General features: G+C 66.2%; 103 protein-coding genes and 1 tRNA gene (1 of these 104 running past the window's edge). 55 read left to right on the top strand and 49 right to left on the bottom strand.

Annotated elements, in window-relative coordinates; genetic code table 11:
• The first annotated feature begins 133 nt into the window (after positions 1-133).
• Together ABIE57_RS11315 and ABIE57_RS11310 are read left to right on the top strand one after the other, a co-directional pair.
• Positions 134-2,875, top strand: coding sequence for a choice-of-anchor I domain-containing protein (locus ABIE57_RS11315; RefSeq protein WP_354539125.1), 2,742 nt, complete (start codon positions 134-136; stop codon positions 2,873-2,875).
• Positions 2,848-4,521: a choice-of-anchor I domain-containing protein gene (locus ABIE57_RS11310; protein WP_354539124.1), complete on the top strand. Its 1,674-nt coding sequence runs from the start codon at positions 2,848-2,850 to the stop codon at positions 4,519-4,521. Before ABIE57_RS11315 ends, ABIE57_RS11310 begins: the two co-directional genes overlap by 28 nt.
• Positions 4,522-4,590: 69 nt before the next feature.
• Here the strand turns inward: ABIE57_RS11310 and ABIE57_RS11305 are convergent, their stop codons facing one another.
• The 3 genes from ABIE57_RS11305 to ABIE57_RS11295 all read right to left on the bottom strand — a co-directional run bounded on the left by ABIE57_RS11305 (position 4,591) and on the right by ABIE57_RS11295 (position 6,403).
• Positions 4,591-5,082, bottom strand: a complete 492-nt coding sequence (locus ABIE57_RS11305) for a hypothetical protein (RefSeq protein WP_354539123.1) — start codon at positions 5,080-5,082, stop codon at positions 4,591-4,593.
• A gap of 125 nt (positions 5,083-5,207) precedes the next feature.
• Entirely contained in the window at positions 5,208-5,909 is a 702-nt protein-coding gene (locus ABIE57_RS11300) for a response regulator (RefSeq protein ID WP_354539122.1), read from the bottom strand.
• Positions 5,906-6,403, bottom strand: a complete 498-nt coding sequence (locus ABIE57_RS11295) for a MarR family winged helix-turn-helix transcriptional regulator (protein WP_354539121.1) — start codon at positions 6,401-6,403, stop codon at positions 5,906-5,908. The genes ABIE57_RS11300 and ABIE57_RS11295 overlap by 4 nt, the downstream gene beginning before the upstream one ends.
• Before the next feature lie 166 nt (positions 6,404-6,569).
• On the opposite strand from ABIE57_RS11295, the gene ABIE57_RS11290 reads away from it, so the two are divergent.
• From ABIE57_RS11290 to ABIE57_RS11275, 4 genes are all read left to right on the top strand, one after another.
• Positions 6,570-7,436 carry a branched-chain amino acid aminotransferase gene (locus ABIE57_RS11290; RefSeq protein WP_354539120.1) on the top strand — a complete coding sequence of 289 codons (867 nt, stop codon included), beginning with the start codon at positions 6,570-6,572 and terminating at the stop codon, positions 7,434-7,436.
• Positions 7,437-8,244: 808 nt separating this feature from the next.
• Positions 8,245-8,934, top strand: coding sequence for a sugar transferase (locus ABIE57_RS11285; RefSeq protein ID WP_354539119.1), 690 nt, complete (start codon positions 8,245-8,247; stop codon positions 8,932-8,934).
• A 132-nt stretch (positions 8,935-9,066) separates the two neighbouring features.
• A complete protein-coding gene (locus tag ABIE57_RS11280) occupies positions 9,067-10,491 on the top strand; it encodes a hypothetical protein (protein ID WP_354539118.1) in 1,425 nt (474 codons plus the stop codon).
• Positions 10,492-10,499: 8 nt separating this feature from the next.
• Complete coding sequence (locus tag ABIE57_RS11275) at positions 10,500-11,786, top strand: glycosyltransferase family 4 protein (RefSeq protein ID WP_354539117.1); 1,287 nt, start codon at positions 10,500-10,502, stop codon at positions 11,784-11,786.
• A 4-nt stretch (positions 11,787-11,790) separates the two neighbouring features.
• Here ABIE57_RS11275 and ABIE57_RS11270 read toward each other — a convergent pair whose 3' ends face one another.
• Complete coding sequence (locus ABIE57_RS11270; protein ID WP_354539116.1) at positions 11,791-12,546, bottom strand: WecB/TagA/CpsF family glycosyltransferase; 756 nt, start codon at positions 12,544-12,546, stop codon at positions 11,791-11,793.
• Between the two features lie 135 nt (positions 12,547-12,681).
• On the opposite strand from ABIE57_RS11270, the gene ABIE57_RS11265 reads away from it, so the two are divergent.
• The 6 genes from ABIE57_RS11265 to ABIE57_RS11240 all read left to right on the top strand — a co-directional run bounded on the left by ABIE57_RS11265 (position 12,682) and on the right by ABIE57_RS11240 (position 20,170).
• Complete coding sequence (locus ABIE57_RS11265) at positions 12,682-13,839, top strand: Gfo/Idh/MocA family protein (protein ID WP_354539115.1); 1,158 nt, start codon at positions 12,682-12,684, stop codon at positions 13,837-13,839.
• Positions 13,830-14,729 (top strand): NAD-dependent epimerase/dehydratase family protein, encoded by a 900-nt coding sequence (locus ABIE57_RS11260; RefSeq protein ID WP_354539114.1) that lies wholly within the window; start codon positions 13,830-13,832, stop codon positions 14,727-14,729. Before ABIE57_RS11265 ends, ABIE57_RS11260 begins: the two co-directional genes overlap by 10 nt.
• Entirely contained in the window at positions 14,726-15,964 is a 1,239-nt protein-coding gene (locus ABIE57_RS11255; protein ID WP_354539113.1) for a glycosyltransferase family 4 protein, read from the top strand. Before ABIE57_RS11260 ends, ABIE57_RS11255 begins: the two co-directional genes overlap by 4 nt.
• Positions 15,961-16,920 carry a glycosyltransferase family 2 protein gene (locus tag ABIE57_RS11250; RefSeq protein ID WP_354539112.1) on the top strand — a complete coding sequence of 320 codons (960 nt, stop codon included), beginning with the start codon at positions 15,961-15,963 and terminating at the stop codon, positions 16,918-16,920. The genes ABIE57_RS11255 and ABIE57_RS11250 overlap by 4 nt, the downstream gene beginning before the upstream one ends.
• A 21-nt stretch (positions 16,921-16,941) precedes the next feature.
• Positions 16,942-19,038, top strand: a complete 2,097-nt coding sequence (locus tag ABIE57_RS11245; RefSeq protein ID WP_354539111.1) for an NAD-dependent epimerase/dehydratase family protein — start codon at positions 16,942-16,944, stop codon at positions 19,036-19,038.
• An 82-nt stretch (positions 19,039-19,120) separates the two neighbouring features.
• Positions 19,121-20,170 (top strand): CpsD/CapB family tyrosine-protein kinase, encoded by a 1,050-nt coding sequence (locus ABIE57_RS11240; RefSeq protein WP_354539110.1) that lies wholly within the window; start codon positions 19,121-19,123, stop codon positions 20,168-20,170.
• Between the two features lie 5 nt (positions 20,171-20,175).
• On the opposite strand, the gene ABIE57_RS11235 is transcribed toward ABIE57_RS11240, so the two are convergent.
• The 7 genes from ABIE57_RS11235 to ABIE57_RS11205 form a co-directional block, all read right to left on the bottom strand.
• Positions 20,176-21,477 (bottom strand): Wzz/FepE/Etk N-terminal domain-containing protein, encoded by a 1,302-nt coding sequence (locus tag ABIE57_RS11235; protein WP_354539109.1) that lies wholly within the window; start codon positions 21,475-21,477, stop codon positions 20,176-20,178.
• A gap of 199 nt (positions 21,478-21,676) precedes the next feature.
• A complete protein-coding gene (locus ABIE57_RS11230; RefSeq protein WP_354539108.1) occupies positions 21,677-22,312 on the bottom strand; it encodes a 4'-phosphopantetheinyl transferase family protein in 636 nt (211 codons plus the stop codon).
• Positions 22,309-26,802: a MupA/Atu3671 family FMN-dependent luciferase-like monooxygenase gene (locus tag ABIE57_RS11225; RefSeq protein WP_354539107.1), complete on the bottom strand. Its 4,494-nt coding sequence runs from the start codon at positions 26,800-26,802 to the stop codon at positions 22,309-22,311. Before ABIE57_RS11225 ends, ABIE57_RS11230 begins: the two co-directional genes overlap by 4 nt.
• Entirely contained in the window at positions 26,799-27,761 is a 963-nt protein-coding gene (locus tag ABIE57_RS11220; protein ID WP_354539106.1) for a glycosyltransferase family 2 protein, read from the bottom strand. The genes ABIE57_RS11225 and ABIE57_RS11220 overlap by 4 nt, the downstream gene beginning before the upstream one ends.
• Entirely contained in the window at positions 27,758-34,159 is a 6,402-nt protein-coding gene (locus tag ABIE57_RS11215) for a type I polyketide synthase (RefSeq protein WP_354539105.1), read from the bottom strand. Before ABIE57_RS11215 ends, ABIE57_RS11220 begins: the two co-directional genes overlap by 4 nt.
• A 95-nt stretch (positions 34,160-34,254) precedes the next feature.
• On the bottom strand, positions 34,255-35,622 hold the full coding sequence (locus ABIE57_RS11210) for an oligosaccharide flippase family protein (RefSeq protein WP_354539104.1): 1,368 nt from the start codon (positions 35,620-35,622) through the stop codon (positions 34,255-34,257).
• A 186-nt stretch (positions 35,623-35,808) separates the two neighbouring features.
• Positions 35,809-36,621, bottom strand: coding sequence for a glycosyltransferase family 2 protein (locus ABIE57_RS11205; protein ID WP_354539103.1), 813 nt, complete (start codon positions 36,619-36,621; stop codon positions 35,809-35,811).
• A gap of 118 nt (positions 36,622-36,739) precedes the next feature.
• Between ABIE57_RS11205 and epsE the strand changes: the two genes are divergently transcribed.
• Positions 36,740-37,972: an exopolysaccharide biosynthesis GT4 family glycosyltransferase EpsE gene (gene epsE / locus ABIE57_RS11200; protein ID WP_354539102.1), complete on the top strand. Its 1,233-nt coding sequence runs from the start codon at positions 36,740-36,742 to the stop codon at positions 37,970-37,972.
• Here the strand turns inward: epsE and ABIE57_RS11195 are convergent.
• The gene (locus ABIE57_RS11195) at positions 37,923-38,603 is read right to left on the bottom strand and encodes a rhomboid family intramembrane serine protease (RefSeq protein ID WP_354539101.1); all 681 of its coding nucleotides are present in this window, start codon (positions 38,601-38,603) and stop codon (positions 37,923-37,925) included. The two genes, epsE and ABIE57_RS11195, sit on opposite strands and share 50 nt — an antisense overlap.
• A gap of 74 nt (positions 38,604-38,677) precedes the next feature.
• On the opposite strand from ABIE57_RS11195, the gene trpS reads away from it, so the two are divergent.
• The gene (gene trpS, locus ABIE57_RS11190; protein WP_354539100.1) at positions 38,678-39,706 is read left to right on the top strand and encodes a tryptophan--tRNA ligase; all 1,029 of its coding nucleotides are present in this window, start codon (positions 38,678-38,680) and stop codon (positions 39,704-39,706) included.
• A 222-nt stretch (positions 39,707-39,928) separates the two neighbouring features.
• Here trpS and ABIE57_RS11185 read toward each other — a convergent pair whose 3' ends face one another.
• Positions 39,929-41,812 (bottom strand): acyl-CoA synthetase, encoded by a 1,884-nt coding sequence (locus ABIE57_RS11185; RefSeq protein ID WP_354539099.1) that lies wholly within the window; start codon positions 41,810-41,812, stop codon positions 39,929-39,931.
• Between the two features lie 339 nt (positions 41,813-42,151).
• Here ABIE57_RS11185 and ABIE57_RS11180 point away from each other — a divergent pair, with 339 nt between their 5' ends.
• Positions 42,152-43,168, top strand: a complete 1,017-nt coding sequence (locus tag ABIE57_RS11180; protein ID WP_354539098.1) for a Fe(3+) ABC transporter substrate-binding protein — start codon at positions 42,152-42,154, stop codon at positions 43,166-43,168.
• Positions 43,169-43,235: 67 nt separating this feature from the next.
• Positions 43,236-45,206, top strand: coding sequence for a sensor histidine kinase (locus ABIE57_RS11175; protein ID WP_354539097.1), 1,971 nt, complete (start codon positions 43,236-43,238; stop codon positions 45,204-45,206).
• Positions 45,207-45,215: 9 nt separating this feature from the next.
• On the opposite strand, the gene ABIE57_RS11170 is transcribed toward ABIE57_RS11175, so the two are convergent.
• Both ABIE57_RS11170 and ABIE57_RS11165 read right to left on the bottom strand, forming a co-directional pair.
• Entirely contained in the window at positions 45,216-45,854 is a 639-nt protein-coding gene (locus tag ABIE57_RS11170; RefSeq protein WP_354539096.1) for an MT-A70 family methyltransferase, read from the bottom strand.
• Positions 45,854-46,552, bottom strand: a complete 699-nt coding sequence (locus ABIE57_RS11165; RefSeq protein WP_354539095.1) for a BglII/BstYI family type II restriction endonuclease — start codon at positions 46,550-46,552, stop codon at positions 45,854-45,856. Before ABIE57_RS11165 ends, ABIE57_RS11170 begins: the two co-directional genes overlap by 1 nt.
• Before the next feature lie 11 nt (positions 46,553-46,563).
• Here ABIE57_RS11165 and lepA point away from each other — a divergent pair, with 11 nt between their 5' ends.
• Positions 46,564-48,363, top strand: a complete 1,800-nt coding sequence (gene lepA, locus ABIE57_RS11160; RefSeq protein WP_354539094.1) for a translation elongation factor 4 — start codon at positions 46,564-46,566, stop codon at positions 48,361-48,363.
• Positions 48,364-48,434: 71 nt separating this feature from the next.
• On the opposite strand, the gene ABIE57_RS11155 is transcribed toward lepA, so the two are convergent.
• Together ABIE57_RS11155 and ABIE57_RS11150 are read right to left on the bottom strand one after the other, a co-directional pair.
• The gene (locus ABIE57_RS11155; protein WP_354539093.1) at positions 48,435-48,557 is read right to left on the bottom strand and encodes an entericidin A/B family lipoprotein; all 123 of its coding nucleotides are present in this window, start codon (positions 48,555-48,557) and stop codon (positions 48,435-48,437) included.
• A gap of 626 nt (positions 48,558-49,183) precedes the next feature.
• Positions 49,184-49,260: transfer RNA gene (locus ABIE57_RS11150), tRNA-Arg, on the bottom strand.
• A 213-nt stretch (positions 49,261-49,473) separates the two neighbouring features.
• Here ABIE57_RS11150 and ABIE57_RS11145 point away from each other — a divergent pair.
• The gene (locus ABIE57_RS11145) at positions 49,474-49,923 is read left to right on the top strand and encodes a YqaA family protein (protein ID WP_354539092.1); all 450 of its coding nucleotides are present in this window, start codon (positions 49,474-49,476) and stop codon (positions 49,921-49,923) included.
• On the opposite strand, the gene ABIE57_RS11140 is transcribed toward ABIE57_RS11145, so the two are convergent.
• The gene (locus tag ABIE57_RS11140) at positions 49,924-50,310 is read right to left on the bottom strand and encodes a c-type cytochrome (RefSeq protein WP_354539154.1); all 387 of its coding nucleotides are present in this window, start codon (positions 50,308-50,310) and stop codon (positions 49,924-49,926) included.
• Positions 50,311-50,492: 182 nt separating this feature from the next.
• Between ABIE57_RS11140 and ispH the strand changes: the two genes are divergently transcribed.
• Positions 50,493-51,443: a 4-hydroxy-3-methylbut-2-enyl diphosphate reductase gene (gene ispH / locus ABIE57_RS11135; RefSeq protein WP_354539091.1), complete on the top strand. Its 951-nt coding sequence runs from the start codon at positions 50,493-50,495 to the stop codon at positions 51,441-51,443.
• A 69-nt stretch (positions 51,444-51,512) separates the two neighbouring features.
• On the opposite strand, the gene ABIE57_RS11130 is transcribed toward ispH, so the two are convergent.
• From ABIE57_RS11130 to ABIE57_RS11110, 5 genes are all read right to left on the bottom strand, one after another.
• The gene (locus ABIE57_RS11130; protein ID WP_354539090.1) at positions 51,513-52,364 is read right to left on the bottom strand and encodes a cytochrome c1; all 852 of its coding nucleotides are present in this window, start codon (positions 52,362-52,364) and stop codon (positions 51,513-51,515) included.
• Positions 52,365-52,374: 10 nt separating this feature from the next.
• On the bottom strand, positions 52,375-53,697 hold the full coding sequence (petB, locus tag ABIE57_RS11125) for a cytochrome b (protein ID WP_354539089.1): 1,323 nt from the start codon (positions 53,695-53,697) through the stop codon (positions 52,375-52,377).
• A 12-nt stretch (positions 53,698-53,709) separates the two neighbouring features.
• Positions 53,710-54,270: a ubiquinol-cytochrome c reductase iron-sulfur subunit gene (gene petA / locus ABIE57_RS11120; protein WP_354539088.1), complete on the bottom strand. Its 561-nt coding sequence runs from the start codon at positions 54,268-54,270 to the stop codon at positions 53,710-53,712.
• 173 nt (positions 54,271-54,443) lie between these two features.
• Complete coding sequence (locus ABIE57_RS11115; protein ID WP_354539087.1) at positions 54,444-55,049, bottom strand: glutathione S-transferase; 606 nt, start codon at positions 55,047-55,049, stop codon at positions 54,444-54,446.
• A gap of 153 nt (positions 55,050-55,202) precedes the next feature.
• Positions 55,203-55,382 carry a hypothetical protein gene (locus ABIE57_RS11110; RefSeq protein ID WP_354539086.1) on the bottom strand — a complete coding sequence of 60 codons (180 nt, stop codon included), beginning with the start codon at positions 55,380-55,382 and terminating at the stop codon, positions 55,203-55,205.
• A gap of 131 nt (positions 55,383-55,513) precedes the next feature.
• On the opposite strand from ABIE57_RS11110, the gene ABIE57_RS11105 reads away from it, so the two are divergent.
• From ABIE57_RS11105 to ABIE57_RS11070, 8 genes are all read left to right on the top strand, one after another.
• Positions 55,514-56,482, top strand: a complete 969-nt coding sequence (locus ABIE57_RS11105; protein WP_354539085.1) for a TRAP transporter substrate-binding protein — start codon at positions 55,514-55,516, stop codon at positions 56,480-56,482.
• Between the two features lie 66 nt (positions 56,483-56,548).
• Complete coding sequence (locus tag ABIE57_RS11100; protein ID WP_354539084.1) at positions 56,549-57,049, top strand: TRAP transporter small permease; 501 nt, start codon at positions 56,549-56,551, stop codon at positions 57,047-57,049.
• Positions 57,046-58,332: a TRAP transporter large permease gene (locus ABIE57_RS11095; protein ID WP_354539083.1), complete on the top strand. Its 1,287-nt coding sequence runs from the start codon at positions 57,046-57,048 to the stop codon at positions 58,330-58,332. Before ABIE57_RS11100 ends, ABIE57_RS11095 begins: the two co-directional genes overlap by 4 nt.
• An 85-nt stretch (positions 58,333-58,417) precedes the next feature.
• Complete coding sequence (locus ABIE57_RS11090; RefSeq protein WP_354539082.1) at positions 58,418-59,188, top strand: hydroxypyruvate isomerase family protein; 771 nt, start codon at positions 58,418-58,420, stop codon at positions 59,186-59,188.
• 77 nt (positions 59,189-59,265) lie between these two features.
• Positions 59,266-59,724 carry a DUF3429 domain-containing protein gene (locus ABIE57_RS11085; RefSeq protein ID WP_354539081.1) on the top strand — a complete coding sequence of 153 codons (459 nt, stop codon included), beginning with the start codon at positions 59,266-59,268 and terminating at the stop codon, positions 59,722-59,724.
• A complete protein-coding gene (locus ABIE57_RS11080) occupies positions 59,721-60,335 on the top strand; it encodes a glutathione S-transferase family protein (protein WP_354539080.1) in 615 nt (204 codons plus the stop codon). Before ABIE57_RS11085 ends, ABIE57_RS11080 begins: the two co-directional genes overlap by 4 nt.
• Positions 60,328-60,795 carry a ribonuclease HI gene (gene rnhA / locus ABIE57_RS11075; protein WP_354539079.1) on the top strand — a complete coding sequence of 156 codons (468 nt, stop codon included), beginning with the start codon at positions 60,328-60,330 and terminating at the stop codon, positions 60,793-60,795. Before ABIE57_RS11080 ends, rnhA begins: the two co-directional genes overlap by 8 nt.
• Positions 60,792-61,415, top strand: a complete 624-nt coding sequence (locus ABIE57_RS11070; RefSeq protein ID WP_354539078.1) for a trimeric intracellular cation channel family protein — start codon at positions 60,792-60,794, stop codon at positions 61,413-61,415. Before rnhA ends, ABIE57_RS11070 begins: the two co-directional genes overlap by 4 nt.
• Before the next feature lie 15 nt (positions 61,416-61,430).
• Here ABIE57_RS11070 and polA read toward each other — a convergent pair whose 3' ends face one another.
• Together polA and ABIE57_RS11060 are read right to left on the bottom strand one after the other, a co-directional pair.
• A complete protein-coding gene (gene polA / locus ABIE57_RS11065; RefSeq protein WP_354539077.1) occupies positions 61,431-64,235 on the bottom strand; it encodes a DNA polymerase I in 2,805 nt (934 codons plus the stop codon).
• Between the two features lie 78 nt (positions 64,236-64,313).
• The gene (locus ABIE57_RS11060; protein WP_354539076.1) at positions 64,314-64,493 is read right to left on the bottom strand and encodes a zinc-finger domain-containing protein; all 180 of its coding nucleotides are present in this window, start codon (positions 64,491-64,493) and stop codon (positions 64,314-64,316) included.
• Positions 64,494-64,567: 74 nt separating this feature from the next.
• Here ABIE57_RS11060 and ABIE57_RS11055 point away from each other — a divergent pair, with 74 nt between their 5' ends.
• Positions 64,568-65,503 (top strand): ABC transporter ATP-binding protein, encoded by a 936-nt coding sequence (locus tag ABIE57_RS11055; protein WP_354539075.1) that lies wholly within the window; start codon positions 64,568-64,570, stop codon positions 65,501-65,503.
• Positions 65,504-65,542: 39 nt separating this feature from the next.
• Here the strand turns inward: ABIE57_RS11055 and pyrF are convergent, their stop codons facing one another.
• The 3 genes from pyrF to ABIE57_RS11040 all read right to left on the bottom strand — a co-directional run bounded on the left by pyrF (position 65,543) and on the right by ABIE57_RS11040 (position 66,910).
• Complete coding sequence (gene pyrF, locus ABIE57_RS11050; protein ID WP_354539074.1) at positions 65,543-66,238, bottom strand: orotidine-5'-phosphate decarboxylase; 696 nt, start codon at positions 66,236-66,238, stop codon at positions 65,543-65,545.
• 54 nt (positions 66,239-66,292) lie between these two features.
• A complete protein-coding gene (locus tag ABIE57_RS11045; protein WP_354539073.1) occupies positions 66,293-66,541 on the bottom strand; it encodes a hypothetical protein in 249 nt (82 codons plus the stop codon).
• 102 nt (positions 66,542-66,643) lie between these two features.
• On the bottom strand, positions 66,644-66,910 hold the full coding sequence (locus ABIE57_RS11040) for a hypothetical protein (protein WP_354539072.1): 267 nt from the start codon (positions 66,908-66,910) through the stop codon (positions 66,644-66,646).
• A gap of 237 nt (positions 66,911-67,147) precedes the next feature.
• On the opposite strand from ABIE57_RS11040, the gene clpB reads away from it, so the two are divergent.
• The 3 genes from clpB to cbiB all read left to right on the top strand — a co-directional run bounded on the left by clpB (position 67,148) and on the right by cbiB (position 71,568).
• The gene (gene clpB, locus ABIE57_RS11035; protein WP_354539071.1) at positions 67,148-69,763 is read left to right on the top strand and encodes an ATP-dependent chaperone ClpB; all 2,616 of its coding nucleotides are present in this window, start codon (positions 67,148-67,150) and stop codon (positions 69,761-69,763) included.
• Between the two features lie 63 nt (positions 69,764-69,826).
• Complete coding sequence (locus ABIE57_RS11030) at positions 69,827-70,633, top strand: propanediol utilization protein (RefSeq protein WP_354539070.1); 807 nt, start codon at positions 69,827-69,829, stop codon at positions 70,631-70,633.
• Positions 70,630-71,568: an adenosylcobinamide-phosphate synthase CbiB gene (cbiB, locus tag ABIE57_RS11025; protein WP_354539069.1), complete on the top strand. Its 939-nt coding sequence runs from the start codon at positions 70,630-70,632 to the stop codon at positions 71,566-71,568. Before ABIE57_RS11030 ends, cbiB begins: the two co-directional genes overlap by 4 nt.
• 115 nt (positions 71,569-71,683) lie before the next feature.
• On the opposite strand, the gene smpB is transcribed toward cbiB, so the two are convergent.
• Positions 71,684-72,160 carry an SsrA-binding protein SmpB gene (gene smpB, locus ABIE57_RS11020; RefSeq protein WP_354539068.1) on the bottom strand — a complete coding sequence of 159 codons (477 nt, stop codon included), beginning with the start codon at positions 72,158-72,160 and terminating at the stop codon, positions 71,684-71,686.
• Positions 72,161-72,181: 21 nt separating this feature from the next.
• Positions 72,182-73,102, bottom strand: a complete 921-nt coding sequence (locus tag ABIE57_RS11015) for a serine/threonine dehydratase (RefSeq protein ID WP_354539067.1) — start codon at positions 73,100-73,102, stop codon at positions 72,182-72,184.
• 80 nt (positions 73,103-73,182) lie between these two features.
• Between ABIE57_RS11015 and ABIE57_RS11010 the strand changes: the two genes are divergently transcribed.
• Positions 73,183-73,998 carry an LOG family protein gene (locus ABIE57_RS11010; RefSeq protein ID WP_354539066.1) on the top strand — a complete coding sequence of 272 codons (816 nt, stop codon included), beginning with the start codon at positions 73,183-73,185 and terminating at the stop codon, positions 73,996-73,998.
• Positions 73,999-74,004: 6 nt separating this feature from the next.
• Here the strand turns inward: ABIE57_RS11010 and ABIE57_RS11005 are convergent, their stop codons facing one another.
• The gene (locus ABIE57_RS11005; RefSeq protein WP_354539065.1) at positions 74,005-75,039 is read right to left on the bottom strand and encodes a succinylglutamate desuccinylase/aspartoacylase family protein; all 1,035 of its coding nucleotides are present in this window, start codon (positions 75,037-75,039) and stop codon (positions 74,005-74,007) included.
• A gap of 105 nt (positions 75,040-75,144) precedes the next feature.
• On the opposite strand from ABIE57_RS11005, the gene ABIE57_RS11000 reads away from it, so the two are divergent.
• Positions 75,145-75,801, top strand: a complete 657-nt coding sequence (locus ABIE57_RS11000; protein WP_354539064.1) for a class I SAM-dependent methyltransferase — start codon at positions 75,145-75,147, stop codon at positions 75,799-75,801.
• Positions 75,798-76,400, top strand: a complete 603-nt coding sequence (locus ABIE57_RS10995) for a methyltransferase domain-containing protein (protein ID WP_354539063.1) — start codon at positions 75,798-75,800, stop codon at positions 76,398-76,400. The genes ABIE57_RS11000 and ABIE57_RS10995 overlap by 4 nt, the downstream gene beginning before the upstream one ends.
• On the opposite strand, the gene ABIE57_RS10990 is transcribed toward ABIE57_RS10995, so the two are convergent.
• The gene (locus tag ABIE57_RS10990) at positions 76,384-77,121 is read right to left on the bottom strand and encodes a glutamine amidotransferase (protein ID WP_354539062.1); all 738 of its coding nucleotides are present in this window, start codon (positions 77,119-77,121) and stop codon (positions 76,384-76,386) included. The genes ABIE57_RS10995 and ABIE57_RS10990 overlap by 17 nt on opposite strands.
• Before the next feature lie 114 nt (positions 77,122-77,235).
• On the opposite strand from ABIE57_RS10990, the gene ABIE57_RS10985 reads away from it, so the two are divergent.
• The 3 genes from ABIE57_RS10985 to ABIE57_RS10975 are packed head-to-tail and all read left to right on the top strand — an operon-like array spanning position 77,236 to position 79,682.
• Complete coding sequence (locus ABIE57_RS10985; protein WP_354539061.1) at positions 77,236-77,478, top strand: DUF4170 domain-containing protein; 243 nt, start codon at positions 77,236-77,238, stop codon at positions 77,476-77,478.
• A gap of 6 nt (positions 77,479-77,484) precedes the next feature.
• Positions 77,485-78,705, top strand: a complete 1,221-nt coding sequence (locus ABIE57_RS10980; protein WP_354539060.1) for a 3-deoxy-D-manno-octulosonic acid transferase — start codon at positions 77,485-77,487, stop codon at positions 78,703-78,705.
• Positions 78,702-79,682, top strand: coding sequence for a tetraacyldisaccharide 4'-kinase (locus ABIE57_RS10975; protein ID WP_354539059.1), 981 nt, complete (start codon positions 78,702-78,704; stop codon positions 79,680-79,682). The genes ABIE57_RS10980 and ABIE57_RS10975 overlap by 4 nt, the downstream gene beginning before the upstream one ends.
• A 48-nt stretch (positions 79,683-79,730) precedes the next feature.
• Here ABIE57_RS10975 and ABIE57_RS10970 read toward each other — a convergent pair whose 3' ends face one another.
• Both ABIE57_RS10970 and ABIE57_RS10965 read right to left on the bottom strand, forming a co-directional pair.
• Positions 79,731-80,324, bottom strand: coding sequence for a DsbA family protein (locus ABIE57_RS10970; protein WP_354539058.1), 594 nt, complete (start codon positions 80,322-80,324; stop codon positions 79,731-79,733).
• A gap of 5 nt (positions 80,325-80,329) precedes the next feature.
• Positions 80,330-80,845 (bottom strand): DUF721 domain-containing protein, encoded by a 516-nt coding sequence (locus tag ABIE57_RS10965; RefSeq protein WP_354539057.1) that lies wholly within the window; start codon positions 80,843-80,845, stop codon positions 80,330-80,332.
• A gap of 80 nt (positions 80,846-80,925) precedes the next feature.
• Between ABIE57_RS10965 and ABIE57_RS10960 the strand changes: the two genes are divergently transcribed.
• Positions 80,926-82,020, top strand: a complete 1,095-nt coding sequence (locus ABIE57_RS10960) for an A/G-specific adenine glycosylase (RefSeq protein WP_354539056.1) — start codon at positions 80,926-80,928, stop codon at positions 82,018-82,020.
• Positions 82,017-83,153 carry an alkane 1-monooxygenase gene (locus ABIE57_RS10955; protein WP_354539055.1) on the top strand — a complete coding sequence of 379 codons (1,137 nt, stop codon included), beginning with the start codon at positions 82,017-82,019 and terminating at the stop codon, positions 83,151-83,153. Before ABIE57_RS10960 ends, ABIE57_RS10955 begins: the two co-directional genes overlap by 4 nt.
• Before the next feature lie 16 nt (positions 83,154-83,169).
• On the opposite strand, the gene tldD is transcribed toward ABIE57_RS10955, so the two are convergent.
• Complete coding sequence (tldD, locus tag ABIE57_RS10950; RefSeq protein WP_354539054.1) at positions 83,170-84,591, bottom strand: metalloprotease TldD; 1,422 nt, start codon at positions 84,589-84,591, stop codon at positions 83,170-83,172.
• Positions 84,592-84,790: 199 nt separating this feature from the next.
• On the opposite strand from tldD, the gene coxB reads away from it, so the two are divergent.
• The 9 genes from coxB to ABIE57_RS10905 all read left to right on the top strand — a co-directional run bounded on the left by coxB (position 84,791) and on the right by ABIE57_RS10905 (position 92,255).
• Entirely contained in the window at positions 84,791-85,666 is an 876-nt protein-coding gene (gene coxB, locus ABIE57_RS10945; protein ID WP_354539053.1) for a cytochrome c oxidase subunit II, read from the top strand.
• A gap of 64 nt (positions 85,667-85,730) precedes the next feature.
• The gene (gene cyoE, locus ABIE57_RS10940; RefSeq protein WP_354539052.1) at positions 85,731-86,678 is read left to right on the top strand and encodes a heme o synthase; all 948 of its coding nucleotides are present in this window, start codon (positions 85,731-85,733) and stop codon (positions 86,676-86,678) included.
• Positions 86,675-86,845 carry a cytochrome c oxidase system small membrane protein gene (locus tag ABIE57_RS10935; RefSeq protein WP_354539051.1) on the top strand — a complete coding sequence of 57 codons (171 nt, stop codon included), beginning with the start codon at positions 86,675-86,677 and terminating at the stop codon, positions 86,843-86,845. The genes cyoE and ABIE57_RS10935 overlap by 4 nt, the downstream gene beginning before the upstream one ends.
• Positions 86,846-86,850: 5 nt before the next feature.
• Positions 86,851-87,426: a cytochrome c oxidase assembly protein gene (locus tag ABIE57_RS10930; RefSeq protein ID WP_354539153.1), complete on the top strand. Its 576-nt coding sequence runs from the start codon at positions 86,851-86,853 to the stop codon at positions 87,424-87,426.
• A gap of 25 nt (positions 87,427-87,451) precedes the next feature.
• On the top strand, positions 87,452-88,252 hold the full coding sequence (locus ABIE57_RS10925; RefSeq protein ID WP_354539050.1) for a cytochrome c oxidase subunit 3: 801 nt from the start codon (positions 87,452-87,454) through the stop codon (positions 88,250-88,252).
• An 88-nt stretch (positions 88,253-88,340) separates the two neighbouring features.
• On the top strand, positions 88,341-89,024 hold the full coding sequence (locus ABIE57_RS10920) for an SURF1 family protein (protein ID WP_354539049.1): 684 nt from the start codon (positions 88,341-88,343) through the stop codon (positions 89,022-89,024).
• On the top strand, positions 89,021-90,409 hold the full coding sequence (thrC, locus tag ABIE57_RS10915; protein ID WP_354539048.1) for a threonine synthase: 1,389 nt from the start codon (positions 89,021-89,023) through the stop codon (positions 90,407-90,409). Before ABIE57_RS10920 ends, thrC begins: the two co-directional genes overlap by 4 nt.
• Positions 90,406-91,668: a M16 family metallopeptidase gene (locus tag ABIE57_RS10910; RefSeq protein WP_354539047.1), complete on the top strand. Its 1,263-nt coding sequence runs from the start codon at positions 90,406-90,408 to the stop codon at positions 91,666-91,668. Before thrC ends, ABIE57_RS10910 begins: the two co-directional genes overlap by 4 nt.
• Positions 91,668-92,255: a GNAT family N-acetyltransferase gene (locus ABIE57_RS10905; RefSeq protein WP_354539046.1), complete on the top strand. Its 588-nt coding sequence runs from the start codon at positions 91,668-91,670 to the stop codon at positions 92,253-92,255. Before ABIE57_RS10910 ends, ABIE57_RS10905 begins: the two co-directional genes overlap by 1 nt.
• A gap of 687 nt (positions 92,256-92,942) precedes the next feature.
• Here ABIE57_RS10905 and ABIE57_RS10900 read toward each other — a convergent pair.
• Both ABIE57_RS10900 and ABIE57_RS10895 read right to left on the bottom strand, forming a co-directional pair.
• A complete protein-coding gene (locus tag ABIE57_RS10900; protein ID WP_354539045.1) occupies positions 92,943-94,349 on the bottom strand; it encodes a porin family protein in 1,407 nt (468 codons plus the stop codon).
• A 131-nt stretch (positions 94,350-94,480) separates the two neighbouring features.
• Positions 94,481-94,732 (bottom strand): DUF6476 family protein, encoded by a 252-nt coding sequence (locus tag ABIE57_RS10895; RefSeq protein WP_354539044.1) that lies wholly within the window; start codon positions 94,730-94,732, stop codon positions 94,481-94,483.
• A gap of 58 nt (positions 94,733-94,790) precedes the next feature.
• Between ABIE57_RS10895 and ABIE57_RS10890 the strand changes: the two genes are divergently transcribed.
• The 3 genes from ABIE57_RS10890 (at position 94,791) to ABIE57_RS10880 (ending at position 97,983) form a co-directional block, all read left to right on the top strand.
• On the top strand, positions 94,791-95,831 hold the full coding sequence (locus ABIE57_RS10890; protein ID WP_354539152.1) for an RluA family pseudouridine synthase: 1,041 nt from the start codon (positions 94,791-94,793) through the stop codon (positions 95,829-95,831).
• A 139-nt stretch (positions 95,832-95,970) separates the two neighbouring features.
• Positions 95,971-96,867 carry an RNA polymerase sigma factor RpoH gene (gene rpoH, locus ABIE57_RS10885; protein WP_354539043.1) on the top strand — a complete coding sequence of 299 codons (897 nt, stop codon included), beginning with the start codon at positions 95,971-95,973 and terminating at the stop codon, positions 96,865-96,867.
• Between the two features lie 57 nt (positions 96,868-96,924).
• Complete coding sequence (locus tag ABIE57_RS10880; protein ID WP_354539042.1) at positions 96,925-97,983, top strand: alpha/beta hydrolase; 1,059 nt, start codon at positions 96,925-96,927, stop codon at positions 97,981-97,983.
• 9 nt (positions 97,984-97,992) lie between these two features.
• Here ABIE57_RS10880 and ABIE57_RS10875 read toward each other — a convergent pair whose 3' ends face one another.
• The 8 genes from ABIE57_RS10875 to ABIE57_RS10840 all read right to left on the bottom strand — a co-directional run bounded on the left by ABIE57_RS10875 (position 97,993) and on the right by ABIE57_RS10840 (position 106,817).
• Positions 97,993-98,742 carry a phosphate ABC transporter ATP-binding protein gene (locus tag ABIE57_RS10875; protein ID WP_354539151.1) on the bottom strand — a complete coding sequence of 250 codons (750 nt, stop codon included), beginning with the start codon at positions 98,740-98,742 and terminating at the stop codon, positions 97,993-97,995.
• Between the two features lie 245 nt (positions 98,743-98,987).
• Complete coding sequence (locus ABIE57_RS10870; protein WP_354539041.1) at positions 98,988-100,133, bottom strand: iron-containing alcohol dehydrogenase; 1,146 nt, start codon at positions 100,131-100,133, stop codon at positions 98,988-98,990.
• Positions 100,130-101,509 carry an aldehyde dehydrogenase family protein gene (locus tag ABIE57_RS10865; protein ID WP_454283734.1) on the bottom strand — a complete coding sequence of 460 codons (1,380 nt, stop codon included), beginning with the start codon at positions 101,507-101,509 and terminating at the stop codon, positions 100,130-100,132. Before ABIE57_RS10865 ends, ABIE57_RS10870 begins: the two co-directional genes overlap by 4 nt.
• A gap of 75 nt (positions 101,510-101,584) precedes the next feature.
• On the bottom strand, positions 101,585-102,940 hold the full coding sequence (locus tag ABIE57_RS10860) for a glutamine synthetase family protein (protein ID WP_354539040.1): 1,356 nt from the start codon (positions 102,938-102,940) through the stop codon (positions 101,585-101,587).
• Between the two features lie 94 nt (positions 102,941-103,034).
• Entirely contained in the window at positions 103,035-104,072 is a 1,038-nt protein-coding gene (locus ABIE57_RS10855; RefSeq protein ID WP_354539039.1) for a TRAP transporter substrate-binding protein, read from the bottom strand.
• 67 nt (positions 104,073-104,139) lie between these two features.
• Positions 104,140-105,462: a TRAP transporter large permease gene (locus ABIE57_RS10850; protein ID WP_354539038.1), complete on the bottom strand. Its 1,323-nt coding sequence runs from the start codon at positions 105,460-105,462 to the stop codon at positions 104,140-104,142.
• Entirely contained in the window at positions 105,452-106,060 is a 609-nt protein-coding gene (locus ABIE57_RS10845) for a TRAP transporter small permease subunit (RefSeq protein ID WP_354539037.1), read from the bottom strand. Before ABIE57_RS10845 ends, ABIE57_RS10850 begins: the two co-directional genes overlap by 11 nt.
• Positions 106,053-106,817, bottom strand: coding sequence for an N-formylglutamate amidohydrolase (locus tag ABIE57_RS10840; RefSeq protein WP_354539036.1), 765 nt, complete (start codon positions 106,815-106,817; stop codon positions 106,053-106,055). The genes ABIE57_RS10845 and ABIE57_RS10840 overlap by 8 nt, the downstream gene beginning before the upstream one ends.
• A gap of 131 nt (positions 106,818-106,948) precedes the next feature.
• Here ABIE57_RS10840 and ABIE57_RS10835 point away from each other — a divergent pair, with 131 nt between their 5' ends.
• The gene (locus tag ABIE57_RS10835; protein ID WP_354539035.1) at positions 106,949-107,836 is read left to right on the top strand and encodes a MurR/RpiR family transcriptional regulator; all 888 of its coding nucleotides are present in this window, start codon (positions 106,949-106,951) and stop codon (positions 107,834-107,836) included.
• On the opposite strand, the gene fliP is transcribed toward ABIE57_RS10835, so the two are convergent.
• From fliP to fliF, 4 genes are read right to left on the bottom strand one after another with little or no spacing between them, the layout of a single operon-like run.
• Entirely contained in the window at positions 107,837-108,571 is a 735-nt protein-coding gene (gene fliP / locus ABIE57_RS10830) for a flagellar type III secretion system pore protein FliP (protein WP_354539149.1), read from the bottom strand. It lies immediately after the preceding gene.
• A 5-nt stretch (positions 108,572-108,576) separates the two neighbouring features.
• On the bottom strand, positions 108,577-108,873 hold the full coding sequence (locus ABIE57_RS10825) for a FliM/FliN family flagellar motor switch protein (protein ID WP_354539034.1): 297 nt from the start codon (positions 108,871-108,873) through the stop codon (positions 108,577-108,579).
• Positions 108,870-109,457, bottom strand: coding sequence for a FliH/SctL family protein (locus ABIE57_RS10820; protein ID WP_354539033.1), 588 nt, complete (start codon positions 109,455-109,457; stop codon positions 108,870-108,872). The genes ABIE57_RS10825 and ABIE57_RS10820 overlap by 4 nt, the downstream gene beginning before the upstream one ends.
• Positions 109,457-111,028: a flagellar basal-body MS-ring/collar protein FliF gene (gene fliF, locus ABIE57_RS10815; RefSeq protein WP_354539032.1), complete on the bottom strand. Its 1,572-nt coding sequence runs from the start codon at positions 111,026-111,028 to the stop codon at positions 109,457-109,459. The genes ABIE57_RS10820 and fliF overlap by 1 nt, the downstream gene beginning before the upstream one ends.
• Positions 111,029-111,150: 122 nt before the next feature.
• Between fliF and ABIE57_RS10810 the strand changes: the two genes are divergently transcribed.
• The 3 genes in view from ABIE57_RS10810 to ABIE57_RS10800 are tightly spaced (at most 11 nt apart) and all read left to right on the top strand, a layout consistent with a single transcriptional unit that may run on beyond the window.
• A complete protein-coding gene (locus ABIE57_RS10810; protein ID WP_354539031.1) occupies positions 111,151-111,651 on the top strand; it encodes a flagellar basal body-associated FliL family protein in 501 nt (166 codons plus the stop codon).
• A gap of 11 nt (positions 111,652-111,662) precedes the next feature.
• Positions 111,663-112,028 carry a hypothetical protein gene (locus tag ABIE57_RS10805; protein WP_354539030.1) on the top strand — a complete coding sequence of 122 codons (366 nt, stop codon included), beginning with the start codon at positions 111,663-111,665 and terminating at the stop codon, positions 112,026-112,028.
• Positions 112,025-112,173, top strand: partial view of a MotE family protein gene (locus ABIE57_RS10800; protein ID WP_354539029.1) — the start only. The gene runs 430 nt beyond the window's last position; only the first 149 of its 579 coding nucleotides appear in the window; the start codon lies at positions 112,025-112,027; its stop codon lies beyond the right edge, outside the window. Before ABIE57_RS10805 ends, ABIE57_RS10800 begins: the two co-directional genes overlap by 4 nt.

Raw genomic sequence — 112,173 nt, 5'->3', positions numbered from 1 at the left:
CGCGCGCGCCTTCGGGGCAAGCGGCACACGAGGGTGTCCGCTGATACAAACCCGTTACGTTTTCCTCATCCCGCTGTCACAGAGCGACACTATCACACCCGCAGCTTCATTCTCAAACCGGGTGGGATTTCCGATGGCTTATACGCTTCAACTGCTCCATGCGAGCGACCTTGAAGGCGGCGTTGCCGCACTCGAGAACGCGCCGAACTTTGCCGCGATCGTCGATACGCTGGAAGACACGTTTGCCAATACGCTGCTGATCTCGGCGGGCGACAATTTCATTCCCGGACCGTTCTTCTCGACCGCCGCCGATCCGACGCTGGCCCCGGTGCTGAGCGATGCCTTCGTCCGGTTCGTGACCGAGGTGCAGGGGATCGAGCTGGGCGAGGTCAATGTGAACCTCGGCGCGGGCGTGGGCCGCGTGGATGTCATGATCATGAACGTGCTCGGCTTTGACGCCTCGGCGCTCGGCAATCACGAGTTCGATGCGGGCACCAATGCGCTGGCGGGCATCATCAATGCCTCGGGCGGCAATGGCGCGATCGGCTGGACCGGCGCGCTGTTCCCCTACCTGTCCTCGAATATCGACTTTTCGGGCGACGGGTCTCTCGGGCGGCTGTTCACCGACGAGATCCTCGACGCGGCAAGCTTTGCCGAATCGGTCGCTGACCTTGCGGCGCGCAATATCGGACCGGCCATCGCGCCCGCGACCATCGTCGATGTGAACGGTGAGTTGGTCGGGATCGTGGGTGCCACGACGCAGATCATCGCCAGCATTTCCTCGACCGGCGGTATTCAGGAAACCACCGGCGGCGCGACCGACATGGCGGCGCTGGCCGCCGCGATCCAGCCGCAGATCGACGCGCTGATTGCCGCAGGTGCGAACAAGATCATCCTGACCTCGCATCTTCAGCAGATCGCGCTGGAAAAGGAACTGGCCGGATTGCTCGACGGGGTGGACATCATCATCGCGGGCGGGTCGAGCACGCTTCAGGCGGATGCCGAGGACCGGCTGCGCGAGGGCGACACGGCGCGCGAGGGCTATCCGTTCCTGACCACCGACGCGGGTGGCAACCCGGTCGCCATCGTCTCGACCGATGAGGAATACAGCTATGTCGGGCGTCTGGTGGTCGAGTTCGACGACAACGGCGTGCTGATCGTCGAGTCGATCGACGCCGCCGTGTCGGGGGCCTTTGCCACCGATGCGCAGGGCGTGCTGGACGTGACCGGGGCCGCGACGCTGGAGGAGGCCATCGCGGGATCGGTCAAGGCCGATATCGTGCAGGACCTCACCACCGCCGTGGGGGCCATTGTCGAGGCCGCCGACGCGGTGATCTTCGGCAATCACGACGTGTTCCTTGACGGCCGCCGCGAGACGGTGCGCACCGAGGAGAGCAACCTTGGCAACCTGACCGCAGATGCCAATCTCGAGGCCGCGCGCGAGGCCGATGATACGGTCATGATCTCGTTCAAGAACGGTGGCGGTATCCGCGCCGAAATCGGCTCGTCGACCGATACCGGCACCGATGAAGGGGACGGGCAAATCTCGCTGCTCGATATCCAGAACTCGCTGCGGTTCGACAACCAGTTGATCATGGTGTCGCTGACGCCCGAGGGTCTTTTGATGATCCTCGAACACGGCGTGGCGGCAACCAATACCGCCGCAGGCGCGACGCCGGGCCGGTTCTTCCAGATCGGCGGCTTCCGCGTCAGCTTTGACGAGAGCGCACCGGCGCAGCGGCTTGTGACCGACGATACCGGTGCTTTCGTGGTCGATCCTGACACGGGCATGCCCGCGGTCGAGGTGGCGGGCGAGCGCATCCAGACAATCGCGCTCATTGACCCCGCGACCGGCGATGACATCGTGATCTACCGCGACGGGGCATTTACCGACGCCGCCCCCGAGAGCATCCGCATGGTCACGCTCGATTTCCTTGTCGAGCAGAACGGCGACGGCTACCCGTTCCGGGAACTGGCCACCGACATTTCCTATGTGACGCAGGATGGCGGCACCACCACCAACCCGGACGATCCGGCGATCCTGGGCGAGCAGGAAGCGCTTGCGGACTTCATGACCAACAATTTCTCGGACGGCGACAGCTTTGCCATGGCCGAGACGGATGTGTTCAACGACCTGCGCATCGTGCAGCTTGAGCGCAACGGCGGGATCGACCGCATCCTGCTCGACGAGACGGAAAACCGGCTCGATATCGAGATCGGAGCGGAATTCCTCAGTGGCGAGACCGAAACCTTTACCGGGGGCTCGGAAGTGGTCGCCGTCGAGGACGGGCGCGCCTATGTCACCAATGACGCGCAGGACGTGATCGACGTGTTCGACATGGCGACGGGCGAAAAGCTCGAGTCTTTCGACCTGACGCAGGTGGCGAATTTCGACAGCGTGCAGTCGGTGGCCGTGCAGGGCGGATTGATCGCGGCGGCAATTTCGGTGACACCTGCCGAGGCGAATGGCGTCGTGGCGATATTTGACACCGAGGGCAACCTGCTCAACACCGTCGAGGTGGGCAACCTGCCCGACATGGTGACCTTTACCCCCGACGGCACGCGTATTCTCGTGGCCAATGAGGGCGAACCGACGGGCGGCGTCGATCCGCTGGGCGGGGTGTCGATCATCGACGTCTCGGGTGGTGCAGCGGATGCCACAGCGACCACGCTCGACTTCACCGCGTTTGACGGGCAGGAGGACGCGCTGCGCGAAGCGGGCGTGTTGATCGAGCCGGGCAAGTCTGCCTCGGAGGATCTGGAGCCGGAATACATCACCGTCCTGCCGGGGGGCGAGACGGCCTGGGTCGTGTTGCAGGAGGCCAATGCCTATGCGGTGCTGGTGCGGTGCTGGATCTCACCACCAACACCGTGACCGAGATCCGCAGCTTTGGCCTCGTTGACCGGTCGCTGCCGGGCTTTGAGATCGACGCGTCGAACCGCGACAACGCGATCAACCTGCAAAACTACGACAACCTTTTCGGGATGCGTCAGCCCGATGCGATTACGGCGGTCGAGATCGGTGGGGAGACCTTCATCTTTACCGCCAACGAGGGTGACGCACGCGACGCGACCGAGGCGCGTGTCCGTAGCCTCGATCTCGATCCGACGGCCTTTCCGAACGCAGACCTGTTGCAGCTTGACGAGAATCTCGGACGGCTCAACGTGCGCACCGATATCGGCGACACCGACGGCGATGGCGATTTCGACCAGCTTTTCCATTACGGGTCGCGCTCGTTCACGATCTACAACGCGGCGGGTGAGGTGGCCTTTGACAGCGGGTCGCTTCTGTCGCAACTCATCGCGGAAATCCGACCCGATCTCTTCAACCAGTCCAACGGGGATTTTGACGGGCGTTCGGACGACAAGGGCGTGGAGCCGGAGGCCATCGCCGTGGGTGAGGTTGGCGGGCGCTATTATGTCTTTGTCGGGCTGGAGCGCGACAACGGCATCCTGATCTTCGACGTGACCGACCCGACCGCGCCGGTCTTCGAGCAGTATATCGACGCCGAGGCAAACGGGAACATCAGCCCCGAAACCATGCAGTTCATCCCCGCCGAGGAGAGCGCCACGGGCAATGCCCAATTGGTGGTGGCCTTCGAGGGCGATGGCAACACGGTGCTCTATGATCTCGACTTCGGGCGCGATCTGCTGCTTGAACCGGGCAGCGGTGTGGCGCTTGGCGGGCGCGCGGGTGATACGATCACCGGCAGCGGCGCGGCTGACACGATCTTCGGGCTTGATGGCGACGACAGCCTTGTGGGCGCGGGCGGGAATGATCTCATCGGCGGTGGTGTCGGCAACGACACGGTCGAGGGCGGTGCGGGCGATGACGACCTGTTCGGCGGCGCGGGCAATGACCTGCTCCGTGGCGGCGACGGCAACGATCTGCTGGGCGGCGGTGCGGGCAACGATACGCTCGACGGTGGCGCAGGCGCCGATCAGATCTGGGGCGCTGCGGGCGATGACAACCTGTCGGGCGGTGCCGGAGACGATACGCTGGGAGGTGCTGCCGATAACGACACGCTCGATGGTGGCGCGGGCGATGACGAGATGTGGGGCGGTCTGGGCGATGACAGTCTCATCGGCGGCGCGGACAACGACACGCTTGGTGGCTTTGACGGTGACGACACGCTGGATGGCGGCGACGGCGACGATCAGCTCTGGGGCGGTGCGGGCGCTGACAGCCTGTCGGGCGACGCCGGCAACGACATCCTCGGCGGCGGCACCGGGTCTGACACCATCGACGGCGGGACCGGGTCGGACACGATGTGGGGCGGCGCGGGCGCGGATGTGTTCGTGTTCTCCGGCGTCGCAGCGGGCGATCTTGATCTCGTGCAGGATTTCGAGGTCGGGCTTGACCGTATCCGCATCGAGACTGGCGGCGCAGCGCTCGATTTCGCGGCGCTTGGCCTTGCCGATGTCGGCGGCGTGGCCGAGTTCACGCTGGACGGGGCCACCGTGCGCCTTGTGGGCCTGACCGCCGCTGAAATCGGGGCAGACAGCTTCGACTTTGTCTGACACCTGCCAGCAATGAAAAAGCCCCCGGCCGCTCGTGCCGGGGGCTTTCCTGTTGGCGGCGCAGACGGATCAGGGTTTGTCGCCGATCTCGCCGGTGAGCGTGAACAGGCGCTTGGGCCCTTCCGCAGGTTCGATCTTGATCACGCCGACGCCGCGCTTGCCTTCGAACTGGCCGGTGCCGTTCACAAGTTCCCAGAACCCGTCATCGTGCAGTTCGGGCTTGTCCGCACCCTTCATGAACACGGCGCGCACGGTGAACTTGACGATGGCCACATCGCCGTTTTCCGCCTCGAAGCGCAGATAGCCGCGCGGGTCGCCGCCCATGGGGGGCTGAATGTCGTGCCAGCCGAATTCGGTGACCTTTGCCCCGGCAAGCGCACCCTCACCCTCGGAGACGCCCTCACGGCGCACGGCGAGGACGAAATGCGGCGTGCCGTCGCCCATCTCGAAACGCATCTGCTCCTGCGGGTCGAGAACGGTGGTGACGGAGACGGGGGCGGCGAGCGCGGCACTGCTGATGAGCATGAGGCCGGCGGCACCGAGAAACCTGTTGAATGGCATGTTGGATCACTCCCTGAAAACGCTGTCCGCCCAGATCGGGCAAATGCAGAAAACCGTTCCGGAGATGTGATTGCAACGGGAAACCCGTTCCCGACCTTCACATATGCGTGTCTGAATGTGTCGCCTCAGTCGGGCGCGAGCATATAGCCCTCGCCGCGCACGGTTTGCAGGTAGCGCGGCTGTTTCGGGTCGGTCTCGATCTTGCGGCGCAACCGGGTGATCTGCACATCGACGGCGCGTTCCTGCGCCTGCCCGTTATCGCGGCCCAACTCCTCGACAAGGCGGGCGCGGCTGATCGCCTGGCGCGGATTGTCCGCGAAGATGCGCATGAGCTGCACCTCGGTCGTCGTGAGCTTGACCGGCGCACCGCCACGCGTCAGCTCGGCACGCTCGATATCGTAGCGAACGGGGCCCATGCGCAGGGCGCGGGGCTGGATTTCCTCGGGTTCCGGTTCGGGCATCCGGCGCAGGATGGCGTTGATCCGCAGCAAGAGTTCGCGCGGCTCGAACGGTTTCGGGAGATAATCATCGGCCCCCGCCTCCAGCCCCTCGATGCGGTCGGCGGCCTCGCCCTTGGCGGTGAGCAGCAGAATGGGGGTGGTGCGGCTCTCGCGCAGGGTGCGGGTCAGATCGACGCCGCTCTCTCCGGGCATCATCACGTCGAGCACGATGAGGTCGAAATCAAGCCCCGCGAGCACACGCCGCGCATGGCCCGCATCGCGGGCCACGGAGACAAGAAAGCCGTGCCGCATGAGGAACTTGCGAAGCAGGTCCCGGATGCGTTCGTCATCGTCGACGATCAGAAGATGCGGCGCAGGTTCGCTCATGTGTCGGACTCCCTGATGGCATGGTAGCGGCGGCGCATGTCGGGGTCCATCATTGCTTCGAGCACCTGCCGAAAGCCCGCGACCGCCTGCGGACCGGCGGCGCGATAGGCGGCACGCATGCGCGCGCGCTGGGCATCCGACAGCTTGCGTTCCAGTGCCAGGCCCGCCTCGGTCAAAGTCAGGTGCCGTTCGCGCCGATCGTTCGCGCCAACCCGGCTTTCGACCAGACCATCCTCGATCAGGGTGCGCAGCACGCGGTTCAGCGATTGCTTGGTCACGCCGAGAATGGCGAGCAGGTTGTTCACGGTGGTGCCGGGATTGCGGGCGATGAAGTGGAGCGCGCGGTGATGGGCGCGCCCATAGGCCATGGTGGCAAGGATGCGGTCCGGATCGGCGGTAAAGCCGCGATAGGCAAAGAACATCGCTTCGATGCCCTGACGCAATTGCTCATCGGTGAGAAACAAGAGGTTTTCGCCGCCCTGCATCTCGGCCATGGCACTGCTCCGTTCACAATTCACCCGTTACAGCCCGATATTAAGTCAGCTTTATTGACATTCCAAGATCGAATCGGTAGCAACTTTCAGAAACTGCGTAATTTAATGTCCGTTATGGCCATAATTCACGCAATAAATGAAAAATTCAACCCGTGAGGATGGGATCATGGCAAGTTACGACGACCGCGACGGCAAGATCTGGATGGATGGCAAACTCATCGACTGGCGGGATGCCAACGTGCATATCCTGACCCACGCGCTGCATTATGCAAGCTCGGTCTTCGAGGGCGAGCGCTGCTATGATGGCAAGGTGTTCAAAAGCCGCGCCCATTCCGAACGCTTGCTGAAATCGGGCGAGCTGATGGACATGCCGATCCCCTACACGGTGGACGAGATCGAAGCGGCCAAGCGCGCGGTTCTGGAGGCCAACGGGTTCAGCAACGCCTATGTTCGCGTGGTGGCGTTTCGCGGCGCGGGCGAGGATATGGGGGTGGCCGCCGCGCGCAACCCGATCCGCATGGCGGCGACAGCATGGGAATGGGGGAATTACTATGGCGACGCCAAGATGAAGGGTGCCAAGCTCGATATCGCCAAGTGGAAGCGCCCGAGCCCCGAGACCATCCCCGTCGCGGCCAAGGCGGCTGGGCTCTACATGATCTGCACCATGTCCAAGCACGCCGCCGAGGCCAAGGGCTGCTCGGATGCCATGTTCCTCGATTATCGTGGTTACGTGGCCGAGGCGACGGGGGCCAACATCTTTTTCGTCAAGGATGGCGAGGTGCACACGCCGCTGACGGATGCGATCCTCAACGGGCTGACGCGGCAGACGGTGATCGGAATGCTGAAGGATCGTCAGATCAAGGTGCATGAGCGCCATATCATGCCCGAGGAACTGGAAGGTTTCGAGCAGTGCTGGCTGACCGGCTCCGCCGCGGAGGTGACGCCTGTGGGGCAGATCGGCGATTACACTTTCGAGGTGGGCGCCATGACCCGCGAGGTCTCTCAGGCCTATGAGGCGCTTGTGCGCGCCTGATACCTGCGGCCCAGAGAGACGCGCCGCCCGGTCCCTGCCGGGCGGCTTTTTCGTGCCTGCACGCGAGTGATTCGCGCCACTTCCGGGGCGCGGGGGCGTTCTGTCGCGCGACGGCGGCTTTTGGCACTCGGCTTAAAATTGTCGAAAATGTGACGATCCCGGGTCGCGGTCATCCGCCGCCCCACGCCCGTGCCGCACCCGTCCCTTTTGGAGCGAAATGCGGACGTAACGCTGCGTAATGGGGAGTTTTACTGCCGCATTCTCCGTTCTCAGGAAACAGTCGAATACATATATCAGCGCTGACCGAAAATCGGAAACAGTTTGTCGGTCCGGGCGGGAAAACTGGTGTGGAGATGGAAGCGATCGAAGATCGAAACCAGGCAACAATGTGGCCGTTTTTGGGCTGATCGTTTGGGCAGGCACGCCAGTCAAAATGGCAAAGTCATGGCAGGGCAACTCGAGGAAGTTATATTTTTCACGATGGCCGATATCGTAAAAGTTGTATTTTTCTCAGAGTCTTGACCGCGAAAAATGGCGGGGGCATATTGCCTAAGTCTACTTGGTTCTTGGATAAATTCCTGTGACTGGCATGTGGGGGCATGACGTTACTGGAAGGCCGAAGCGGCGAGCCGGGTGATGCCATATGCGGCTGGGGTTCGGAATGCGTGTGTAATTCGTCGGGGTCGTCCGACACGGTCTTGCCTCATTTCGATCCACGAAAGGTCTTGTTTCGCCGGGGGGTCGGCGAGGCGTCATTTATGGTGTCAGAAGTCACGAGAGTGCTGGTTTCTGCTGGGGAGTTGCTGCCATGTCGGTCGTGGATACTGCGGGCTCGAACCGCGTTGATCTTTCGAATTTTATTCAAAACGGCCCTGTTCGGCAAAAGAGTGATGGTGTTTATGACCGTGTGGTCAAGCGGGTGTTCGATATTGCCATTGTCCTCCTGCTTGCGCCGGTCGCACTTGTGATTGTGGGGGTATTTTGCCCGCTGATCATGCTCGACGGGAAATCACCCTTCTACACCCAGCCGCGCGTCGGGCGTAGCGGGCGGCTCTTCCGCATGTGGAAGTTGCGCAGCATGGTGGCGGATGCGGATGCGCGCCTTGGGGCCTATCTCGATGCGAACCCGGAGCGCCGCCGCGAATGGGACGAAAACCAGAAGCTGCGCGATGATCCCCGGATCACGCGGGTGGGGCGGATCATCCGGAAAACCTCGATCGACGAGTTGCCCCAGTTGTGGAACGTGCTGAGGGGCGAGATGTCGATGGTGGGTCCACGCCCGATGATGCCTGACCAGCAAGCCATCTATCCCGGCACGGCCTATTACGCGCTGCGCCCCGGTATAACCGGGTTCTGGCAGACCTCGGTGCGTAACGAAAGCAGCTTTGCCGACCGGGCGAGGTTTGACGCGCAATACTTCCGCGACCTGTCGCTTGGAACCGATCTGATGGTGATGCTGCGCACGGTGCGGGTGGTGCTGTGCGGCACCGGCTGCTGAGCACGATCGCGCGGCTTGCCCTGAAATCGTTGGAATGCTGCCCTCTTGCTGCGTAAGAACTGAGGCACGCTTGGCCTGTGGGACGGGTGATCCCGGTCCGCACGGCAAGAGAAACGAGGTGCCCGGCGCATCATGCCCAACGGGTTCGCATATCTGATGCTGGCGCTCTGGCCGCTGGTGACGCTGGTGATGTTCCGTCGCTGGCCGTTGGAACGTGCGCTGGTGTGGTCGCTGCTGGGGGCGTTTCTGTTCCTGCCGCCGCCGCCTGCGGCGTTCGATTTCCCGATGATGCCGCCGCTGTCCAAGGAGTCGCTGCCAAGCGTGGCGACCTTTCTGATCTGCCTCTATCATTGCGGCAAAGAGCGCGTGCGCCGTCCGCTTCTGCCGGAGGGGGTTCTGGCGCGGGCGCTGGTGGCGCTGTTTGTCCTGAGTCCCATCGCAACCGTGGCGACCAATACCGAGGAGGTGTTTTTCGGACGCATCGGCCTGCCGGGGCTGGGGATCAAGGATATGGTGGCGCTCGTCCTGCTGCAATTCATCCTGCTCATGCCGTTTCTTCTGGCGCGCGCGCATCTGGCCACGGCGCGGGGCCTGCGCGAACTGGTGCTGGCGATTGCCGTCGGGGGGCTGATCTACTCGGTGCCGATGCTGGTCGAGGTGCGGCTGTCGCCGCAGCTCAACATATGGGTCTACGGGTATTTCCAGCACATGTTCGACCAGATGATCCGGCAAGGCGGGTTCCGGCCCATCGTGTTCCTGTATCACGGGCTGTGGGCGGCGTTCTTTACCGTCATGGCGATCACCTGCGCGCTGGCGCTGGCGCGCGAGGCCGATGGGCGGCAGCGCGTTCTGTGGCTGGTGGCGGCGCTCTATCTCGGGGCCGTGCTGGTGCTGGCGAAATCACTCGCCTCGCTGCTTTACGGGCTTTACCTTGCGCCGCTGGCGCTGTTTCTGCCGACGCGGCTACAGGTGCGGATCGCGGGGATCATGATGGTTGTGGCGATTTCCTATCCGGTGCTGAAGGGGGCGGGCCATGTGCCGGTGGACTGGCTGCTGGAACAGGCGGCGGGGATTGACCCGGATCGGGCGGCGTCGTTGCAATTCCGGTTCGACAACGAGGATATCCTGCTGGCGCGCGCGCAGGAAAAGCCCGTGTTCGGCTGGGGAAGCTGGGGGCGCAACCAGATTTTCGACCCCGTCAGCGGGGCGATCATGACCGTGTCGGACGGGCGCTGGATCATCCTGATCGGGATTTTCGGCTGGGTGGGCTATCTGGCCGAGTTCGGCCTGATCGCGCTGCCGGTGCTGCTGCTCTGGGCGCGGGGGGCCGGGCTGGCAAGTTTGGGCGCGGGGCCGCTGGTGGGGCCGGTCGCGCTGTTGCTGGCGATCAACCTGATCGAGTTGATCCCCAACGCAACGCTGATGCCGCTGACATGGCTTCTGGCCGGGGCGGTGCTGGGGCTTGGCGAACAGGTGCGACGGCAGGGCGTTGACGCAGTGGACGACCCGGTCGAGGCCGGGGCGCGGCGCGGCCTTGGCTGGAAGCCGTTGATGTGAGGCCGGACATGCCCCGCCCGCGCGTTCTGGCCATTGCCGAGGCCGCCAATCCCGAATGGGTCTCGGTGCCGCTGATCGGCTGGTCGCTGGCCACGGCGCTGCGCGCGGTGGCGGATGTCCATATCGTCACGCAGGTGCGCAACCGCGAGGCATTCTTGCGGGCCGGGCTGGCGGAGGGGCGCGATTTCACCGCCATCGAATCCGAGGCGCTGGCGCGGCCCGTGTGGCGCTTGGGTGAGCGGTTGCGCATGGGCGAGGGCAAGGGCTGGACCATGGTGCAGGCGCTGAGCGCGCTGAGCTATCCGTGGTTCGAGCATCTGGTCTGGCGGCGCTTCGGAGCCGAGATCCGCGCCGGGGCATGGGATATCGTGCACCGGATCACGCCGCTCAGCCCGACGATCTCCTCATCGCTGGCGGGGCGGTGCGCGGGCGCGGGGGTGCCATTCGTCCTTGGGCCGCTCAATGGCGGGGTGCCATGGCCCAGGGCGTTCGATGCCGAGCGGCGGCGCGAGCGGGAATATCTGAGCTATCTGCGCGGCGCCTACAAGGCGCTGCCGGGGCGCGCATCGACCCTGCGCCACGCCACCGCAATCCTCGCAGGCTCTCGGCACACGCTGGGAGAGTTGCCGAAATGGGCACAGGCCAAGGCGGTCTATCTGCCGGAAAACGCCATTGATCCGATGCGGTTTTCGCGGTTGGCGGCCCATGCCGAGGGCGGCCCGCTGCGCGCCGCGTTCGTCGGGCGGCTGGTGCCCTACAAGGGGCCGGACATGCTGATCGAGGCGGCGGCGCCGATGCTGCGCGACGGGCGGCTGGTGCTCGACATCGTGGGTGACGGGCCGATGATGGGCGATCTGCGCGCGCAGGCGGCGGGCCTTGGTGTGGCGGACCGGGTCAGGTTTCACGGCTGGCTGGCGCATGAGGTTGTGCAGGATGTGCTTGCCTCCTGTCATCTCTTTGCCTTTCCGTCGGTGCGCGAGTTCGGTGGTGGCGTGGTGCTGGAGGCGATGGCGCTGGGCGTGCCGCCGCTCATCGTCGATTATGCCGGACCGGGCGAATTGGTGGCCGAGGGGCGCGGCATGAAGGTGCCGCTTGGCACGCGGGCCTCGATTGTTGCCGGGTTTGCCGGTGCGTTCGAGCGTGCGGCGCAGAACCGCGCGGGGCTGGCCGCCATGGGTTGGGCGGGCCGTGATTGGGTGAGGGCGCAGGCGACATGGGAGGCGAAGGCGCGGCAGGTGCGCGCGGTCTATGATGCGGTGCTGGCGCGCGCGCCTTTGCCGGCGGTGTTCGGTTGAGGGCTCAGGGGCGCGCCCGGAGGCGCAGCGCGTCAAGCGCGAGGCCGGGCAGCAACGCCGCGCAGCGCGCGTAGCGCGGCCCGAGGCGACGCGGCTGCGAGAGCATCCGCCACAGCCATTCAAGCGCGAGGCGGCGCACAAGGCGCGGCGCGCGGTGCTGTGTCCCGGCGAGAAAGTCCAGACCGGCCCCGATCCCGGCAAGGCCAATCTGTGGCAGGGCGGCACGGGTGCGGGCGGCGAAAATCTCTTGCTTCGGTGCGCCAAGCGCCAGCAGGCAGAGCCGCGCGCCGGATTGCCGCAGCGCCGTGATCACCGCCGCGCCCTGCGGCCCCGTGGGATCAAACCCCATGGGCGGCGCGATGCGGGCGGCAACGCGCAGCCCGGGCACTTCGGCGCGCAACCCCTCTTCGGCCCCTTGCAGGGCCGCCTCGGTGCTGCCGACAAGCGCAACGGTGTGGCCCGCCTCGGTGGCCAGGCGCGCAAGCGGCGCAACCATATCGGCACCGGGCACAAGCCCGACCGGACGGCGCGCGAGCCGCGAGAGCCACACCACCGGGTTGCCATCGGCCACGATCAGGTCATGGCGCGCATAGGCGTCGAGAAACGCAGGATCGGCGCGCAGCTTCACAAGGTGGTCGAGGTTGAGCGTGGCGAGCGCAAACCCCTCACCCGCAGCGAACCGGCGCGCCACCTCTGACAGAAGGGCGGCGCGGTCGCGCGGGGCGATGCGCAGGGTCTGGTCCTTGATGCGGAATTCCACGCGGTGCTCCTTTGCCACGGGTGGTATAAGGCGCGCGGGATCGCGTTGGCCAGAGGGCGAAACCGGGGAGATTTCGGGATTTCCGCGCAATGGCTTGGCTTTGCGGAAATATTGTCGGATTCTCGCCATGTTGGCATGGTGAATGGGCGTGTGATGGCAGGCAGATCGGGATCAGGCGGGCAGGATGTGGCCGGGCGCGTGGCGCTTGTCGGCTGTGGCTTCGTGGCCGATCTCTACATGCGGTCGCTGCGGCTTTATCCCGATGTTGCGGTGGTGGGCGTGCATGACCGCGACGCCGCCCGACAGGCGGCATTCGTGGCACATTGGGGGGTCGAGGGCGTGGCCTCGCTCGCGGCGCTGCTTGACCGGTTGAGACCCGGCGATGTGGTGCTCAACCTCACCAACCCGGCCTCGCACGCAGAGGTCAGCCGTGCCGTTCTGGCGGCCGGCCACCATGTCTGGTGTGAAAAGCCGATGACACTCGATCTGGAGCAGGCGCAGGCGCTGCACGATCTGGCCGAAGCGCGCGGCCTTTGGCATCTGTCGGCCCCGGCCTCGGTTCTGGGCGAGGCGGCACAGGTGATGCTGGCGGCGGTGCGGCGCGGTGTGGCGGGCCGCGTGCGGCTCATCCATGCCGAGATGGATGACGGCTATATCCCGCAGGCACCCTACCGGCTCTGGCAGAGCGAGAGCGGCGCGCCCTGGCCCGCAGGTGACGAATTCGCCGTGGGCTGCACGCTGGAACATGCAGGCTATGTTGTGGCCTGGCTCATCGCGATCTTCGGGCCGGTCACGCGGGTGGTGGCGGCCTCGGCGCAGGTGGTGCCGGAGACGGGTGCGGGCGCGCCGGATGTCTCGGTCGCGGTGCTGATCTTCGAGGGGGGCGAGGTGGCGCGGCTCACCTGCTCGATCGTCGCGCCGCACGACCACCGGTTGCGGATGATCGGCGACAAGGGTGTGCTGGCGCTGCGCGAGGTCTGGGACAATGGCGCGGCGGTGCGCTTCCACCGGCGGTTCACGCTGCGGCGGCGGCTGATGGAGGCCCCGTTGGGGCGTCGGCTGCGCGCGCGCGGGCCGAGCCATCCCAAGGTCGGGCGCTGGGGCGCGGCGGCGATGAATTTCGCGCTCGGACCCATCGAGATGCTGGCGGCGCAGGCCGAGGGGCGGTCCTGTCGGTTGACGAATGCCATGGCGCTGCACCTGACCGAGGTGGTGCTGGCGATTCACGAGGGCACCGGCGCGCGCGAGATGGTCACGCGCTGCGCGGCGATGGAGCCTGCGCCATGGGCCTGAGGCTGATCATCACGGGCGCGGGCGGGTTTCTCGGCCGGGCGGTGGCGCGCGCGGCGGCGGCGCGGGGGCACGAGGTGCGCGCGCTCACCCGCGCTGATCTGGATCTTGCGCGCGACGATCCTTCTGCGGTGCTGGAGGGGGCCGAGTGCGTGATCCATCTCGCCGGATCGCTCTCGGGCGACGTGGAGGTGCAGGCGCGCGATACGCTGGGCGGCACGGCACGGCTGATCGCGGGTTTGCAGGCGATGGCGCTGCCGCCGCGCGTCGTGCTGGCAAGCTCCATCGCCGTCTATGACGCGGATGCGGGCGGGATCGTGACCGAGGCCACGCCGCTGGAGGCGCGGCCCTCTCGGCGCGATGCCTATGCGCGCGCCAAGATCGCGCAGGAGGCAATGCTGCGCGAGAGCGGGTTGCGGCACACGATCCTGCGGCCCGGTGCCATCATCGGGCCGGGACGGGTGTGGAACGCGCATCTGGGGCCGGTGATCGGCGGGGTTCTGCTGCGGATGGAGCGACGCGGCGAGGTGCCGCTTGTCTCGCGTGACGATTGCGTGCGGGCCTTCGTTCTGGCCGCCGAGATGCCGGGAGAGGGGCGCGCGCTCAATATCCTCGGGGCCGACCGGCCGACGCGGGCGCGGTTCATCGCGGCGCTGCGCGCGGGCGGCTGGCCACGGCATGTGGTGCCATTCAACTGGCGGCTCATGATGCCGCTGGCGTGGCTGCTCTCGCCCTTGGGGGACCGGGTGCCGGGGCTGTTGCGGCCTGCCGTGCTGCGCGCTCGGATGGCACCCGTGGCCTATGACATCGCGGCGGCGGAGGCGGCGCTCGGTTGGGCGCCGCAGGAGGATTTCGACACCGCGCTGCGGCGCGCGCGGGAGGGGGCGACATGAGCCTGCGCATCGCCTATCTGACCGGCGAATATCCCCGCGCCACCGACACCTTCATTCAGCGCGAGGTGGCGGGGCTGCGGGCGCTGGGCCTGACGGTCGAGACCTGTTCGGTGCGGCGCACGGGGGCGGAGCATCACACCGGCCCCGAGCAGCGCGCAGAGGCCGCGCGCACGTTTCACGTGCTGGAGGCGACGCTGTCGCTGCGCCTGATACCGGCGCTGTTGGCCGCGTGGCGGCGGCCCGGTCGCTGGTTTGCCGCGCTGCGGCTGGCGTGGCGGACAAGTCCCGGCGGGCTGCGGGCGCTGGCCTATCAGATGGTCTATCTGGCCGAGGCCACCGCGCTGGCGCATCATCTGCGCGCGCGCGGCGTCACCCATATCCACAACCATATCGCCAAGTCGAGCGGCACGGTGGCGATGCTCTGTGCCGAGATGACGGGCATCCCCTACAGTTTCACCCTGCACGGGCCGGATATTTTCTACGAGCCGCATCACTGGCGGCTGGATGAAAAGATCGCGCGGGCGCGGTTCGTGGCCTGCATCAGCCATTTCGCGCGGTCTCAGGCGATGGTGTTCTCAGACCCTGCGCATTGGCACAAGCTGCATATCGTGCATTGCGGGGTGGACCCGGCGCTTTACGACGGGCCGCGCGGGGGGGCGGGGGCGCATCTGGTCTTTGTCGGGCGGCTGGCGGCGGTGAAGGGCGTGCCAGTGCTGTTCGAGGCGCTGGCGGGGCTGGTGGGCGCGCATCCCGAATTGCGGCTGACGCTGGTGGGCGACGGGCCGGAGCGCGCGGCGCTCGAGGCGCGGGCCGAGGTCTTGCGCGGCCATGTCGATTTCGTCGGCTACAAGTCGCAAGACGAGGTGGCGGCGCTCTTGCGGGAGGCCACCGCGCTGGTGCTGCCAAGCTTTGCCGAGGGGTTGCCGGTGGTGCTGATGGAGGCGCTCGCTGCCCGCGTGCCGGTGGTGGCGACGCGCATCGCAGGCGTGGCGGAACTGGTCGAGGACGGGGTGAGCGGGCGGTTGGTGGCACCGGGGGATGTGCGCGCCTTGCGCGCGGCGCTGGCGGAGGTTCTGGGCGACGGCACGTTGCGCGCGGGCATGGGCGCGGCAGGGCGCGCGCGGGTGGTGGCGGAATTTGACAGCGCGCGCGAGGCGGCGTGGCTGGCGCAGCTGCTCAACGGCTATTCGCGCGGCACCCCGCCCGCGACGGTGCGCCCGGAGGGCAGGCCATGAATGTGGCGGTGGTCATCATCGGGCGCAATGAGGGCGCGCGGCTGGAGGCGTGCCTTGCCTCGCTCAAGGGCCGGGGGCTGCGGCTGGTCTATGTCGATAGCGGATCGAGCGATGGCAGCGTGGCGGCGGCGCGCGCAGTAGGGGCCGAGGTGGTGGAACTCGACAGAACCACACCCTTCACGGCGGCGCGGGCGCGCAATGCGGGGTTTGACGCGCTGGGTGCGGACCTGCCCTACGCGGTGCAGTTTATCGACGGCGATTGCATCGTCGAGCCGGGTTGGATCGAGGCGGCGGTGGCCGCGCTCGCAGCCGATAGCAGCCTTGGCCTTGTCACCGGCTGGCGGTCGGAGATCCATCCCGAGGCGTCGGTCTACAATGCGCTCTGCAATCACGAATGGCACCGCCCGGCGGGCGAGATCCCGGCCTGTGGCGGCGATATGCTGCTGCGGGTCGCGGCCTATCGCGCGGTGGGCGGATTTGACGGGCAGATCATCGCCTCGGAGGATGAAGAATTCTGCCAGCGGCTGCGCAAGGCGGGGTGGCGGCTCATGCGTCTGCCCCTGCCGATGACGCGCCACGATGCCGCGATGACGCGGTTCGGGCAATGGTGGCGGCGCGCGGTCCGCTCGGGGCACGGATTCGCGCAGGTGGGTGATATGCATCCGGGCTATTTCGCGCGCGAGCGGGCGCGGGTCTGGGCCTATGGCCTGGCGCTGCCGGTGCTGGCCGTGGCGGGACTGATCTGGTGGCCGCTCCTGGTGGCTGTGTTGGCGGTCTATGCGCTGTCCTATGCCAAGACAGCGCAGGGGCTGCGAGAGGGCGGGATGGGCACGCGCGCGGCGCTGCATCAGGCGATGTTCCTCAGCCTGTCGAAATTTCCCAACCTGATCGGTATGCTGACCTACAAGCTCCGAAAATGGCAGGGGGTGGCAATGCAGATCATCGAATACAAGTGAGCGGTTTGAAGGACGGAAAAAGTGATTGATGTTGGTTTGATTGGAGCGGGCTATATCGCGGGCTGGCATGCGGCGGCACTTCAACTGACACCGGGGGCGCGGCTGGCGGCGGTCTGTGACCTGTCTGCGTCTGCGGCGGAGGGTCTGGCGGGCGCGCATGGGGCGCGGGCGTTCACGTCGCTGGACGAGATGATCGCAAGCGGCGCGGTCGAGGCGGTGCATATCCTCACGCCGCCCGACAGCCATGCGGCCCTGGCGCGCAAATGCCTGGCCGCCGGTCTGCATGTGCTGGTGGAAAAGCCGGTCGCGCTCTCGGGGGAGGAGGCGGCCTGTGTGGCCGAGGCGGCGCGCGCCGCCGGGCGTCACGTGGCGGCCGGGCATAATTTCCTCGGGCTGCCTGCCTATCAGCGCCTCAAGTCGCTGGTCGCGGCAGGGGAATTGGGGCGGGTGTCGAGCGCCGAGATCGCTTGGGCCTTTCCGCTGGGGCCGTTGCGCTCTGGTCCCTTCGGGCTGTGGATGCTGCGCGAGCCGGGGAACCTCTTGCGCGAGTTGGGACCGCATCTTTTTGCCTTCGCGCATGATCTTTTCGGCCCTGTGACGGTGACGGGGCTGCACCTGTCGAAACCCGTGCAACTGCCCGGTGCGGGCACGCGCCCGCAAAGCTGGCGGATCACGGCCGAGGCGGGGGGCGTCGATCTGGCGCTCAACCTGCAACTCGTGGAGAGCATTGACGACCGTTCGCTCACCCTGCGCGGCTCGTCCGGCCTTGCGCGGCTCGATTATGCCGCCGATGTGTTGACCGTGACCCGCGAGAACACCGCCGATCTGGTGCTCAACCCGTTCCTGCGCGAGACGGGCGGGGCGTGGGCGCATCTGCGCGAGGGGGTGGCCAATGCCGCGCGGCAGGTCGCATCGCTGAACCGTAAATCGCCCTATGCGCTTGGCTTCATGGGCCTATTTGAGGCGTTCTATGGCGCGATCCGCGAGGGCAAACCGCTTGATCCGCGCTTTGACGGCACGGCGGCGGAGGGGGTGATGCGGGCGATCGACGCGGCGATTGCGCTGATGCCCGATCAGGGGCGCGAGACCGTGCAGCGCCCCAAACCGCGCCGCAAACCGAAACCGACCGCGCTGGTGATCGGCGGCACCGGGTTTCTGGGGCGGGACCTCACGCGCGCGCTGGTCGCGCGGGGCGAGGATGTGCGGGTGCTGTCGCGGGGCGCGCACGGGCCCTTCGACGATCTGCCCGAGACCGTGGAGACCTGCGCCGTTTCCTTGCGCGACGAGGCGGGGCTGGCCCGCGCGATGGAGGGGACCCGCGCGGTCTATAACCTCGCGCGCGCGCTTGGCACCTCTTGGGCCGACTGTCTGGAAAACGATGTCGGCGTCTCGGACCGGATCGCACGGGCGGCGCTGGCGGCGGGGGTGGGGCGGCTTGTCTATACCGGCACGATTGCGTCTTATGACATGTCGAACCCCGCGACGGTGATCACCGAATCCACGCCCTTTGCGCAGGATATGAGCGACCGCAACCTCTATGCCCGGTCCAAGGCAGAATGCGAGCGGCGGCTCTGGGAGATGCGGCGCGAGCATGGCCTGCCGCTGACCATCGCGCGGCCCGGCATCGTGGTGGGCAATGGCGGGCCGTTGCAGCATTGGGGGATCGGGCGCTGGCACGGGTCCGGCGCGGTGCGGCTCTGGGGGGCGGGGGACAACCCGCTGCCCTTCGTGCTGATCGGGGATGTGTCGGAGGCGCTGATCCGCATGGGCGAGGCGCGCGCGGCGGAGGGACAGTCGTTCAACCTCGTGGGCGATGTGCAGATTTCGGCGCGGGCCTATTTCAACGCGATCCACGCGCGGCTTGGCGCGCGGCTCCGGGTGAGTTCGGGGAACCTCACGGCGATGTGGGCGGCGGATGCGGTGAAGGCGGCGCTCAAGACATATGCGTTGAAGCGACCCGACGTGGTGCGCGCCTCGCTGGCGGACTGGCGTTCCCGGGGGCATTACGCGCGCTTCGACACTGCCGCGCCAAAGGCGCTCCTGGGGTGGGCCCCGGTGGCAGAACGAGAGGCTTTCCTGCGGCAGGCGGTCGATGAGGCTGGGCTGTTCGGATTTTGAACGGCCCACAATCCCTGCGTTTCTGTCGCATTGTTGCCGGAATTGCGGGGCATATCTGAGCCCGATGGCAGGAGACCCGGCAATGAGGCAGGCCCCGGAGGCAGAGACGGAGGACGCGACCCTGTCGCGTCACGAGGCGTATATGCGCCGCCGCGCTGCGCGTCTGGAAGCAGAGGCGACGGCACCTGATGAGACGGAGCCGGAGGCTGCGCTGGAAAAAGTGCTTGCGCGCAGGGGCGATCCTGTGAGGCTGCCTGAGCCTGAGCCTGAGCCTGAGCCTGAGCCTGAGCCTGAGCCTGAGCCTGAGCCTGAGCCTGAGCCTGAGCCTGAGCCTGAGCCTGAGCCTGAGCCTTTGCGATCAGCGGCAGGGGAGGTCGAAGCGCCCCCCGATGCGGGCGCGCATGTCGCGGCCGCCTGGGCGGCGCTTCGGCCTGTGCCGCTCGATGCCCGTCATCTTGCACGCAACCGGCTCATTTCGGCGACTCGGGACGAGCCTGCGCATGTCGCCTTTGACGTGCTGCGCACCAAGCTGGTGGCGGTCCTGAAGCGCGAGGGCTGGCACCGGGTGGCGATCACCTCGGCCACGTCGGGCTGTGGCAAGAGCTTTGTCGCGGCCAATCTGGCGATCAGCCTGTCGCGCAAGGCGGGGCTGCGCACCGTGCTGATGGATACCGATTTGCGCCGCCCGTCGCTGGCCAAGCTCTTCGGCGTGAAGGAGCCGGGCACGATGGGCCGCTTCCTGAGCGGCGAGATTGCGCCCGAGGATCACCTTGTGCGACCCGCGCCCAATGATCTCAATATCGGCGCGGGGCTGGCGCTCGGCCTCAACGACCGGGCGGAAAGCTATGCCGCAGAGATGCTGCAATCGCCCGCCGCTGCCGCGGCTCTGGCAGTGCTGGCGGCACGGTTTGATCCCGATGTGGTGATTTTCGATCTGCCGCCCGCGCTCTATCACGACGATGTGCTGGCCTTGCGTCCGCAATTCGACGGGGTCCTGATCGTGGTGGCGGGCGGGCGCACGACAGCGCAGGAGGTGCGTGATCTGAAGGAGCGGCTGGGCAGCGACACGCCGCTTCTGGGCGTGGTCATGAACCGCGCCGAGGGCGAGGATATTACGCGTTACGAGTATTGAGCCGTTCAGTTCGTCGCAGGCAGACGTAGCGCGGGCAGGCGGTCTTGCACCAGCCGCACAAGGAGTGGCAGCACCAGAAGTGCGGCGATCACCGTGGCCGCGATGCGCAGGGCGCGGGCGCGGCGTTCGTGGCGCAGGCGCACCACGGGGATGGTCACGACCGGGATGATGTCAAGTTCGTCCTGCATCTGCGTGGCGGTGCGCAGCTTCGGATTGAGGATTTCCAGCGCCAGCGCCAGACCAACAGCCAGAAGAAGGCTGGCCACGCCGCCCGCCGCCGCGAGCTTTTTGCGACTGGCCGAGATAGGTGTGACCGGCGGTACCGCCGTTTCCAGAACTTCGAACCGTTCCTGCTGCTGGCGGTTTTCCAGAACGCTGGCCATTTCCGCCTCGACCCGCGCGCGGGTGATGGTGCCAAGCTGGTCCTGAAGCTGGGTCAGGTCGCGGTCGAGCGCGCCTAGTTCGCGCTCGACGCGGGGGGCGGCGGCTATCGCCTGTTCGATCTCGGTCATGCGGGCGGTCACGAGGTCGCGCTGTTCGCTCAATTGCTCCACCTGACGGGCAAAGACCTCCTGCCGCTGGCGGCTGATCTGGGTCTCCAGCGTCACGATCTCGCGCTGGATGGAAAGCAGCGTCTCGCGCAGGCTGGCAAGCTCGAGACGCTGCGACGCGATGGCCTCGGGCAACGCCTCGGCATTGGCGCGCTTGAACTCGACGATGCGGGCCTCGAGCGCGGCGATGTCGGAATTCACGCGCGCCTCCTCCGTGGTGAAGAAACTCAGCGTCTCGCGCACGCTGGCAAGGCGGCGCTCGCGATTCTGGGCGAGGACGGCGGCGACGAAATCATTGGCCACGGCGGCGGCCTTGTCGGGATTGTCGAGCGCCACGGTCACCCGAAGCCCCGAGGGGGTCGCGGCCTGCGGGGCATAGCCGGGCACACCGACCGTGATCGGCTCGATCCGCGCGGAGGAGCGCAGGCGGAACACCTTTTCATCCAGCGGCCAATCGGGATTGTTGGCGAAAAGCCCGTGTTTCTCGATCATGGCGATGACATGGTCGCGTGCCATCAGCCGCTGTTCGATCAATTGCAGGCGCAGCCGTGCATCGGTGGCGACAAGCTGGGCGCTGGTGCTCGGGTCTACCTGTGGCGTCTCGATCTGGATCACGGCGGTGGCCTGAAACACATGTGGGCGGCTGAGCGCGAAGGCGACCGAGAGCACGCAGCCGACCAGCGTCACCACGAGGATGAGCCAGAGGCGGCGGCGCAGGAGCCGCAGAATGCCGGAAACGGAAGTGATCGAACTCATCGGGCGCGCACCTGTCATTCATCGGGGGACGATCCGCCGGGGGCCGCATGACGAGGTTGGCAGGGCGATGCCCTGTTGTCCCTGTCGGCCGGATGCCCCCAAACGGCCCTGACAGAATTATGTCCCAATTTCGCCCCAATCTAGGCGGTCGGCCTCATTTACGCCACAGTTTATTGGGGCCTTGGCGGAAACACTGTGTTCAGGCGGCGCGGATGAGAACAAGCGCGGCCAGGTGCGCGGGCGTTCTCAGCAGATGGCCGTCGATCCGCGCGCCCGCCTGAAAGGGCGGGAAAGGAGGGATGAGGCGGGCGGCAAAACTGCCGTCGGCGTGCAGGGTCACGGTCATGTCGTGGAATGCGGGAATGGTGCGGATCTGGGCGGAAATGGCCTTGTAGGCGGCTTCCTTGGCGCAGAATAGCGCGCGCGCCGTGGCCGGGTCGGCGCTCTCGTCGGGTGTGCAGATTGTGGCGATGAGATCTGCGGGCAGGGGCATGGCCGGTTCGATATCAAGGCCGATGCCGGCCCAATCGCTGCGCCATCCGACCAGCGCAAGGCAGGTGGTGGCGTCATGGCTGATCGAGCCGGTAAGGGTGGCGGGCCAGAGCGGCGCGCGGCTTTGGCCCATGGGCAGAGGCGAGGGGGGCACGCCGAGCGCGGTCATGGCGGCGCGGGCGGCGCGGCGTCCGGCGGCGAACTCGCGCAGGCGCGCGGGCACCATCCGGGCGGCGGCCGCCTCTTCCTGCGGCAGGAGGCCGGTGGCGGGCGCGGTCGGGTCGGCCCCGGCCAGCGCCACGCCTGCGGGCAGGTATGCGCGCAGCCTGTCGCGCAGGCTCATCCCTGCCGCGCGGCGCGCATGGCGCGGCGTTTCGCCATGGCCTCGGCGCGCGCATCGGCGCGATTGTTTGCGGCAGGCGCGGGCGTGGGGGCGGGCGCCTCGCCGCGCAACTCCGCCACGCGCGCGGCCAGCGTGCCAAGCTTCGGGCAACGGAAAATATCGGTGATGCCGAGGCGCTCCACGCCCAGTTCCGCGCGGATCTCTCGATGCGCCTGCACCGCCAGCAGCGAATGGCCGCCGAGGTCAAAAAAGCTGTCCTGCGGGCCGATATCCGCCACGCCGAGCACCCGCGCCCAGATCGCGGCAATGGCGCGTTCGATGCTGTTGGCCGGCGTCACCGTCTCGGGGCGGGCGGCGGATACCGTTTTGCGGGTTTCGGGGGCGGGTAGGGCCTTGCGGTCCACCTTGCGGTTGGGGGTCAGCGGGAAAGCGTCGAGCCGCACGAGATGGGCGGGGCGCATATGCGCGGGCAGGCGCGCGGCGAGGGCGTTGCGCACCGTCTCGGGGCTGGCGGTGCCGCGCAGATAACCGACAAGGCGCGGATCGCCGGGCACATCCTCCCGCAGGGTCACCACGGCCTGTTCGACACCCGGCACCGCCTCCATCGCGGCCTCGATCTCTCCGGGTTCGATCCGGTGGCCGCGCAGCTTGACCTGCGCATCGGCGCGGCCCACGAAGTCGATCCGCCCGTCGGCGCGCCAGCGCACGAGGTCCCCTGTGCCGTAGATGCGCCCGCCTGCGCGGAACGGATCGGGGCGAAACCGCTCGGCGGTCAGATCCTCGCGGCCCAGATAGCCGCGCGTGACACCCGCGCCGCCGATCCACAACTCTCCGGGTTGGCCCACCGGCACGGGCTGCATGTCCCGGTCGAGCACGTAGACCTGCGTATTGGCAATGGGCGTGCCGATATCGGCGATGGCGCTGCCCGCCTCGGCCGGGCCGCAGGTGGACCAGATGGTTGTCTCGGTCGGGCCATACATGTTGTGGATTTGCGCCGATGTCACCTGTTGCAGGTCCCGCACAAGGCCGCCCGGCAGAGCCTCGCCGCCCAGCATCAGGTGCTTGACGCGGCCAAGGGCATGACGCGCCTCGTCATTCATGGCGATCATGCGCGCCATCGACGGCGTGCATTGCAGATGCGTGACGCCGTGGCGCAGGATTTGTGCGGCGATGGAGAAGTCATCAGGTGCGATGCCGCCCACGCGGTTGGCGCGCTCCAGAACCTTCGCCAGCGGGCGCAGCCCGTCGAGCACCTGCCGCGCGGGAATGCCGTAGTCGATCAGGCAGGCCACCTCGTCGACGCCGATGCGCTTGAGGTCCTCGACGCGGGCCACGCAATCCTCGATGGTGCCGAAAAGACCCGACTCCTCGAAATATCGCTCGAAGGCGAAATCGAGGATGCCTTCAAGCTCGTCCTCGTTCAGTGAGCCGAGATCGAGTTGAAAGGCGTTGTCGACGCCCTTGGGCCGCTTGAAGGCCGGAAAGGCCCAGGCATATTGCTTGATGAGACCGGCGGCCGAGCGCAGGTAATCCTTCATCGGTTCGCGTGCCACGCGTCGCGCCTCGTCGCGGGTCTCGGCCACATAGGTGTGCAGCATGAGCGTGACGGTGAAATCGGCCGGGTCATGCCCCGCTTCGCGCAGCGCCGCGCGGTAGAGGGTGATCTTGTCGCCCACCTCCGGGATGGACTGCCCCAGAAGGTGCGTGAGCACATTGGCCCCATGCGCGCCGGCCTCGCGCCATGTCTCGGGGTTGCCCGCCGTGGTGACCCATACGGGCAGGTCTTTGGAGACGGGGCGCGGTTGCGTGACGACCGCGTGCATCGTGCCATCGGCGCGGGGATAGGCCACCGCCTCGCCCTTCCACAGCTTGCGCAAATCGCGGATCGCGTCAAACATCGCGGGTTTGTTGTTGGGCGGCGCGTTTTCGGGGCGCAGGATGAAATCGTCGGGATGCCAGCCGCTTGCAATCGCCAGCCCCGCGCGCCCATTGGTCAGGTTGTCGATCACCGCCCATTCCTCGGCGATGCGGGCGGGATGGTGGAGCGGGGCCACGCAGCTTCCGGCGCGCACCGACAGGTTTTGCGTGACGGCGGCCACGGCGGCACCGGTGACGGAGGGGTTGGGATAGGGGCCGCCGAAGGCGTGGAAATGCCGCTCGGGCGTCCAGACCGCGCAGAACCCGTGCGTGTCGGCGAATTGCGCGCCTTCCAGAAGGGTCTTGTATTTGTCGCGCCCCGCGCCGTCGTCATTGCCCCAGTAATAGAGGCTGAACTCCATGCCCCGGTCAGAGGGTGCCAACTGCCCCGAGGAGACCAGAGCGCGGCTCTCCTCACCGCTGAGCACGAGGGTGTAGCCCTCAGCCAGCGTATAAAACAGCTCCAGCACCGAGATGTCGAAATTGAGGCTGGTGACGGCCAGCCATGCAGCCCCCGGCCCCTGTGGGAGACGCGCGGCCATGCCCGCGCAGAAATTCGCAAGATTGCCATGCGTGACCATCACCCCCTTGGGCCGCCCGGTCGAGCCGGAGGTGTAGATCACATAGGCCAGATCCTCGGGGGTGGTTGCGTCCTCGGGCGCGGTTGCGGGGGCGCTTGCCAACCGCGCGTCGGTGTCAAGATCGAGCCGCGCCGTGCCCCCCAGGGCTGCGCCGGTATCGCCGCGGCTGATCACCACCTGCGCGCCGCTATCCTCAAGATAGAGCGCAAGCCGGTCGGCGGGATAGGTCGGGTCCATCGGCACATAGGCCGCACCGGCCTTCCAGATACCGAGCACGCTGGCCACCATATCCGCCGAGCGCGGCAGGCAGAGGCCGACAAGATCGCCCCGCGCCACGCCCATCTGGTGCAGCACATGCGCGATGCGGTTGGCGCGCGCGTCAAGCGCGGCGTGGCTGAGCGCCTCGGCCTCGAAGATCAGCGCCGTCGCCTCGGGCGTCGCGCTCGCGCGCGCGGCGATGCAGTGATGGACCGGGCGCGCGTCCGTGGGCGTGTCGGTGGCGTTCCATGTCTCGGTGACAAGGCGGCGCTCGGCCTCGGGCAGGCTGGTCTCGCCGCGCGCATGGGCCTCGAGGCGTTTGGCCAGCAGATCGACCATGGCAGGCGAGAGGCGCGCGGGATCGTAGAGCAGTGCGGGTGCGCCGGTCAGGTCCACCGTGAGGGCGGTGCCGGGAACAAGGCCCGCCCCCGCCTGACGCAGGCCCAGATGCGGGCGATGCGCGGCGTCAAGGCCCGGGTCGCGTGCGAAGATGTCGCGCGCGAATGGCCCGCGCGCCTCGGCGTCGGCGATGCTCCGGGCAAGCGTGCTGGCCGCGACGGGAACCCAGGGGCAGCTATGCCCCGGCACCTGCCCCACAAGGATGGCGGGGCCGCAATAGGCCAGATGGTCGGTCTCGCCGCCACCAAGATGGCTGGCCCAGACCGCGATTGCGTCAAGCGGGTCGGCGGGGCCCAGATCGAGGGCAAGACGTTCGGTGCGCGCGCTCTCGGGGCCGTCGAGCGGCAGGGTGATCGGGCGCAGCGCCGCGAGGGCGCGACGCCAGGCCCCGTCCTGCGGCGCAAGGCGGGCAAGGGCGGCTTCGGCCTCGGTATGCGGTGGGTCGATCGCCATGCCGGGGGTGATCCCGGCGAGGATCGGCGCGCGCCCGTCCGCTGACATGAGCCCCGTCAGCCGCAGCGCACCCTCCCCCGTGGCGATGGTCAGCCCGCGCTCTTCGGTCGCAAGGATGGTGCCGGGACGCGCGGGCGCGGTTGCCCGGACGGGGGCTGTCACCTCGGCGCGAGGCACGAGAAAGACCCGCCCGCCGATCACGATCCGCGCCATGTTGAGCGGGTTGCGATATCCGCCGTGATCGAGCGCGCGGACAAGACGCGCAAGGTCTTCGGCGGGGCGCGCGGCATCGAGGATCAGGCCCTCGGGCCGCTTGTCGCGCCCGAACCAGCTTCGCGCGCTCGGGTCCTGCGTCCGGGCCTCGGGCGCGCCGCGCGCAAGCTCTGCCACCACCTCGGGAAAACTGTCGAGCGCCGCTGCATAGCATTTGGCATTAAGGGTAAAGGCGGTCTCGTCCGGGGCGATGTCGACGGCACGCTCGGCCACGATGCGCCCCGCATCCACACCGCCCTCGATGAGGTGCCAGGTGACGCCGTGCCGCGTCTCGCCGTTCAGGATCGCCCAGACCGGCGCGTTGAGACCGGCATAACGCGGCAGCGGCCCGTCGTGGAAATTGACCGCGCCGCGCGTGGCGCGCGCCAGCACCGGTTCGGGCAGCAGATCAAGGTTGGCGATGGAGAGGAGCCAGTCAAAGTCCAGCCCCTCGATCCGGTCCGCAAGCCCCGCGCCGGGCGCAAGGACGCGCAGACCGGCAGCGCGCGCCCAGTCGGCCACATCCGCATGACGGGTGGCGATGGCGGCAATCTCGTGCCCGGCCTCCAGCCACGCCTTGCCGCATTGCAGCGCCAGCGTTTCGTTGCCGATCAGAAGCGCCCGCATCATGGCTTGATCCTTTTTTGCATGTTCAGCGCCGCGCGCATGTCGCCCGTCACCAGGTCACGCAGAAAATGCGGCGGCGGCGGCGCGCCTTTCTGCCGGATCACCCGCCAGAGCGCGCCCGCGCCCGCGCCGCAAAGATGCGCCAGCGTCACAGCCCCCAGATAGGCACGGCCATGATTCTTGACGAAATAATGCCGCCGCGAGGCGAACCAGTAATCGGGCACACGGCCCCAGCCCTTCATGCCGGTGGAGACCGAGCCAAGATGCTCGACCCGGCTTTCGTGGACATAATCAGTGCGCCAGCCCGCGCGCGCGGCGCGCAGGCAGAGGTCGGTTTCCTCGAAATAAAGAAAGAACGTCTCGTCGAAACCGCCAATCTCGTCGATCACCGCCTGCCGGATCATCAGGCTTGCGCCCGCAAGCCAGTCGACGGACCGCGTTTGCTCCGGAAGCGGCAGAGGGACGGCATGGCGGCGCAGAAGCCGCGAGAGCGGGCCGATGCGCGCGGCCCCTTCCAGCTCTCCGAGGATCGAGGGAAAGCGGAACGTGGTGACATGGGGCGCGCCATCGGGGCCGTGGATATGGCTGCCCGCCAGACCGGCCTCGGGGGTGGTCTCCAGATGCGCGAGCAGCGCGGCGATGGCCTCGGCGGCGGGAAAGGCGTCCGAATTGAGGATATAGACGTAATCGGGGCGGGTGCCATCCGACAGCCCCGCCTGCATCCCTGCATTCATGCCTGCGCCAAAGCCGCCATTGCGGCCCGATTGCACCACGCGCACCCGGTCCATTCCGGCACTCCCCGCCTGCATCGTCTCGAAGGAGCCGTCGCCCGACGCGTTGTCGACGATCACGATCTCGCCCGCGATGCCCGCCATGGCGCGATGCGCGGCGGTTGCGGATTTGAGGCTCATCTCGGGCGTGCGCCAGTTGAGCACAATGGTCAGGACACGGGGGCCGGTCATTCGGCGGCCTCCCGGCGGTCCGGCGGGGCGTCCTGCGTGCCCTCGGCCGCCTCGATCACGCGGCGCATCCGGGCAGCGAGGACGCGGACATTCGGTTCCAGCACCATCGAATCATGGGTGCCGGGCACCTCGGTGACGCTGAGGTTCGGGGCAAAACCGGACCAGTCATTATCGGGCAGCACATAGGCGCGCTCGGAACTTACCCATTGGCCGTTCGACACCCGCCACTTGCCCGATTGCGGTGGACGGAAAAGGTGGAGCCTGCCGCCCCACGGGCGGACCTGATATCTGGCGATGGCGCGATAAAAGGCGGCCTCGATTGCGTGATCGTGGAACTGATGCTCTGCGGTCTCGGCCTGTGCCTGCGGGCGACGCCTGGCGATCTCCCATGCCACGCGCCGCGCCGCCCACTTGACCGGGTAGAGCGGGCCATTCGACTTGAATTCCTGCCATTGGATCAAGGCCCTGTCGCGGCGCGAGAGCGGGCGGCGTTGGGGCAGTGGCGTGTCGAGCAGGATCACCACGGCCACCTCTTCGCCCGCCCCCTCAAGCTGTTGCGCCATCTCGTAGGCGGTGATGCCGCCGCCCGAAAAACCGCCCAGCAGATAGGGGCCTTGCGGCTGCACCTGACGGATCTCGGCGATCATGTCGCGGGCGGCCTCGGTCAGGTCGTCATGCGGGGCGTCGTCGCCGTAAAGCCCGCGCGCCTGTAGCCCGAAAAACGGGCGGTCATCGCCCAGAAGATGCGCCAGATGCCGCAGGTTCAACACGTTGCCGAACATGCCCGCGACAAGGAAGAAGGGCGTTTTCGCCCCACCTTCGCCGCGATGCATGGGCACCAGATGGGTAAATCGGCGGGCGGGTTCCGCCTTGGCGGGGGTGCTCTCGCCTGCCTCCTGCGGGCCGATACGCGCCTCGATCAGCCGGGCACAGGCGCGGATGGTGGGGGCCTCGAACAGGATCGAGATGGGGAAATCGACGCGGTAGGCCTTGCGGATCATGCCGAAGAGCCGCACGGCAATCAGCGAATGCCCGCCAAGGTCGAAGAAGCTGTCCTCGACGCCGACCGCATCGAGGCCGAGAAGGTCGGACCAGAAGCCCGCAAGCCGGGTCTCGATCTCGCCCTCGGGGGCAACGTAATCGCCGTCGAGATCGGGCCGCTCGAAGCGTTGGCCGCCCTCGTCGGGCCCTTGCACGCCCGCCTCGGCCTGACGGATCAGCGCGGGCAGATCGAGCGAGGACACAAGCACTTGCGGCAGACCAAGGGCAAGGGCACGGCGGAACGCCTCGGCCCCCTCACCGGGCCGGATGCCTTCGCGCAGGTTGTGGCGCAGGCGGTCTTCGGCGGGGTTGGCGGGGGCGCTGTCCTGAGCGCTGTCAAAGCGGATCTCACTGGCGCGGGGCGGGGTGATCGCCAGCCCGCCCGCCTGTTTGCGGATGGCGAAATCCTCGATTTCGACCAGCACGCGACCGGCGGGATCGGTAAGCGTGATGTCAAAGCGGGCGATGCCGGTTTGCTGCGCCTGATCGGTCGTGAGCCGGGCGATGCTCCGGACATCCTGCCCGAGCGGCGCATGCATCCGCACCGCGCCATAGGACATCGGCACCCAGAGATCGCTGCCGTCATAGCCCTCGATCAGATCCATGGCCCAGCCGGTGGCGATATCCAACAGCGCGGGGTGCAAGAGGTGGCCCTTTGCCAGATCGCCCTGTGCCTCTGCGGGCAGGCGCAGATGGGCGAGACCCTCGCACGTGCCGAGGCCACGCGCAAGGAGCACGCGCCAGCGGGGGCCGAAATCGAGATGCGCCTCTTGCGGGGAGGGGAGCGGCGCGCCTGCCGCCTCCTGCCAGTTTTCCATACGCCCACGCATGTTTTCGATGTCGCGTGGCCCAGGAGACGTGAGCGGCAAGAGGCACAGATCGGCCTCGGCCAGCGTGACCCAGCCCTGACGGCCCGCCTGCGTGTGCCCGCCTTCGATCCGGGCGGCATATCCCTGATCGCTGCGGGTGAGGGTGAGGCGCATCTCGCGCGTGGCCCCCTTGGGGATGTCGAAGGGGCGCAGGAACATCAGATCACGGATTTCGAACGCGCCATCCTCGCCCTGCGCGCGCAGCGCCTGCGCCAGCAGGTCGAGATAGCCGGTGCCGGGCAGGAGCGCCTGACCGTCTTTGGTGCGGTGCTGATCGAATACCCAATGGGTGGCGGCACTGTAGCTTGCGTGAAAGACGCGGTTGCCCTCGGCGTCAAAGCTGCCCTCATCGATGAGCGGTTGATCGACCGGCAGGCGCGGGGCGGCGGGGGCCGTGCCGCTTTGCCGCGCCACGGCCTCGGCGGCCATGCCGACCTCGGCCCAGATGCCCCAGTCGAGCGCCAGAACACGGGTGCGCCCGCCCGCCCGCGACCGGGCATAGGCGTTGAGATATTCGTTGGCGGCGACGTAATCGACCTGGCCCGCGGGGGCGGTGGCGGTTGAACTTGACGAGAACAGCACCAGCCAGTCGAGCGTGCCGTCGGGAAAGACCTGTTCCAGCACCTGCGTGCCGTGGATCTTGGGGGTGAACACGTCCTCGATCGTGTCCGGCCCCTTGGTCAGAAGCGGCGCGTCGGCGATGACACCGGCGGCGTGGATGATGCCGCTCAGGCGGCCAAAGCGCGTTTCGATCTGCGTTTTCGCGGCCTGCATGTCCTCGATATTGCTGACATCGCCTGTGATCACCATGACCTCGCCGCCAAGCGCCTCAAGGCGGCTCACGGCGGCGATGCGGCGGGCGAGCGGGCCGCCCGAAGCGGTGATCCGGGGCCAGTCGGCGCGGGGCGGCAGGGCGTGGCGGGCCATGAGCACGATGTTGGCGTTGTTCTGCGTGATGAGGTCTTCGGCCAGCGTGAGACCGATGCCGCCAAAGCCGCCGGTGATCAGGACCGTGTCGCCGGTGTCGATAGGGGCGATGCCGGGGTCAAGGGCGGTGGCGCGCCATTCGGCCTCGTAGCGCCGTGTGCCGCGCAGGATGGCGGCGTGGTTGCGGGGGTCTTGCGCCAGATCTTCAAGCACGCGGGTTACAAGCCCCGCGTCGGGCGCGCCGCGTGCGGGCAGGGTCAGGTCGAGGCTCGACGTGGTCACATGCGGCATCTCGCGCGGGATCACGCGCAAGGGGCCGGACAGGGTGGATTTCGCGGGGTAGGGCAGCGCCTCGTCGCGGAGTTGTGCCGCGCCGGTGGTGAAGGCGGTGATGTGCAGGGGCGCGCTCAGCCCCTCGTCGCCCATGGCCTGCGCCAGAAAGAGCAGGCTGTAAAAGCCCTGTTCCTGCACCCGGTGGAAAAAGCTGGAGCCGGGGCGGTGATGCTCGTCCCGCGTGACCAGCCAGAAATGCGCGACGCGGGTGGGGGCGCGGCTGTCGGCGACAAGCGCGCGGATCAGTTGATCATAGCCCTCGCGCCCGCGTTCCGGCGAGAGAGTGTAGCGCGAGGCAGTCAGCCGCGCGAAACTGTCGCCGGGTGTGACGGTGGTGACGGTATGGCCTGCGGCACCGAGGCGGTCGGCCACGGCGCGGGCAAGGCCGGTCTCGTCCTCGAAGATGAGCCATGTCTGCTTGGGCAGCAGGGCAAGATCGGCCTCGGACGTGATCTCGACCTCGGCCAGCCGGGGCCGCCAATGCGGGGTGTAGCCCCATTTCCCGAGGTCGTCCTCATGGGTGGGCCACGCGTCTTGGGCCGTCTCGCGGGCGGCACCGGGGGCGATGAAATAGGGCTTGTGCTGAAAGGCATAGGTGGGCAGCGGCACGCGGGCGCGCCTTGCCTCGCCCCAGATTTGCGGCCAGTCGATCTCGACCCCCATGGCCCAGAGGCGGGCGAGCATCGCCATGAAATATTCGTCGTCGGCGATGGTATCCTCGGGGTGGCGCAGGGTGCCGATGACCTGATTGGCGCTGATCGCGCCATGGGCCTGTGCCAATGAGGAGAGCGCCTTGCCGGGACCGACCTCAAGAAAGACGCGCGCGGGGGTCTCGCTCAGCCGGGAAAGGCCATCGGCGAAATGCACGGTATGGCGCAGGTGATCGACCCAATAGGCGGGGTCGGTGGCCTCTGCTGCCGTGAGGTAATCACCGCTGCGATTGGACAGGATCGGGATTTGCGGCGCGCTCAATCGGATGGCGCGCAGGTAATCCCCGAAGGGTGCCAGAATAGGCTCCAGCATCCGGCTATGCGCGGCGATGTCGATGGCGATGCGCTGCGGCTCGATCCCGTCGGCGCGCAGGCGCGCGTCGAGACCCTCGAGCGCGGCTTGCGGCCCCGAGACGGCGGTGAGGTCAGGCGCGTTGAGCGCGGCGATGTCGAGATGGTCGCCGAGATAGGGTGTCACAGCCTCGGCCGAGAGCGGCACGCTCAGCATTCCGCCCTTGGCCACCGTATCGAAGAGTTGCCCGCGCAGGTGGACAAGGCCGATGCAATCCTCAAGGCTCATCACCCCGGCCAGACAGGCGGCGGTATTCTCGCCCATGGAATGACCGATCAGGGCGGCAGGGGTCACGCCCCAGCTTTGCCAAAGCTGCGCCAGCGCGTATTCGGTGATCATGATCAGCGGCAGTTGCACTGAAGGCCGCTTGAGGCGCTCTTGGGCCGCCGCCAGCTGATCCGGTTCAGGCAACCAGAGCGCGCGGATGTCGTAATCCAGTTTCGGTGCCAGAATGTCGAGGCCGCGATCCATCCAGTCGGCAAAGACCGGCTCGGTCTCATATAGGTCGCGCGCCATGCCGGCATATTGCGCGCCGCCGCCGGGGAACATGAATACCACATCGGGATTGTCGAGCGCCTGATGGGAAAACACGCGGCGGGTGTCGCCCTTCTCAAGCCGCTCCGCTGCCTCGGCGGGACTGCGCGCGACGGTGACGCGACGACGCTCGAAGGCGCGGCGGCCCTCCTTGAGCGTGTAGGCCACATCGGCCAGTGGCTGTTCGGGATGCTCTCGCAGATGCGCGGCGAGGCGGGTTGTGGCCTCGTCCAGCGCGGATTTCGAGCGGGCCGAGAGGAGGATGGGCTGGAACGGCCAGTCGCTCTCTTCGGGGGCGGCGCCGGCGGGTGGCTCTTGCAGAACCACATGCGCGTTGGTGCCGCCGACGCCCAGGGAGTTCACCCCGGCGCGGCGGGGGTGGTCGCGCTTGGGCCAGTCGCGCAGGCGGTCATTGACCGAGAACGGGCTGCCGTCGAAGGCGATGGCGGGGTTCGGGGCCTCATAACCCAGCGAGGGGGGCATCTCGCCATGATAAAGCGCCAGCGTGGCCTTGATCAGGCTGGCCACGCCCGCCGCGGTGTCGAGATGGCCGATATTGGTTTTCACGCTGCCGATGCGGCAGAAATCGCTTGCCTCGGTCGTCTCGCGGAACGCCTGTGTCAGCGCGGCCACCTCGATCGGGTCGCCCAGATAGGTGCCGGTGCCGTGGCATTCGATGTAATCCACAGTATCGGCGGTGACGCCCGCGACCGCCTGCGCCTCGGCCACCGCCGCCGCCTGACCGTCGACCGAAGGCGCGAGATAGCCCGCCTTGGCCGCGCCGTCGTTGTTGACCGCAGAGCCCTTGATCACACCCCAGATGTGATCGCCATCCGCGAGCGCATCCTCCAGCCGTCGCAGCACCACCATGCCCGCGCCGGAGCCAAAGACGGTGCCTTGGGCGCGATGGTCAAACGCATGACATTCGCCGTCGGGCGACAGGATCTCGCCCTCCTTGTAGATATAGCCGCGATTTTGCGGCAGTTCGATGGTGACACCGCCCGCAAGCGCCATGTCACATTCGCCATTCAAGAGCGATTGCGCGGCATAATGCACCGCGACCAGCGAGGTGGAACAGGCGGTTTGCAGGCCCAGGGATGGCCCCTTGAGATCAAGGATATGGCTGAGGCGGGTGGTCAGGAAATCCTTGTCATTGCCGGTATGGCGCAGCAGGAACATGCCGACATCATCCACGAGGTCGCGGTTGGAGCAGAGGTTGAAATAGAAGTAGCTGCCCATGCCGCAGCCCGCGAAAACACCGATCGGGCCGGGGAAATGCTCGGGCATGTGGCCTGCATCCTCGAGCGCCTCCCACGCCACCTCCAGAAAGCGGCGGTGCTGCGGGTCGAGGATCGCGGCCTCCTTGGGACCGAAGCCGAAGAACTCGGCGTCGAACATCTCGAACCCGTCAAGGGGGGCTGCGAAGGGCACGTAATCGGGGCGGCGGATGGTTTGCAGCGGCACGCCCGCAGCGATCAGTTCATCGTCTTCAAGGCGGCGAATGGCGCGGCGACCGTCGCGCAGCATTCGCCAATACTCAGACACGTCCCGCGCACCGGGCAGGTGCGCGGCCATGCCGACAATCGCAATGTCGACCCCGTCACTGGCGGGCGTGTTCATGTCATCGACCATTGAAAACCACGCTATGAAACATAATGGCTTGTCAATGCCCCGGCAATGCGACCGATTTGGGGCGCGCCCTTGGCGATTGTTTATCCATCGCCGCCCTACCAGCCCGACAGCGTTGCAAGGTCGGCCACCGCCGTGCGGTTGATCCAGAGAGCCACCACGGCCACCACGCCCCCCAGCGTCATCATAGACGCGTCGTGGAGCGGGTCCCAGGCGCGCATCCGCCGCGCCAGCCAGACCGCGACGGGATAAGCCAGCAGCGAGGAGGCACCATAACCCAAGAGCGCGCCCAGAAGCCCGCCAAGATGCAGGCCAAGCAGCAGCATTGTCACCATCGAGCCGGCCATGGCCAGCCGGAGCAGGAAGTAGGACCGCGTATCACCCGCCGCCGGCGCGGCCTGATCATAGGTCATGACGATGATCTGGGGGATCTGCATGGCCGCCATCACCACCACCACTGCCCCCGCCATGGTGTAGCGGTCGTCATAGAGCATCTCCACCAGCCAGACGCCCGGAAAGGCGAGGGCCGCCGTCAGCCCGATAAGCCCCGTGGTCACGAGAAAGCGCATGCGACGCAGCTTGGCAAAGTTCTCCGCGCTCTCGCCCGGGGGCAGTTCACGGTAGATCGGAATGAGCAGGCGCTGCGTGAACATCTGGCCCAGCAGCATCGGGAAGGAGGCCAGGTAGAAGCCGATATTGTAGATCCCCAGCACCTCGAAGGAGAGCGCCTTGCCGAGAATGATCTTGTCGGACTGGATAAAGACAAAGCCGCATATCGTGCTGAGAAATATCCATTTTCCGAATTGCACCAACTCGCGCAAGGCTGTGCGTTCGATGCGCGGACGGTTGCGCGGATCGGGCAGGGCAAGGTGATAGAGGCCGAGCGCCAGCACCGAGCTTGCCACGCCCGAGACCACCAGCGCCCAGACCGACTGCCACCACCATGCCAGCGTCACGGCAAGCGCGATGCCCGCGATCTGCACGGTGAAATCGATCACCGTCAGCCGCCCCCATTGCAGATGCCGTTTGGCCGTCTCGATGGCCGTGGGGTTGAAGCCGGTGATCAGCAGCGACAGGCCCGCGACCGGCAGAATCTTCGCCAGCAGCGGTTCGGCGTAAAACTGGGCCAGCGGCCAGGCGAGCGCGCAGGCGACGGCAAAGAGCAGCCCGCCGCGCAGCGCCTGAATGGTCCAGGCGGTGTCGAGAAAGGCGCGGTCATCGCCGCGCTTGCTTTGCATGATGGCGGGGGTGATGCCGACATCGGAGAAGAGCATCAGCCCCTGAACGACCACGCTGACGATGGCCATGATCCCGAACGCCTCGGGGAAAAGCAGCCGCGCGAGAATGAGGTTCGAGGCCAGCCGCAGGAATTGCGCCCCGCCGAAGCCCAGCACCGTCAGCGCCGATGAGCGCAGAATGCGGGGCAGAAGCCCGGTGCCTGAAAAAAGGGCGGTGACGGCGCGCATGGGTCCTCTCGGCGTGGGTTGGCGGATGGCTTGGCGCATCATGGCGGCGGTTTTGGGGCGATTCTATTGAATTCGTGGAAAATTACGGCGGTAATTGGCGCGAGATCCTCGGATCAAGTCCGAGGATGACGCAGGTAACCGTCATCCTCCGGCTTGACCGGAGGATCTCTGGCTGGGCTTTGCCCATTACCGCCCCCGTGCCCAGCCCTTTGCCGGGCGCAGGCGGGCGGCGACGCGCACTGCCGCATAGGTGAGGCAGGCCAAGGGGTGCGCAAGCGCCGCACGCACAAGCCGCGCCCGCGCGCCGGGGCGCGGGTCGTCATTGGCCAGCAATGCGGGGTGGCGCGCGGCGATCTCGGCCACGCCCGCGTCCTGCCGCCGCCGCACCCGCACCAGTGCCGCCCAGCCCTCGACCACGGGCCAGCGATAGGGGGCCGCGACAAGATGGCGCTCGGCGGGCGCGAACATCAACCGCGCAAAGGTATCGTCGGAAATGACCCCTGGCCAGTCGCCCCAGCGGGCACGGCCCGCGCGGTTCATGGCGAACAGCCCGCACCCCGGCACGCCCGTGTGAAAGAACGGCACCGCGCGGTAGAAGCACGCATAAAGGCGACTGGCGCGGCTTGCCGGATCAGGGATCACCACCTGACCGCTGCCATAGGCGGGCGCGGCCGTATCGAGCCTTGCGGCGAGTGCGGCCATGAGATCGCGGGACACGGTCACGTCGGCGTCGAGATAGGCCAGCACCGTGCCCCGCGCCACCGCCTCGCCCGCGCCAAGCGCACGGGTCTTGCCGCCCTCGGGCAGGTCGAGCACGGTGAGCGGCCAGGCCCCCGGAACGGCGCGCATCGCCTCGGCCTCGGCTTGGGTCGCATCGGTGCAGCCATTGGCCACGACGATCGCCTCTGCCCCGCCCGCCACCGGATGACTGGCAAAGAGCGCGGCAAGGCACGGTCCGATCTGTCCTGCCTCGTCATGGGCGGGGATGATCACGCTCAACGTCGGGGGGGGGCGGTCGGTCAACGGTGCGTTTCTCTCGTGCTCTCGCCGCGCGCCTGTCCTGACGCGCCGCAACATGCTAGGCATAGCGCGCAACCGCCTGCAAACGGAACCGAAAATGACCGCGCCGCTGAACCTTGGCTATCTCGTGCCGCAGTTTCCGGGGCAAACGCATGTGTTCTTCTGGCGCGAGATTGCGGCGCTCGAGGCGCGCGGCGTGCGGGTGCATCTCTTGAGCACGCGGCTGCCGCCGCCGGGTCTCATCTCGCATGACTGGTCCGGGGCGGCGATGGCGCGCACCACCTATCTGGGCCGCGTCGCGCCGATGTGCGCGCTGGCGGGTCTGGTGCGCGCGCCGTGGCGCGCCGTGCTGGCCGAGGGCGCGGGCCGCGCGTTCCTGCGCGATGTGGTGCTGTCGCTGCCTGCTGCACGGGCGCTGATGGCCGAGGCGCGGGCGCGCGGCATCGCCCATGTCCACGCCCATTCCTGCGGGCGCGCGGCGCTCATCTGTGCGCTGGCGCGCGCCATGGGCGGGCCGCGCTACAGCCTGACGCTCCACGGGCCGCTGTCGGATTACGGCCCCGGTCAGGGTTTCAAATGGCGGGGGGCCGATTTCGCCACGGTGATCACGCGCAAGCTGCTGGCCGAGGTGCGCGCGGCCTTGGGGCCGGACCTGCCCGATGACGTGGTGGTGCAGCCGATGGGGGTCGATACGGACGGCTTCGTGCGCGAGGTGCCCTATCGTGCGCCCGAACCGGGCCGCCCGCTGCGCCTCTTTGCCTGCGGGCGGCTCAACGTGGTCAAGGGGCATCAGGATCTTTTGTCGGCGCTGCGCCTTCTGCTGGATCGCGGTGTGGCGGTCACGGTCGACATCGCCGGAGAGGATGATGCGGGCGGCCATGGCTACCGCGCCGAGTTGCAGGCGCATCTCGACGCGCTCGGGCTGGCGGGGCACGCGCGCCTTCTTGGCGCGGTGAGCGGTGACGAGGTGCGCGCGCGGCTGATGGCGGCGGATGTCTTCGCGCTGGCAAGCTGGCACGAGCCGCTCGGCGTCGCCTATATGGAGGCGATGGCGGCGGGCGTGCCGGTCATTGGCACCGATGCGGGCGGCGTGCGCGAACTGCTCACCGATGGCGAGACCGGCCTTCTGGTGCCGCCCAAAAACCCCGAGGCGCTGGCGGGTGCCATCGCGCGGCTTGCGGGCGATCCAAGCCTTTGCCTGCGGCTCTCGGCGGCGGGGCGCGCGCATGTCGTGGCAGGCTACGATTCGGCGCGCGGGGCCGAGGCGCTCATTGCCGGGATCACTCGTGCCGCAGACGCGCGCGCAGCCGTGCCCAGCCACCGGGGCTGAGCGGGACCGAGGCGGCGAACCCGGCAACGAACCCCGCCACATCGGCAACCCATGTGGGTGCCGCCCCGAACAGAAGCGCAAAGACCAGTTGCAGCCCCATCAGCACGCCGATGAGGGTGAAGGCGCGCGCCTGATTGGCCCCGACCTGCCCCAGCCGCAGCCAGAGCACATAGGTAAACCCGCCGATGAGGCCATAGACACCCGGAAAAGCCCCGATAAGCCAGGGCTGTTGCCCCGGAAGAAGCGCATAGACAAGCGCCCCCGCCACGGTCGAGACGGCAAAGAGCGCCAGCACCGCCCAGTGGCGGAACACCTCGGCCAGAAACTTGCCCATGGCGAGGATCAGCACTCCGGCAAAGAGCGCATGGGTAAAGCTGCCATGGACAAAAGCATAGGTGACAAGGCGGCGCAGATGCTCCAGCGGGTATTGCCCGGTCTCGATCATCCACGCGAGGACCTGCCCGTGAAAGCCGTAATCCTCGATCGCGCCCGCGCGCCAGCCCACGGCCCCCGGCCCGCCGATGAGGCCCCGCGCGCCCAGGGTAAATGCCGCCTCGACCCCGATGATGACCACAAACAGCACCAGCGCGAAGGGCGGCACCGGGTTGAGGGGGCTGGGATCGTCGCGCATGGCCGCTCTCCTTGACGGGGATTGGCGGCATGGGTAAGCGAGGCGGGCAGAGAAATCCACCACGGAGTGAGCCTATGACCGAGGCGGCCTTTACCCCGCGCGTCTTTTCGGGAATCCAGCCCTCGGGCAACCTGCACCTGGGCAACTATCTGGGCGCGCTCAAACGCTTTGCCGAGGCGCAGGAGCGGGGCATCGAGACGCTCTATTGCATGGTGGACCTGCACGCCGTCACCGTCTGGCAGGACCCCGCCAATCTCGCGCGCGCCACGCGCGAACTGGCGGCGGGCTTCATCGCCTCGGGCCTCGATCCCGCGCGCTCGATCCTGTTCAACCAGTCCCAGGTGGCCGAGCACAGCCAACTGGCCTGGGTGTTCAACTGCGTCGCGCGCATGGGCTGGATGCAGCGGATGACGCAGTTCAAGGACAAGGCGGGCAAGAACGCGCAAAACGCCTCGCTGGGCCTTTTTGCCTATCCCGCGCTGATGGCCGCCGATATCCTTGCCTATCACGCCACCCATGTGCCGGTGGGCGAGGATCAGAAACAGCATATCGAACTCACGCGCGACATCGCCATGAAGTTCAACCATGATTACGGGGTCGAGTTCTTTCCCATCCCCGAGCCGGTGATCGAGGGCGCGGGCACGCGCGTCATGTCCCTGCGCGACGGCACCAAGAAGATGTCGAAATCCGACCCTTCGGACATGAGCCGGATCAACCTGACCGACGATGCCGACACGATTTCCAAGAAGATCCGCAAGGCCAAGACCGACCCCGAGCCGCTGCCGTCGGAGGTCGCGGGGCTGGAGGACCGGCCCGAGGCGCGCAACCTCGTCAATATCTACGCGGCGCTCGCGGATATGAGCGTGGATCAGGTCATGGCCGAGGCGGGTGGCCGCGCGTTTTCCGAGTTCAAGCCGCGGCTCGCCGATCTGGCGGTGGAGCGCCTCGCGCCCATTTCGGCGGCAATGGCGCGGCTGATGCAGGACCAGGCCGAGATCGACCGCATCCTGGCCGACGGCGCGGACCGCGCCCGCACCATCGCCGCCCCGATCCTCGACCGCACCTACGCGATCATGGGCATGGTCGGCGCGCGGCGGGGGTAGGGGGCCACCTCGGTGCCGCGCCGCCACCGTGGCCGCGCTCGCCCGTGACGGCGCGCTGTTCATGAACGGGACCGGGGCGACTGACCCCGCTTCGGACGCAGCTCTCGATCCTGACACGGGGAGCATCTGACGCGACCGAGCGGACGGCCGCCGGAGTGCTGCCCCTCGCGGATCATCCGCCTCGCACCGCTGGTGCCGATCGGAAGGCCCTGGGACGCGGGCCTATGCCGCCCATTCCCAGGGCCGCACGAACTGACCGAGGACGTGGCCCATGGCCTCTTCGTCCACCTCGCCCTTGCGCGACACCTGTGCCACCAGCCCGCGCTTCTTGTCATCGACCACGTTCGTCACGCGCGCGGCGATTCCCGCCTCCTCGAGAGCGGCGTTGTAGATGCGCGTGATCGCGCGCTTGCGCAGGTCGGGCTTGAACACCTTGCCGACGGCGGTCTTGGGCAATTCGTCCAGCACCTCGATATATTTCGGTTGCGCCGCGCGCTCATGAACATGGACCTTGCAATGCTCCAGCAGTTCCTCGCCGCTCGCCGTGGCCCCCGCCACGAGCTCGACATAGGCGCAGGGCATTTCGCCGGAATGGGCGTCGGGCTGGCCGATGGCCCCGGCCATGGCGACGGCGGGATGCGTCATCAGCGCCTCCTCGATCTCGGCGGGGTCGATATTGTGGCCGCCGCGAATGATCAGGTCCTTGGCGCGCCCGGTGATCCAGAGATAGCCGTCACCGTCGAGCCGCCCCAGATCGCCCGTGCGCAGGTATTTGTCATAATGGTAAAGCGACTTGTTCTTGTCGATCTCGGTATAGGTGTTCCCGGCATAAACGCCGGGGTTGGAGATGCAGATCTCGCCCACCTCGTCCACGGCGCAATCGATCGGGCCATGGGGCGTTTCCTTGATGATGCGCACATCCGTGTAGGGAAAGGGGAGACCGACCGAGCCCACCTTTTTGGCGCCACCCGGCGGGTTGGACGAGACCAGACAGGTCGCCTCCGTGAGGCCGTAGGCCTCGATGATGGTCATCCCCGTCGCCTTCTCGAACCGGTTGAACAGTTCCAGCGGCATCGGGGCCGATCCGGAAATCGCATTCTTGACGGTCGAGATGTCGGCATCCACCTTGCGTTGCATCAGCACGGCGGCGGCGGTCGGCACGGTGACGATGAACGTGGTCTTGTAGCGTTCGCACAGCTTCCAGAAATTGTCGAACACCCCCTCGCCGCGATAGCCCGCAGGCGTCGGAAAGACGACATGCGCGCCGGATTTGATCATCGACATCAGAACGGCCTGACAGGCCATGACGTGAAACAGCGGCAGCGGGCACATCACGCTGTCCGTCTCACGGAACAGGACAGCCTCCCCCAGCCAGCCGTTATAGACCATGCCGGAATACTTGTGCTGCGCGACCTTGGGCATTCCGGTGGTGCCGCCGGTGTGGAAATAGGCGGCGATGCGGTCGCCCGTGCTGTCGGCAAAGCCCAGGTTCTTGGGTTGGGCTGCCATGCCCTTGTTGAAATCGCGCGCGTCGGCATGGTGCTGCACCGGGTTCTTGGGTCGCACCAGCGGCACGATCCAGCTTTTCGGCGGGGTGAGGTAGCGGTTGAGGTCAATTTCCAGAACGGTATGGACACCCGGCGCATGGCGCACCGCCTCGGCGGTCTTTTGCGCGATGTCGGTCTTGGGGAAGGCCTTGAGCGTCACGACCACCTTGGCACCCGTTTCGCGCAGGATGGCGCTGATCTGTTCGGGTTCCAGCAGCGGGTTGATCGGGTTGACGATCCCGGCGATGGCCGCGCCAAGGGTTGCCACCGCCGTCTCGATCGTGTTGGGCAGGACCAGGGCAACCACATCCCCCTCGCCGATCTTGAGGCTGCGAAACAGGTTGGCCGCCTGGCAGCACTGATCGTGGAACTGCTTCCAGGTGAGGGTCACGGCCTTGTCCGTCGGGCCGGAAAGAAGCTGATAGCTGATCGCCGGACGATCAGGATGGGCGCGCGCCGTGGCGCTCAGCAACTGGTAGAGGGTCATAGGGGTGTCGCGCGCCTCCCACGGCATCTCATTCTGAATGTCGAGCGCGTCCTGCCGCGAGGTGAACGTCATGGCCTTTCCTCCCTTTGCTCCGCGCCTCTCCCTGCGCGGATTTTCCCGTTCGCGGCAGAATGTGCGGGAAAGGGGCGCGGCGCAAGATTTACGCTGCGTTTTGGGACGAGAGCGAAAGCCATCTTGCGCGCGTCACCCTCGGACCTGATCCGAGGGTCTCTTGCGACACGGGATCCTCCGGTCAAGTCGGAGGATGACGGGCACCCCGGGCGCGGTGCCGGTCCTGGCCGGAGACGGCAGGCGACGTTCCGATAAAAACAGTCAGAAATACAGGTTGACTCTTTTTGTCGGAATTGCCAGAAACGCTCAGGCAACCAACCCGGACAAACGGAGCCTTCCATGACCCCGATCAAGACCCTTCTCGGCGCAACCGCCCTTCTGGCGCTGGCCGCTCCTGCCCTCGCGCAGGAGGTGAACCTTTATTCCAGCCGCCATTATGACAGCGATGACGCGCTCTATGCCGCCTTCACCGAGGCCACCGGCATCAGGATCAACCGTATCGAGGCCGAGGCCAACGAGCTTGTCCAGCGGATGAAGGCCGAGGGGGCCAATAGCCCGGCGGATGTGTTCATGACCGTGGACGTGGGCAATATCGCCCGCGCCGAGGAGGCGGGCCTGCTTCAGCCTTTCACATCGGCGGTGATCGAGGCCAACGTGCCCGCCCATCTGCGCCACCCCGACAACCTCTGGACCGGGCTCTCGCAGCGCGCGCGGATCATCTTCTATGCGCGTGACCGGGTGGCGAACCCGCCGCAGACCTATGAGGCGCTGGCCGATCCGGCCTACAAGGGGCAGGTCTGCATCCGCTCCTCGTCGAACATCTATAACCAGTCGCTGCTGGCCTCGATCATCGAGATCAACGGGGCCGACGCAGCGAAATCATGGGCCGAGGGCGTTGTCGCCAACATGGCGCGGCCACCGCAGGGTGGCGATACCGATCAGTTGCGCGGGATCGTCTCGGGGGAATGCGACATTGCCGTGGCCAACACCTATTACTATGCGCGCGGTCTTGCCGGCGATGTCGAGGGGCTGACCAGCGGTATCGACGGGATCGGCTGGGTCTGGCCCAACCAGGACGGGCGCGGCGCGCATGTCAACCTTGTCGCGGCAGGCATTGCGGCCAACGCCCCCAACAAGGAAGAGGCGACCGCCCTGCTGGAATTTCTCGCCAGCGAGGCCGCGCAAAAGCAGTTCGCCGAGGCCAATAACGAATACCCGGTTCTGTCCGGCGTCGCACCCGACACGCATGTGATGGCCATGGGCGACTTCAAGGCCGATACCGAGACGCCGACCGCTTCCTTTGCCACCCATGCGGCAGAGGCGCAGACGATCTTCAACGCGGTCGGCTGGAACTGAGGCGAATTGCGCGCATCGCTTTTCTGACCTAGGGTCGGGTTCTCCAACAGGAGCCCGGCCCTTTCGCATGACCTCCGTCCGGCTACGCCTGCTCATCCTTGCGCTGCTGCCGCTGGTGGTGCTGATGCCTGCGCTTCTGGCGCTGGCCATCGGGCGCTGGTCGTCCAATTACGACGCGCTTCTGATCACCAATGTGGAAACCGATCTGCGGGTGGCCGATCAATATGTGCAGCGCATCCTGACCACGACGGGGGGCGATGTGACGGCGCTGGCGGGATCGCTACGCTTTGACGGGGCGCTGCGCGAGACGCCCGACGGCCTGTCTCGCTTTCTTGCGCGGGAACGCACGGCTCTCGGACTTGATTTTCTCTACTACCTGCCGCGTGACGCCGCGCAGAAGGACTGGCCGCAGAAGGACTGGCCGGTGATCGCCACAGCCCTTGCCGGACGGCCCTCCACCGAGATCGACATTTTCCCCGCCGATACCCTCGCCGCCCTGCCCGGGACCGGCGCGGCGCTGGCCGAGCGCGCCCGCGTGCCGCTCATTCCGACGCAGGCCGCCGTGCCGACCACCCGCAGCATCGAGGATCGCGGCATGGTCGTGCACAGCGCGACGCCCGTCACCACGTCGGGGCGCGAGGGGGTTCTGGTGGGGGGCGTCCTGCTCAACCGCAACCTCGACTTCATCGACACGATCAACGCGCTGGTCTATCAGGACACGGGCCGCGCGGGGGCGCGGCAGGGCACGGCCACGCTCTTTCTGGAGGATGTGCGCGTCTCGACCAATGTGCGCCTCTTCGAGGGCGCGCGCGCGCTCGGCACCCGCGTCTCGGCAGCGGTGCGCGGTGCCGTTCTGGACGAGGGGCGGACCTGGCTCGACAGCGCCTTTGTCGTCAATGACTGGTATATCTCGGCCTATCGTCCGATCATCGACAGTTTCGGCGCGCGGGTCGGGATGCTTTATGTCGGCTATCTCCAGGCGCCGTTCGATGCCGCGCGGAGAAACGCCTATATTCTTGTGTTTGCGGCATTTATTGCGGTTCTTGTGATCAGCGTTCCGCTGTTTCTGCGGCTCGCGCGCAATATCTTCGCGCCGCTCGAGCGGATGACGCAGACCATGGCGCGGGTCGAGGCGGGCGATCTGGAGGCACGGATCGGCTCTGTGCCTGCCCGCGACGAGATCGGCACCGTGGCCGCCCATCTCGACAGCCTGCTCGATCAGGTGCAGGAGCGCGACCGCGCCCTGCGCGCCTGGAACGAGGAACTGAACGCGCGGGTGGACGAGCGCACCGCCGAATTGCGCGAGGCCAATGCCAAGCTGGAGAGCACCTATCAACAGCTTGTCATGTCAGAAAAGCTCGCCTCCATCGGCGAGATCACGGCGGGTGTGGCGCATGAGATCAACAATCCGGCGGCGGTCATTCAAGGCAATCTTGACGTGATCCGCCAGACCCTCGGCGAGGCCGCCGCCCCCGTCGCGCATGAGCTGGGCCTGATCGACCGGCAGGTGGGGCGGATCAGCGCCATCGTCGGCAAGCTGCTGCAATTCGCCCGACCCACCGACTTCGGCACATTCGAAGAGGACGTGGATCTGGGCCAGGTGCTGCGCGATTGCCTCGTGCTGGTGGATCATGTCCTTTCCAAGGCCGATATCGCGGTAAAGATCACCGAGACCCCCGGCACACCGCTCGTCACCATCAACCCCGGCGAGTTGCAGCAGGTGATCATCAACCTTGTCACCAACGCCGCGCAGGCGATGAAGGGTGGCGGGCGGCTGGCCATCTCGACCGGGCCTCAGGCACGTGAGGGGCGTGCAGGTGCCGCGCTGATCGTGTCGGATAGCGGGCCGGGCATCGCCGCTGACAAGATCGGATCGGTGTTCGATCCGTTCTTCACCACCAAGCCGGGCGAGGGCACGGGCCTTGGCCTGTCGGTCAGCCAGACGCTGATCCGTCAGGCGGGCGGGAACATCTCGGCGCGCAACCGCGCCCAGGGCGGGGCCGAGTTCACCGTCTGGCTGCCCGCTCAAAGCGGGTGAGCGCCCCGCCTATCGCCGCAGCGGCACCACCTTGGCCTGCGAGTGGTTGGCGTAGGTGTCCCATGTTGGCTCGTAATGCTCGGCCTGATTGCCCCACACCTCCCAGCCCGGACGCGGGCCGCGGGCGAACATTTCCAGCCGCGCGCCGAAGCTGCACCGCTCGATCAGGTCGTATTGTTCGTCGGGCTTGCGGCTGTGCTCGCGCTTCTGGGTGCAGAGGATATTCTCCTGAGAGCGCCCCGGTGCCAGCGTTCGGGCATTCTTGCCGCGCACACCGAAAAGCAGCACCTCGGTGACGTTTCGGAAATAGAATCCCACGCCGCGCCGATCCGGCCCGCCATCCTTGCGGGTTTTATACCAGATTATGTTGCTCTTGTATTTGAAGCCCCAATGCTCCATCACCTTGAGTCCATCAGGTAGAAGCGCATTGGGAACCCAGAGATACAGATGCGCCGGATCGCCCGCCACTGCCTCGACCGGCAGATCACAGATATCGTCGAGCGTCATCGTGGGATAGCGCGAGAGGCGTTTATGCTCAGGCGCCATCTTGCCGGTGCGATTCTGGAACTGCCATGGCGGATCGGCCAGGATCGTCTGGAACTTGCGCCCCGCCGTGAAGCTCAGGAAATCGGCGTTCGCATCGTTCATCAGTCGTTCTCCCGGTAAAGCGCCGCCGTGATCCCGAAGACCAGAAGCGGGCAGCCCGCCGCCCCGCCCCCTTCGATCTTCGGCAAAAGCTTGGACATGTGGGTTGTCGAGGCCCCGTAGGATGATCCTCGCCCAATTTCCTTGAAAATTCGTTGCAACTCGTCCGCGCGCGTGACGATCACCCCGACGCTGACGGCGCGCAGATCGAATAAAAGGCGGAAGTTGTTGAGATCACGGTCGAAAAACGGATCCTTGTTGTTCCACTCGATCTCAAGGGCCACGCCGTTACGATAGCAGTCGATTTGGTGAGTCGGCGAATCAAGCCTTTCCCCGTCGAGCATGACACCGGTCTCGAACTTCTTCTCCGTCCATCCGCGCTTGTAAAGAAACTTGTCGATAAAATCCGAAACCCTCGATTTGCTGCCGCCGCCCGTAGCTATCCAAGAGCGACGCAGACGAAAGGCGTGCAGCATATCGAGAATATCAGCCCACTCCGCTGGGAAATCCTGCGACAGGATTGCGCTCGCGTGCTTCCACTCGTGGCACTGGTAGTGCTCCCAAATGAAATCGCCCACGCGTTCCCGCAACATCTTGGCTCTCCTCGCTGAACCCCTACCATAGATTGCGCTTGGCCGTTCCGCAATCGCAAAGCCGCCCAAGCGCGACACCACCTTGACCAAACCGCCTTTCCCATACATATGCCAAAGCCATGACACCGCTCTCGCACATCCGCAATTTCTCGATCGTGGCGCATATCGACCACGGCAAATCCACCCTTGCCGACCGGCTGATCCAGTCGACCGGGACGGTGCAGGACCGCGACATGAAAGAGCAGATGCTCGACGCCATGGATATCGAGCGCGAGCGCGGCATCACCATCAAGGCCAACACCGTGCGCATCGACTACACCGCGCAGGATGGCGAGACCTATGTGCTCAACCTCATCGACACGCCCGGCCATGTCGATTTCGCCTATGAGGTCAGCCGCTCCATGCGCGCGGTCGAGGGCAGCCTTCTGGTGGTCGACAGCACCCAAGGCGTCGAGGCGCAGACGCTGGCCAATGTCTATCAGGCGATCGACGCGGGCCACGAGATCGTGCCGGTGCTCAACAAGATCGACCTGCCCGCCTCTGAGTGTGACCGCGTGGCCGAGCAGATCGAGGATGTGATCGGCATCGACGCCAGCGGCGCGATCCGCGTCTCTGCCAAGACCGGCGTGGGCATCCCCGAGACGCTGGAGGCCATCGTCAAGCTTTTGCCCGCGCCCACGGGCGACGAGGCAGCGCCATTGAAGGCCATGCTGGTCGATAGCTGGTATGACGCCTATCTCGGCGTGGTCGTGCTGGTGCGGATCATGGACGGGCGCCTCAAGCGCGGCGACCGCATCCGCATGATCCAGACCGGGGCCACCTACAATGTCGAGCGCATCGGCGTGTTCCGCCCGCAGATGGAAAAGGTCGAGAGCCTCGGCCCCGGCGAGATCGGCTTTATCACCGCGTCGATCAAGCAGGTGCGCGACACCCGGGTAGGCGACACGATCACCCATGAAAAGCGCCCCTGCGCCAAGGCCCTGCCGGGCTTCAAGCCCTCGGTGCCGGTGGTGTTCTGCGGGCTTTTCCCGGTCGATTCGGCGCAGTTCGACGACATGCGCGACGCCATCGAGAAGCTGGCGCTGAACGACGCCTCGTTCAGCTACGAGATGGAAAGTTCGGCCGCGCTCGGCTTCGGCTTTCGGTGCGGGTTTCTCGGCCTGCTGCATCTCGAGGTGATCCGCGACCGGATCGAGCGCGAATATGACATCGAGCTGATCACCACCGCGCCGTCGGTGGTCTATCACCTTCACATGAAGGACGGCACGATGCGGGAGTTGCACAACCCCGCCGACATGCCCGATCCCTCGCATGTCGAGCGTATCGAAGAGCCGCGCATCAAGGCCACGATCATGGTGCCGGATGAATATCTGGGCGATGTGCTCAAGCTCTGTCAGGACCGGCGCGGTATCCAGATGGACCTGACCTATGCCGGCAGCCGCGCCATGGCGGTCTATGACCTGCCCTTGAACGAGGTTGTGTTCGATTTCTACGACCGGCTGAAATCGGTGACCAAGGGCTATGCCAGCTTTGACTATCAGCTTGAGGGCTACCGCGAGGACAAGCTGGTCAAGATGCAGGTGCTGGTGAATGACGAGCCGGTGGACGCGCTTTCCATGATGGTGCACCGTGACCGGGCAGAGATGCGCGGGCGCGCCATGTGCGAGAAGTTGAAGGACCTGATCCCGCGCCACATGTTCAAGATCCCCATACAGGCCGCCATCGGCGGCAAGGTCATCGCACGCGAGACGCTCTCGGCGCTGCGCAAGGACGTGACGGCGAAATGCTATGGCGGGGATGCCACGCGGAAAAAGAAGCTCCTGGAAAAGCAGAAGGCCGGCAAGAAGAAGATGCGCCAGTTCGGCAAGGTCGACATCCCGCAAGAGGCGTTCATCTCGGCGTTGAAGATGGATTCCTAGAGCTTTTCGCCGTAACGGCGAAAAGCTCTGGCGCGCGTGCGAGCCGCAAGACCCTGTGCCCTGCAAGGGGCTCAGGATTCGACGGCAGTTTCGAGGGCCTGGCCGGCATCCTGAACGTCGCGGCCCGCCCCCTGGATGGTTTCGCAGGCGGTCAGGCCAAGGCAGGCCACAAGGCCGATAAACATCATGCGCATGGTTGATTTCTCCGGTTTGATTGGGTCTTGCCACATGCGGTGCGCATGGCGACAAGGGCGCGTCCCGGACCGTGATCCGACCGCGGGAGCAAACTGCGACACTCTGCCTATGCGAGGGCGAATACAACCGCTGATTTCAATGTCAGCGCATAATCGCTGATACTCGGGGTCCAGGATTCAGGACGGGAGAAAGAAATCAGCGGTGTGTCATCATGATCGCGCTGCACCCGTCGGGTAAGATGCGCCCGCTCCTTGCTTGCCGGTCGACCCCCATGATCGCGGCCTGAGCTGATTGGCTCGGTCGTCTCTCCCGCGGCATTCTGGAGAGTATCCCACAGCGTGATGTAGCTTCGTGCTGAGGTGGTCGCGTATTGCAAAAAGTAAGATCAAATCGCCTTGGCGTATCGTCGTCGGACGCTGCCTCGCTTATCGAGCGGGAGAAGGTTGAAACGATCATGCGCAGCCTGCACACCTGACCATCAGACATATTCTCGATCGCACACCGCCTGCCATCAGGCTTTGAAACGGATTTATGCGTCCACTTCATGTCTGCGATATTCACAGACCGATTTTTGTCGAAAAGTCGGTCTTTGGATGTTGACCAACACATATTTTATTGGGTTTTTTGGTGACCCCGACAGGATTCGAACCTGTAACCTGCCCCTTAGGAGGGGGCTGCTCTATCCAGTTGAGCCACGGGGCCGCCGGTGACTGATTAGCGGCTTTGGCGGTGTTTGTCATCGGCGGATTGCACCGGTGCGCGATTGAAAGGGGACCGTAGCGAAAGGACGCCCGAAGCACCACACCTCCCGCTTCCGTCCGCGAGGATTGTGGCCCGAAGCGGCTCATTGGGGCTTGGGGTTGCGCGTGATCCGTCTTACGGTCCGGCAATGCGACCCATCTCTTTCGTGACGCCATGATCCCCGATCCGGGCCAGATCGCCCAGCTTGCCGGGCTCTTTGCCGCTGCCTTCGGGGCGGCGACTTTGCTGCCATTCCAGTCCGAGGTTGTCTTTGTCGCGCTGCAAGCGGCCGGCACGGTATCGCTTGCCTCGATCCTGATCGTGGCCTCGGTGGGCAATACGCTCGGCTCGGTGGTCAATTATGTCATGGGGCGCGGGATCGAGCGGTTCCGCCACCGTCGCTGGTTTCCCGTGACCGAGGCACAGCTTGAACGGGCTCAGGGGTGGTATGCCCGCTGGGGAATCTGGACGCTGCTGATGAGTTGGGCCCCCCTGGGTGACGGCTTTACCGTGGTGGCGGGGATCATGCGCACGCCGGTCTGGCTCTTCGTCACGCTCGTGGCCATTGCCAAGACCGGGCGCTATCTCGTGCTCGCCTGGATCACGGCGCAGGCGATGGCGTGATCAGCCGCCCGCGTTACGATTGATCTCTTCGTGGATTTCGATCACCCGGCGCGGCCAGGTGGATTTGATATAGGCCAGCACCGCGCGCATTTCGTATTCGGTCAGCTTGCCCTCGAAGCCCGGCATCCGGCTGCGATAGCCCTGACCCACCACCGCCTCGGTGCCGCGCCGCACGATATCGAGAAGCTGCGCGTCGGGATGGTGCCAGGTATGGCCCGATACGTCATGCGGTGGCGCGGGCAGGTATCCCTCTGCGTCGCGGCTCTTCCAGTCAGGCTGGCCTTCAAGCCGCGCGCCGTGACAGGTGGCGCAGTCGGCCTCGTAGACCATCGCGCCATAGGCCACCGCATCCGGGTCCTGCCAGGGCAAAATGCCCTCGTCCGCCATCGCCCCGCCGCCGAGGGCCACGACCAAAGCCGCCAGATATCGCATCGTTGTCTCCGTCTTTTCCCGCTCTTGCCGCTATCCTGCACGGGAAGGTCAAGCGTGGCAAATGTCGCGGATCATGCCTGCCGCTCTTTACGCCGCAGGCCCGCTGCCTTACCTCTGGTCCAAGCAGGAGATGCGCGATGACCAAGCCCCCCCTTACCCTCTATCTCGCCGCGCCGCGCGGCTTTTGCGCCGGTGTGGACCGCGCCATCAAGATCGTGGAAATGGCGCTCTTGAAATGGGGTGCGCCGGTTTATGTGCGCCATGAGATCGTGCACAACAAATACGTGGTGGACGATCTGCGCGCCAAGGGGGCGATCTTTGTCGAGGAACTGGACGACTGCCCCGACGACCGCCCGGTGATCTTTTCCGCCCATGGTGTGCCCAAATCGGTGCCCGCCGAGGCCGCGGCCCGGCAAATGCTCTTTGTCGATGCCACCTGCCCGCTGGTCAGCAAGGTGCATATCGAGGCCGAGCGCCACCATGAGGCGGGCCTGCAAATCGTGATGATCGGCCATGCGGGCCACCCCGAAACCGTGGGCACCATGGGGCAATTGCCGCCCGGCGAGGTGCTTCTGGTCGAAACCCCCGCCGATGTGGCCACGCTTGACGTGCGCGACCCCGCGCGCCTTGCCTTCGTCACGCAAACCACCCTCTCGGTCGATGACACGGCAGAGGTGGTCGCGGCCCTCACCGCGCGCTTTCCGGCCATTGTCGGCCCGCACAAGGAAGACATCTGCTACGCCACCACCAACCGGCAGGAGGCCGTCAAGGCGATGGCCGAAAAGGCCGGGGCAATGTTGGTTGTGGGCGCGCCCAATTCGTCCAACTCGCGCCGTCTGGTCGAGGTCGGTGCGCGCGCCGGATGCTCTTATGCGCAACTGGTGCAGCGCGCTGCGGATATCGACTGGCGCGCGCTTCAGGGCATCACCTCCATCGGTATCACCGCCGGGGCGTCAGCGCCCGAAGTTCTGGTCAACGAGGTCATCGACGCCTTCCACGCCCGCTATGACGTGACCATCGAACAGGTCGAGACCGCGCAGGAGACTGTCGAATTCAAGGTGCCCCGCGTCTTGCGCGCGACAGCGTGACCGAATGAAAACCCCCGCGCGCCAAGGGCGTGCGGGGGCAAGGTCGTTTCAGCGTCGACAGAACGCCCTTTAGCTGTCCTTGCGGTGCTTGATCGGGGCCCAGATCCGCTTGTTGGTCAGGTAAAGCAGCACCGACAGCACGGTGAGAAAGATCACCCCGGTGAGGCCGGCCTGCTGGCGCGCCATCATCTTGGGTTCCGCAGCCCACATCAGGAACGCCGCCACATCCTCGGCCTGCTGTTCCAGCGTGGCCTCGGTGCCGTCATCATATTCGAGATCGTCACCCCAGAGCGGCTGGCCCATGGCGATCCAGCTTCCGGGCACGGTATGGTGGCCGTGCTCGTCCCTGCACTCTTCCGGAAAGCCGCCGGCGGTAAAGGCCGCGTTATAGCTGCCGGGAAAGTCCTCGGGGGCGCATTCCGGTGCGTCGTGATAGCCGACCATCAGCGAATAGATGTATTCCGGGCCGCCCATGCCATTGAAGAGTTGCGAAAGCCCGGTGCCGTAAGGCCCGTGAAAGCCCGCGCGCTTTTTTGCCATGAGCGACAGGTCCGGTGCCCCGGCCGAGGTCACAGCCGGGAAATGGTCGGTCGGTTTCGCGGGCCGGAAATCGTCAAGCTCCGCGTCGAAGACCTCGAACTGCTCGGAATAGGCAAAGACCTGATCCTCGGGCAGGTGTGGCCCGCCCTTGTCGCCGAGCGTGCGCAGGGGGACGTATTGCATCCCGTGGCAGGCCGCGCAGACCTGCGTATAGACCTTGAGGCCACGCTGAAGCTGAACCTCGTCGAACTTGCCGAACGGCCCCTCGAAGGAAAAGGCGATATCCTCGATATGCCCTTCCGCCCCGGCGGCGAACGCCCCCCCTGCCGAGAGCGACAGGGCCGTGAGCGCCGCAATGCCTGTTTTCTTGAACATTGTCATCCGTCCTTTCTTATTCGGCGGGCGTCTGGGCTTGGCCGTAATGCGCGTCGAAATCCTCTTCGATGGTCGCCGGCTGCGCCTCGGGTTTCTCGATCACCCCCAGAAGCGGCAGGATCACGAGGAAATAGGCGAACCAGTAGGCCGAACCGAGGAGGGCGATATAGGGATAGATCCCCTCGGCAGGCATCGCGCCAACCCAGGTCAGCACCACGAAGTTGACCGCGAAGAGCCAGAACCACCATTTGAACATCGGGCGATACCGGCCCGAGCGCACCGACGACGTGTCAAGCCAGGGTGCCAGCGCCATGACGATGATCGCGCCGAACATGGCAATCACGCCGAAGAACTTGGCGTCGATGATCCCGCCGGTGATCCAGTTGGTGAACATCACCACCCAGACATCGGCGGTAAAGGCGCGCAGGATCGCGTAGAAGGGCAGGAAATACCATTCCGGCACGATATGCGCGGGCGTCACCAGCGGGTTGGCCTCGATATAGTTGTCGGGGTGGCCAAGGTAGTTCGGCATGAAGCCAACCACCGCGAAGAACACCACCATGATCACCGCGAGCGCGAAAAGATCCTTGATCACGAAATAGGGCCAGAAGGTCACGGTGTCCTTTGCGGCCTCGGCTTTCGAGGTGCGACGCACATCGACGCCGGTCGGGTTGTTGTTGCCCGTGGTGTGGAAGGCCCAGATATGCAGGGCCACCAGCGCCGCGATGACGAAAGGCAGCAGGTAATGCAGCGAGAAGAAGCGGTTGAGCGTGGCATTGTCCACCGCCGGCCCGCCAAGCAGCCAGGTCTGGATCGCATCACCGATGAAGGGGATCGCGCCGAAGAGACCGGTAATCACCGTGGCCCCCCAGAACGACATCTGCCCCCAGGGCAGCACGTAGCCCATGAAGGCCGTGCCCATCATCAGCACGTAGATCAGCATCCCGATGATCCACGTCACCTCGCGCGGGGCCTTGTAGGAGCCGTAGTAGAGGCCGCGGAAGATGTGCAGATAGACGGCGACGAAGAAGAGCGACGCGCCGTTCATGTGCAGATAACGGATGAAATGGCCGCCGTTCACGTTGCGCATGATGTGCTCGACCGAGGCGAAGGCCAGATCGACATGCGGGGTGTAGTGCATGGCGAGGATGATGCCCGTCACGATCTGCAACGCAAGGCAGAAGGTCAGGACGATCCCCCAGATCCACATCCAGTTGAGGTTCTTGGGGGTGGGGATCATGATCGTGTCATAGAGCAGCCCGACGATGGGCAGGCGGGAGTGAAGCCACTTTTCGCCGCCTGTCGCAGGCTCGTAATGGTCGTGCGGAATACCGGACATGCGCGCGTCTCCTTATCCGAGCTGAATCGTGGTGTCGTCGAGGAACTGCGCAACCGGGATCCAGAGGTTCTCGGGCGCGGGTCCGCGGCGGATGCGGCCTGACGTGTCATAGTGCGAACCGTGGCAGGGGCAGAACCAGCCGCCGAAATCACCCGCGCCGTCGCCGATGGGCACGCAGCCCAGATGGGTGCAGACGCCGATCATCACCAGCCATTCGCCCGCCTCGTCCATCGTGCGGTTCTGGTCGGAGGCGTCGAGCGACATATCGTTGCGATTCTGCGCGTTCTGGTCGGGCAGGGCCGACAGCTCGACCGCGCGGGCGGCCTCGATCTCGCGCTCGGTGCGCCGCCGGATGAACACCGGCTTGCCAAGGAACTTGACGCTGATCTGCGTGCCCGGCTCGATGCCCGAGACATCGACGCGGATCGAGGATAGCGCCTGAACGTCGGCCGAGGGGTTCATCTGGTTCACAAGCGGCCAGATGGCCGCGCCTGCGGTGACCGCACCCGCCCCTGCGGTGGCGTAGTAGAGGAAATCCCTCCGGGTGCCTTCGTGATCTTCTGCGTGGGACACGAGGTTTGCTCCATCTTGTCAGTGCCGATATGCCGATAACGGCTCGTGCGCGCCGGGGATACCTCTCCGACGTTAATGCGCGAGTATCTAGCGGGGCTTTGCCAAGCCGTCCAGCCTGCAATCCCGCATAGATCGCTCAAAGCGCGAATCTGTCGCGCCTTGTCACGGGCTTGTCAGCCGACCGGCGCGGTCTGCGCCATGCTGTCGCGCGCGGCAAAGCCCTCATACCACGCGGCCAGTGCCGGGTGTCCGTCCCGCCAGCCGCGCGCGTCGTGGCGGAAATCGAGATAGCCAAGCGCGCAGGCCACCGCGATCTGGCCCATGTCGAGCGGTCCGGCGAGATGGCTCATCCAACGCTCCTCGAGCGCGTCGAGCGCGCGCGCGATCTTGGCCCATTGCGCCTCGACCCAAGGCTCCGAGCGCGCGCCCTCGGGGCGCAGCCGCGTCTCGTAGACCATGAGCACGCCCGATTCCATGATCCCGTCGGCGGTCGCCTCAAGCGTCAGCACCTCCCAGAGCCGTGCCTCGGGGTAAAGCGCGGCACCCGCCTTCGCGTCGAGATAGCGGCAGATCACGCGGCTGTCATAAATCGCGGGGCCGTCGGCACGCAAAAGTGCGGGGATCTTGCCCAGAGGGTTCGCCGCCATCGCCTCTGGTGCGGTGGCAAGGGCGGTTGTGGCGACCGGCAATTCCTCTACCTGCGTGGCAAGGCCGGTCTCGTGCAAGAGCACGCGCACCTTTCGCACGAAGGGAGAGGCGGGCGAGGAAATGAGTTGCATGGGCCATGGCTCCTGTCTGGCGTCGCGCAGACGCTAGGCCGGGGCAGGGCGCGTGTAAAGCGGTCTCGGCTGGACAGGTCGCGCATCATCCGTCCGTGCCGCCACTCGACATCCGGGGGTCATTTCCTGCCGCCCGGGCCGTGCTGATGCATATCAGGCGGTGGCACCCGGGATCAGGCGGAAATCCACATCGGTAACGCGCGGCGGGCTGCCCCCCGCAAGCCGGTTCGGCACATAGCTGAGCGCGCCGGCGGCGCGGGCCACCTGTGACAGGATGTGACGGCGTGTCTCGATGTCCTGGCGGTTGTCGTCACTTCTGCAAGAACGAGACATTATGCTATCGCTGTCATAAGCTGTATGCATTTTTCGAGACGCGACCGAACAGGCGTTCGCCGCCGCTTGCGTCAGGGGAGAGGACATGGGCCGGGGCATCAACCCGCCGGGCCGACAACAGGAGGAGTTTCATGAAACATCACGCAATTGGCGTGCTTGCCGCGCTCTCGCTGGCCACCGCAGGCCACGCGCAGGACAGCATCGTTGTGGGCCACGCGCTGTCACCGCAATCGCATTACGGTGTCGGCGCGCAGGCATTCATCGACACGCTGACCGCGCTTTCGGGCGGCAGCTTCACCGGCGAGCAGGCCCCGGCGGGCCAGTTGGGCGGCGAGCGTGACATGATCGAGGGGCTTCAGATCGGCTCGCTCGACGTGGTCATCACCTCCACCGGCCCCCTGGGCAATTTCGTGCCGCAGGTCTACGCGCTCGACCTGCCGTTCCTCTTCCGCGACTACGATCACGCGCGCACCACGCTTGATGGCGGGATCGGGCAGGAACTGCTTGACGAGATCGGCAAGAACAACCTCGTCGGCCTTGCATGGTCGGAAAACGGCTTTCGCCACGTGACCAACTCGCAGCGCCCGGTGCGCACGCCCGACGATCTGCAAGGGCTGAAGCTGCGCACGATGGAAAACCGCGTGCACATGGCCGCCTTCGAGGGGATGGGCGCCGCCCCTACCCCGATGGCCTTTCCGGAGCTTTTCGGCGCGCTGCAACAGGGCGTGGTCGATGGTCAGGAAAACCCGGTGACCGTGATCACCGCGTCGAAATTCTGGGAGGTGCAGAAATACGTCTCACTCACCGGCCATGTCTATTCGCCTGCCGTTGTGCTGGCCTCGCCGATCCTGTTTGACGGGCTGACCGAGGAACAGCAGGGCTGGTTTCGTCAGGCCGCCACGGCCTCCGCCGCCGCCACCCGGGCCGAGGTCAACCGGCTGGAAGAGGCGGGCGTCGCGCTTCTGCGTGAAAACGGCATGGAGGTGATCACCGACATCGACAAGGAACCCTTTGCCAGGCTTGCCGCCGAAAGCTCTTACTCGGTCTATACCGACCAATATGGCACCGACATGGTGGAGCGGATCAAGGCCGTCGAATAAGGTCCTGACAGGCACCGGGCCGGTGTGTCGTCTGCGCGCCGGTCCGTCCTTTTGCATGAGGCGGCGATGACACTCTTTCTGAGGTTCGAGGCGATCACCACCGGCATCGCCCTGCGGCTCGCCATCGGCTTTCTGCTGATTGCGACCGCCCTCGCGCTCTACCAGGTGACGACGCGCTTCGTCTTCGGCCACCCCTCCACCTGGTCCGAGGTGATCACCCGCTCGGCGATGATCTGGTCGGTCTTTCTCGGCACAGCCCCCGCCTTTCGCGAAGGCTCCATGATCGCGGTCGAGATCGTGCAGCGCCTCCTGCCGCCGCGCCTCGGCTTTGTGCTCTACTTCGTTGCCTGCGGCCTGTCGCTCACCTTCTTTGCGATCCTGTTCTGGCAGGGCTGGGCGATGACCGGGCGCGTCATGGGCCAGAAACTCGCGGCGCTCGAGATTTCCATCGCCTGGGTCTATGCGGCGCTGCCGGTGGGGTCGGTTTTCATCCTGATCGCCGTTCTCGGCTGCACCATCCGCGCCCTGCAACTCGGGCGGTTGCAACCGGCGGAGACGGACGCATGAACCTTGCCCTTGCCCTGTCGCTCGCCATCTTCTTTCTGGCGGGCGTGCCGATTGCCGTGGCCATCGGTCTTGCCTCGGTGATCGGGATAGAGGCACATGGCCGTCTGCCGCTGCTCCTGGTGGCACAGCGCATGTTCACCGGCCTCGACAGCTTTCCGCTGATGGCGATCCCGCTCTTCATCCTTGCGGGCAACCTGATGTCGGCGGGCGGCATCTCGCACCGGTTGGTCGAACTGGCGAAATCCATCGTCGGCGGCATTCAGGGCGGGCTTGCGGCGTCTTGCGTGCTGACCTGCATGATGTTCGCCTCGGTCTCGGGGTCCTCCGTCGCCACCACCTTCGCCATCGGCGCGATTCTCATTCCGGCGATGGTCAGGCATGGCTATCCCAAACCGCTCGCCGCCTCGGTGCAGGCCAGTTCCGCCGAACTGGGCGTGCTCATCCCGCCCTCGATCCCGCTCATCCTTTATGGCGTGTCCACCGACACGTCGATCGGTCGGCTTTTCATCGCAGGGATCGGGCCGGGGTTTCTGGTCGCGGGCGCGCTGATGGCGCTGGTGCTGATCCTTTGCCGGGTGCGCGGCATCGGGCTCGAGGACGGGCGCGACCGGCCGCGCCTCGGCCCCGCGTTCAGATCCGCTCTGCCCGCGCTCATTGTGCCCGTGGTGATCCTGGGCGGCATCTATTCCGGCATTTTCACCCCGACCGAGGCCAGTGCTGCGGCGGTCGCGGCGGCGGTGGTCGTCGGGATGCTCTTCTACCGCGAATTGCGCGTGGCCGACCTGCCGCAGATCCTAAAGAAAACCGTGCTCGCCACGTCGGCGATCATGCTGATCATCTCGGCGGCGGCGCTGTTTTCCTTCCTCATCACCCGCTCGGGCCTGCCCAATGAAATCGCCGCCTGGTTCAAGGACGTGTTCGAGAGCCGCATCGCCTTTCTGCTGGCGGTGAACCTGATGCTGCTGGTGATCGGCATGTTCATCGAGACCTCGGCGGCGATTCTCGTGCTGGCCCCGATCCTCACGCCCATCGCCATCAGCTACGGCGTCGATCCGGTGCATTTCGGGCTGGTGATCGTGGTCAATCTCGCGCTCGGCATGATCACCCCGCCGCTTGGCGTCAATCTCTTTGCCGCCTGCGCCGTGGCCGACCTGCCGGTCGAGCGGATCATCCCGCAACTGGCTTGGTTCGTGCTGACCGTCTTTGGCGCGCTGATGATCATCACCTATGTCCCGGCGATCACGCTCTGGCCGGTCGAACTGGTATTCGGAGGAACAGGGTGACGCGGATCGTCCATTTCGCGGGGCTTGGGTCCATGAGGTTTGGCATGGCGCACTCGGTGCGCACGTTCGGGGTGGATTGGGACTGATGCGCTTTTCCGCCAATCTCGGGTTTCTCTTCACCGACCGGCCCCTGCCCGACGCGATCCATGCCGCCCATGCGGCGGGGTTCGACGCGGTGGAGTGCCACTTTCCCTATGACACCGCGCCCGAGGCCGTGCGCGCCGCGCTCGACGCCACCGGCCTGCCGATGCTGGGGCTCAACACCTGGCCGGGCGACCGCGACGCGGGCGAGTTCGGCCTTGCGGCGCTGCCCGGGCGCGAGCGGCAGGCGCGCAGCGCCATCGCGCAGGCGGTGGCGTATGCGCAGGCCATCGGCGCGGGGGCGGTGCATGTCATGGCCGGGCGCGCCGAGGGACGGGCAGCCGAGGCCACGTTCCGCGCCAACCTCGCCCATGCCTGCGATCTGGCCGCGCCGCCGGGCATCGAGATCCTGATCGAGCCGATCAACCGGCGCGACGTGCCGGGTTATCACCTCTCGCACAGCGCCCATGCCGCCGAGGTGATCGCGGCGGTGGGTCGCCCCAATCTACGGCTGATGTTCGACTGTTATCACCTGCAGATCATGGAGGGCGACCTTGCGCGCCGGTTCGAGACGCTCTTGCCGATCATCGGCCATGTGCAGATCGCGGGCGTCCCCGAGCGCGGTGCGCCGGATGAGGGCGAGGTCGATCTTGGCTGGCTGCTGGCGCGGATGAAACGGCTGGGCTGGGACCGTCCGGTCGGGGCCGAATACCGGCCTGCCGGGGGGCAGACCGAGGCCAGCCTCGGCTGGCTGCCACGCTTTCGGGCGATCTGAGCGGCGCTTTCACCCTGCGCAGGGTCCATCGTCACGCTGCCCTTGCCAACCCCACGTCAGCGCGCCAATTTGCGCGCATGTTCCAGAGCATTCCCCGCCCCCCCCTGATCCTTGGCCTTGCCGGTCTGCTGCCGTTCCTGTGGGGGGCGCTGACCGTGCTTCTTCCCGATCTCGGCCTCCGGACGGCGCAGGTTGTCGGACCGCGTTTCGCGGGGCCCTATGTCATGCTGTTCTACGGCGCGATGATCTTGTCGTTCATGTCCGGCGTGCTCTGGGGCTTTGCCGCACAGGCCAGCGGGCGCCGCGCCGCCACGGGCTATGCGCTCTCGGTGATGCCCGCACTCTGGGCGTTCTTCATGACCGGCGGCGGCCCGCAATCGGCGGGGGTAAGCCTCATCTTCGGCTTTCTCGGGTTGCTGCTGCTTGATGCGCATTTTGTCCGGCAAGGGCTTGCGCCCGGCTGGTGGATGCCGCTACGGCTCATGCTCTCGGCCATTGTGATCGGCTGCCTTGCCATCGGAGTGATCTACGGATGACGGACATCACGCTCTATTCCATGCCGTCCTCGGGCAACAGCTACAAGGTGCGGCTGCTGCTGGCGCTTTTGGGAAAGGCCGCCAACACAATCGATGTCGAATATGGATGGGAGTCGCTCAAGCGTGCCAAAGAGGAAGGCCGCCTGCCCTTTGGCAAGGCCCCGGTGCTGGAGCTTGGCTGTGGCACGCTTCTGCCCGAATCGAACGCGATCCTGTTCTGGCTGGGACAGGGCACGCGCTTTGTGCCTTTGGGCGCGCTGGAACAGGCGCAGATGCTGTCCTGGATGTTCTGGGAGCAGAACCAGCATGAGGGCGTGATCGCCGTGCGCGCCGCGCTGCTCACCTATCCGCACCGCAAGGCTCAGGCCACACCCGAGCGGCTGGCGGAGTTGCTGGAGAGCGGGCATGCCCTGCTGAAGGTCATGGAGGATCACCTGAGCGGGCGCGACTGGCTGGTGGGCGACAGTGTCAGCCTCGCGGATCTGTGCCTTTACGCCTATACGCATACGGCCGAAACGCACGGTGGTTTTGACCTCGCCCCCTTCCCGGCGCTGCGCGGCTGGCTCGGGCGGGTTGCGGGCCTTGACGGCTATGTCGGCATAGATGCCTGATCTCGTGGCCTATACCGACGGGGCGTGCTCCGGCAATCCCGGCCCCGGCGGCTGGGGCGTTCTGATGCAGGCGAAGGACGGCGCGACCGTGGTCAAGGAGCGCGACCTCAAGGGCGGCGAGGCTGACACCACCAACAACCGGATGGAGCTTATGGCCGCGATCATGGCACTCGAGACGCTCGCGCGCCCCTCGGCCATCACCATCGTCACCGACAGCGCCTATGTGAAGAACGGCATCACCGGCTGGATGCATGGCTGGAAGCGCAACGGCTGGAAGACTGCCGGCCGAAAGCCGGTCAAGAATGTCGAACTCTGGCAGCGTCTGGAGGAGGCGGCGGCCCGCCATGACGTGACATGGCAATGGATCAAGGGCCATGCCGGCCATCCGGAGAACGAGCGCGCGGATGCGTTGGCGCGCGCGGGCATGGCCCCCTACAAGCCGCGCAGGGCCGGGGCATGAGCCTTCTCGCGTTCCTCGATCACGCCTCTGTGGCGATCTTTGCGCTGACCGGCGCGCTTGTCGCCTCGCGCCGCCAACTCGACATTGTGGGCTTTGCCTTTCTCGCCTGCCTCACCGCCGTGGGGGGCGGCACGCTGCGCGATGTGCTGCTGGACCGCAACCCGGTGTTCTGGCTGGCCAATCCGGCCTATGTCCTGATCGCCTGCGCCGCCGCGCTGCTGGTCTTCGTGACCGCCCATCTGGTCGAGAGCCGCTATCGCTGGCTCCTGTGGCTTGACAGTTTCGCGCTTGCCGTCGCCGTCCCCGCCGGTGTCAGTGCGGCCATGGCCACCGGTCAGGGCGCGGTGATCGTGGTGCTGATGGGGATGGTCACCGGCTGCATGGGGGGGCTGATGCGCGATGTGGTGGTGGGCGAGGTGCCGCTGGTGCTGAAACGCGGCGAGCTTTACGTCACCGCCGCCTTCGCCGGTGCCACCGGCGCGGTACTCGCCGCGCACCTGACCTCCGAGCCGCTCATCATCCTTGGAACCTGTGCGGCGATGACATGGGCCTTGCGCGCGGGGTCGCTCACCTTTGGCTGGAAATTGCCGGTCTATCGCGCCCGCCCGCCCCGGACCTGACCGCCCGATCTCCCCTCAATGCGCCTCGGCCCAGTTGGTGCCGCTGCCTGCATCCACCACCAGCGGCACGTCAAGGTGGATGGCCGGGTGCGGCGCGGATTGCATGATGTCGCGGGCCACCTCGGTAAGGCGGTCCACGGTGCCCTCGTCCACTTCGAAGATCAGTTCGTCATGGACTTGCAGCAGCATCCTGGCAGGCAGGTCCGCGATGGCACCGGGCATCCGGATCATGGCGCGGCGGATGATGTCGGCGGCCGTGCCCTGAATGGGCGCGTTGATCGCGGCGCGGCGGGCGAACCCGGCGCGGGGACCACGGGCCGCGATCTCGGGCGTGTGGATTTTCCGCCCGAAGAGGGTCTGGACGAAGCCGTGGTCCTTCGCAAAGGCAATCGTGTCGTCCATATAGGCGCGGATACCGGGAAACCGCTCGAAATAGCGGTCGATGAAGCCCTGCGCCTCGCCCCTCGGGATGCGCAGGTTCCGCGCAAGGCCGAAGCCCGAAATGCCGTAGATCACGCCGAAATTGATCGCCTTGGCGCGGCGGCGAATTTCCGGCGTCATCTCCTCCATCGGCACATTGAACATCTCGCTCGCGGTCATGGCGTGGATGTCCTGGCCTTCGCGGAACGCCTGTTTCAGGCTGTCGATGTCCGCGATATGGGCGAGGATGCGCAATTCGATCTGGGAATAGTCGAGGCTGACAAGGCGATTGCCGGGGCCGGCGACGAATGCCTCGCGGATGCGGCGGCCCTCCTCGGAGCGCACGGGAATGTTCTGGAGGTTGGGATCGGAGGACGAAAACCGCCCGGTGCTGGCCCCGGTTTGCAGATAGGAGGTGTGAACGCGGCCCGTATCCGGGTCGATATGGTCCTGAAGCGCGTCCGTATAGGTGGACTTGAGCTTGGAAAGCTGCCGCCAGTCCAGGACGCGCGCGGGCAGGTCGTGCTCGGTCGCCAAGTCTTCGAGCACCTCGGCGCCGGTGGCATAGGCGCCGGTCTTGCCCTTTTCGCCGCCCGGCAGGCTCATTTCATCAAAGAGGATCTCGCCCAGCTGCTTGGGGGAACCGACGTTGAAGCTGCGGCCTGCAAGTTCGTGGATCTCCGATTCCAGCGCGGCCATCTTCTGCGCGAACTTGCCCGACATGGCGCGCAGCGTGTCGCGGTCCACGAGCACGCCGTGGCGCTCCATCGCGGCCAGAACCGGCACGAGGGGGCGCTCGAGCGTCTCGTAGACTGTGGTGCCGCGGGCACGGTGAAGCTGCGGCTTGAACGTCAGCCACAGGCGCAGCGTGATATCGGCATCCTCGGCAGCATAGCGGGTGGCGTCTTCGATCGGCACACGATCAAAGGTGATGGCCGATTTGCCCGAGCCGAGCAGCGTCTTGATCGGGATGGGGGTGTGCGAAAGATACCGTTCCGACAGCGTGTCCATGCCATGCCCGTGCAGCCCGGAATGGAGCGCATAGGACATCAGCATGGTGTCGTCGATGGGGGAGATACCAAGGCCATGGGCGGCCAGAATCTTGGCGTCATATTTCAGGTTCTGGCCGATTTTCAGGATCGCCTCATCCTCGAGGATGGGCTTGAGCGCGGCGAGGGCTGCGTCAAGCGGCATCTGCCCCTCTGCCAGCTTGTCCGAGGAAAACAGATCGCCCGCCGTGCCGTCCTTGTGCCCGAGCGGGATATAGCAGGCGCGACCCGGTGCCGTGGCCAGCGAAATGCCCACCAGATCGGCCTGCATCTCGTTGAGCGAGGTGGTCTCGGTATCGAACGCCACAAAGCCCTGCGCGCGGATCGTTTCGAGCCAAGGCGCGAGCGCGTCCATGTCGCGGATGCAGGTATAGGTCTCGGGCGCGATGGCGGGCCAGTCGGGGGCCGCAGTGGCCGCCTCGTCGCCCCCTTGCGGGGTTGGCTCGGGCAGGGTGGGTGCCTCTTGTCCGAGCGCGTCGGCGATGCGCTTGGTGAGGGTGCGAAACTCCATTTGCGCGAGAAAGCCCAGCAACGTGTCGGGATCCGGGTCGCGCACCTCGAGATCGTCGAGTCCAAAGCCAAGCGGCGTGTTGCAATCAAGCTGCACGAGGCGCTTGGACATCTCGATCTGGTCGCGCATCGTCATCAGGGTCTCGCGGCGCTTGGCCTGCTTGATTTCCCCGGCGCGGTCCAGAAGCTCCTCCAGCGTGCCGAACTCGTTGATCAGAAGCGCCGCCGTCTTTATGCCGATGCCGGGCGCGCCGGGCACGTTGTCGACGCTGTCGCCCGCCAAAGCCTGCACATCGACCACGCGCACGGGGTCCACGCCGAATTTCTCGCGCACGCCGTCTGCGTCGATGCGGCGGTTCTTCATCGCATCCAGCATCTCGACCCCGTCGCCGACAAGCTGCATCAGGTCCTTGTCCGAGGAGATGATCGTCACCCGCCCGCCCGCCTCGCGCGCACGGCAGGCCAACGTGGCGATGATGTCATCGGCCTCGTAGCCTTCGATTTCCTCACAGGCGATGTTGAAGGCGCGGGTGGCCTCGCGCGTGAGCGGGATCTGCGGGCGCAGATCCTCGGGCATGGCCTCTCGGTTGGCCTTGTAATCGGGGAAAAGATCGTTGCGGAACGTGTGGCTGCCCTTGTCGAAGATCACCGCGACATGGGTGGGCGCGTCGGGGCCGTGATTGCCCTCCACATAGCGTTGCAGCATGTTGCAAAAACCCGACACCGCCCCCACCGGCAGCCCGTCGGATTTCCGCGTCAGCGGCGGCAGTGCGTGATAGGCCCGGAAGATGAAGGACGAGCCGTCGATCAGGTGCAGGTGACAGCCTTTGCCGAATGACATGGTTTGCCCTCCCGATCAGGCTTCATCTTGCCAAAAATATCCAAAACCGACCGCGTCGGACGTCGCGAGGCTACCGGTTCAGACCTTGCCCTCGAAATCGCGGTGGATGAGTTTTGCGTCGCAATAGGGGCATTCGACATAGCCGCGCTCCTGCGGGATCTGGAGCCAGACGCGGGGATGGCCGAGCGCACCGTCGCCGCCGTCGCAGGCCACGCGATAGCTGTCGACGATACGGGTTTCGGGGGCCTGCGTTACCATCGGGGCGTTTCCTTTTGCGATGCCATGAGCTAGGGCGGACTATGGGTCAACAAGCGGCAGGGGGCAAGAGCGGCATGGGGCGGAACGCCATTGAAATCCGGGGTCTGGTCAAGACCTATGCGGGCGGACGGCACGGGCCGGAAAAGCGCGCGCTGAAGGGTGTCGATCTGGAGATCCCGCAAGGATCGGTCTTTGGCCTTCTGGGGCCCAATGGTGCGGGCAAATCGACGCTGATCAACATTCTGGCCGGTCTGGTGATCAAGACCGCCGGGCAGGTGACGATCTGGGGCTTCGATCAGGACCGCAACCCGCGCCAGAGCCGCGCCGCCATCGGTGTCATGCCGCAGGAATTGAACCTCGACCCGTTCTTTACCCCACGCGAGGCGCTGGAGGTGCAGGCGGGTCTATACGGTGTGCCGAAGCGGCAACGGCGCAGCGACGAGATCCTCGCGCTGGTGGGGCTGGAGGACAAGGCCGGGGCCTATGCGCGCACGCTCTCAGGGGGCATGCGGCGCAGGCTGTTGCTGGCCAAGGCGCTGGTGCATCACCCGCATGTTCTGGTGCTCGACGAGCCGACGGCGGGGGTGGATATCGAACTGCGCCAGATGCTGTGGGAGAATGTGCGCCGTCTCAACCGCGAGGGGATGACGATCATCCTGACCACCCATTACCTCGAAGAGGCAGAGGAGATGTGCGACGAGATCGCCATCATCAACGAGGGCGAGGTGGTGGCGCGCGACAGCACGGCGCGGCTTCTGGGGCGGCTCGACGGCAAGACCATGATCATCCAGCCCGAGAGCCCGGTCACGGTCCTGCCCGAGGGGCCGGGCCTCGAGGTGGTGCGGCGCGCGGACGGGGCGATCGTGATCGCCTATCGTGCCGCAGAGACCGGGGCCGAGGCGGTGCTGGCGGCGGTGCGGGCGGCAGGGATCAGCATCCGCGACGTGCGCACCGAGCAGGCCGATTTGCAGGATGTGTTTCTCGATCTCACCCGGCGACGGGCGGGCTGAGGCGAGAAAATTCGCGAATTTTCTCGCGCCGCACCGGGTTCAGGTGCCGCGCAACTCGTCGAGGATCGCCAGCGCTGCCGCGCGCGGGTCCGCTGCTGCCCAGACAGGGCGGCCCACCACGATGTGATCGGCCCCGTCGGCCACCGCCTGCGCGGGGGTGGCGACGCGCTTCTGGTCGCCCAGGGCGCTGCCTGCGGGGCGCACGCCGGGGGTGACGATGAGGCGGCCCGCGGCCTCCGGCAGGGCGCGGATCATCGCGGCCTCTTGCGGGCTGGCGATGACGCCGTCGGCGCCGGCATCGAACGCGCGGCCCGCGCGCTCGGCCACCAGATCGGGCAGATCGCCGGGTTTGATCAGCCCCGCGTCAAGGTCTGTGCGGTCCAGCGAGGTGAGGATGGTCACGGCGAGGATCTTGAGCGGCTTGCCGCCGGCACCTTCCTTGGCCGCGCGCACGACATGCGGATCGCCATGCACGGTCAGGAAATCCAGATCATACTGCGCGAGGCCCCGCACGGCGGCCTCGACGGTGGCACCTATGTCAAAGAGCTTCATGTCCAGAAAGATGCGCTTGCCATGCTCCTGCTTGAGTTCATCGGCAAGCGCGAGCCCGCCGCCGGTGAGCATCCCGAGGCCGATCTTGTAGAAGCTCACGGCATCGCCCAACTGCCCGGTCAGCTTCAGCGCCGAGAGCGCGTCGGGCAGGTCGAGGGCGACGATCAGGCGGTCATCGGGCATGGCACGCGCTCCGGCACAGGTTTCCGTGCCTTGTCGCGGTGGCGACGGCGGGCGTCAAGCCCTCGTCGTGACCTCGATACGTGCGTCGGGGGCAAGCGTCAGTTTCTGCGTGCCGCAGCGGAAACCCGGCATCCGCTGCAACTGGCGCAGCGCCTCGGCGACAAGGTCGGGTGCGGGGTTTTTGGTTTCGGGGACAGTTGCCAGAATGCTCACCTGACCTGTCGGCGTCTGGTAGATGACAACGGCGGACACCTTGTCTGTCGTGTGCTGCACATCGCGCACTTCAACTCTGTCGATGATCATCACCACACCTCTTGCAACCGTTTACCGGGACCGGATATCCGCTGATGCCGCGCGCGAAAAGGGAAAATCGCGCCCGATTTTCCCCTGCGCGGCGCGCCGCCGTCAGGCGGCAAGGGCGGGCGGGTTTCCGCCGCAAATCTCCGGGGCGGCATGCGTCAGGCGCAAGGGCGCGCCGCCCGATCGGTGCGCGGCGAGCGCGCGGGCGCGCAGGCGGCGCATGACGTAATCGAAGGACGCGGTCATCGGTGCAGGCAGATCGACCGGATAGGCATGGCGCGCGCCGTGATCGGTAATTTCTGCGAGGGTCTCGTAACTGCCGGTCTCGGGGTTGTAGCGGACCGGGCCGAGGGTGAGATGCGGGTCGGACATGGCGGGTCTCCTGATGGATGGCGCGGACGGCACCTGTGGATAACTATTGAAAACGTGGGGATTCCATGGGGTTGCGCCAAGAGCGCGTCACAAAAACGTGCAATTTTCGTCATTCTCACGGTCGGGCCGCTTGAACCTCACGCAGGCGTTACCCATGTCAGCACAGAGGTTCCCACCCGGTGCACGCCTCTTGCAGGGTGCCAGTCACGGGAACGCTTTTGAAAAGGAGAAAGAGCCATGGACTTCAACAAGTTCACGGAACGGTCGCGCGGTTTCGTGCAGGCCGCCCAGACCATCGCGATGCGCGAAAGCCATCAGAAGCTGGCCCCCGAACATATCCTCAAGGCGCTCTTGGACGATCCCGAGGGATTGGCCAGCAATCTCATCAAGCGCGCGGGCGGCGATCCGGCACGTGTGACCCAGGCCAATGACCTGGCATTGGGCAAGATCCCGCAGGTCTCGGGCGATGCGGGCCAGACCTATATGGATCAGCAGACCGTCAAGGTTCTGACCGAGGCCGAGAAGCTGGCGCAGAAGGCCAAGGACAGCTTCGTTCCGGTGGAGCGGATCCTCTGTGCCCTTGCGGTCGTGCGCTCGCCCGCCAAGGACGCGCTGGAAGCGGGTGGCGTCAGCGCCCAGAAGATCAACGAGGCGATCAACGATCTGCGCAAGGGCCGCACCGCCGATACGGCCAGCGCCGAGGACACCTATGAGGCGCTCGATAAATACGCGCGCGACCTGACCGAGGCGGCGCGCGAAGGCAAGATCGACCCGATCATCGGCCGCGATGACGAGATTCGCCGCGCCATGCAGGTGCTCTCTCGCCGCACCAAGAACAACCCGGTGCTGATCGGCGAGCCGGGCGTCGGCAAGACGGCGATTGCCGAGGGCCTTGCGCTGCGCATCGTCAATGGCGACGTGCCCGAAAGCTTGCGCAACAAGCGGCTTCTGGCGCTCGACATGGGCGCGCTTATCGCGGGCGCGAAATATCGCGGCGAGTTCGAGGAACGGCTGAAATCGGTGCTCAACGAGGTGACGCAGGCCGCCGGTGAGATCATCCTTTTCATCGACGAGATGCACACGCTGGTCGGCGCGGGCAAGGCCGATGGTGCCATGGATGCCGCCAACCTGATCAAGCCCGCACTGGCGCGCGGCGAGTTGCATTGCGTGGGCGCGACCACGCTCGACGAATATCGCAAGCATGTGGAAAAGGACGCAGCCCTTGCCCGCCGGTTCCAGCCGATCGTGGTGGAGGAACCGACCGTAGAGGATACCATCTCCATCCTGCGCGGGATCAAGGAAAAATACGAGCTGCACCACGGCGTGCGCATCTCCGACTCTGCTCTTGTGGCGGCGGCGACGCTGTCGCACCGCTACATCACCGACCGGTTTTTGCCCGACAAGGCGATCGACCTCATGGACGAGGCGGCCAGCCGCCTGCGCATGGAAGTGGACAGCAAGCCCGAGGAGCTTGACGCGCTCGACCGCGAGATCCTGCAAAAGCAGATCGAGGCCGAAGCCCTCAAGAAGGAGGACGATGCCGCCTCCAAGGACCGGCTGGAGAAGCTGGAGCGCGAACTGGCCGAGTTGCAGGAACGCTCTGCCGAGATGACCGCCCAATGGCAGGCCGAGCGCGACAAGCTCGCGGGTGCGCGCGACATCAAGGAACAGCTTGACCGCGCCCGCAGCGAGCTTGAGAGCGCCAAGCGCGAGGGCAATCTGGCGCGGGCAGGCGAGCTCAGCTATGGGGTCATTCCGCAGCTTGAAAAGCGTCTGGCCGAGGCCGAGACGCAGGGCGACGAGATGATGGTCGAAGAGGCCGTGCGCCCCGAACAGATCGCGCAGGTGGTCGAACGCTGGACCGGCATCCCGACGGCCAAGATGCTCGAGGGCGACCGCGAGAAACTGCTGGGCATGGAGGCCAACCTGCATCGCCGTGTGATCGGGCAGGATACCGCCGTCCGGGCCGTGGCCAATGCCGTGCGGCGCGCGCGCGCCGGGCTCAACGACGAGGGTCGCCCGCTGGGTTCGTTCCTCTTTCTCGGGCCGACCGGCGTGGGCAAGACGGAGTTGACCAAGGCGGTGGCCGAGTTCCTCTTTGACGATGACAGCGCGATGGTGCGGATCGATATGTCCGAATTCATGGAGAAACATTCGGTCGCCCGCCTCATCGGTGCGCCTCCGGGCTATGTAGGCTACGAGGAAGGCGGCGTGCTGACCGAGGCCGTCCGCCGCCGCCCCTATCAGGTGATCCTCTTCGACGAGGTCGAAAAGGCGCACCCCGAGGTGTTCAACGTGCTCTTGCAGGTGCTTGACGATGGTGTGCTGACCGATGGTCAGGGCCGCACCGTCGATTTCAAGCAGACGCTGATCGTGCTGACCTCGAACCTCGGTAGCCAGGCGCTCAGCCAGTTGCCCGAAGGCTCGGACGTGGCCGAGGCCAAGCGCAATGTCATGGAGGCGGTGCGCGCGCATTTCCGGCCCGAATTCCTCAACCGTCTGGACGAGATCGTGATCTTCGACCGGCTGACACGGCCGCAGATGGATGGCATCGTCGATATCCAGATGGCGCGGCTCCTGAAGCGGCTGGCGGCGCGCAAGATCATGCTGGCGCTCGATGACGCGGCGCGCAAGTGGCTGGCCGATGAGGGCTATGACCCGGTCTATGGCGCGCGGCCATTGAAGCGCGTGATCCAGAAGGCGTTGCAGGACCCGCTGGCCGAATCGCTTCTGGCGGGGGATATCCTCGACGGCGCGACAGTGCCGGTGACGGCGGGGCCCGAGGGCCTCATCATCGGCGAGCGCGTGGGCACGACACAGGCGGAGCCACCCCGCGACGCGGTGGTTCACTGAGCCTGTTTCGGCCTCGACTTTTGCGCGGTCCCGTGACACTGGACCCGACGAATGGAGGGGCCGATGCGGGACGGGCGCGCGTCTTCGGCCCGGCAGGCGGTGCGCGTGCCGGGTCATTTCGGGGAATGGATGCAGGGGCGGCTTGGGCCTGAGGGGCCGGTCGCCCTTGTGACATTGTGCTGTCCTGTCCTTGCGGTGCGTGCGCCGGGCTCCGGGGTGCGGTTGACGGATCTCTTTCCCGCGTCACGGCTGGCGGTGTTTGTCGGTGCTCTGGGGATTTCAGGCGATTTTCCGGGGCTTGAGTGCGACATGCCGTTGGGCGCAGGCGCGGGGGCCTCGACCGCGTGCCTTGTGGCGGCGGCGCGCGCAAGCGGGTTTCGCGGCACGCCCGAGCGGCTGGCGCGGGCCTGTCTTGCGGTCGAAGGGGCGAGCGATCCGTTGATGTTTGCCGCCCCCGACCGCCTGCTCTGGGCCTCGCGCGAGGCGCTGACCCTGGCCGATCTGCCCCCCGTGCCGCGCGCCGAGATTGTTGGCGGCTATTGGGGTGCGCCGCTGCGCACCGACCCTGCGGATTGTGATTTTCCCGACATTGCCGATCTTGTGACCGCGTGGCGCGACGGCGGCGATCTGGCGCGTCTGGCCGCGCTGGCGAGCGAGGCCGCACGGCGCGCGGAGGCGCGGCGGGGACCGGACGATCCGATGGCGGAACTGGCGCGCGATCTGGGTGCGCTCGGCCATACGCGGGCGTATACCGGGGCCGCGCGCGCGCTGGTCTTTGCCCCCGGCACGGTGCCCGAGGGGACCGGGGTGGCGCTGTCGGAGGCGGGGCTGACCGGCGTCTTGCGCTTTGTCACGGGGGGCGGCGCATGAGCTTTGCGGGCATGATGCTGGTGGGACTGGCGATTGACCTCGCCATCGGCTGGCCCGGTTGGCTTTATGCCCGGATCGGGCATCCCGTGACATGGCTGGGCGCGGTGATCGCGTGGCTGGAGCGGCTTTGCAATCGCGGCACGCGGTCGAGGCGAATAGGTATGGGAGCGGTCTGCGTGGCCCTTGTGCTGGCGGTGGTGACCGGCCCTGCGCTGCTGCTGCAATGGGGCCTGCCCGAGGGGATCGGGGGCGTGATCCTCGGCGGCGTGCTGGCCTGGCCGCTGATCGCGCTGCGCTCGATGCATGTGCATGTGGCCGCCGTTGCCGTGCCGCTCTCGGCGGGTGATGTGGCGGCGGCGCGGGTGGCGGTGGCGATGATCGTCGGGCGCGACCCGGCCGCTCTTGACGAGGCGGGCGTGGCGCGCGCGGCGATCGAGAGCCTCGCGGAGAATACCGGTGACGGCATCGTGGCCCCGATCTTCTGGGGCGTGGTGGCGGGGCTGCCGGGAATTGCCGCCTACAAGGCGGTAAACACGCTCGATTCGATGATCGGGCACCGCAACGACCGCTTTGAGGCCTTCGGCAAGGTGGCGGCGCGGCTCGACGATCTGGCGAACCTGATCCCGGCGCGGCTCACCGGGATGCTCTTCGCGCTGGCCGCGCCGCGCCATATGGCGCGCGCCCTGCGCATCATGTGGCGCGACGCGCGCGCGCACCGCTCGCCCAATGCCGGCTGGTCCGAAGCGGCGATGGCCGGCGCTCTGGGCGTGCGCCTTTCGGGGCCGCGCATCTATGGCGACCGTGTGAGCGCGGAGCCGTGGCTCAATGGGGCGGCGCGCGATCCGGGGCCGGGGGATCTGCACCGCGCGCTTCGGCTTTATGCGCGCGCGATGGCGCTCATGGCGCTTGCGCTGGGCGTGCTCTGGGTGGCGTGATGAAAGGCGATGGACTTTTCAGGCCTGACCTGCGCCAGATCGAAATCTGTTACGAAGGCCGTCTGTCGACAGGAGATCCCCGCCTTCGCGGGGATGACGCGGCGCGGGGGGCCGCCTAACCGCCCTGCCGCAACAGGCGTTGTTTCTGGCGGTCCCAGTCGCGCTTGGCATCAGAGGCGCGCTTGTCGTGGGTCTTCTTGCCCTTGGCGATGCCGATCTTGATCTTGGCAATGCCGCGATGGTTGAAATAGAGCACGAGGGGCACCAGCGTCATGCCCTTGCGCTGCGTCTCGCTCCAGAGCCGCGACATCTCCTTTTTCGAGACCAGCAGCTTGCGGCGACGACGCTCTTCATGGCCAAAGGTGCGGGCCTGCTCATAGGGGGCGATGTAGCTGTTGATCAGCCACAATTCGCCGCCCTCCACGCTGGCATAGCTCTCGGCGATGTTGGCGCTCTTGTGGCGCAGGGACTTGACCTCGGAGCCGACCAGCATGATGCCGCATTCAAGATCGTCCTCGATGGCATAGTCATGCCGCGCGCGCCGGTTCTCGGCGATCACCTTGTAATTGGGGGTGTCCTTGGAATTTGCCATCTGCGCGTCATATCCCCGCGCTCAGAGGCTGTCCAGCGGGTCGGGGGCGACATTGCCGCCGCAGACAAGCACCGCCACCCGCTCGCCTGCCTCCGGCACATAGGCCCCCGACAGAAGCGCGGCGAGAGCGGTGGCCCCCGCCGGTTCGACCAGTTGGCGCAACTCCTGCCAGAGCGTGACCTGTGCCGCGCGAATGGCCGTGTCGGCCACCCGCACGGTTTGCACATCGTATTGCCGCGCCAGATCGAGGCAGATCGCACCGATCCGCCGCGCGCCGAGCGCGTTGGCGGCGATTCCCGACACATCGACATCCACCGGTGCCCCGGCGGCCATGGCGGCATGAAGGGCGTCGCAGGTCTCGGGCTCGACCGCGACCACCTTGCGCCGCCCCTGAAGCCAGCCGAGCGCCCCGGCGATGAGGCCGCCCCCGCCCACGGCAATCAGCACCGTATCGGCATCGAGCCCCTGATCCTCCCATTCCGCCATCAGAGTGCCCTGTCCCGCAACGGTGGCCGGGGCGTCATAGGGGTGCACCTCCATCGCGCCGGTGGCGTCGCGCCATTCGGCGGCGCGGGCGGCGGCCTCCGCATAGGCGCCGGGGACCACCTGCAAGGCCGCATCCTGCGCGCGGATAAGGGCGATCTTGGCCGGGCCCGCGATCTGCGGCACGTAGATGCGCGCCTGGTGCCCGAGCGTGCGCGCGGCATGGGCCACCGCCGCGCCGTGATTGCCGCCCGAGGCCGCGACGATCCCCGCCTCGGGAACGCGGGTCTGCATCAGCGTGTTGAACGCCCCGCGCGCCTTGAAGCTGCCGGTGTGCTGCATCTGCTCGAACTTGAGGTGAACGGTCTGCGCGCCGAGGTGCACGCATGCCACCGGTGTCTGCCGCACATGCGGCGCGATGCGGCTCCGCGCCTCCGAAATCAACGCCTGCCAATCCATCGCTCACACCTCTTTGGCTTTTCTTGTCCACGCAAAGCCTATACCCGTGAAGGTCCAGACCCAAGCGAGGATCGCCCGCGATGAATGACGACCGTCACAGCCTGTTCCGCGATGCCCATGAGGACCGCACCACCGCCGAGCAGATCCCCGACACGCCGCAGACCCGCGCGCCCGCTTACCGGCTGGCCTTTGCCGATCCGGATTTCCTCTGCCGGGACGAATTGCGCCCGGTGCGGCTGCAACTGGAACTGCTCAAGCCCGAGATGATCCTCAACGAGCGCGGCATCCAGAGCACCGTGGTGCTCTTTGGCGGCGCGCGCATCCCCGAGCCGTCAAGGAAGTCCGGGGCGCGCACGGACACACTGGCGGAGTTGTCGCGCTATTATGACGAGGCGCGCACATTCGCGCGGCTGATGACCGAAAAATCCATGGCCAGCTATGGCCGCGAATATGTCATTGCCACGGGCGGCGGGCCGGGCGTGATGGAGGCGGGCAACCGGGGTGCCATGGATGCGGGGGGCGCGTCGATCGGGTTCAATATCGTGTTGCCACACGAACAGGCCCCGAATGAATACGTGACGCCCGGGCTGTGCTTCAACTTTCACTATTTCGCCATCCGCAAGATGCATTTCCTGATGCGTGCGCGGGCGATCTGCGTCTTTCCCGGCGGCCTGGGCACGCTTGACGAGATGTTCGAGGCGCTCACCCTCATTCAGACCGACCGCATGAAGCGCGTGCCGTTCCTGCTCTTCGGCGAGGCGTTCTGGCGGCGGATCATCAACTGGGAGGCGCTGGCCGAGGCGGGCACGATCAGCGAAGAGGATCTTGATCTCTTTCGTTTTGTCGAGACGGCGGAGGAGGCCATGGCGCTCATCGACGGGTGGGAGGAACGCTGAGCGCGCTCAGATGATCTCGTCCTCGTCAAACAGCGCCTCGGCCTCGATCTGGGCGGTGATGCCTTCGGCGGCGGCCTCGGCGCGGGGCGTTTCGGCGACGTGGAATAGCGCGTCGCCCTCGTAGACCACGGGCAGGTTGGCGCGGCCGATGACGATGCCTGTGGTATCGGCGGCGATCTCGCTCTCGATGTCGCCAAAGGCATTGGCGACCGCGCCCATCACCGTGCCGGGTGCCACCGCATCGCCAAGGCCCAGATAGCCGCGGAAGAGCCCGCCGCGCGGCGCGCGATACCAGACCGAGCGGCGCGCCCGCACCGGCAGCGCCCGCGCGCGCGGCACGCCCTTGGCCCCGATCATGCCGAGATGGCGCATCACCCGCAGCACGCCCGCCACGCCGGTGCGCGCCGCAAATTCGTCAAAGCGCAGCCCCTCACCGCCCTCGTAAAGCAGCACATCGACGCCCGCCGCCTCGGCGGCCATGCGCAGCGAGCCCTCGCGCAGCTTCGATTCCATCATCACCGGCGCGCCGAAGGCCGCGCCAAGCTCTGCCAGCCGCTCATTGCCGGGGGTGAGGCGGATCTGCGGCAGGTTGGTGCGGTGAATGGCGGCTGAATGCAGGTCGATGCCGACATGCGCGCGGCGCACCACCTCCTGCATGAAGATATGGGCAAGCTGCGAGGCCATGGAGCCTTCGGCCACGCCGGGAAAGACCCGGTTGAGATCACGCCGGTCCGGCAGGTAGCGCGAATGGCTGAGAAAGCCGAAGGTGTTGACGATGGGCACCGCAAGCAGCGTGCCGGACATGGAGCCGAGCGGCGCGCTGCACAGCAGGCGGCGCAGGATCTCGACGCCGATCACCTCGTCGCCATGGATCGCCGCCGAGACAAAGAGGACCGGTCCGCTGCGTCGCCCGTGGATCACCTCGACCGACAGGTTGACGGGCGTGTGATTGGACAGCTGGCTCACGGGGATATCGACGCGGGCGCGGGTGCCGGGGGCGACCTTCTGCCCGCCGATTTCGAATGCCGTGCGCCGGGCCATGGCCTGTTTCCCCTTCCATCGCTTGCTGGCCAAGGCTTAGGCAATCGGGGCGGCGCTGTCCATGGCCGCGCTTGAAGCGGGGCGCGGGGGCGGCTAAGCGGGGGCATGTCGTCGGCCCTGCCTCTCACCTGTCCTGTCTGCCGCGTCGCCCCTGTCGGGGGCTTCGGGCTATTCGACGGCAAGGGGTATTGGCGCTGCGAGAGGTGCGGCGCGCGGGGGATGAACCCCGCGCATCATCCCGACAGGGCCACCGAGCGCACGCATTATGACTGGCACCGGAACGAGGTGGACGATCCCGGCTATCGCCGTTTTCTGGATCGGCTTGCCGCGCCCTTGCGCGCGCGTCTCGCTCCCGAAGCATGGGGCCTCGATTACGGCTGCGGACCGGGGCCGGCACTGGCCGCGATGCTGCGCGAGGCGGGGCATGACATGGCGATCTTTGATCCCTTCTATGCGCCCGATCCCGCGCCGCTGGCCGAGACCTATGATTTCATCACCTGCACCGAGGTGGCCGAGCATTTCCACGCGCCCGCAGTCGAGTTTGACCGGTTGGGTGCGCTTTTGCGCCCCGGTGGTCTGTTGGCCGTGATGACCTGTTTCCAGACCGAGGACGCGCGGTTCGAGACCTGGCATTACCGCAAGGATCCGACCCATGTGGTATTCTACCGCGCCGAGACCTTCGGGATCATCGCGGCGATGCGCGGTTGGGGGTGCGAGATTGTCGCCAAGGACGTGGCATTCCTGACGGTGCCGGGGCGATGACCACCGCACTTCACGAGGAGCGGCTGGCGGCGGTGCTGGCGGCGGTGGCGGCGACGGGCGCGCGCACGGTGCTCGATCTGGGCTGTGGCGAGGGCGACCTGATCCTGCGGCTGGCCGACCTGCCGGGGATCGCGCGCGTCACCGGTATCGAGATCGGCATGGAGCGGCTGCGCGGGGCAGAGGCGCGGCTGAGCGCCCTGCCCGAGGGTGCGCGCGCCAGGGTGCAACTGGCCTGCGCCTCGCTCACCGAGGGGCACCCGGCGCTGACAGGCTATGACTGCGCCTGTCTCGTGGAGGTGATCGAGCACTTGCCGCCCGCCGACATCAACCGGCTGGAGCGCGCGGTCTTTGTGCTCATGCGCCCCACCCATGTGATCGTGACCACACCCAATGCCGACTATAACCCGGTGCTTGGCGTTCCGGCGTCGCGGATGCGGCACCCCGAGCATCATTTCGAGTGGGGCCGCGCGCGGTTTTCCCGATGGGCGCGGGGCGTGGCCGCGCGCAATGGCTACACGCTCATCTGCCGCGATATCTGCGGCGCGCATCCGGCGCTTGGCGGCGCCAGCCAGATGGCGGTGTTCAGCCGTAGCGCGTGACGAAGTTGCGCAGGATGCGCGCTGGCGCCTCGACCCGCGCGGCGCGGCACATCGCAATCAGGCTGTCGGCCTCTTCGGGGGCGAAATAGCCCTTGTGGCGGTAGATGCGGATGCGGGTCTCGAACCCCGCCGCATCGGCCTCGGGGTGGAACTGCGTGGCATAGACATTGCGGCCAAAGCGCACCATCTGGAAAGGGCAGGTGGGTGCCGCCACAAGATGCGCGCAGCCATCGGGCAGCGATTGCAGTGCCTCCTTGTGGCCGACGAAGGCGTCGAATCGCGGTGGCACCCCGGCCAGCAGCGGATCGGCGGCACCCGCCTCGGTCAGGCGGCAATCGGCGGTGCCCACCGGCTCGCCATGGGCGCGCTTGCTGACCTCCGCGCCAAGATGCGCGCCAAGGATGCCGATGCCGTAACAGCAACCCAGAAAGGGCCTGTCGGCCCCGGTGATCGCGGGCATGAGGCCGAGGATCTGCGCCTCGATCCGGGCCTCGACGGGGGATTTCCGGTCTGGCGCATCACTGACGCAGCCGGGGCCGCCGCCGACGATGACGCCTGCATGATCGTCAAGGTTCAGGTCTTCTGGCAGGTTCTCCCGGTCGAGACGGATGCGGCGGGCGCGCGCGGGCAAGAGGCCCGACATGCGCAGGATCGCGGCGAATTCATCGTCGGCGGCCTCGGTCTCGGGGCGCAGTTGCAGGATCAGGAAAGGCCGTGTCATGGCACTGCGGTTGCCCGTCGCGGCGGACAAAGTCAAGCGCCCCCCTGCCTGCCTTGACGCGCGGGGCCAAAGGGCTAGGGTGCGCGCAACTTCGGCAGAGCAAGGATTTACGCCATGGCCCAACGTCTTCACCTGGTTTTCGGCGGCGAACTGGTCGATCCCTCGCGCAATGTCTTTCGGGATGTGAACGACCTTCATGTGGTAGGGATCTTTCCCGATTACGACACCGCCTACAACGCCTGGAAGGCCGAGGCGCAGCGCACCGTGGACAATGCCCATATGCGCTATTTCATCGCCCATCTGCACAAGCTGCGCGATGAGGCGCAAGAGGCTTCGCCCACCGAAGAACTGGGCTGATATGTGATGAGCCGCTCGCTCAGCCTTGCGGCCTATCTCGCTGTCGCGCGCCGGGGCGGGACCCTCGGTGCAGCGCCTGACCGGCCACGTCCCGACGGGGCGGTCATCTGGGCCCATGCGGCGGATGCGGGGCGGGCCGATGTGCTGGCGCATCTGGCCGAGCGGCTGGCGCAGCATCGCCCCGGACTGCACATGGTCCTGACCTCGCCTGATGGCCCGCCCCGCAGTCTGCGCACGCATGGCCGGGTGATCTGGCAGGCCTTGCCGCCGGACACCCTCGCCGCGGCGGAGGCGTTTCTGGGGCATTGGCGGCCCGATCTGGTGCTCTGGACCGGCGGAGACCTCAAGCCGGCCTTGCTCATCTGTGCGGCGCGGGAGGGGGTGCGGCTCTATCTCGTGGATGCCGAGGCAGCCCTTCTGGAACGGTCGCACTGGCGCTGGTTTCCCGATCTGGCACGGGCGGTGCTGACCGAATTCGAAGAGATCCACGCGCGTGACGAGGCGGCGGCGCGGCAGGCGCGCCGGTTGGGCGCACCGCCGCAGCGGGTCAGGATGACCGGCGTCCTGCGGGCAGGCGCGTTGTCGCTGCCCTACAACCTGTCCGACCGGGACGAGCTGGCGCAAATCCTGCGCGGGCGCCCGGTCTGGCTCGCGGCGATGGCGCAGCGCGACGAACTGGAGACAGTGCTTGCGGCGCATCGCGAGGTGAGCCGGATGGCGCACCGTGCGCTGCTGGTCGTGGTGCCGGACGAACTTGAGGACAGCGACGCCATGGCCGGGGCTCTCGACACGGCGGGCTGGCGCTGGATCGCGTGGTCCACCGGCGCGCTGCCCGATGAGGCGACGCAGGTGATCCTTGCCGATACGCGCGGCGAGATGGGCCTGTGGTATCGGCTGGCACCCGTGACGTTCATGGGGTCGTCGCTGGCCTCGGGACAGCACGGGCGCGACCCGAACGAGCCGGCGGCGCATGGCTCGGCGATCCTTTATGGCCCGAACGTGGCGCGGTATCTGACGCGCTATTCGCGCTATGCCGAGGCGGGCGCGGCGCGGATCGTGCGTGACACGGCGACCCTGGCCGCCGCCGTGCAGGCATTGTTGCCGCCCGATCGGGCGGCGGCGATGGCGCACGCGGCCTGGGATGTGGCCTCGCGCGGGGCGGAGGTGATGGACCGGGTGGTGGACATGATACTTGACCGGCTCGACCGGGAGGAGGCGTCGCGGTGAGGCCGCGCACCCTGTCGGTGGCGTGCCTGCGCGCGCTGGCGCTGGCGCCGCTGTGCTGGTGGACGGCGCGCAGAACGGCACGGCGGATGGCGTGGCGGGGATGGCGCGCGCCGGTGCCGGTCATTTCGGTGGACAGCCTTTTCGGCGAGATGGCTCAGACGGGGGCGCTGGCGGTGATCGGGCAGCTTCGGGAGATGGGCCTTTCGCCTTTGGTGCTGATGGGCGGGGAGACGCTTGCACCGTTCGAGGTTGACGTGCAGAAACATACGTATGCGGATGTTGGTGGGGCTGCGCTGCTTGCAGCGGCCTTCGCGCCGACATGGGTGGCCGCTGATCCGGTCGAGGCGGCGCGGGTGGCGCTATTGCATACGTCATCGTATGGATCGCCTCCCAAATGTATCGTCATGGTCGGAGAATCCTATAACCCGAATGCTCAAAAAGACATTTCCATAACGATTGTCGACGCGGCCCGCGGATTTGGCAACGGCATGTGCCGTCCGGCGGGTCCACTGCCGGAACCTTTGGAACAGGCGCTGGCGCGGGTCGATATCTGTCTGACCATTGGCCCGCCTGCCCTGCAAGAGCAGTTTGCCGCTGCGTGGGGTCAGGTGATTCCGGCGCAAAACATGCGTGCACGTATGGAGGCTTTGCCGACCGGGATGGACTGGCGGGGCCTGCGTGCCCTGGCGTTTACGGGCGGGCGCGCGCCCGAGCATTTCGTTGCCACCTTGCGTGGGCTTGGGGCCGAGGTCGCGCGCGCGGCAACGCTGTCGGCAGGCGCGCCGGTCACGCGCGCGCTCGTCACACGTCTGCGGAAAGAGGCGGCGCTGCTTGGCGCGCAGCTTGTCACCACCGAAGCCGATGCCGTGCGCCTGCCCGACGATCTGCGACGCGAGGTGCTGGTGCTGCCGATGCGGCTTCGGGTCGAGGACTGGGGCGCGCTTGAGGCCGCGCTGGACCGGCTGGGTATGCCATGATCCGGGCCGGGACTGGTGCCCGGCCCGGCCCGGCCCATGAAGCGGACCTTATTCCGCCAGCTTCTCGTCGATGATCGCCTTGAGATCGGCATAGGCCATGTTGCCGTATTTCTTCTCGTTGATGACCAGGGTGGGGGTGGAATTCACGTCATGCGCGGTGGCGTTTTCCTGATACCACGCAACCAGCGCCTGTGCCTTGTCGCGGTCATTGAGGCACGCTTCGAGCGCGTCAGGCTCTATCCCGGCCAGCTTGCCGATGCGGCGCAGGTTGTCGGCGATGGCGGCAGGCTCTCCCTGCGCCCAGTCGCGCTGCTGCGCGTAAAGCATGTCGGCGATGCCGAAGAACTTGTCGGGCCCGCCGCAGCGCGCCACCATCGACGCCCAGAGACCGAATCGGTCGAAATAGACATCGCGGTAGACGAAGTGGATCTTGCCGGTGTCGATATACTCGGCCTTCAGTTCCTTGAGCGGCCCGTTGTGGAAATTGGCGCAATGCGGACAGGTGAACGAGGCATATTCGATGATCGTGACCTTGGCGTCCTCGGGCCCCATGGTCATTTCGGTGATCGTGCTCTCTTGCGCGCTCAGCGGTGCGGCGAGGGTGGCGAGCGCCAGCGCACCGGCGGCGAAGAGATGTTTCATCAGGGTCATGGTCTGTCCTTCTTCGATCTGGTCAATACGTTCTGCGCCAGCTTTTCCAGCGCGGCGCGCAGGCTGTCATCGGTCACGGGCGCGACCAATTCGCCCGCGCGGGCGAGGGTTTCGGGGGCGGGGGGCACGGTCTGTGCCTTGCGCCGGTGGGTGAAATCCGCCTGTCCCTCGGCAAAGCCCGAGGGCGCGGTCTGTGTCAGGCGGATTCGCACGATGGCGTTGTAGCCGTAGACGGCGTTGATCCTTTCGCGCAGCGATTCTTTCTGCATCTCGAGCATGGGAGCCTGCGCGCCCGTGGTCAGAAGCGTGAGTGTCGCGCCCATGCCGTGCCGCCCGTAGGAGATATCGACAGGGCGCGCGATGGCGGCGACGCTCTCGCCCGCGATCTCGGGCCAATGGGTCAACAGGCGCGTCTGCGCGAAACCGCGCGATTCGGACGCGCGGCGAATGCTCGGCAGCAACAGCGCCGAGGTGCGATTGAAGCCTTTCGGTCCGGTCTGGCGCGTGGCCATGGTTGGTTCTCTCCCGTCTGACGCTAATCTATGTCATGGAACGGGGGATGAAAGACCCGATTGCACCGAAGGGATAAACTATGCGTCAGGCCGCCGATCCGGGGCTGTTGCTCGAGTGGTATGACACCCATGCGCGCGACCTGCCGTGGCGCATCGGCCCCGGCGCGCGGGCGCGCGGGGTGCGGCCCGATCCCTATCGTGTGTGGCTGTCGGAGGTGATGCTGCAACAGACCACGGTGGCGGCGGTCAAGGCGTATTATGATCGGTTCACGACGCTCTGGCCCGATGTGGGGGCGCTCGCGGCAGCCGAGGATGGCAGCGTGATGGGGGAATGGGCCGGGCTTGGATATTATGCGCGGGCGCGCAACCTGCTGAAATGCGCGCGCGTCGTGGCGGGCGCGTGTGGCGGGCGCTTCCCCGAGACGCGCGAGGGGTTGATGGCTCTGCCCGGGATCGGCCCCTATACGGCGGCGGCGATTGCGGCCATTGCCTTTGATCGGCCCGAGGTGGTGGTCGATGGCAATGTCGAGCGGGTGATGGCGCGGCTGCATGACATCCGCACGCCCTTGCCGCGTGCCAAGCCCGAACTGACCGAAGCGGCGGCGCGGTTGACGCCCGCCGTGCGGCCCGGTGATTACGCGCAGGCGGTGATGGATCTGGGGGCCACGATCTGCACGCCGCGCGCGCCCGCCTGCGGCATATGCCCGTGGCGCGACCCCTGCGCGGCGCGGGCGGCGGGGGTGGCGGAAACGCTGCCCGCCCGCCTGCCGAAAGTGCCCAAGCCGGTGCGCATTGGCCATGCCTATGTGGCACGCCGCGGCGATGGCGCGTGGCTCTTGGAGCGGCGGCCCGATACGGGGCTTCTGGGCGGGATGCTGGGCTGGCCCGGCAGCGATTGGGGCGAGGACCCCGAACCTGCGCCGCCCGTCGAGGCGGCGTGGCGCGAGATCGGCGCGGACGCGCGCCACACCTTCACCCATTTCCATTTGCGCCTGAGGGTGCATGTGGCCCTTGTCGGCCCCGAGGCAGTGCCCGAGCGCGGCACCTTCATGCCGCAGGCGGCCTTTCGCCCCGCGTCGTTACCTACCGTCATGCGAAAGGTATTTGACCTTGCGCAAGGCGCGTTCGACACTTTGCCCCAAGACTGGCCCAAACCGCCAAGGAGCGTCCCATGATCCCCGCCGCCCAAGTTGCCCGCTTGCAAAGCGCCCTGCCGTTCTGGATGTCCTTCCTGCTGGTGCCCGTGGCGATCCTCGGCGCGGTGCAGGGCGGGTGGACGGTGATCCTTCTGCCGGTCATCACATGGTATTTCTTTTCCATCCTCGACGCCTTTCTCGGCACCTATACCGAGAATGCGGACCTGACGACGCGCGAGGATCAGCTTTTCTGGTATCGCGCGATCACGATGCTCTGGGCGCCGGTGCAGTTTTTGCTGCTTTACTGGATGATCTGGTATGTGACGGGACCGGGCGACGCGCATCTGAACCCGCTGGAAACCATCGTGCTTTTTTTCGGGGTGGGCGTGATCACCGGCACGGTGGGGATCAATTACAGCCACGAACTCATGCATCAAAAGGACCGGGGAGAGCGGTTTCTGGGCGATGTGCTTCTGGCGATGGTGCTTTATTCGCATTTCCGGTCAGAGCATTTGCAGGTTCATCACCGCCATGTCGGCACGCCGCGCGATCCGGTGACGGCGCGCTATAACGAGGGGTTCCATCGGTTTTTCCCGCGCGTTCTGCACGAGTGCTGGCGCTCGGCCTTTCGCGCCGAAGCCGCGATGCTGGCGCGCAAGGGGCGGCCCTGGCATGACCTCGGGAATCCGTTCTGGCGCTACTGGGCGCTTCAGGCCTACATGATTGTTCTGGCCGGGCTGATTGGCGGCTGGGTGGGGCTCGCGCTATTTCTCTGGCAGGCCATCGTTGCCATCTGGCAGTTGGAACTGGTCAATTACATCGAGCATTACGGCCTCACGCGCAAACATCTGGGCGCGGGCAGGTATGAGCATGTCAAGCCGCGCCATAGCTGGAACGCGGCGCATCGCGCGTCGAACTGGCTGTTGATCAACCTGCAACGCCATTCGGACCACCATTACAAACCCGACCGCCGCTTTCCCCTGTTGCAGAACCATGACGAGGCCGCGGCCCCGCAATTGCCCTATGGGTATCCGGTGATGACCATGGCGGCGATGGTGCCGCCCTTGTGGCGGCGGGTGATGAACCCGCGCGTGCGGCGCTGGCGGGCGATGTATTATCCCGAGATCACCGACTGGCGGCCCTACAACAAGGCCACGAACCCGATCTGTTGAAAGCTGAACGTCATCGTCAGGCGGCAGACCCGCCCACCGTCAGCCCGCCGATCAGCACCGTGGGCTGGCCCACGCCCACCGGCACCCATTGGCCCTGTTTGCCGCAATTGCCCATCCCCGGATCGAGCGCCATGTCGTTGCCGAGGCCCCGGATTTTTTGCAGGGCCGTCGCGCCGTCGCCGATGAGCGTGGCGCCCTTGACCGCGCGGCCTATCCTGCCGTCCTTGACGCGGTAGGCCTCGGTGCAGGAAAACACGAATTTGCCGTTGGTGATATCGACCTGCCCGCCACCGAATCCCACGGCATAAAGCCCGTCCTTCATCTCGGAAATAAGGTCGTCCGGCGTGGCGTTGCCGCCCAGCATGTAGGTATTGGTCATGCGCGGCATGGGGGCATGGGCGTAGCTTTCGCGCCGCCCGTTGCCGGTGGGGTTGACGCCCATCAGGCGGGCGTTCTGGCGGTCCTGCATGTAGCCCACAAGGATCCCGTCCTCAATGAGGGTGTTGCAGGCAGAGGGCGTGCCCTCGTCGTCGATGGTGAGCGAGCCGCGCCGGTCGGGGAGGGTGCCGTCGTCGAGCACGGTGACGCCGGGGGCGGCGATGCGGTGCCCCATCAGTCCGGCGAAGGCGGAGCTTCCCTTGCGGTTGAAATCGCCCTCAAGCCCGTGGCCGATCGCCTCGTGCAAGAGGATACCGGGCCAGCCGGGGCCAAGCACCACGTCCATCACGCCTGCGGGGGCATCCTCGGCCTCGAGGTTGACGAGGGCCACGCGCAGCGCCTCGCGGGTCTTGGCCTGCCAGTCGGCGGGGTCGATGAGGCCATCAAGCCCGATGCGCCCGCCGCCCCCGGCGCTGCCCTGCTCGCGGCGGCCGTCCTGCTCGACGATCACCGCGACATTGACGCGGGTCATGGGGCGCGTGTCGCCGAGGGTCTGGCCGTCCGGGCGCAGGATCACCACCTCCTGCAACGAGGCCGCAAGCGAAGCGGTGACTTGCACCACGCGGGGATCGAGCGCGCGGGCGAAAGCGTCGATCTCGCGCAGGGTCTCGATCTTGACCGCGAAGGCGGCCCCGGCAATCGGGTCCGCATCGGTATAAAGGCGGCGATTGGTGGCCACGGGACCGGCGGCAAGCGTGGCCCCGCCCGCACCCACGGCAAGGCGCGCGGTCTCGACGGCGCGCGCAAGCGCGGCCTCGGTCATCTCGGAGGAATGGGCGTAGCCCGTCACCTCGCCGCGCACGGCGCGCAGGCCAAAGCCTTCGGAGGCGTCATAGGAGGCGGTCTTGAGCCGTCCGTCGTCGAACATCAGCCCCTCGGCGCGGCGGCGCTCCAGAAACAATTCCCCATCATCGGCACCGTCGGTGGCGGCGCGCAAACGGGCAAGGGCCGCGTCGCGGTCCAGCCGCGTCTCGAAGGGGCGGAAGGGCGTGTCGGTCATGGAGCGGGTGTCCTTTCGGGCGGCGTGTCGCGGGGGGCATATTTGATCCAGATCAAAAAAGCGTCCCTTTGCCGCAACGCGCGTTCTTGTGATGAGTGTGATAGTATGGTTTTAACCGGGACCGAGACAATGGGATTCCATGGTATTCCTGCGATCCCGGCGCTAGAGAGACGAACCGTTCAACCGATCAGGGTGCACAATGCGACTTAACCCCAGCCTTCTGGCCGCTCTGGCCGCCATCGTAGCCCTCCCCGCCGCCGCGCAGGAGATTGTCGGCGCGCCGATCCGGGGCGGCATCGGATTTCAGCCCGCCGCGACCGAACTTGCGAGCGATCTGCAATGGCTGGACGGGGTGATCAACGTCATCATCATCGCCATCGTGATCTTCGTGACCGCGCTTCTGGCCTATGCGGCAGTGAAATACGCCCGCCGCGCCAACCCGAACCCGGCGAAATTCACCCATAACACGCCGGTCGAGATCGCCTGGACCATCGTGCCGATCCTGATCCTCGTTTTCATCGGCGCCAATTCCCTGCCGATCCTGTTCAAGCAGCAGGAGATCCCCGAAGGCGAGATCAATATCAAGGTGACGGGCTACCAGTGGTATTGGGGCTACGAATATACCGACCACGATTTCGCCTTTGACAGCTACATGATCGGCGCACCGGCGACGGGGGGCGACAACCGGCTGACGCCCGAGGTCGAGGCGCAACTTGTCGAGGCGGGCTTCAGCAAGGACGAGTTTCTGCTGGCGACCGATACCTCCGTGGTCGTGCCGGTGGGCAAGGTCGTCGTGATGACCGTGACCGGGGCGGATGTGATCCATAGCTGGACCATCCCTGCCTTCGGCGTGAAGCAGGACGCGGTGCCGGGCCGACTGGCGCAGTTGTGGTTCAAGGCCGAAAAGGAAGGCATCTATTTCGGCCAATGCTCGGAATTGTGCGGGCAGGCCCACGCCTATATGCCGATCACCGTCAAGGTGGTGAGCGAGGCCGAGTACGAGGCATGGCTTGACGGGGCCATCGAGGAATATGCCGGTGTGCCGCGCGCGCGGCAGGTGGCCCTCGCCGACTGAGTGTCCGGGCCGGGCATGGCCCGGCCCCTCCCTTTCCCGCGATGATGGATAAAAGACCCCGACCATGAGCGACGCCAGCCTTCACAGTGCCAGCACCACGCAACCCGGCGAGGCGGGGTTCGGGGATTTCTTTGCCCTGCTGAAACCGCGTGTCATGACGCTTGTGGTCTTCACGGCGCTCGTGGGGCTTCTGGCGGCACCGGTGGCGGTGCATCCGGTGGTGGGGCTGGCCGCGATCCTCTTCATCGCCGTGGGCGGCGGTGCCTCGGGCGCGCTCAACATGTGGTGGGAATCCGACATCGACGCCAAGATGAAGCGCACCGCGCGCCGCCCGATTCCGGCGGGAAGGGTGACGCGGGAAGAGGCATTCGCCTTCGGCATCACGCTGGCTGGGTTTTCGGTGGTCATGATGTGGCTGGCCACCAATGCGCTGGCGGCGGGGCTTCTGGCCTTCACCATCTTTTTTTACGTGGTGATCTACACCATCGGCCTGAAACGCTGGACGCCGCAGAACATCGTCATCGGCGGCGCAGCCGGGGCGTTTCCGCCGATGATCGGCTGGGCCGCGGCGACGGGCACGGTCAGCATCGAATCGATGCTGATGTTCGCGCTGATCTTTCTCTGGACGCCGCCGCATTTCTGGGCGCTCGCGCTTTTCATGCGGAATGACTACGACACTGCGGGCGTGCCGATGCTGACCGTCACCCATGGCCGACGCGCGACGCGGGTGCATATCCTGGCCTATACGGTGATCCTTGCCGTGATGGCGGTGGGGGCGGCCTTCACGCAGATCGGCGGGCCGGTCTATCTGGCCGTGGCGCTGGTCTTCAACGCGCTTTTTCTGCGCGACGCGGTGGCGATCTGGCGGCGGGACGAGGTGATGGCCGAGGCCGACAACTTCATGGTGGAAAAACGCGCCTTCCGGCTGTCACTTTGGTATCTCTTCGCGCATTTCACCGCGATCCTCGTCGAGGCGGCGCTGCGGGGCTTTGGTATGGCGGGCTGGGCATGAGCTTTCGTGAGGAGCACGAACTGCACAAGCGCCGGTTCGGCCGCAATCTGGGGCTGGGGATCGTGCTGGCCGGATTTGTGGCGCTCGTCTTCGGGTTGACCATCGCCAAGGTCTCGAACGAGAATTTCACCGTGCCCACGCAGGCGACGCAGCAGGGGGGTAATTGAGCGCCATGGACCGCAACGTGAAAACCCTTGGCCAACTGGTCGGCGTGGTTGTTCTCATGGGTGGGCTCGCCTGGGCCTCGGTGCCGTTTTACGACTGGTTCTGCCGTGTGACGGGCTTTGGCGGTGTGACGGGGGTGGCCGCGACAGGCAGCGATAAAGTGCTCGACCAGACCATCAAGGTGCGCTTCGACGCCAGCAAGGAGCGCGGAATGCCATGGGAGTTCCGGCCCGTTGAACGCCAGATGGAGATCCGCATCGGCGAGACCGGTCTGGCCTTTTACGAGGCCTATAACCCGACCGACAGGCCTGTTGCCGGCTCCGCGAGCTACAACGTGACGCCCTACGAGGCGGGTGGCTTTTTCACCAAGATCGACTGTTTCTGCTTTACCGAGCAGGTGCTGCAGCCCGGCGAACGGGTGCAGATGCCCGTCACCTTCTATGTGGACCCCGAGATCGTGACCGACCGCGAGGGGCAATATGTCCACACGATCACACTGTCCTATACGTTCCACGAAATCGCCCTGCCCGAGAGCCACGCGGCCCTTGCGCCGGACGCAAAATCCGACAAAACGCTGAACTGAGCCTTCGACGAGGGAACCTGACAAAATGGCACATACCAAGAACCACGATTACCATATCCTGCCCCCCTCCCTCTGGCCGCTTCTGGGCGCGCTCGGAGGGTTCGTCATGCTGTTCGGGGCGGTGCTCTGGTTCCATGACAGCGGACCGTGGATGTTCCTGGCCGGCCTGGTGGCCGTGCTTTACGTGATGTTCGGCTGGTGGGCCGATGTGGTTCACGAGGGGCAGACCGGCGATCACACGCCCGTCGTGCGGATCGGGCTGCGCTATGGCTTCATCATGTTCATCATGTCCGAAGTGATGTTTTTCGCCGCCTGGTTCTGGAGCTTCTTCAAGCACGCCATGTATCCGATGGGGCCCCTCTCCCCGGCGCTCGATGGCGTCTGGCCGCCGGCGGGGATCGAGACGTTTGACCCGTGGCACCTGCCGCTGATCAACACGCTGATCCTCTTGTGCTCGGGCTGTGCCGCGACCTGGGCGCATCACGCGCTGGTGCATGAGAACAACCGCAACGACATGAAATGGGGCCTGATCCTTGCCATTGCACTGGGGGCGATCTTTACCGTGTTCCAGGCCTATGAATACAGCCACGCGGGCTTTGGCTTTTCCGGCAATATCTATGGCGCCAACTTCTTCATGGCGACGGGCTTTCACGGCGCGCATGTGGTGATCGGCACGATCTTCCTCTTTGTCTGCCTGATGCGCACGCTCAGGGGCCATTTCACCCCGGAGCAGCATGTCGGCTTCGAGGCGGCGGCGTGGTATTGGCACTTCGTCGATGTGGTCTGGCTGTTCCTCTTTGCCGCCGTCTACGTCTGGGGCGGCTGACGGGCGACGCCTGTCACGCGAGAGTATTTTTGGAACGATGAAGGTGCGGGGGTTTTCCTTCCCCGCATTTTCCTTTTGAAGGCAGGGCATGCGACAGAGCGTTACTCTACTGGTGATCTTCGGGCTGGCCGGGCTGGTCCTGCTTGTCGGGCTGGGTGTCTGGCAGGTGCAGCGGCTGGCGTGGAAAGAGGGCGTGCTGGCCGAGATCGCCGCGCGGATTTCGGCAGAGCCGGTGGCCCTGCCGGCACGCACGGACAAGGCGGATCGCTATCTGCCCGTGCGCGCAGAGGGTCGGATCGGGCCGCAGGCGCTGCGGGTGCTGGTCAGTCAGAAGCAGGCGGGGGCGGGCTATCGGCTGATTTCGGTGCTGGAGACAGGCGGGCGGCGGGTGCTGCTCGATCGCGGCTTCATTCCGGTGGCGCGCGCGGTGCCCGCGCCGCCCGAAGGTGAGGTGGCTGTCACAGGCAACCTGCACTGGCCCGATGACCGCACGAGCGCCACGCCCGAGAACGATGTGGCGGGCAATATCTGGTTCGCCCGCGATATCGCGCAGATGGCGGGTGTGCTGGGCACCGAGCCGCTTCTGATCGTGGCGCGCGACCTGTCGCCGCCCGAGCGCGGCGTGATGCCGCTGCCGATAGACGGGGCAAGCATTCCCAACGATCATCTTGAATATGCCGTCACGTGGTTTTCCTTTGCCCTCATCTGGGCGGTGATCGTGGCGGTTCTCATCCGGCGGCAGATCGGGGCCGCGAAAGGGGTCAATCCATGAAATACATCTCGACGAGGGGCCGCGCGCCCAGTTTGAGCTTTGAAGAGGCGATGCTCACGGGGCTGGCGCGTGATGGCGGGCTCTATCTGCCCGAAAGCATCCCGGTCATGGTGCCCGACGAGATCCGCGCGCTGGAGGGCGTCAGCTATGAGGAGGCCGCGTTCCGGGTGATGCGGCCGTTCATCGGCGATGCCTTCACCGACGACGAGTTTGGCGGGATCATTTCGCGGGCCTATGAGGGGTTTGGCCATGCGGCGCGGGCGCCTTTGAAGCAGCTAGATAGCGGGCATTTCCTGCTGGAACTGTTTCACGGGCCGACGCTGGCGTTCAAGGATTTCGCCATGCAGCTGATCGGGCAGATGTTCGAGTTTTCCCTCAAGCGGTCGGGCAAACGCGTGAGCATCGTCGGCGCGACCTCGGGCGATACCGGGTCGGCGGCGATCGAGGCGTTTCGGGGGCTGGAGGCAGTGGACGTGTTCATCCTCTACCCGCATGGCCGTGTGTCGGAGGTGCAGCGGCGGCAGATGACGACGCCGGTTGAGAGCAATGTCCATGCGCTGGCGATTGACGGCCATTTCGACGATGCGCAGGCGCGTGTGAAGGACATGTTCAACGATTTCGAGTTTCGTGACGGGGTGCGGCTGGCGGGTGTCAACAGCATCAACTGGGCGCGGGTGCTGGCGCAGGTGGTGTATTATTTCACCTCTGCCGTCAGCCTTGGGGCACCCGATAGGAGGGTGAGTTTCACCGTGCCCACGGGCAATTTCGGGGACGTTTTCGCAGGCTATATCGCGCGGCGCATGGGCCTGCCCATCGACCGGCTGGTGGTGGCGACCAATCAGAACGACATTCTGCATCGTTGCCTGAGAACGGGCGACTATCGCCCGGATGGCGTGGCCCCGTCGATCAGCCCGTCGATGGATATTCAGGTGTCGTCCAACTTCGAGCGCGCGCTCTATTACGCCTATGGTCAGGATGGCGGCGCGGTGGCGCAGGTCATGGAGGAGCTGAAGGGCGGCGGGTTCTCGGTCAGTCAGGGCGCGCTTCAGGCCTTGCGCGAGGTGTTCGACAGCGGGCGCTGTGACGAGGACGCGACGCGCAGGGCGATCCGGGAGACATGGGAGCGCACTGGCGAATTGCTCTGCCCGCATAGTGCTGTGGGCGTGCATGTGGCCGAGGCGCATCGCCGCCCCGGCGTGCCGATGATCACCTTGGCCACGGCGCATCCCGCCAAGTTTCCGGCGGCGGTGGAGGCGGCAAGCGGCATCCACCCCCCCTTGCCCGAGCGCATGGCGGACCTGTATGAGCGGGAGGAGCGCGTGACGCGGGTGGATAATGACCTGAGTGCCATCGAAACATTGATCAAGGAACGGATCGCCAATTGACTGTCAATCTGACAACCCTTTCCAACGGATTCCGCATCGTCTCGGAGGCCATGCCGGGGCTGCAATCGGCGGCTGTGGGCATCTGGGTGCTGGCGGGCGCGCGCCACGAGGAAGCCCGCCAGAACGGTATCGCGCATTTCCTCGAACATATGGCGTTCAAGGGCACGGCGCGGCGCAGCGCGCTCGAGATCGCCGAGGCGATCGAGGATGTGGGCGGCTATATCAACGCCTATACCAGCCGCGAGGTCACGGCCTATTACGCGCGTATCCTCAAGGATGACGTGCCGCTCGCCGTCGATGTGCTGGCCGATATCCTGCGCAACCCGGCCTTTGACGCGCGCGAAATCGAGGTGGAGCGGGGCGTGATCCTGCAGGAGATCGGGCAGGCGCTCGACACGCCCGACGACATCATCTTCGACTGGTTGCAGGAGCGGGCCTATCCCGATCACCCCCTGGGGCGGACCATTCTGGGGCCGGAGGAACGGGTGCGCGCCTTTGCCCGTCCCGATCTGGAAGGGTTCGTGGATCGCCATTACCGGCCCGGGCAGATGGTGCTCTCGGCGGCGGGGGCGGTCGATCACGCAGCCCTGGTCCGGTTGGCGGAGGAGATGTTCGGCGACATGGTGCCCGCGCCGTCGTTCGAGCCGCCGCGCGCGCGATTCACAGGCGGCGAGATGCGGCGGGAAAAAGCGCTGGAGCAGGCGCATTTCGCGCTGGCCTTCGAATCGCCTGATTACGCCCATGAGGATATTCACGCAGCACAGATCTATGCCTCGGCGCTGGGGGGATCGATGTCCTCGCGGCTGTTTCAGGAGGTCCGCGAGCGGCGCGGGCTGTGCTACACGATTTTTGCGCAGGGCGGGGCCTATGCGGACACGGGCATGATGACAATCTATGCGGGCACCTCGGCCGATCAGATGGCCGAACTGGCCCATGTCACCATCGACGAGATGAAGCGCGCCGCCGAGGATATGAGCGCGGCAGAGGTGGAGCGCGCGCGCGTGCAGATGAAGGCAGGGCTGCTGATGGGGCTGGAAAGCCCGTCGAGCCGGGCCGAGCGGCTGGCGAGAATGCTTCAGATCTGGGGGCGGGTGCCGGAACTGGGCGAGGTGGTGGAGCGGATCGACGCAGTGACGCTGGGCGATGTGCGGCGCGTGGCCGAGACCACGGTGGCGCAGGCACCGGCCGCGCTGGCGCTTTACGGTCCGGTGGCTGGCGCGCCGGATCTTGCGCAGCTTGACGCGCGGCGCGCTGCCTGATGCTGCTCTTGCCGCGCCGGAAGCTCAGGATCGAGACCGAGCGTCTGACCCTGCGCCCGCCGGTGATGGCAGATTTCCGCGACTGGAGCGGGCTGCGCGCCGAAAGCGTCGATTTCCTGACCCCGTGGGAGCCCGCCTGGGCCGACGACCACCTGTCGCGCAAGGGGTTTTCCAACCGGGTCTGGTGGGCGCAGCGCGCGATTGCGGGCGGCAATGCTCTGCCATTGTTCCTGATCCGGCGCGAGGATCACGCTCTTCTCGGGGCGATCACGCTCGATAATATTCGGCGCGGACCGGCGCAATCGGGCACGCTTGGCTATTGGATCGGGGCGCGCCACGCCCGGCAGGGCTATATGCGCGAGGCCATCGCGGGGGTGCTGCACCACGCCTATGAGCGGCTCGACCTGAGCCGTTTGGAGGCCGCCTGCCTGCCTGAAAACCACGCCTCGCGGGCGTTGCTGGAAAGCTGCGGGTTCAAATACGAGGGCGTCGCGCAGAGCTATCTCCAGATCAACGGGCGCTGGCGGACGCATGTGCTTTATGCCGCGCTGCGGGTGGATCGGCGGGGGCGCACGGGGGCCGGGTGAGGCAACAAGCACCTATCTGATGCCGACCAGAACATGGTTCAAGACAATGGCAAAGTCCGGGTCCTGCATCGGATCTTCGGAAAATCCTTAGGTCATCGAATATTCGCGAGTGGAGGCGGCTGGGGTCTCGGCCCCGAATTGGCGGGTTTTCGCGCTCTGCACCGACCTTAGCCACCCCTCGATTGCGCCCGAGCGCCTGATCCCGGCGAGCCTTCTCCAGATCTGTTCCCGGTCCGATCTGAGCGGCGGGCGGCGCGCTGTCGCGCGGCGACCGGTCGAGCCCTGCAAAAGCAATCAGACCGACGATGAACAGAAAAAGCCCGAACGCCAGGAGTGCAGGAATGCGCATGAGCCAGCGATTCCGCCTTTTCGGGGCATGGCTGCCCATCCACCAAAGCACCGCCGCCACCACCCCCGCGCCGATCTGATACTGGAAAAACAACGTGATGCGGTTCATCCCGCGCGTGAAGCCGAAATCTGCGGGAGGCGTGATATAAGGCACAAGAAACGACGCCACATAGAGCGCGGCCCAGATTCCAAGAAGCAGAATGACCCAGTTGCGGCGCTTCATCGACAACCCTCGGCGCGTATCATGCCTTGGCCGGGAGGGCTTGCAAGCCCGGTTCTGCGCCGCCGCCACCCCTTGCGCCGGTCATTGATGCGACCGGGGCGTATTGGCTGTCGCTGTCAGAACGACAGCCGCACACTCGCGCCGATCCGGAATGACCAATCACCGTCGACGTCGATTTCCGGGTCGAGCGGCACACCTCCGCCGGTGGAGTCGGGCCTGAAATAGTCGATGAGCGGCAGGCCGCCATATTGCGCAGCCACCGTAAATCCGCCCGACAGGTTGCCCTTGGTCCGGCTCAGCCCGGCGGAAATGGAAAAGGTCTCCATGCCTTCGCTCTCGCTGAAGCGGTTGCCGTTGTTGATGTTGAGTGCGCCACCCAACCCGATCGCCTGAACCCGGTCGAATGCCTCGACGTCGACAAAGGAATATCCGACCGTAGTCCGAAGATAGCCCGAGGTCGTCACGCCGTTGCCGTTGATGGCATGGCGTTCCTGTTGCAGGCCCGCATAGACACCGAACGTCTTGACATCAAAAGAGGTGTCGTAGCGCACATTGGCCGCAGAGCCCGCGCCAAAGGCAGGGGTATCGGTCAGGAACTCTGCCCGTTCGTCCTGATCGGCGAAGTCGAAATTCACACCTAGGATCGCGCTGTTGATGCGCAACACCTCGTTCTGGGCAAACGGCATCCCGAGAGAGCCAGAGCGTGCGTTGCGCGGCATCGTCACGCCGAATGGATGCACGATCTCCAGCCCGCCGCCGAAACTCGTCCGATCAACACTGAAATTGCCGTAGCGGATGTCTGTGGGCGCGTTGATGAATACGCCCGGCGCGTAGCCCACACCGGTGATTCCAAGCCCGTAAGGCAGCGCCTGATTCTGAAAGGAATCGTCGGCCCCGAGATCGGTAAAGCTGAACGTCGCCCCCAGCTTGGTGGGAAACAGTCGCCCGGTATCATAGCAATACCCGATCCGCGCGTCGGCATACAGTCCCTTGAGGCTGTAATCGAAGCTGCTTGCGGGATTGACTACGTTGCCGAGGCCGTCCTCGGTGGCCAGCGCCGAGCGCTTGGAGTCATCGAGAAAGCCCAGGTAGCCGACTTTCAGGCTTAGACCGTCGAGGCGAAACTTGCTGCCGATTTGATAGGAACCGTCGTCGCTCCGTTGGGCGCAGCCGCCCGCAACAAACCCGTCGGGCCGCCGGACGTTCGCAACGCTTTCGTCTGCATCGCCCAGATGGATGCGTCCGAAATCTCCGCTGAGAGAGACAAATGCTTCGTCGATTTCCTCGGCTGTCCGGCGATCGTCCAGGTCTATGTGGGTGCCGAATGTGATCCCGTTGTCGGCCACAAGACGATGGTTGAACCGGATGCGGTCGGGGACTTCGAAGTCCTCGGCGGAACTCGCTCCTGAACCTTCGTTATAGGCGAGGCCGAAATTTCCCGAAAACACCGGTTCGCTTTTGGCCTGCGAGGCGAGAACAGAGGACATGAGCAGGGCGGGCAGCGTGAGTTTGAGGTAAGTCATGCTGAATTCCCCACGAGCGACGCAGAAGGTCCAATGCGTTATCTTTACGCTACGTCAGTTTTGATAAAAGAATTAAGACCGATGCGGCCCGATATTCCCGAAAGCTGTTGCCGAATTGCGACAAAATGACGCTATTCCTGGATGTCCACCACCTGCCGTAGTCCTCCGCTGATGCGATCGTAGATCAGGATGCGCTCGTCCTCGGTCACGACCGCATACCACCCCTTGCCCTGGGTGAACGCGGTGGCCCGCGCGCCCTCGGGCAGGGTGATGCTTTCAGGCAGCGCCAGATCGGGTGCGCTCCGGAACCGGGTGACAAAGAGCGTCACGATCACTAGAAGCCCGAGGATCATCGTGGCGGTCAGCACCGTGACCAGCCGCATGAGAAACCGCAGTGAGGCCGGATTTATCGGCGAAGGAGCTTCGGAATTGGGCTCGGACATGGGGCAGGACCTGCTCGGCTTTACCATCGGGGCCAATCCGCCCCCCCGCCTTGATAAGGCGCTGGCGCGCGATGTGCCAGAGGCGCACGCGCTCTCGCGGACGCGCCTCGCGCGGCTGATCGAGGAGGGGGCGGTGCATGTCAACGGAATGGCGGTCACCGATGCCAAGGCGCGCGTGGCCGAGGGCGACCGCGTGGACATCACCCTGCCCGAGATGCGCGAGACCCATATGGAGCCGGAGGCCATCGCGCTTGACGTGGTCTTTGAGGATGACGCCCTCATCGTCATCGACAAGCCTGCGGGGATGGTCGTGCATCCCGCGCCCGGCAGCCCCGAGGGCACGCTTGTCAACGCGCTTCTGCATCATTTCGGCGACCGGCTCTCTGGCGTGGGCGGCACACGGCGGCCCGGCATTGTCCACCGCATCGACAAGGATACCAGCGGCCTTCTGGTGGTGGCCAAGTCCGATGCCGCTCATCAGGGGCTGGCCGCGCAATTCGCCGCCCACACCGCCGAGCGCGCCTACAGCGCGGTGGTGCATGGCGTGCCCGATGCGGGCGATCCGCGCCTGCGCGGGCTGGCGGGCGTGGCGTTCGAGCCGGGCGGCGTGCTGCGCATCATCACAGAGCTTGCCCGCCACCGCACCGACCGGCAGCGTCAGGCGGTTGTGGCCCATGGCGGGCGCCGCGCGGTGACGCGCGCGCGGGTGATCGAGAGCTTTGGCGGAGCGGCAGCGCTTCTGGAATGTCGGCTTGAAACCGGGCGCACCCATCAGATCCGGGTGCACATGGCCCACGCGGGTCATGGTCTCATCGGCGATCCGGTCTATGGCGGGCGTCGCCGCCTGCCCGCCCGCGCCCTGCCGCCGGGTGCCGCAGAGGCGGCGCGGGCGTTTCCCCGGCAGGCGCTCCATGCGGGTCGTCTGGGGTTCACCCATCCCCTGAGCGATGAGTGGCTGTGCTTTGACGCACCCTTGCCCGAGGATATGCGCGCCCTTCTCGCCGCGCTGCGCGGGAGCGATGACAGCCCGACAGGATGACGTGACTTTTAGAAACATTTGGCGGATTTCGCCGGAAGTGCCGTCACGTTGCGTTAAGATACCTGACATAAGTTCTCTTGAATTCGCGGGAGGACTGCACAGGTCTACGTAAACGAATACGATCAGGAGGGATAACCGCATGGGCAATTTCGCAAATCTGCCTGCTCCGACGCCGGAGGGCGGGCTGAACCGCTACATGCAGGAGATTCGCAAGTTTCCGCTTCTGGAGCCGGAAGAGGAATACATGCTCGCCAAACGCTGGGTCGAGGAGCAGGACACCGAGGCCGCGCACAAGATGGTCACCAGCCACCTGCGCCTCGCGGCCAAGCTTGCCATGGGCTATCGCGGCTACGGCTTGCCGGTGGCCGAGGTGATCTCGGAGGCGAATGTCGGCCTCATGCAGGCGGTCAAGCGATTCGATCCCGAAAAGGGCTTTCGTCTTGCCACCTACGCGATGTGGTGGATCCGGGCCTCGATCCAGGAATATATCCTGCGGTCCTGGAGCCTTGTGAAACTCGGCACCACTTCGGCGCAGAAAAAGCTTTTCTTCAACCTGCGCAAGGCCAAGGCCAAGCTTGGCGCGCTGGAAGAGGGCGACCTGCGCCCCGAAGCGGTCAAGAAGATCGCCCATGATCTCGGCGTGACCGAGGCGGACGTGATCAGCATGAACCGCCGCATGTCCGGCGGCGATGCCTCGCTCAATGCCACCGTCGGCACCGAGGGCGAAGGCACGATGCAATGGCAGGACTGGCTCGAGGATGAAGACGCCGATCAGGCCGGCGATTACGAGGCGCGCGACGAGCTTGAGGCGCGGCGCGAATTGCTCACGCTGGCGATGGACGTGCTCAACGAGCGAGAGCGCGACATCCTCACGCAGCGCCGTCTCAACGAAGAGACCATCACGCTTGAGGATCTCAGCGCGCAATATGACGTCAGCCGCGAGCGTATCCGCCAGATCGAGGTGCGTGCCTTCGAGAAGCTGCAAAAGCGGATGCGCACGCTGGCGCAGGAAAAAGGGATGCTGGGCACCAACTGAGCCTTGGCCCGCCCGCGCCCCTGACGTAAGACATCGCTGGAACGGTCGGGATAGGGCATGGGTATCGGCACGCGGGGTCTGGCACTGTTTCTGGTCATGGTCGTCGCGGCCTGTTCACCGCGCCCCGTGGCCATGCGCGCCGCCCCCGATCCGGCGGCCACCATCGTGCCTGTTTTCGGCGTGACCGGGCGCAGGCTCGACACCGGCGGCTCGATCTTCGGGTATGACCGGCCCCGAGAGGTGGAACATTTCCGCATCGACGTCTCGGTGCCGCCCACACACCGTCCCGGCCGGATTGCCTGGCCCAAGGTGGCCCCCGATGCCGCCACGGATTTCGTCGTGACCGATGCGGGCATTTACCCCGACGCGCGCGCGCTTGTCTCCGACATGCGCCGCACCGTGCCCGGACGCGAGACGCTGCTTTTCGTGCATGGCTACAACAGCACGCTGTCCGAGGTGGTCTTTCGCACCGCGCAGATCGTCACCGATTTCGATGTGAAAATGCCCGGCGTGGTCTTCGCCTGGCCCTCGGCTGGGGATCCGCGCGGCTATCTCTATGACCGCGACAGCGTGCTCTATGCCCGTGATGACCTTGAACGGACCCTGCGCGACCTGACCGCGCGGCCCGGTGACAAGGTATTCCTGCTTGCCCATTCCATGGGCTCTCACCTGACCATGGAAACACTCCGCCAGATCGCGCTCAGGGGGGATCGCGCGCTTCTCGACCGGCTGAGCGGCGTGGTGCTTGTCGCCCCGGATATCGATCCGGACCTCTTCGCGCGGCAGGCGGAGGTGATTGGCACCCTGCCGCAGCCCTTCCTCATCTTCATCACGCAGCGCGACCGCGCGCTCAGCGTCTCGGGCTTCATCACCGGACGCAAGCCGCGCCTTGGGGTCATCGCCGAGGCCGCAGAGATCGAGCGCCCGGATGTTCGGGTGATCGACGTGACGGCACTCTCCGAAGGCGGCGCGGCGCTCAACCATTCCGTGCCGCTTACCTCGCCCGCCGCCATTTCGCTGCTGAACTCGGTGATGACACGGGCCGAGCGCGAGGGGCGGGGCCTTCTGCGCGCGGTGGCCGAGCAACTGCCGCTTATCCCCACCAACCCGCGCTGACCGCGCGCCTCAGCCGAATTTCCCGGCGATGAAACGGCGCGCCTCCACCGTCCGCGCGGCGGTAAAGACCTGTTCGGTCGGCCCGATCTCGAGCAAGCGGCCAAGATGGAAATAGGCCACCCGGTCCGCCAGCCGCCGCGCCTCCATCATCGAATGGGTCACGACGACAATGGCATGATCGGGTTTGAGCGCCAGCATCAGATCCTCGATCGCCGCCGTGGCAATCGGGTCGATCGAGCCGGTGGGCTCGTCCATCAACAGCACCTCGGGCCGTGTCGAGAGCGCGCGGGCGATGCACAGCCGCTGCTGTTGCCCGCCGCTCAATGCGGTGCCGTCCATGGTATGCAGCTTGTCCTTGACCTCGTCCCAGAGATGGGCGCGGCGCAGGCAATCCTCGACATGGGCATCAAGATCGGCGCGGCTGTCGGTGATGCCGTGGATCTGCGCGCCATAGGCCACATTGCGCCAGATCGTCATGGGGAAGGGGTTGGGCTTCTGCGCGACCCAGCCAAAGCGGCGTCGATGCATCGGCGGGTCGACATCGGGGGCGTGGATATCCTGATCGTGCATGGTGATCTGCCCGGTCAGGCGCAGGTCGCGCGTGCCCTCGTGCATCCGGTTGAGACACTTGAGCGCGGTCGTCTTGCCGCATCCGGATGGCCCGATGAACGCAAGGATCTCACCCTCGTGAAGATCGAAAGTCACGTCGATCAGGGCCTGTTTCTCGCCATACCAGAGATTGAGCTTGCGCACCTCCATCACCGGCGGGCGGTTGGAGCGGGCGCGTGGCTGTGTTTCGGGCGTGTTGTCGGTGTCGAACATGGGCGGTCTCCCTCGGCGTTTGTCCTGCCCGCAGGCTGCCCGAGAGAAAGCGACGCGCATTTGATCTGATCCCGCCCCGCCCGTGATTTCATGGAAAATTCATGGAACCGTTACACGCGGCTCCGCTTGCCATGCGCACCGCCGCCCGACCAGAGGACCGGTCGCGCGGCAGGCGCACCCCCTCACATCGCCGCGTGAAAGAGCGCGGTGAGGTTTTCCTCGGTCAGCGCCACCGGATTGCCGCCGCAGGACGGATCGACGATGGCCCCTTTCACCAGGTCGGGAATCGCCGCCTCGGTCACGCCAAGTGCTGCCAGACCGCGCGGAATGCCCAGGCTGTCGTTGAACTCCTGCACAAAGGCGCGGAACCCGTCGAACCCGCCCGTGATGCCCAGATAGCCCGCCGCCCGGTCGAACCGGTCGCGGATCGCGTCCGCGTTGAAATCAAGCACCGCGGGCATGCAGACCGCATTCGTGGTCCCGTGATGGGTGTTGAAATAGGCGCCCACCGGATGGCTCATGGCATGGATCGCGCCCAGCCCTTTCTGAAACGCCGTCGCCCCCATGGCCGCCGCGCTCATCATCTGCGCGCGCGCCGCGATATCGGTGCCGTCCGCGTAGGCGCGCGGCAGGTTCTCGATCACCAGCCGCATCCCCTCAATGGCAATCCCTTGGCTCATCGGGTGGTAATGCGGCGAGGAAAACGCCTCGACGCAATGCGCGAATGCGTCCAGCCCGGTGCCCGCGGTGATCGCGCGCGGCATCCCCACGGTCAGTTCGGGGTCGCAGATCACCACGGTGGGCAGGAATTTGGGGTGAAAGATGATCTTCTTGGCGTGGGTGGCCGCATCGGTGATGATGCTCGCACGCCCCACCTCGGATCCGGTCCCGGCTGTGGTGGGCACGGCCACGATGGGGGCAATGGCGTCCGCATTGGCGCGCGTCCACCAATCGCCCACATCCTCGAAATCCCAGACGGGCCGGGTTTGCCCCGCCATGAAGGCCACGCATTTGCCCAGGTCCAGCCCCGAGCCGCCGCCAAAGGCAATCACCCCGTCATGCCCGCCTGCCTTGTAGGCGGCAACGCCTGCGGCAAGGTTGATCTCGTTGGGGTTGGGATCGACCTCGGCAAAAAGCCCCGGCTCCAGCCCCGCCTCCCGCAGGATATCGAGTGCGCGCGCGGTGATGGGCAGCGGCGCAAGCCCGCGGTCGGTGACCAGCAAGGGCCGTGTGATACCCGCCTGTGCGCAGGCGGCGGGCAGTTCCACGATGCGGCCTGCCCCGAACTTGATCGCGGTCGGATAGGACCAGTTTGCGGTAAGTGTCATGACGTGACCTTCTTCAGGTGATAGGATTTCGGGCGGGTGAGGTTGTGATAGCCGATGACCGAGAGCGCGCCGCCCCGGCCCGTCTGCTTGCAGCCGGTCCAGCACAGGCCGGGATCGAGGTAATCGGCGCGGTTCATGAAGACGGTGCCGGTCTCGATGGCGTCGCCGATCCGCGCTGCGCGGTCGATGTCGGCGGTCCAGAGCGAGGCGGTGAGGCCGAAGGGGCTGTCGTTCATCAGGGTGATTGCCTCGGCGTCGCCGCTCACCGGCATGATCCCGACCACCGGGCCGAAACTCTCGTCGCGCATCACGCGCATGTCGTGGCTGACATTGGTGAGGATCTGCGGCGTCAGGTAGCAGCCGCCATCGTCCTGCGGGAAGGTTTCGATATGGGCCGTGGCCCCCATCGCCAGCGCCTCGTCCACTTGCGCGCGCACCTCGGCGGCAAAGCGGGCATTGGCCATCGGTCCGAGCGTCGTTTCCGGGTCGAGCGGGTTGCCGAGGCGATAGCCCCTGACCAGCGCCACGGATTTCTCCAAGAAGGCGTCAAAAAGGCTCTGATGCACATAGATCCGCTCGATCCCGCAGCAGCATTGCCCGGAATTGAACATCGCCCCGTCGATCAGCGTCGCCACCGCCGCGTCGAGATCGGCATCCTCCATCACGTAACCCGGATCCTTGCCGCCAAGCTCCAGCCCCAGCCCGGTGAAGGTGCCCGCCGCCGCGCGTTCCATCGCCTGGCCGCCCCCCACCGAGCCGGTGAAGTTGACGAAATCGAACGCGCCCCCGGCAATGAGCGCCGATGTGGTGTCGTGATCCAGGAACACGTTGCGGAACACGGCCTCCGGCACGCCCGCCGCGTGAAAGGCCCGCGCCATGCGCTCGCCCACCAGCAGCGTCTGCGTGGCGTGTTTCAGCACCACCGCATTTCCGGCAATGAGTGCGGGGGCCACGGTATTGATCGCCGTCATGTAGGGGTAATTCCACGGCGCCACGACGAACACCACGCCATGCGGCACCCGCCGGATATAGCGGCGGAACGTGGCGTTCTCGCCCACCTCCATATCGGCAAGCGCGTCCTCGGCAATCGCCGCCATGTGGCTCGCGCGTTCGTTGAAGCCGCCGAATTCGCCGCCATAGCGCACGGGCCGCCCCATCATGTGCGCCAGTTCGGGCACGATCTCATCGTTCATCGCACCCACGGCGGCTACGCCCGCCATCACGAGGTCTATCCGCTCTTGCAAGGGGCGCGCGCCCCACGCGGCCTGCGCCGCGCGGCTCTCGGCCACCGCCGCGCGCGCCTCGTCGAGCGTCATCGCCTCGCGGGTGGCGAAAACCGATCCGTCGATCGGCGAAATGCATGTCAGTGTCGTCATGATCGCATCCTTGATCGCGGGCACCCGGCCCGCCCTTCATCGTTCTTCAAATACTCATGTCCGGCCTTGCCGCCCTCACGCCCGCTCGAAGCCGCGCGCGATCTCGTAATCGGTCACAACCCGGTCGAAATCCTCGATCTCGACCTCCGCCGCGCGGGCGTAATGGTCCACCACCTCGTCGCCGAAGGTCGCGCGCAGGAAATCCGAGCGCATGAGCGCCTCGCGCGCGTCGCGCAGCGTCTCGGGGATGCGGCCCGTGTTGCCCGCATAGGCATCGCCGCGCGCGGGCGGGGATAGCTCCAGCCGGTCCTCGATCCCCTTCATCCCCGCCGCCAGCATCGCCGCCATGGCGAGGTATGGGTTGAGGTCCGAGCCGCCCACCCGGCATTCCACCCGCACCGCCCGTGAGCCTGCGCCGCAGAGCCGGAACCCGGCGGTGCGGTTGTCGACCGACCACAGGATGCGAGTCGGTGCGAATGTGCCCTTCTGGAAGCGCTTGTAGCTGTTGATGTAGGGGGCAAGGAAATAGGTGTAATCGGGCGCATATTTCAGCAGCCCCGCCATGTAGTGTTTCATCAGCGCGCTCATGCCAAGGCTGTCCGCCGCATCGACAAAGGCGGGCTTGCCGTCCTGCCAGAGCGATTGATGCACATGGCTCGACGAGCCGACGCGCTTTTGGTGCCATTTCGGCAGAAAGCTCGCCGCATGGCCCTGCTGATGGGCGATCTCCTTGATCGCGTGCTTGGCGATGGTGTGGTAATCGGCCATGTCGAGCGCGGGGGCATAGCGGATGTTGAGTTCCTCCTGCCCGGCTTCGGCCTCGCCCTTGGTGTTTTCCACCGGGATGCCTGCCGCCACCAGATGATTGCGCACCGGGCGCATCACATGCTCTTCGCGCGTGGTTTGCAGGATGTTGTAATCCTCGTTATAGCCCGAGATCGGCGTCAGGTCGCGATAACCCGACTTGCGGATCTCCTCAAAGCTCTGCTCGAACAGGAAAAATTCCAGTTCGGTCGCCATCATCGCCTGATAGCCCATGGCGTCAAGCCGCGCGATCTGGCTCTGGAGCATGGCGCGCGGGCTGTGGGGGACGGGCGCGTGGCTGTGGTGGTCGAGCACGTCGCAAAGCACCATCGCCGTGCCCTCGAGCCAGGGCATGAGGCGCAGCGTCGAGAGGTCGGGCTTCATGGTATAGTCGCCATAGCCGCGTTCCCAGCTTGTCGCGGCAAAGCCTTCGGGCGTGGTCATTTCAAGGTCGGTCGCCAGCAGGTAGTTGCAGCAATGGGTTTCCTGCCAGGCACTGGCGAGGAAATGGCTCGCGTGAAACCGTTTGCCCATGAGGCGGCCCTGCATGTCCACCAGACAGACAAGCACGGTATCGACCGTGCCGGCGGCAACCTTCGATTTCAGGTCTTCGAGAGTGAGGGCCATGGCGGCGTCCTTGTTGTTCTGCGCGTCACTTGTCTATGTCTTGCAATGTCCGGCCCCGGTCGTGCGGGGCCGGACGGGTCTTGTCGCGGGGGGCTCAGCCGTTGGTATAGGGCGGGCCGGCCTGGTTGATGACCTCGTTATACGCGCGGAAGATGCCGACGATCTTTTGCTCGATCTCGCCTTCCTGCGCCACCTCGTTCCAGAAGTCCTTGGCGGCGTTTTCCACCTCGGCCCACTCGTTGGCAGGCACCGTGCGCAACTCCAGCTTGTCGCCGGTCGCGCGCAGCCGCGCCTCGCCGCCCCAATACCACTGGTTGCGATAGGTATGCCCGGCCTCGGTCGCGGCCATGACCAGTTGCTTGAGGTGATCGGGCAGATCGGCCCATTGCCGCTGGTTGACGAACCAGGACCCGATCCACGCGCCAGAGATGTTGTTGGTCAGGAAATAGTCGGTCACATTCGCCCAACCCACGGTGTAATCCTCGGTGATCCCGGACCAGGCCATGCCGTCAAGCTCGCCCGTTTGCACCGCCACCTCGGCATCCTCGTAAGGGATGTTCACCGGCACGACGCCGAATTTCGCCAGGAACCGGCCGGCGGTCGGGAAGGTATAGAGCTTGAGCCCGTCGAGATCGGCGACCGAGGTGATTTCCTTCTTGGTGTTGAAGTTGCACGGATCCTGTCCTGCGGCGGATATCCACTGCACGCCGACCTTGGCATATTCCTCGCGCCAGATATCGGCGAGGCCGTATTGGTTGAAGAGCACCGGCACGTCGAGAATATGCTTGGTGGCAAAGGGGAAATAGCCGCCGAACTGCCGCAGCGGCGTGGGCGAGGCCATCGAATCGTCATCCGAATGCACGGCGTCGATGGTGCCGCGCTGAAGCGCCTGGAAAAGCTCTCCGGTGGGCACGATCTGATCGGCGTAGAAAAGCTCGATCTCCATCTCGCCATTGGCGGCGCTGTTGACGTAATCGACCATCGGCTTGGTCACATGCTCGCCCAGGGCACCGCCGGCATAGGTCTGCATCCGCCAGCGGATCGGGGCCTGCGCCTTGACGATGGCGGGGCTGGCCAGCGTGGCCGCCGCGCCGACGCCCGCGGTGGTGAGAAACTTTCTTCTGGTGGTCATTGTGTCGTCCTCCTGTTGGTTGCTCGAAAGGGGTTCGCTCCGTTGGCGGAGTTCTCGGATTATTCCATCATCCATAGACCAGCTGCGGCAGCCACAGCGCGATCTGCGGAAAGGCCATCACCAGCGCCAGCGCCACCGCCATCACCAGCACGAAAGGCAGGATCGAGCGGTAGATGTCACGCAGCGTGATCTCGGGCGGGGCCATGGCCCGCATCAGAAACAGGTTATAGCCAAAGGGCGGTGTCATGTAGGCAATCTGCGTGGTGATCGTGTAAAGCACACCATACCATATCAGATCGAAACCAAGCGCGCCCACAAGCGGCACGTATAGCGGCGCTACGATCACCAGCATGGCGGTGTCGTCCAGAAACGTGCCCATGATGATGAAGCTCAGTTGCATCAGGATGAGAATCATCCACGGGCTGAGCCCCATCTTTTCGGTGAAGAGGGACTCGATCGCTTTGACCGCCCCCAGCCCGTCGAAGACCGCGCCAAAGGCCAGCGCGGCAAGGATGATCCACATGAACATGCACGAAATCCCCAGCGTCATGCGCACGGAGGTCTCGAACACGGCCCGTGTCATCCGCCCCTTGAGCACGGCGGCCATGAAGGCCGTCATCGCGCCGATGGCCGAGCTTTCCACAAGGCTGGTCCAGCCGTTGACGAAGGGCACCATCATCGCCGCGAAGATGAAAAGCGGGAGAAGCCCCGCGCGCAGGAGCCGCAGCTTTTCGCGCATCGGCATGGTGCGTTCTTCGGCCGGGAGGACAGGGCCAAGATGCGGCTGCAACCGACAGCGCACATAGATATAGATGACAAAGAGCGTGGCCATCATCAGCCCAGGAATGATCCCCGCCAGCCACAATTGCCCAACCGGTTGCCGTGCGATCATCGCATAGAGCACCAGCACCACCGAGGGCGGCACAAGGATGCCAAGGCTCGATCCGGCCTGAATGACGCCTGTGACCATGATCTTGTCATAGCCGCGCCGCAAAAGCTCCGGCAGGGCAATCGTGGCCCCGATGGCCATGCCCGCCACGCTGAGGCCGTTCATGGCCGATACCAGCACCATGAGGCCGATCGTGCCGATGGCCAGACCCCCGCGCACCGGTCCCATCCAGACATGGAACATCTTGTAGAGATCGTCGGCGATGCGGCTCTCGCTCATCACATAGCCCATGAAGATGAACATCGGCAGCGTCAGCAGAGGATACCATTTCATCAGCTTGATCGCCGAGGCGAAGGCAATGTCGAACCCGCCCCGGTCCCCCCAGAGCAGCAGCGCCGCGATCACCGCGACAAAGCCGATGGCCCCGAACACGCGCTGTCCGGTAAAGAGCATCACCATCATGGTCGCGAACATGAAGAGCGCGATCATCTCATATGGCACGGGGCACCTCCTCGCCGGAGAGGCGCAGGACGTCGCGGCAGAGCTCCGCCAGCGCCTGCAACAGCATGAGAAACACGCCGAAACAGAGGATCGTCTTGACCGGCCAGATCACCGGCCGCCAGACGGTCGAGCTGCGCTCCAGCACGCCTGTCTTGGCGGCGGCGGCGTCATAGCCGCCGGTGACAAGGCTGCGCAACAGGTCCCAGAAGAAGGCCAGCGGCTCGGTGCCGAAATAACCCAGCGAATAGGCGGTGGAACTGATCCCGCCATAGAGCAGCACCCCGAGATAGAAGAGCAGAAAGAACACCGTGACCACGTCGACCATGGCGCGCGTACGGTCTGACCAGTCACCGTAGAACAGGTCCATCCGCACATTCGATCCCATCTGGATCGAATAGGGCCCGCCCAGAATGTAATAGGCCACCATCACGAATTGCGCCGTCTCCAGCGTCCAGAGCGCGGGACTGAAAAAGGTCTTGGAGGCCGAGGACCACAGAAGCACCCCCATCAGCGCAAAGATGAGATACATGGCGATGCGTCCGATGAAGCGGTTCATCCGGTCGATCCGGCGGATGTAGCCGCGCATGAGGTTACGCATCCTGCGCCTCCCCAAGGCCGAGGGCTGCCAGCGCGGGGCGTAGCAGGATCAGGATTTCATCGGCCATCTGGCGCTGTGCCTGTTCGGTGGTCAGCAGGTCCTGACGCACCTCCAGCATGACATTGGGCAGATCATTGGCCAGCCCGTGCCGGCGCAGCGTATGGGTCACGCCATCCTCGGGGCCATAGGGCGCGTTGCGCTCGATGCGCCGCGCTGGCAGGGCGGGGGCCCTGGCCAGCATCAGGTCGGCGAGGCGCGCATCGGCGTCATGCAGGATGCCAAGCTCCACCGCGCGCGGGGTGCCGAACCAGGTGGGCGAGAAGCTGTGGACGGTGACAAGCGCCGCTGGGGTCTGGCGCGCGGCGATCACCTCGGTGAGGGCCTTGGTGAAGGGTTCGTAGACGGCTTTCGCGCGCGCGGCGCGTGCGGTTGCGTCGAGGCCCCGGTTGCCCGGCACCGCGATGGTCTCGCTCTGCTCGGGCATGGCCGAGGGCGCGTCGGGCGGACGGTTGCAATCGTAGACCAGCCGCGAGATGCGCCCCGCGACGAGCGGTGCGTCGAGGGCCTGCGACAAGAGTTGTGCAAGCGCAAGGGCACCGGGATCCCAGGCCGCGTGGCTGAAGCGCGCGGCCTCATCGAGGCCGAGGCCGCGATAGCCGTCGGGGATGTGATTCGAGGCGTGCTCGCAGACAAGGATGACCACGCCGCGCCCATGCGGATTCAGGATTTCCACAGGATTTTCGGCTGTTCCGGTCATGGAGGGTCCCCGCTTTGGAAAAAGCTTTCCACGCGGGATGATTTTCGTCAATATATTTCCAGAAATCTTTTTTTGCGGCCTCGCTGTCAGCGCGCGCGCTGCCGCGAAATCCATCACCGGAGGGTCATCCCGTGACCGATCCCGCGCCTCAGGCCAAACCCGCCGCGCCGACCGTGCGCCAGCTCATCCGCCTGCATTACGCGGCGCTGACGCAATCCGAGCGTCGCTTTGCCAATGCGCTCCTGGAGAATTACCCCGGTGCCGGACTGGCCAGCATCACCGCCGCCGCCGAAGGTGCCGGGGTCTCGGCCCCGGTGGTGGCGCGGCTGGTGCAGAAACTGGGATTCAAGGGCTATCCGCAATTCCATCAGGCGCTTCTGGCAGAGCTTCAGGCCAAGGTCTCGGGTCCCGCCGAGCGTCGCGCGGTCTGGGCCGCCGAGGCGCCGTCCTCGCATCTGCTCAACCGGTTTGCCGCTGCCGTGACCCAGAATCTTGGCCAGACCTTCGCCAATATCGACACCGCACAGTTCGATGCGGCGGCCCGCGCGCTGGCCACCGCGCCGGGTGTCTATGTGGTGGGCGGGCGCATCACCCGCTCGCTCGCGGAATATGCCTTTACCCATTTCCAGGCGATCCGCGAAGGCGTCCGGCATCTCACCGCCGCGCCGGCAAGCTGGCCGCATTACGTGATCGACATGGGGACGGGCGACGCGCTCCTGATCTTCGACATGCGCCGCTATGAGGAGAACCTCTTGCGCCTTGCCCGCATCGCCGCCGAGCGCGGCGTGCGCGTGATCCTCGTGACCGACCAATGGGCCAGCCCGGTCGCCGGCGTGGCCGAGATCACCTTCAATTGCTGGGGCGAGATCCCCTCGGCCTGGGACAGCAATATCGCCACGCTGTCGTTGGTGGAATCGCTTATCGCGGCCACGCAGGAAGAGCGCTGGCCCGACGCGCGCGACCGGTTCGAACGGCTTGACCGCCTCTTCGAGATGACGCGCCTCTTCCGCGAGATGTGATCACATGTAGCCGCGCACGAGGCTTGTGGCGATCAGCGACCAGCCGTCGGCGATGACAAAGAACGCAAGCTTGAACGGCAGCGACACGATGGCCGGCGGCACCATCATCATGCCCATGGACATCAGCACCGCCGCGATCACCAGGTCGATGATGAGGAACGGCAGGAAAATCAGGAAACCGACCTGAAAGGCCCGCGCAATCTCCGACAGCATGAAGCTTGGCACCAGAACCGAGAGCGGGGCCTCGGGGCCGGGGATGATGGCGGCGGCATCGGGGCGCAGCGCGGCCATGGCGTCAAAGGTCTCGGGATCGAGCCGTGCGGCCATGAAGCCGCGAAACGGCGCGATGGCCCGCGCCAGCCCCTCGGTCAGGTCCACCTCCTCGGCGACAAGCGGCGCGATGCCGTCGGTCCAGGCGGCGGTGAATGTTGGCTCCATCACGAACCAGGTCAGGAACAGCGCGAGGCTGACCAGCAGCATGTTGGGTGGCGATTGTTGCAGCCCGATCCCCTGCCGCAGGATCGCCAGCACCGTGACGATGAACGGAAAGGCGGTGATCATGATGGCCAGCCCCGGCGCCAGGCTCAGCACCGTGATAAGCGCGACAAGCTGGATCGTGCGCGCCGAGATCGACCCGCCCTCGCCGAGCGAGATCGACAGGTCCTGCGCCGCCGCGGGGCCCGCGCCGAGCCAGAGCACGGTCAGAAGGACCAGCGCCCCGATGAGTGCGCGCATCGCGCTCAATTCAGCCCGTCCCGAAGATCGGCCACTTCGGTCAGCCGCACGGCAAGCTGGCCGGTTCCGTCGCCTTCCGCCTCCTCAAGCTGGCCGCGCGCGATCAGCCGCTCGCCGATGTAAAGTTCGACCAGGTCATCGACCCGACGGTCGAGCGGCAGCACCGAATCGCGGCCCAGTTTGAGCAGGTCGCGGATCAGCGGGCGGGCGCGGCCCACGCAGACGGTGATCTCTATGGGCACGCCCGAAAACGGGCTGGCAAGCCCGCTAGCGGAGGGCTCGGGCGAGGGGGTGTCGGTCATGCGATGGCCTTTCCTGTCGGTTGTTCGGCGAAAAAACCGCTCACGGCGGCGGTGATGCCCGCGAGGACGCCGGGCAGGTCTACCTCCGCTTCGCTTTCGCCGAAGCGAAGGTAGACCTGCCCCTCGGCCAGCGTGTCATCTGCGACAAGAGCGATTTCGAGACTGTCGCCTGTCAGCTGTTCGAGGCGCGGCAGGTCCTCGGGCGCGGCGGCGATCTCGATGGGCTGGCGGCCCTGCGCGCGTGCGTGATCGTGCAACATCTCCGCGATACGCGGTGCGAGGCTCTCGCGGGCGAGTTGCGGCAGCACCGCGCCGGCCATCTCGGTCAGGAGGGGACGCAGCGCCGCCATGACCGCGCCATAGGCTTCCTCATAGGTAAAGCGCAGGTCCTGGAGGTTTTGCGCCAGATCGGCGGTGATGCGGCGCGCATCCTCCGATTGCGCCTTGACCGCGTCATCCCAGCCCGCCTGATAGCCCTTCTCGAAGGCCGCGAGCCGCTCTTCCTCGAGCGAGACATCGGTCATGGCGAGCGGTGTGCCGTCGGACGGATCGCCGAATTCCTCGAGCAGGTGGGCAATCGACATCAAATCCGCTCCTCCTCGCCTTCAAGCCAGGTGCGCAGGATCTCGACGGTTTCCTCCTGTCGCTCGCCGATGAGGGCGCGCAGCCGTGCGACCGGGTCCTCGGCCCGCTCTGCGCCCGGCAGAAGCCCGGTTTCGCCGCGTCCCTCGGAGACCACCGAGAGGCCCGCCTCGTCGATCTCGCGTTCGTCGATTTCGCCTGTCAGTGCTGCCTGTGCGGTGGTGGGGGGCGGTGGCGCAAGGCGTGCCGGGGCGGTGGCCGGGCGCATCAGCACCGGACGCAGGACGAAAAGCCCGAGCACGAGCGCCACCAACGCCAGAACCGCCCCCTGAACAAGCGCCATGGTGTCGATCGCCAGCCGGTCGAGCAGAGAGGGCGTGGCCAGCGTGCCCTCGGGGGTGAGCGCCTCGAAGGGCAGGGAGCGCAGCGTCAGCACGTCGCCGCGCGCCGCATCGAGCCCCACCGCCGAGCCCACCAGCTCTCGCAGCGCGGTAAGCTCCTCCTCGGGGCGCGGTGTGCCGTCGCCGGTCTCGGGCAGGGTATTGACCAGCACCGCCACGCTCATCCGCCGGATCGCGCCGGGGGTGCGCAGGATCTCGCGCTCGGTCGAGGAGACCTCGAAATTCACCCGCTCGCGGGTCTCGTCGCTGCGGCTGGTGGAGGGGGCACCGCCGCCCGCATCGCCCTCGGGCAGGTTCGACGCGACGGTGACGCCGCTGCCCTGATCCGAGGCGTTGCTGCTGCTTTCCTCGGTATCGGTGCTGATCGCGACGCGGCTCTCGGGGTCAAGGCGCCGTTCGCGCACCGTCTCGGTCTCGGTCACCGTGTCGAGCGTCACCTCCACCACCGCGTTGCCGCGCCCGACGCGCGCCTCGAGGAGCCTGAGCGCGCGCAGCCGCAGCGCCTCGGCGCGATCGTCGGGGGCATTGGCCGGGGCCTCTTCCGCGCCGATGAGCCCACCCTCGGAATCGATCACCGCGACATCCTCGGGGGTCAGTCCGGCCACCGCAGAGGCGACAAGGAATTGCAGCGCGCGGGCGTGTTTGGGCGAGAGGCCCATGCCATTGGTCGTGACCGAAACCGAGGCGGATTGCCGCGCATTGCGCTGGAACGGCGCCGCCCCGCCCGAGGCCAGATGCACCCGCGCCGCCGTGATCGCGGGATGCGCAAGGATGGTGCGCGCAAGCTCGCCCTCCTTGGCGCGCCAATAGGCGGCGTCGAACATCTGCGAGGTGGTGCCGAAGCCCGACAGCCCGTCAAGGATCTCGTAGCCCCGCGCCGTGCCCGACGGCAGCCCCTCTCCGGCAAGCACCATGCGCAGACTGTCACGCTGGTTGCTCGCCACATAGATGGCGTCGCCACGCACCTCGTGGGCGACGCCCCGTTGATCGAGTGCGGCCACAACCTCGCCCGCGGCCGTGCCCTCAAGCCCCGCGTAAAGCAGGCTCAGGTTCGGGTTGGCGGCCATCCGCGCAAGTCCGAGCACAGCCGCGAAAACACCCAGGGTCGCCGCAATCACGACCACGCGCCGCCTCATGTCGAGCGATTGCCAGAGGGTCAGGAATTGTTGCACGTCGATGTCTCCTGTCGATCGGCCTTCTGCCGGTCTCTGGGGTCAGTCTTCGCGCATCGGCCTTAAGATTCGGTTAGCCTCTCTGGGCGATAGTGCCCTTGCGACGAAAAAGAGGGCACAGCATGGCCGAAACCGACGAAACCCCTGAAACCACGACAGAAACGCCAAAGCGTTCGCGCCTGCCGCTGATTCTCGGGCTGGTGCTGGCGGTGCTTGGCGGGGCGGGTGGATTCCTTGCGGTGCGCGCGGGGCTGGTGCCGTTCGGGGGCAACGCGGACCATGTCGCCGAGGCTGCGCCCGCGCCGCATGAGGTGGATTTCGCCAATCTTGTCTTCGTGCCCATCGAGCCGCTTGTGGTCTCCTATGCCGAAGCCGGACGCAGCCGCCATCTGCGGTTCCGCGCCGAGCTTGAGGTGCCCGCGAAACAGGCCACCGAGGTGGCGCGCGTCATGCCGCGCGTGGTCGATGTGCTCAACACCTATCTGCGCGCGCTTCGCCTCAGCGATCTGGAGGAGAGCAGCGCGCTCATGCGGCTGCGCGGACAGATGCTCCGGCGGGTGCAGGCGGTGGTCGGCGAGGGGCGGGTCAACGACCTGCTGGTGATGGAATTCGTGCTGGACTGAGGGGAAGAGAAATGGAGCTTATCGCCGACATTCTGCTGGTCGCGGGCGCGCTGGGCGCGGCGGTCTACTGTCACGTCCTGGCGCGGCGGCTCAGCCGTTTCAACGATCTCGAGACCGGGGTCGGCGGGGCGGTTGCGGTGCTCTCGGCGCAGGTCGACGATCTGGCGCGGACGCTGCGCGCGGCGCAGGCGACGGCCAATGGCTCCACCGGCTCGCTCGATGCGCTCACGGACCGGGCCGAGGGGGTGGCCAAGCGCCTCGAGTTGCTGGTGGCCTCGATGCACGATCTGCCGGAGACCCCGCCGAAGCCGACCCCGCCGCCCGACGGCCCGGTCTTTCGCCGCCACCCGTCCGACAGCGCGGAGAGCCGGACATGAGCGCCGCGCGCCGCCGTGGCCGCGCGCGCGGCACGCTCACGGTTGTTGCAGCGCTTTTGCTGGCCTCGGCCGTGGTGCGGGTGGGTGACGGCATCGGGCAGGCCATGGCCCGCGCCACCCCGAAGGACGCGGTGGAGCATCAGGC

The organism is Roseovarius sp. MBR-6 (assembly GCF_040547525.1).
Lineage (GTDB): Bacteria > Pseudomonadota > Alphaproteobacteria > Rhodobacterales > Rhodobacteraceae > Roseovarius.
The sequence above is the reverse complement of the archived record's forward strand: the minus strand, read 5'-3'. Positions and strand labels throughout refer to the sequence as shown.

Bases quoted from the DNA above. Each gene is read 5' to 3' on its own strand.
- ABIE57_RS11080 (WP_354539080.1), top strand. From the start codon at position 59,721: ATGACGGACATCACGCTCTATTCCATGCCGTCCTCGGGCAACAGCTAC.
- rnhA (WP_354539079.1), top strand. From the start codon at position 60,328: ATGCCTGATCTCGTGGCCTATACCGACGGGGCGTGCTCCGGCAATCCC.
- ABIE57_RS10900 (WP_354539045.1), bottom strand. From the start codon at position 94,349: ATGACTTACCTCAAACTCACGCTGCCCGCCCTGCTCATGTCCTCTGTT.
- ABIE57_RS11030 (WP_354539070.1), top strand. From the start codon at position 69,827: ATGCGGGACGGGCGCGCGTCTTCGGCCCGGCAGGCGGTGCGCGTGCCG.
- ABIE57_RS10870 (WP_354539041.1), bottom strand. From the start codon at position 100,133: ATGACACTTACCGCAAACTGGTCCTATCCGACCGCGATCAAGTTCGGG.
- ABIE57_RS11215 (WP_354539105.1), bottom strand. From the start codon at position 34,159: ATGGTCGATGACATGAACACGCCCGCCAGTGACGGGGTCGACATTGCG.
- ABIE57_RS11175 (WP_354539097.1), top strand. From the start codon at position 43,236: ATGACCTCCGTCCGGCTACGCCTGCTCATCCTTGCGCTGCTGCCGCTG.
- ABIE57_RS11185 (WP_354539099.1), bottom strand. From the start codon at position 41,812: ATGACGTTCACCTCGCGGCAGGACGCGCTCGACATTCAGAATGAGATG.
- cyoE (WP_354539052.1), top strand. From the start codon at position 85,731: ATGAGCGACGCCAGCCTTCACAGTGCCAGCACCACGCAACCCGGCGAG.
- ABIE57_RS10935 (WP_354539051.1), top strand. From the start codon at position 86,675: ATGAGCTTTCGTGAGGAGCACGAACTGCACAAGCGCCGGTTCGGCCGC.
- ABIE57_RS11045 (WP_354539073.1), bottom strand. From the start codon at position 66,541: ATGATCATCGACAGAGTTGAAGTGCGCGATGTGCAGCACACGACAGAC.
- ABIE57_RS11040 (WP_354539072.1), bottom strand. From the start codon at position 66,910: ATGTCCGACCCGCATCTCACCCTCGGCCCGGTCCGCTACAACCCCGAG.
- trpS (WP_354539100.1), top strand. From the start codon at position 38,678: ATGACCGAGGCGGCCTTTACCCCGCGCGTCTTTTCGGGAATCCAGCCC.
- ABIE57_RS11250 (WP_354539112.1), top strand. From the start codon at position 15,961: ATGAATGTGGCGGTGGTCATCATCGGGCGCAATGAGGGCGCGCGGCTG.
- ABIE57_RS11275 (WP_354539117.1), top strand. From the start codon at position 10,500: ATGCCCCGCCCGCGCGTTCTGGCCATTGCCGAGGCCGCCAATCCCGAA.
- ABIE57_RS11285 (WP_354539119.1), top strand. From the start codon at position 8,245: ATGTCGGTCGTGGATACTGCGGGCTCGAACCGCGTTGATCTTTCGAAT.
- ABIE57_RS11295 (WP_354539121.1), bottom strand. From the start codon at position 6,403: ATGGCCGAGATGCAGGGCGGCGAAAACCTCTTGTTTCTCACCGATGAG.
- clpB (WP_354539071.1), top strand. From the start codon at position 67,148: ATGGACTTCAACAAGTTCACGGAACGGTCGCGCGGTTTCGTGCAGGCC.
- ABIE57_RS11085 (WP_354539081.1), top strand. From the start codon at position 59,266: ATGTTCCAGAGCATTCCCCGCCCCCCCCTGATCCTTGGCCTTGCCGGT.
- tldD (WP_354539054.1), bottom strand. From the start codon at position 84,591: ATGACCGACACGCCCTTCCGCCCCTTCGAGACGCGGCTGGACCGCGAC.
- lepA (WP_354539094.1), top strand. From the start codon at position 46,564: ATGACACCGCTCTCGCACATCCGCAATTTCTCGATCGTGGCGCATATC.
- ABIE57_RS11165 (WP_354539095.1), bottom strand. From the start codon at position 46,552: ATGTATGGGAAAGGCGGTTTGGTCAAGGTGGTGTCGCGCTTGGGCGGC.
- smpB (WP_354539068.1), bottom strand. From the start codon at position 72,160: ATGGCAAATTCCAAGGACACCCCCAATTACAAGGTGATCGCCGAGAAC.
- epsE (WP_354539102.1), top strand. From the start codon at position 36,740: ATGACCGCGCCGCTGAACCTTGGCTATCTCGTGCCGCAGTTTCCGGGG.
- ABIE57_RS10925 (WP_354539050.1), top strand. From the start codon at position 87,452: ATGGCACATACCAAGAACCACGATTACCATATCCTGCCCCCCTCCCTC.
- ABIE57_RS11265 (WP_354539115.1), top strand. From the start codon at position 12,682: ATGGTGAATGGGCGTGTGATGGCAGGCAGATCGGGATCAGGCGGGCAG.
- ABIE57_RS11100 (WP_354539084.1), top strand. From the start codon at position 56,549: ATGACACTCTTTCTGAGGTTCGAGGCGATCACCACCGGCATCGCCCTG.
- ABIE57_RS11225 (WP_354539107.1), bottom strand. From the start codon at position 26,802: ATGATGCGGGCGCTTCTGATCGGCAACGAAACGCTGGCGCTGCAATGC.
- ABIE57_RS10855 (WP_354539039.1), bottom strand. From the start codon at position 104,072: ATGACCACCAGAAGAAAGTTTCTCACCACCGCGGGCGTCGGCGCGGCG.
- ABIE57_RS10845 (WP_354539037.1), bottom strand. From the start codon at position 106,060: ATGCGTAACCTCATGCGCGGCTACATCCGCCGGATCGACCGGATGAAC.
- thrC (WP_354539048.1), top strand. From the start codon at position 89,021: ATGAAATACATCTCGACGAGGGGCCGCGCGCCCAGTTTGAGCTTTGAA.
- ABIE57_RS11195 (WP_354539101.1), bottom strand. From the start codon at position 38,603: ATGCGCGACGATCCCAGCCCCCTCAACCCGGTGCCGCCCTTCGCGCTG.
- ABIE57_RS11155 (WP_354539093.1), bottom strand. From the start codon at position 48,557: ATGCGCATGATGTTTATCGGCCTTGTGGCCTGCCTTGGCCTGACCGCC.
- ABIE57_RS10970 (WP_354539058.1), bottom strand. From the start codon at position 80,324: ATGAAACATCTCTTCGCCGCCGGTGCGCTGGCGCTCGCCACCCTCGCC.
- ABIE57_RS11220 (WP_354539106.1), bottom strand. From the start codon at position 27,761: ATGACCGGCCCCCGTGTCCTGACCATTGTGCTCAACTGGCGCACGCCC.
- ABIE57_RS11300 (WP_354539122.1), bottom strand. From the start codon at position 5,909: ATGAGCGAACCTGCGCCGCATCTTCTGATCGTCGACGATGACGAACGC.
- ABIE57_RS11010 (WP_354539066.1), top strand. From the start codon at position 73,183: ATGAATGACGACCGTCACAGCCTGTTCCGCGATGCCCATGAGGACCGC.
- ABIE57_RS10930 (WP_354539153.1), top strand. From the start codon at position 86,851: ATGGACCGCAACGTGAAAACCCTTGGCCAACTGGTCGGCGTGGTTGTT.
- ABIE57_RS11015 (WP_354539067.1), bottom strand. From the start codon at position 73,102: ATGGATTGGCAGGCGTTGATTTCGGAGGCGCGGAGCCGCATCGCGCCG.
- ABIE57_RS11115 (WP_354539087.1), bottom strand. From the start codon at position 55,049: ATGCAACTCATTTCCTCGCCCGCCTCTCCCTTCGTGCGAAAGGTGCGC.
- ABIE57_RS11180 (WP_354539098.1), top strand. From the start codon at position 42,152: ATGACCCCGATCAAGACCCTTCTCGGCGCAACCGCCCTTCTGGCGCTG.
- ABIE57_RS11005 (WP_354539065.1), bottom strand. From the start codon at position 75,039: ATGGCCCGGCGCACGGCATTCGAAATCGGCGGGCAGAAGGTCGCCCCC.
- ABIE57_RS11280 (WP_354539118.1), top strand. From the start codon at position 9,067: ATGCCCAACGGGTTCGCATATCTGATGCTGGCGCTCTGGCCGCTGGTG.
- ABIE57_RS10960 (WP_354539056.1), top strand. From the start codon at position 80,926: ATGCGTCAGGCCGCCGATCCGGGGCTGTTGCTCGAGTGGTATGACACC.
- ABIE57_RS11230 (WP_354539108.1), bottom strand. From the start codon at position 22,312: ATGAGCCTGCGCGACAGGCTGCGCGCATACCTGCCCGCAGGCGTGGCG.
- ABIE57_RS11060 (WP_354539076.1), bottom strand. From the start codon at position 64,493: ATGGTAACGCAGGCCCCCGAAACCCGTATCGTCGACAGCTATCGCGTG.
- ABIE57_RS11130 (WP_354539090.1), bottom strand. From the start codon at position 52,364: ATGACAATGTTCAAGAAAACAGGCATTGCGGCGCTCACGGCCCTGTCG.
- ABIE57_RS10985 (WP_354539061.1), top strand. From the start codon at position 77,236: ATGGCCCAACGTCTTCACCTGGTTTTCGGCGGCGAACTGGTCGATCCC.
- ABIE57_RS11255 (WP_354539113.1), top strand. From the start codon at position 14,726: ATGAGCCTGCGCATCGCCTATCTGACCGGCGAATATCCCCGCGCCACC.
- ABIE57_RS10955 (WP_354539055.1), top strand. From the start codon at position 82,017: ATGATCCCCGCCGCCCAAGTTGCCCGCTTGCAAAGCGCCCTGCCGTTC.
- ABIE57_RS11305 (WP_354539123.1), bottom strand. From the start codon at position 5,082: ATGCCATTCAACAGGTTTCTCGGTGCCGCCGGCCTCATGCTCATCAGC.
- ABIE57_RS11070 (WP_354539078.1), top strand. From the start codon at position 60,792: ATGAGCCTTCTCGCGTTCCTCGATCACGCCTCTGTGGCGATCTTTGCG.
- ABIE57_RS11095 (WP_354539083.1), top strand. From the start codon at position 57,046: ATGAACCTTGCCCTTGCCCTGTCGCTCGCCATCTTCTTTCTGGCGGGC.
- ABIE57_RS10995 (WP_354539063.1), top strand. From the start codon at position 75,798: ATGACCACCGCACTTCACGAGGAGCGGCTGGCGGCGGTGCTGGCGGCG.
- ABIE57_RS10875 (WP_354539151.1), bottom strand. From the start codon at position 98,742: ATGGAGGTGCGCAAGCTCAATCTCTGGTATGGCGAGAAACAGGCCCTG.
- ABIE57_RS11240 (WP_354539110.1), top strand. From the start codon at position 19,121: ATGAGGCAGGCCCCGGAGGCAGAGACGGAGGACGCGACCCTGTCGCGT.
- rpoH (WP_354539043.1), top strand. From the start codon at position 95,971: ATGGGCAATTTCGCAAATCTGCCTGCTCCGACGCCGGAGGGCGGGCTG.
- ABIE57_RS10990 (WP_354539062.1), bottom strand. From the start codon at position 77,121: ATGACACGGCCTTTCCTGATCCTGCAACTGCGCCCCGAGACCGAGGCC.
- ABIE57_RS11260 (WP_354539114.1), top strand. From the start codon at position 13,830: ATGGGCCTGAGGCTGATCATCACGGGCGCGGGCGGGTTTCTCGGCCGG.
- ABIE57_RS11290 (WP_354539120.1), top strand. From the start codon at position 6,570: ATGGCAAGTTACGACGACCGCGACGGCAAGATCTGGATGGATGGCAAA.
- ABIE57_RS11235 (WP_354539109.1), bottom strand. From the start codon at position 21,477: ATGAGTTCGATCACTTCCGTTTCCGGCATTCTGCGGCTCCTGCGCCGC.
- ABIE57_RS11170 (WP_354539096.1), bottom strand. From the start codon at position 45,854: ATGAACGATGCGAACGCCGATTTCCTGAGCTTCACGGCGGGGCGCAAG.
- ABIE57_RS10905 (WP_354539046.1), top strand. From the start codon at position 91,668: ATGCTGCTCTTGCCGCGCCGGAAGCTCAGGATCGAGACCGAGCGTCTG.
- ABIE57_RS10810 (WP_354539031.1), top strand. From the start codon at position 111,151: ATGGCCGAAACCGACGAAACCCCTGAAACCACGACAGAAACGCCAAAG.
- ABIE57_RS10860 (WP_354539040.1), bottom strand. From the start codon at position 102,940: ATGGCCCTCACTCTCGAAGACCTGAAATCGAAGGTTGCCGCCGGCACG.
- ABIE57_RS10865 (WP_454283734.1), bottom strand. From the start codon at position 101,509: ATGACGACACTGACATGCATTTCGCCGATCGACGGATCGGTTTTCGCC.
- ABIE57_RS10895 (WP_354539044.1), bottom strand. From the start codon at position 94,732: ATGCGGCTGGTCACGGTGCTGACCGCCACGATGATCCTCGGGCTTCTA.
- ABIE57_RS10880 (WP_354539042.1), top strand. From the start codon at position 96,925: ATGGGTATCGGCACGCGGGGTCTGGCACTGTTTCTGGTCATGGTCGTC.
- ABIE57_RS10820 (WP_354539033.1), bottom strand. From the start codon at position 109,457: ATGTCGATTGCCCACCTGCTCGAGGAATTCGGCGATCCGTCCGACGGC.
- ABIE57_RS10890 (WP_354539152.1), top strand. From the start codon at position 94,791: ATGGGGCAGGACCTGCTCGGCTTTACCATCGGGGCCAATCCGCCCCCC.
- ABIE57_RS11090 (WP_354539082.1), top strand. From the start codon at position 58,418: ATGCGCTTTTCCGCCAATCTCGGGTTTCTCTTCACCGACCGGCCCCTG.
- cbiB (WP_354539069.1), top strand. From the start codon at position 70,630: ATGAGCTTTGCGGGCATGATGCTGGTGGGACTGGCGATTGACCTCGCC.
- ABIE57_RS11315 (WP_354539125.1), top strand. From the start codon at position 134: ATGGCTTATACGCTTCAACTGCTCCATGCGAGCGACCTTGAAGGCGGC.
- ABIE57_RS11000 (WP_354539064.1), top strand. From the start codon at position 75,145: ATGTCGTCGGCCCTGCCTCTCACCTGTCCTGTCTGCCGCGTCGCCCCT.
- ABIE57_RS11140 (WP_354539154.1), bottom strand. From the start codon at position 50,310: ATGGCGGACGAGGGCATTTTGCCCTGGCAGGACCCGGATGCGGTGGCC.
- petB (WP_354539089.1), bottom strand. From the start codon at position 53,697: ATGTCCGGTATTCCGCACGACCATTACGAGCCTGCGACAGGCGGCGAA.
- ABIE57_RS10980 (WP_354539060.1), top strand. From the start codon at position 77,485: ATGAGCCGCTCGCTCAGCCTTGCGGCCTATCTCGCTGTCGCGCGCCGG.
- polA (WP_354539077.1), bottom strand. From the start codon at position 64,235: ATGTCATTCGGCAAAGGCTGTCACCTGCACCTGATCGACGGCTCGTCC.
- ABIE57_RS10825 (WP_354539034.1), bottom strand. From the start codon at position 108,873: ATGACCGACACCCCCTCGCCCGAGCCCTCCGCTAGCGGGCTTGCCAGC.
- ABIE57_RS10965 (WP_354539057.1), bottom strand. From the start codon at position 80,845: ATGGCCACGCGCCAGACCGGACCGAAAGGCTTCAATCGCACCTCGGCG.
- ABIE57_RS11105 (WP_354539085.1), top strand. From the start codon at position 55,514: ATGAAACATCACGCAATTGGCGTGCTTGCCGCGCTCTCGCTGGCCACC.
- pyrF (WP_354539074.1), bottom strand. From the start codon at position 66,238: ATGCCCGATGACCGCCTGATCGTCGCCCTCGACCTGCCCGACGCGCTC.
- fliP (WP_354539149.1), bottom strand. From the start codon at position 108,571: ATGCGCGCACTCATCGGGGCGCTGGTCCTTCTGACCGTGCTCTGGCTC.
- ABIE57_RS10920 (WP_354539049.1), top strand. From the start codon at position 88,341: ATGCGACAGAGCGTTACTCTACTGGTGATCTTCGGGCTGGCCGGGCTG.
- ABIE57_RS10805 (WP_354539030.1), top strand. From the start codon at position 111,663: ATGGAGCTTATCGCCGACATTCTGCTGGTCGCGGGCGCGCTGGGCGCG.
- ABIE57_RS11110 (WP_354539086.1), bottom strand. From the start codon at position 55,382: ATGTCTCGTTCTTGCAGAAGTGACGACAACCGCCAGGACATCGAGACA.
- ABIE57_RS11055 (WP_354539075.1), top strand. From the start codon at position 64,568: ATGGGGCGGAACGCCATTGAAATCCGGGGTCTGGTCAAGACCTATGCG.
- ABIE57_RS11210 (WP_354539104.1), bottom strand. From the start codon at position 35,622: ATGCGCGCCGTCACCGCCCTTTTTTCAGGCACCGGGCTTCTGCCCCGC.
- coxB (WP_354539053.1), top strand. From the start codon at position 84,791: ATGCGACTTAACCCCAGCCTTCTGGCCGCTCTGGCCGCCATCGTAGCC.
- ABIE57_RS10840 (WP_354539036.1), bottom strand. From the start codon at position 106,817: ATGACCGGAACAGCCGAAAATCCTGTGGAAATCCTGAATCCGCATGGG.
- ispH (WP_354539091.1), top strand. From the start codon at position 50,493: ATGACCAAGCCCCCCCTTACCCTCTATCTCGCCGCGCCGCGCGGCTTT.
- ABIE57_RS11145 (WP_354539092.1), top strand. From the start codon at position 49,474: ATGATCCCCGATCCGGGCCAGATCGCCCAGCTTGCCGGGCTCTTTGCC.